Here is a 113,933-nt window from a genome sequence, read left to right on the forward strand (position 1 = left end):
CTCACGTCACTGGAGATCGAGAACCTGATCGCCTATCAGATCGGCGCCTTGCAGGCGATCGCCGCCATGGAAGGCTACAAGGTCACCCATGTGAAGGCCCATGGCGCGATCTCCAACGTTGCCTGCGAGGACGACATGACCGCCCGCGCCATCGCCGCCGGCATCAAGGCGGTCGATCGCAATCTCACTTTTGTGGTACTGGCGAATTCCAAGCTCGTCACCGCAGGTGAAGCCGCCGGATTGCCGCTGGCGCATGAAGTCTTCGCCGACCGCGCCTATGAGGACAACGGCAATCTCGTCTCTCGCAAGAAGCCCGGTGCGGTGCTGCATGATCCCGTCATGGTCGCCGATCGCGTGGTAAAGATGGCGCAGACCGGCGAAGTCATCTCGATCACTGGTAAGGTGATCAAGATGAAGATGGACACAGTGTGCATTCACGGCGACACGCCGGGAGCTGTGGAGCTCGGCCGCCATGTGCGCGATGGATTGAAAAAGGCGGGAATCGATGTGGCGCCGTTCAAGACGGCACTCTAAGCCCAATCGTCATTGCGGTTCGCCCGCGCAAGGTGCGCGGCCGCCCCGGAATGACGAGGTTGGACTACCTGTCGTTCAGCATCCCCTCATGCGGCAGCCCCTCGATCGGGCATTCCTCGACGCCCACCGTCGTGCGCGTGATCGCTTCGACATTCTCCCGCGCCTTGTCAGGATTGTTCACCCACGTCGAATAGAAATCAAACGGACACGCCGCGACGCCCTTGTTGCTCTCGCCGGAATTGATCGTGCCGGTATAGCCGCGATGCAGCAGCTTGAAGAGATGGTTCTCCGACTGCCCGGTCTTCCGTGCATCGCGGATCAGCGACTTCGACAGCGCCGCATATTGAATGCCGTAATCTTCCTCGCCGCATTCGCCGAGCGTGCGGCCATCGAAACCAATGATCGCCGAATGGCCGAAATACGAATAGACGCCGTCGAAGCCTGACGCGTTGGCAACGGCCACATAGGTGTTGTTGGCCCAGGCCATTGCCTTGGCCATCAGCACCTGCTGGTCCTTGGCGGGATACATGTAGCCCTGGCAGCGCACGATCAGTTCGGCGCCCTTCATGGCGCAGTCGCGCCAGATCTCAGGATAGTTGCCGTCATCGCAGATGATCAGCGAGACCTTCAGCCCTTTGGGTCCTTCGGAGACATAAGTGCAGTTGCCGGGATACCAGCCCTCGATCGGCACCCATGGCATGATCTTGCGATATTTCTGAACGATTTCGCCCTTGTCGTTCATCAGGATCAGCGTGTTGTAAGGTGCCTTGTGCGGATGCTGCTCGTGCCGCTCGCCGGTCAGCGAGAACACGCCCCAGACTTTGGCCTTGCGGCAGGCCTCCGCGAAAATTTCGGTTTCCTCGCCTGGTACGATCGAGGCGGTCTCGTACATTTCCTTGGAGTCGTACATGATGCCCTGGGTGGAATATTCAGGGAAGATCACCAGATCCATGCCGGGCAGACCGATCTTCATGCCGACGATCATGTCGGCGATCTTCTGCGCATTGGCCAGCACCTCGGCTTTCGTGTGAAGCCGCGGCATCTTGTAATTCACGACCGCGACGCCGACCGCGTCCTTGCTGGATGAAATATCACCGTGATGCATGATGCAGGACCTCCGTTTGGCGGTGATCCTGTGCTGTGTGCCGGAGACCGGCCATACGTGGATTTACGGATAGCCACATATGAAAACGCAAATGCCCGGCACATCTAGCGAAGCTCGCTTCGCGCTGGCCGGGCATCACACAACTTACAGAGCAGTGATCGGAAAGGTCTACAATCCCGCGCCCTTCCCGATCGCATCGTTGAACGACCGGTCCACCAGCACATTGGCGTCGAGCTTCTGCTTGATCAGACCGCTGCGCAGATAGAGATCGATGGTCTTCTGCTCGTCGGCGACGACGCCGTCATCGACCGGCGCGATCCTGACCTTGGCCCGGTTTAGCCAGTTCAGCGGCACCGACGGGGCCACGTTCATCAGCTTACCCCAGGTCTGCGCGTAGGCGTCCGCGTTCTTCAGCGCCCAGGCGCGGGCTGCGGCGAGGCGGCGGAGATAGTCCTCGAGTTCGGCATGCTTGTCGCGGATCGCATTCGGCGTCGCCACCACAAAGCTCAGCCCCGATGTCAGGCCCTCGGCATTCAGCAGGACGCGCGACTGGAACAGCACCTCTTCCTGGCTCACATAAGGCTCCCAAGTCGACCACGCGTCGACTGAGCCGCGGGTATAAGCGACCTTGGCGTCCGACGGAGCGAGGAACACGATCTGCACATCGTTCGCCGTCCAGCCCTTCTGCTCCAGCGCGGCGAGAATGAGCTGATGCCCGATCGAGCCGCGGCCGGTGGCGATTTTCTTGCCTTTGAGATCGTCGAAGCTCTTGATCGTCGAGTCCTTCGGCACCAGCACGGCGAGGCCGTCGCCGGTCTGCCGGATCGCGCCGATTGCCTTGACCGGCACATTGGCCGCCGCGGCAAAGGTGAAGGGCGCATCGCCGACCAACCCGCTATCGAGCGCGCCGGCGCCGAGCGCCTCCAGCAGCGGTGCTGCCGCGGCAAATTCCTTCCACTCGATCTTGTAGGGCACATCCTTGAGCACGCCGGATGCTTCCATCACGGCGCGCGCATTGCCCTTCTGGTCGCCGACGATCAGTGTCGTCTCGGCATGCGCCGAAGATGCGAAGGCTGCGAGGATCAGGCCGGCGGCGAGGACAAGCCGTTTCATGCTGCGACAACTCCTTTGGCGGCGTCACGCGCCGCAATCAGTTCGCGGGTGCGCGGGATCAGTTCGCGGCCGTAATCGATAGCATTGATCAGCGGATCGAAGCCGCGGATCAGGAAGTGACTGACACCAAGATCGTAGTAATCGGCGAACACCTCGGCGACCTGCTCGGGCGTGCCGACCAGCGCCGTCGTGTTGCTGTTGGCGCCAGTGAGCGCTGCCATCTCGGTCCACAGCCGCTTGTCGATGCGGGTGCCCTGCTCGGCCAGCGCCAGCAGACGCTTTGCGCCGGCGGTGGCATGGCCATCGGCCGGCTTGCGATAGCCGGTCTTGTCCTGCAGCGCGGTGGCGCGGGCGAGAATGTCGTCGGCCTTGGCCCAGGCTTTCTCCTCGGTGTCGGCGATGATCGGGCGCACCGACAGGCTGAAACGCGGTGCCGGCCGCCCATGCTTGGCGGCGGCAGCGCGCACACGGCCGGTGACGTCACGCACCTGCGCGTAGGATTCACCCCACAGCGCGAAAGTATCGGCATGCTTGCCCGATACTTCGATGGCCGCGTCCGACGCGCCGCCGACAAAGACGTGGATCGGTGCCGTGGGCTTCACCTGCGAGAAGCCACCTTCGACCTGATAATACTTGCCGGCATAGTCGAATGGTTTCTCGCTCGTCCATTCCTGCTTGATGATATCGAGCCATTCGCTGGTGCGCGCGTAACGCTCGTCTTTGTCGTCGAGCGTATTGCCATCCTGCCGCAGCTCCTTGGCATTGCCGCCGGTGATGACATGCAGCGAGACGCGGCCATGGTGGAAATTCTCGATAGTGGCAAGCTGGCGCGCGATCACCGTCGGTGCGGTGAAGCCCGGACGCTGGGCGATCATCACTTTCAGCTTTTCAGTGACGCCGAGCGCATGCTGGGCGACCTGGAGGCCGTCCGGCGAGGTCGAATGGAAGGCGAGCAGCGCGCGGTCGAAGCCGGCGAGCTCGTGCGCCTTCGCGACGGTTTCGATATAGCTGGGGTCAAGCACCGGGCCGGAGCGCACGCGGGTCTCGGATGCGTCGTTGTTGGTGATGAAGCCGATGAATTCGACGGACATGGTTGTCTCCACTTCCTGCTGCTGTTCAGATGCCGAACGCGATACGGCCGGCGGAAATCCTGGTGCTGTCGTCCTGCGGCGTATGCACGCGGCCACACAGCACGTCGCGGTAATGCCGCTCCAGCGGATTGGCGCGGGTGAGACCATGATTGCTGGTGAGCGACAGCGCGTCCTCGACAGCGGCCACGGCGTTGTTGGTAACCGTGAGTTTGAGGATGTTCGCCTCGACCGGCGTCAGTGCGGCTCCGTCATCGATGTCCCGTGCGAAAGTGTCGAGCAGGCGCGCATTGACCGCGAGCTTCGCCTCGATGCCGCCAACGATCTCCTGCGCCCGCGGCAGTGTCGCCAGCGGCGCGCCGAGGCTCGACGGCGTGCGGGTCTTCAGAAAGTCGATCAGCCAGTCGCGCGCAGCCCGCGCAACGCCATCATAGACGGCACCGACGAGCACCGCCTGGATGGTCGCCTGCGACACATCCGGCGCGCCCCATTCGGCGGGACGACGCACATCCACTTCGTTTTCGAGTGGGATGAGCACGTCCTCGAACACGACGTCATGGCTGCCGCTAGCGCGCAGGCCGAGGTGATCCCAGGTCTCGATAATTGTCGTGCCCGGCAGACCCGACGGCACCAGGAACACACCGACGCGCACGTCCGGCTCGTCGGTCTTTGCCCACACGGTATACCATTTGAGGAGTGGCGCGCCCGTCGAATAGATCTTTCGGCCGGTCATACGCCAGCCTTCCGCGGTGCGTGTCGCTGTCGTCGCCGGCAGACCGCCCCGGGATGGCGATCCCTGATCTGTCTCGACGCGCAACGCGTTGATCAGCGCGAGGCCCTTCACCGCATCGGTCGACACCCGATGCGCCAGATGCTCTGGCCAACGGCCGTTCTTCGCGATCACCAGATGATGGATGTAATGCATGGCCAGCACGAGGCCCGTGGCCGCATCGGCCTTGCCGACGATTCCCACCACGCGCGCGGCCTCACTGACGCCGGCGCCCGCTCCACCCAGCGCCTTCGGCACCGGCAATGCCAGCAGACCCGCGTCAGACAATTCCTGAAAATTTTCTACCGGGAAGCTGGCCGCACGATCGTGCAGCTGTGCGCGCTCGGCAAAGCCCGGTGCAAGCAAATTGACCCGATCGATAATGCTGGGAACCGCGTCCATATTGTACTGCTTTCGGCTTCTCTGACCCTAGAGAATGCCGTTCGGCAGGCGTTACAAGCGGTACCCGGAAATAACGACAGCGGGCCTGATGGCTGTCAGGCCCGCAGGCGAAAATTCTCTCCGGCGAGCACAGGCGAGAATTTTATTCGCGCACTTTTGAAGCCCGATTCAGGAATCTGCCGCAACGCCGCGGCTGCCGGCGATATGGCTCGTGAGCTTCTGTGTGACCTCGCGTCGCAACGCGTTGAATTCAGGCGATGCCACGTCACGCGGACGCGGCAGATCAACCTCGATCTCGCAATCGATCCGGCCCGGTCCCGCCGACATCACGACGACGCGATCCGCCAGCATCACGGCTTCCTCGACCGAATGCGTCACGAAGATCACCGTAAGGCCGGTGGTGCGCCAGATCTCGACGAGTTCCTCCTGCAGCTTGCTGCGCGTCAGCGCATCGAGCGCGCCGAACGGCTCATCCATCAGCAGCACGTCGGTGTCATTGCTCAGCACCCGCGCAATGGCGACGCGCTGCTTCATGCCGCCGGAAAGCTGGTGCGGATAGCGATCGGCAAAGGCCGTCAGCCCGACCATGGCCATGAACTTGTCGGTGAGTTCGTTCACGACTTTGGTCGCGAGACGACGATGCTTCGGCCCGAAGCCGATATTGTCGCGCACCGTCAGCCATGGAAACAACGCGTAATCCTGAAACACCATGCCGCGATCCGGGCCCGGCTTGTCGACCGGAAAGCCGTACATGGTGACCGAGCCCTCAGTCGCTTTCTCGAAACCGGCAACGATGCGCAGCAAGGTGGACTTGCCGCAGCCCGACGCTCCGAGCAGACATACGAACTCGCCCTTGCGGATGGTGAGGTTGACGCCGCGCAATGCTTCGACCGGGCCGTTGGAAGCCTGGTAGAATTTCTGCACGCCGCTCACTTCGAGGATGTCAGGCGCAATTGTGGGCGGTCGATCAAGCATGATGCTGCGGGCTCCAGCGAAGGAAGTAGTTGCTGAGCATCAGCAGGATACGATCCGACACGAAGCCGGTGATGCCGATGATGATCATGCCGGTGATCACGAGATCGGTGCGCGACAGTGTGCGGCCATCCATGATGACGGCGCCGAGGCCTTCGGGCACGCCGGTCATCTCGCCGACCACGATCAGGATCCAAGCGAAGCCAGCGCCGAGACGAAGCCCGTTGAAGATGCTTGGCAGTGCCGCGGGCAGCACGACCGAGCGGAACTGCTGCGCGCCGCTGCAGCCAAGCATCTCGGCAGCCTCGAACAGCCTGATATCGACCGATCGTACTCCGAACACCGTATTGAGCAGGATCGGGAAGAACGCGCCGAGGAACACCAGGAAGATCGCCGCGCGCGGGCCAAGGCCGAAGAAGATCATCGATAGCGGCAGCCATGCCGTCACCGGGATCGGTCGCAGCAGCGACAACGTCGGATCGAGCAGCTTGCGTAGCAACGGCATACGCCCGATCATCAGCCCGAGCGGAATGCCGATCGCCGCCGCACAGAGAAAGCCGCCATAGACACGCTGCACGCTCTTCCAGAAATGGATCGGCAGGCTGGCGCTGTAGGCGTCGTCATAGATGCCGCCGAAAGCGAAATCCCACATCATCACGGCGACGCCATAGGGCGACGGCACCAGTCGCGTGCCGGTCCAGCGCACCATCACGTGCCAAACCACCATCAGGCAGACCGGCACAATCAGCGCGAGCGCGACCGTGCGCGCCCGCTGCACGCCCTGCCCGCGCTTCCCGGCCGCAGGCACCGGTGGAGTCTCCGCTGTCGGCGCAAGCTGCACCCTGTTGGACGTATCATCCATCGTGCTTTGCAGGCTCACGACGCGCTCACGTGGCCGCCAGCGCCTTCACGAAGCTGGCGTCGATGAAGGTCTTGTAGTCCGGCAACTGCCGGATCTGCTTCTTGGACAGCATCTGGCCGCCGTAATATTCCGCCTGCTTCATGAACTGGTCGTCGATGTTCCAGGTCAGCTCCACATTGGGCGCGGCCTTCTCGATCGACGGCTTCTGCTGGCCGAGCTTCTGCATGGCGATGGCGATGAAGGCTTCGCGGTCCTTCATAGCGTATTCGCTGGCCAGGCGGTGGGTCTTGAGCAGTGCCTTGATCAGTTCTGGATCTTTCTCGATCAGTTCGCGGCGCGTGGCCAGCACCATGTTCAGCGAACCGGTTGGGGTCGTATAGGGATATTCGACGATCTGACCTACGCCATTGGCGAGGCTGATGCCCGGGCCGGGCTCGGCGCCCACATAGGCGTCGATGTCGCCGCGGGCGAGCGCCGGCGCCATGTCGCTGAACGACAACCTGACAGCCTCGACATCCTTCACCGTCATGCCTTCGGCCGCGAGGCGATCGAGGATCACGACTTCCTGCGTCGAGCCCGGCAGGATCGCAACCTTCTTGCCCTTCAGGTCCTTGATGGTGTTGATCCCTGAATCCTTCTTGGCGACGACGGCCATGCCGCGATTGCAGGCAGATGCGATGACCACGATCGGCTCGCCATTGGCGCCGCCAAGCGTCGCCGCAGCAAAACCGAAGATGCCGAAATCGACCGTACCCGTCACGACGGCATTCTTGCCATCCGTCGGGGTCTCGAACGGGATCACCTCGAACTTGACGCCATCCGGCGCGAATTTCTCGTAGAAATACGGAGTAACGCCGTGAATGAGCTTCAGCGTTCCGATCTTGACCACCCGGTCAGCGGCGAACGCCTTGATGCTGGTCGTGGACAGCGCCGCGGCAATGGCCGTCAGGCGGATGAAATCGCGTCGGTTGGTGCTGTACATGTCATTACCCTTGGGCTGAACCGTGTGTCAGCCCAAAAGGTATGCAATATCCGTGCCTCGTATACAGCTATCGGTGGAGCGTGCCCTGGCCCGCAATGGATCATATTTGGGAGGATCTCACCACGTCGCATCCAGCCCAAGCAGCCCCAGGATCTGTCGCCGCAACTCGGCCAGGTGCGGATCGCCGCGATGGCGCGGATATGGCCGGTCAACGGCGATGTCCGCCGTCACCCGTGCAGGCCGATCGCTGAACACAATGACGCGGTTGGCGAGAAACAGCGCCTCCTCCACATCGTGAGTCACCAGTAGCGCCGTGAAGCCGTTACGTTGCCACAGCGAAACCAGTTCGGCCTGCATCGTGATGCGTGTCAGCGAATCGAGTTTGCCGAGCGGCTCGTCGAGCACGAGGATGCGCGGATCGTTCACCAGCGCGCGCGCCAGTGCCACGCGCTGCGCCATGCCGCCCGAGAGCTGATGCGGATAGGCCTTCTTGAATGCGCCGAGGCCGACGAGATCAATCGCGGCATCGACACGGTGACGCTGCGTCTTGAGAACGCCCTGCGCCTCCAGCCCGAGCGCGACATTGTCCCAGACTGTTCGCCACGGAAACAGTGTCGGGTCCTGAAACACAACGACGCGGGACGGACACGGCCCGATGATGGCGACGCCATCCTCGTTCAGCGTGCCGGCGCGCGGTGGCTCCAGACCGGCGACGAGGCGCAGCAGCGTGGACTTGCCGCAGCCGGAGGGCCCGAGCAGCGCAACGAACTCGCCGGGCGCGACGGATATACTGACATCGTCGAGCACAGGCAACACGCTGCCATCGATATCGAAGGCGTGGCTGACACCTTTGACCTCCAGCGACGCGCCGGTCGCCGCTGGCTTGAATGCTGTCGCGAGCGCTACCATTTGACGACGCCCTTCTGCCAGACCAGCAACCGGTCTCGCACCTTGAACAGCAGCGTGATCGCGCCGGAGCAGAGCAACGACATCACGATCAACGCGGCATACATGTTGTTGTAGGACGCCCAGCCCTGCGCCCATTGCAGATAGAAGCCAAGCCCGGCTTTGACGCCGATCATCTCGGCCACGACCAGCACCGCGAAAGACGCGCCAAGCCCCATGAACAAGCCGACGAACACATGCGGCAATGCTGCGGGGATTGCGACCTTGGTCACCAGAAACGACGGCTTGGCGCCGAGCGTTCGTGCAACGTCGTAATAGGCGGTGCTGACGCTGGCTACGCCCGACCAGGTCAGCACCGTCACCGGAAAGCCGGTGGCCAGTGCGATCAGGAACGTGCTGGCGCTCCAGGCTGACGGGAACGTAAAGAACGCAATAGGCAGCCAGGCCGTCGCCGGCAACGGCCCGATGAACCGCAGGATCGGATGCACCCAGTAGCCCGCGAGCCGCGACCAGCCGATGGAAACGCCGGTGAGGAAGCCTACGGCCGCGCCGATGAAGTATCCGCCGAGCTGCAGCTTCACCGAGGCGAAGGCACTGTCCAGCAGCTTCGGCAGGTCGTCGGTATAGACCTCGACGATCGACTGCGGCGGTGGGAAGAACGGCAACGGCAGCCAGCCGAATTTCGCCGTTGCAAGCTCCCACAGCGTCAGGAACGCTCCCAAGGCAAACAGCCAGGGCGCGCGTCGCTGCACGCCATCGCCGAACTTGCCGAGCGCTGCCTGCGCTGTGGTTGCAATCGCGATGCCGCCAGCAATCGCGAATGCCGTATAGGCTACTGCTTCGGTGCGTGGCCAATCGCCGATATCCGGCCATCGCAGGCATGACAGGCCGAAGGCCAGCCAGGCGAGCCCCGCCCCGATCCCCGTAATGCTGAAACGAAGCTTGTTGACGACTTGAAGTCCGCCATCGCCGGCAATGAGCGCGGTCTCGCGGTCAGCGCCAAGCGATGCGATCTCAGACGCGGAATACGTCGGCATAGATGCGCTCCGCGAATTTGGTGGTGTCAGTCGACGGCTTGAACACCGAGACCGTCTTGAGATCGTCGGCGTAGGATTTCAGCTCGCGCTTCAGCGCATCGCCCACGGGGTGATGATGATGGGTGTGATACTTCACCATGCCCAGCAGATCCTCGATGGTCGCATTCTTGGGCGCATAGGGCTGGAACGACTTTGCAGCCTTCTCCGGATTTTGCGATGCGAACATCGCAGCATCGAGCAGCGCCTGCGTAAGGCCGCGCGCGACCAGCGGATCGTCACGCAGCAGGCTGCCGCGCACGCCGACGATGCAGCAGCTGATATCCTTGTAGGGGCCATCGAGATTGGAACCGACCTCCTTCAACTCGCCATCCTTGAGCCAGAGATAGGCCAGCGGATCGGATGCCAGTCCGATCTGTGCTTCACCCTTTTCCACGGCGAGCCGCACGAGGTTGCCAGGATATTGCCGCCACTCGACGTCCTTGTCCGGATTGAGTCCGGCCTTGGCGAGCTGGATCGAGAAGAAGTTCTTGTCGGGGCCGGCCATATCGCCGACGGCGATGGTCTTGCCCTTGAAATCCGCAACGCTCTTCACCTCCGATTTCGCCGGCGCCAGCGCGCGCAGGCAGCCGCCATGGGTGCCGGCGACGATCTTGACGTCGAAGCCCTGCTCCAGCGGCTTCAGCCAGCGCAGCGCCATCCCCAGGCCCGCATCGGATTTTCCTGTGGCAATGGCTTCGAGAAGCTGGTCCGTCGAGCCGCTGTAATTGACCAGTTCGACGTCAAGGTTCTGCTTCTGGAAGAAGCCATGATCGATGGCAACCGGCAGCGGCGCAAGGCAGACCGCGCCGGCATTCCAGGAGAGCTTCAATTTGCGCGGTGCACCGGTGAGCGCAGGCGCCTCCGATGCGGTCCTGCAGATCGGAAATTCGGAAAAATCGATGGGTGACACCTGCCGGAACGGAAACGCCTGCGCGCCCCATACGCCGAGTGGTGCGGCCAATGCGGCTGCAGCGCCGCCGCGCAGCAGCGACCGGCGATCCATCAGCGGCTCGCGGTTGTGATCATCGTTCGACATCTGGTCTCCTTGCGATCGGCACAGCGCTGCCCGTGGCCGCAACGCATGGTGCTGCGGCTCGCGCTGATGCGATGGTCAATGTGTTGAGTGGAAGCTCAGCCGTGAGAGTCCGACGACTCCCGCCCCTGTGATTTCGATGGTACGAGGATGCGCAGCGCGGCGGCTTCGGTCAATAAAATGGAATTTTGAATGTCGCGCAGGATGGAGAGATTATCTCCAATGCAATCGGCTCTGAGAGAGGAAGGGATTTAGCGGCGCACAACTATTCTACGCATTCGCATTTCAGCAGCACTGTCATTTCTGGGCGCCGTCGTCCGCCTGCGCCGGACGACATGGAGGCGTTATCCCCCCTCGCCTCAATATACGTCGAGCTGAAACCGTCCCTTTTTCTTCAGCTCGCTGACGAACATCACCGCTTCATCAGTCGAACGCGCACCGTGCTGGGCGGCGATGTCGACCAGCGCCCGCTCCACATCCTTGGCCATGCGCTTGGCATCGCCGCAGACATAGACATGGGCGCCTTCGGCGAGCCAGGTCCAGACGTCGCGGCCGACCTCGCGCATGCGATCCTGCACGTAGAACTTCTCACCGGCATCGCGCGACCACGCCAGCGACAGGCGCGTGAGGAAGCCTTCGGTTTTCATGCCATTGAGTTCGTCGGCATAGAAGAAATCCGAGGCGCTGCGCTGATGGCCGAAGAACAGCCAGTTCTTGCCCGGCGCCTTGGTGGCCTTGCGGTCGTGCAGGAACGCCCTGAACGGCGCAATGCCGGTGCCCGGCCCCACCATGATGATCGGCGTCTCCGGATTTTCCGGCAGCGCAAAACCATGGGCCTTCTGGACATAGACCTTGAGCTTGTCGCCGGGCTGGATGCGATCGGCGAGGAAACTCGAGGCTAGACCGTGGCGCTTGCGCTTGCCTACCATGTAACGAACGATATCGACGGTGAGAGATAGTTTGCCGGGCGTCGCATTGTGCGATGACGAGATTGAGTAGAGCCGCGGCTGCAGTGGCTCCAGCGCTTCGATGAAAGCTTCCGGATGCGGACGCACGCGGGAGAATTTCTGCAGTGCCGCCATCACGTCGAGCGTCGCGGCATCGCCATCGGGGTCCTCGCCCTGCGCCAGCGCGCGCGCCTTGGCGCGCTGGGTCCCGCCGGTGAGATAGGACATCAGCTCGAACAGCGAGTCCGGTGCCGGGGCCAGCGAGACGTCGTATTGCAGCACCTCGCGCAGCGTCTTGCCGCGCACTTCCGTCGTATGCGACGCGCCGAGCAGCGCGATGATCTGGTCGACGTGACCGAGATCGTTCGACGCAAAGATGCCGAAACTGTCGCCGACGACGTAATCGAGACCACAGCCCGACAGATCGAAATCGATATGCCAGGTCTCTTTCTCGGAGCCTTTGCCATTGAGCAGGCGGCGGCCGAGAAACACGGCGGGTGCTGGATTGTCGCGCGAGCGGCCGAGCGTCGACGGATCGGGCGCAGCAACTTCGACCGGCTCCGCAGCAGCAGTCGTCGCTGCCGCGGGCGCGGCACCTGCCGGCGCCTTGTCGAGCTCTTCATAGAGCGACTTCAGCATCCGCGCGGTTTCCTTGCCGCCGGGTACGCACAGGTTCAGCCGCGCTTCGGCCTTGGAGGCAATCGCGTCGGAATAGTCGTTGCAGTTATAGCCGCACTGGCCGCAGTCCTGCTGCGCCATCGCCGCCATCATCTTGCGACGCACCGGCTTGCCCTCGGCGAGCTTCATGCGATCGGCGATCGGCATGGTCTGGTCGTGCCACGGCGCGCCGTCGTCCTCCTCCATGATCGCGGCGCCCTGCTCTGCAGAGAGCGGCGTCGCCGGTGCATCGGACAGCAGGCCGGCGAAGAAGCCGTTGAGCCAGGAGCGTTGCGCTTCCGAGAACGGCGCAGACGCAGGAATGATCTCGAGTTTGGGTGGCGGCGTCATCTGGTTCATGCGGACATCTGTTCATCAGCAAGCTTACGCAACGAAGCCGCGTCGTGACGGCGCGAGAATGTGAGGAAGGTCTCGTCCGGCGAAACGCGGTGGGCGAGATAGGCTTTCAGCAGACGCTCGACGACGACAGGCGCGTCCTCGGACTTCACGTTCTGATAGACCTCCTGCCCGACATCGGCCTGCGGGCCGAAACCGCCGCCGGTGAAGATATGGAAGCCGTCCACGGTGTCGTCGCTATCGTCGAGCGCCACGCGTGCGCCGATCATACCGATGTCGCTGATGTAATGCTGCGCGCAGGAATGATGGCAGCCGGTCAGATGGATGTTGATCGGCGTATCGACCTCGACGCGCGTATCACACCATTCGGCGATATTCGTTGCCGTGCGTTTGGTATCCGCATTGCCGAACTTGCAGCCGGCGCGGCCGGTGCAGGCGATCAGGCCGGCGCGGATCTCGGTGGTCTTGATGGCAAGACCGAGCGCTTCGATGGCCGCAGTCGCCAGCGTGACATTCGCGTCTTTCACGCCGGGGATGAGCAGGTTCTGCCACACCGTGAGGCGGATATCGCCGTCGCCCAGATCGGCCGCAATCTTCGAAAGCCCCCGCATCTGATCGGTCGTCACCTTGCCCAGCGGCAACACGACGCCGATCCAGTTCAACCCGTCCTGCTTCTGCTTGTGCACGCCGATATGCGCCGTGCGGTCGAATTCCGGCCGCGGCATCAGCGCGTCTGCAGAAATGCGCGTGAATGGCTGGCCGAGCTTGTCCTCGACCAGGGTCAGGAACTTCTCCATACCCATGCCGTCGATCACGTATTTCAGCCGCGCCTTAAGCCGGTTGGTGCGGTCGCCAAGATCGATGAAGACGCGCACGATGGCGTCGGACACCTTCGTGGAATCTTCCGGCTTCACGACGATGCCGGTATCGGTGGCGAAATCCTTGTGGCCGGTGATGCCGCCGATGCCGAGCTTGAACCAGACACCGGGCGCGACGCCGAAGCCATCCTTCACTTCGACTGCCTGGAAGGCGATGTCGTTCGTGTCCTCCAGCACGGCGATCTTGCCAGCGCCGTCGAACGCGACATTGAATTTGCGCGGCAGGCCGGTAAGCGAGCGGTCATTGAGGATGTGATAGTGCCACTCGCGCGCATAGGGCCGCGTGTCGAGGATTTCCTGCGGGTCGATGCCGGCGGTCGGCGTGCCCGTGACGTTGCGGATGTTGTCGGCCCCGGAGCCGCGTGAGCACAGACCGAGATCCTGGATACCCTCGATCAGCTTCACGGCATTTTTCGGCGGAATCTCGCGCACCTGCAGATTGGCCCGCGTGGTCACATGCGAGAACGGACCGCAGAGCTCGTCACTGAGATCGGCAAGACCCGCAAGCTGCCAGTGCTTCATGATGCCGTTCGGGATCCGAAGCCGGCACATATAGGAGTCCTGCGTTGGACCGACATAGAAGATGCCGTAATAGCGCCAGCGGAAATTGTCGGCCGGCGATGGCCGCGCGTCGATCGCGGCCTGATCGCGCAGCCGCGGATACGCGTCGAACGGATGTTCCTCGCGCTTCCATTTCTCCTGCTCGACCAGCTTCTTGCCTGACGCGATGATGCGATCCTGCGCCTTGATATGCGGGGCATCCGGTCCGGTCGGCTCCGCATTGGCCTTGGCTGACGCGCCGCCGCCGAGACCCTTGCCGACACGGCTGATCTGCAGCCCGGTCGAAAAGCCTTCGAGGTAGCGCTTCTGTTCGTCAGTAAAGTCGATGGAGAGCGTTTCAATTTTCATGCGGGACGAAGCTCCTGCGGGCCACAGCGTGGCTTCAACGGGGATAAGGATTGCGGACCGCGCAGGCTCAGGTCAGCGCGTTGCGCCGGCTTGAAGTCTGGAAGCGATCCGATCAGCCTCGTTGCTGCGGAAATCCATCTGAACTGGCCGGCGAGCGTCAGCGAACGCCAGTTGACTAGAGACATTCAAGTCTCGTGCCAGACCGTCATTCGGGCAAAAACGTCAAGAAATCAGGGGATTGAGGTCGAGGTCGGGCGGAACCCGCCCGTTCGGTGCCAGCGTTTGTGCACCGCACGCTCAATAATTAGACGGCGGGAACGTCAACAACAGCTACCGTTCCGAGGAGCCCTTGCGACGAAGCAATGCAGCCTTGGCTCGTGGCCGTTCGGATTGGCGCTTCACGAAGAGGAAAGCTGGCGAACCAGCTTTCCTTGACCTCAGAGGTGCAAAAGTGAGCGCGGCCTAAGCCGTTAGACCGCCTCGGACGCCGCCAGATTAGCGGCTCCGTCATCCAGCACTTGCGTCTGCCGCAGCATGTCCTCAATGCCATCTATCGCGCGACCCACATCGACCGTCGACGTGTCGATCCGCAGCTCGACCCTCTCCGGCGCCTGATAGTCGTTGGCGATACCGGTGAAGCCCGGCAGGTCGCCGGCGCGGGCCTTGGCGTAATGCCCCTTGGGATCGCGCTGCTCGCAGATCTCCGCTGGCGTCGCGACATAGATCTCGCGAAATGCAGTATCGACCGCGCTGCGGGCCTCGGCGCGGTCGCCGCGCGAGGGTGAGACAGCTGCCACGATGGCGATATGACCATTGCGGGCGAGATGGCCGGCCATCTCTGCCAGCCGCCGGACATTCTCGCTGCGATCGGCGGCAGAGAAGCCGAGGTCGCGATTGAGTCCGGCGCGCAGCGTGTCGCCGTCAAGCAGGATCGGCGAACCGCCTTTGGCGAACAGACGGTGCTCCAGCGCCCGCGCCAGCGTCGACTTGCCCGATCCCGGCAATCCGGTGAACCACACCACCGCGCCTTGATGGCGGTAGCGCGCCGAACGTTCCTCAGGCCGCAGTGCCGACTGCACCGGCACGATGTCCGACGACACCGCGCGTTGGTCAGCATCGATGGATAGCACGAGACCGCCGCCGGCGATCCGGCCTCCGACCTCGATCACGAGACGTCCGGTGCGCGGATTGTCGACATAGCGATCAGCGGCGACCGGTTGCGACAGCGCGATCTCGATTTCACCGACATGATTGCGGGCGATCTGCTTGGTCTCGACACTGGCCAGCTCGCCGGGATCGATCGCCTTTTCGATCGCGACCACACGGCCGCGCACTTCGCGCACGCCGAGCCGCACCAGGATCGACGATCCCGCTGTCAGCGGCTGGTCGTGCAGCCAGAAGATCCGCGCCCGCAGTCGTCGTGTATCCGATGGCACCGTGCCCACATGCGCGATCACGTCGCCGCGCTCGACGAACAGTTCGCGGTCGAGCGTGATACCGACGGATCGCCCTGCTCCGTGCTCGCCTTCCAGCGGCATCGCCGACCAGCGCTCCACGCTCTTGATCTTCGCTCGCTTGCCGGCGGGCATGATCACCACGTCGTCGCCGACAGCCAGATGACCGGCCTCGATACGCCCAGCCACGATGCGCCGGTCGTCGAACTTGTAGATCGCCTGTACCGGTAGCCGCAGCGGCAATTCATCAAGCGCGAGTGCCGGCTTCAGCGCATCGAGCGCCCCCACGACTGTCGGCCCGCGATACCAGCCGATACGGTCGGTATGGGTGGCCACGCCATCGCCATCCCGCGCCGAAATCGGAATCACCGCGGCGGGCGTGACGCCGAGTTCGATGAGATGCGCCGAAATTTCGTCGCTGATCGCCTGAAAGCGCGCGGCGCTGAAATCGACGCGGTCCATCTTGTTGACGACGACGGCGACCTGCTTCACGCCCAAGAGATGCAGCAGATAGGCATGGCGCCGGGTCTGGTCGCGAACGCCTTCCAGCGCATCGACAATCAGCACGGCACCATCGGCCTGCGATGCGCCGGTGATCATGTTGCGCAGAAACTCGGCGTGGCCAGGCGCGTCGATCAGAATGACGTCGCGCAATTTGGTGCGGAAGCGAATCTGCGTGGTATCGATGGTGATACCCTGGTCACGCTCGGTCTGCAGCGCATCGAGTAGGAACGACCATTCGAACGGCATGCCGCGTCGCGCGCTCACCGCTTTCAGCATCTCCAGCTTGCCATCCGGCAAGCCGCCGGTCTCGTGCAGCAGGCGGCCGACCAGAGTCGACTTGCCATGATCCACATGGCCGACGATGACGATGCGCAGTTGCGGGCGCGTGGTGCCGTTGGGCATTCCGAGCGAGGTCGGATTGACGGGTTTGGTCATGGCATCACCTCTACAGATAGCCGGCGACGCGCAGTCGCTCGAAGGCGTCTTCGGTCTCATGATCGAGTGCGCGGCCGGCACGCTCGGGAATCGTGGTGCCGTCGAGCTCGACGAGAATTTCGGCAATCGTGCTGGCGGTCGATGCGACGGGATTGGTGATGTCGGCATCACCGAGCGAGCGATAGCGCTTGCCGTCTTTGGCCAGATACAACGGGATGATCGGGATGTTTTCGCGCGCCGTGTAGGCCCAGATGTCGGCTTCGGTCCAATGCAGGATCGGATGAATGCGCAGATGCGCACCAGGCGGCGGCGAGGCGTTGAACTGGTCCCAGAATTCCGGTGGCTGGTCGCGCACGTCCCATCCGCCCTCGACGCCGCGCGGCGAGAACACGCGCTCCTTGGCACGGGTCGCCTCTTCGTCCCGCCGAATGCCGGCGATCAATCCGTCGAAGCCGTGCTTCGCCAACGCAAGTTTGAGACCTTCGGTCTTGCGCGCTGCGGAGCGCGCCGCCGGCGGCAGTGTCGGATCGACACTATCGATCGACGGGCAATATTCGACGGTGAGGTCGAGTCCCCACTCCTTCGAATAGTGATCGCGGAATGCGTACATCTCCGGAAACTTCTTGCCGGTATCGACATGCAGCGCGGGGAACGGCACGTGGCCGAAGAACGCCTTGCGCGCCAGCCAGATCATCACATTGGAATCCTTGCCGAGCGACCACAGCAGGGCCAGCTTCTTCAGCCGTGCGAAGCCCTCGCGCAGGATATAGATGCTCTGTGCTTCCAGTTGATCGAGGTGGTCCATCGATACCACGTCCGATCGGACGCGTTCGGGATTGGTCGAAGTCATATGCCTTCTCCGAAGTCTTCCGACTTAAGGCCTCAAAACCGCCGTGAGATTCGCCGTTGCTCACGAAGCGGATACGCTCGGAGAAAGTGCATCTCTGGAACTCGATTTATGGGGTCAAAAAATCTACGCTGCGCTTCTCAAATAGAAAGAATATTTTTCTATTAAGTGGCGACAAACAACTGATATATAGAATTCTATTCCAGTCAAGCTGGATATTGCTGAGGAGTTCGTGATGTTGTCGCCGGGAGCCGTCGCAAGTGCCGTCCAATACGATCACGCGCTGCAATCCGCCTCGCCCGCCGAGGTGATTGCCGCGGCACTTGACGTCGTGGGCCGCGATGGACTCGCGCTGGTCTCGTCGTTTGGTACGGAGTCCGCGGCGTTGCTGAAGGTCATGGCCGATGTCGATCCCGCCATCCCCGTGCTGTTTCTCGACACCGGCTGGTTGTTCGAAGAGACGCTCGCCTATCGCGACCAACTGATCCTGACGCTGGGCCTGCGCGACGTGCGAACGATCCGCCCCGCAGCGGATGCGCTTGCCGCTCACGACAGCGATGGGGACCTGTGGTCGTCCGATCCCGACACCTGCTGCCGGATCAGGAAGGTTGAATCGCTCGCACAGGCACTGGCGCCGTTCAGCGCATGGATCAACGGCCGCAAGCGATTTCAGGGCGCGTCGCGCGCGGCCATTCCTGTCGTTGAAACCGATGACGGCAAGCTGAAATTCAATCCATTCGCCAATGTCACCCCGGACGAGATAGGGCTGATCTACGCATCGGCGAAGCTGCCGCCGCATCCGCTCATAGCCTCAGGATTTGCGTCGGTCGGCTGCATGCCCTGCACGACCCGCACGGCGCCCGGCGAAGACCCCCGCGCCGGCCGCTGGCGTGGCCGCGCCAAAACGGAATGCGGCATCCACAAATCGGCGAACTGACGCCGCCGCTACGACTTCACATGCGCGATTTCGAACGCAGCGAGATGGGCAGCGATGTTGCCGGGATCGAAGGCCGGTCCGGCAAATGCGCCAACAGCGTCGGGCACATCAGTCGGAGCGCTGCCGGTGATACCGAGCGCGGCATCGTAGAGATCGGGGCGGAACACACCCTGTGCGATCTTCAGCGCCTCCGGGCTGATCGCGGCCTGTCCCCAGCGCACCATCTGGGCATAGAGCCAGGCGGCCTGAACGGGATCGGGACGCCCGGCTCCTTCGCGGCCGACCAGCAGATAGCGCCCGCTCTCGCGCATGGTGCCATCGGGCGAAATCTTCAGCCGGCCATCCAGCGTCCGCAACAGGACCTCTGGCGAGACGCCGATATATTGGGGCTTGGCGAGAATCGCAGCAATCTCGTTGCGGTTTTCCGGGGCCTCGATGAAGGCAGCGGCGCTCACATGCGCCCGCGTGAGAGCCGCTACGGTGTCCGGGTTCTTCTCCGCCCAGCTCTGCCTCATCGCCAGCACCTTCTCGGCAGCGCGCAGCAGGATGTCGGAGACGAAATGCAGGATATGACCGACGCCGAGATCGACCGCGACCGAATTCCAGGGCGCGCCGACACAGAACGCATCGACGTGACCGTTGGCGAGGCTGTCGACCATGTAAGGCGGCGGCAGCACCACGAGACGGACGTCCTCGTCAGGATCGACGCCGCCGGCCGCCATCCAGAAACGGAGCTGGTAATTATGCGTCGAGAACGGAAACGTCATGCCGAAGGTCAAGGGATCAGCGCCGGCACGGGCACGCGCGACAACCACACGGCGCAGCGCCTGCGCGGTGGCCATCGGATCGGTCGGATCACCGTCGAGTTCCGACATCAGCGCCGCATGTAGCGCCGGTGAGACGGTGATGGCATTGCCGTTGATGCCGAGATTGAACGACGCCACGATCGGCACTTTCACGTGCCCGAGCCCGAGGCTGGACGCGATGGCAACGGGCGCCAGCAGATGCGCCGCTTCGAACAGGCCGATATTCAGCTTGTCGCGGACATTCGACCACGACACTTCCCGGACCAGCTCGACGTTCAGCCCCTCGGCCTTCGTGAACCCCTTGTCGACCGCGACAATCAGGGCGGCGGCGTCGGCCAGCGGAATGAAGCCGATGCGAAGCGGGTGGTCGATCATTTCAGCAACTCCGCTGCGGTGATGATCGACTGGGCGATCTCACCGATTTTCTTCTTTTCACGCATCGCCGTGGATCGCAGCAATACGTAAGCCTCTTCTTCATTGAGGCCCTTGAGCTTCATCACGATGCCCTTGGCACGGTCGATGATCTTGCGCTCCTCCAGCGCCGACTTGGTGCGCTCGAGCTCGTCCTGCAGTTTGGAGAAGGCATTGAAACGGGAGATGCAGAGATCGAGGATCGGCTTGATCCGCTCCTTCTTCAGCCCGTCCACGATGTAAGAGGATACCCCCGCCTCGACCGAAGCCCGCGCCGACTCGGCGTCGCTCTGGTCGACGAACATGGCGACCGGCCGACGCACCGCGCGGGACACCTGGAACATTTGTTCCAGCACGTCGCGGCTGGGGTTTTCGAGATCGATGACGATAACGTCCGGATCCAGCGCATAAATCCGGGCCAGCAGGTTATGCATCTCCCGGATATGCTGGACGTCCACATAGCCAGCCTCCCGCAGCCCTTCCTCAAGGATCGCGGCCCGGATCGGGCTTTCGTCGACAATGACAATTTTGGGCGACTGGTCGGCAGGCATCGGACACTCACATGGATGCAGCATACCCATAGCACGCCCGCGCACGGCTTAAAGCCTTGTAATTATGGGCAAATGGGACTACCTGCTGCCTCTCAATCAGGCAGATCGAACATGCAACAGGCCGCCGCGCCGAAAATCTCCTTTGTGTCACTGGGATGCCCGAAGGCCCTGGTGGATTCCGAGCGCATCATTACGCGCCTGCGGGCCGAAGGTTACGAACTCGCCCGCAAGCACGACGGCGCCGACATCGTCATCGTCAACACCTGCGGCTTCCTCGACAGCGCCAAGGCGGAGTCGCTGGGCGCCATCGGCGAAGCCATGGCGCAGAACGGCAAGGTCATTGTCACCGGCTGCATGGGCGCCGAGCCCGAGCAGATCGAGGCCGCCTATCCCAACCTGCTGTCGATCACCGGCCCGCAGCAATATGAGAGCGTGCTCGACGCCGTGCATCGCGCGCTGCCGCCGGTGCACAATCCGCATATCGATCTCGTGCCGCCGCAGGGCATCAAGCTGACGCCGCGGCACTACGCCTATCTGAAAATTTCGGAAGGCTGCAATAACCGCTGCACCTTCTGCATCATCCCGAAGCTGCGCGGCGATCTCGTCTCACGCCCGGCCAACGAGGTGCTGTTAGAGGCTGAGAAGCTGGTGAAGGCCGGCGTCAAGGAGTTGCTGGTCGTGTCGCAGGACACCTCGGCCTACGGCGTCGATATCAAATACGCCACCAGCCCGTGGAAGGATCGCGAGGTCCGCGCCAAGTTCTATGATCTCGCCAAGGAGCTCGGCGAACTCGGCGCCTGGGTGCGGCTGCAATATGTTTACCCGTATCCGCATGTCGACGAGGTCATCGGGTTGATGAATGCCGGCAGCAATGTGCTGCCCTATCTCGACATCCCGTTCCAGCATGCGGCCCCGGAAGTGTTGAAGGCGATGAAGCGCCCGGCCGCTCAGGACAAGACGCTCGCCCGCATCAAGAAGTGGCGCGAGATGTGCCCGGATCTCACACTCCGCTCGACCTTCATCGTCGGCTTCCCCGGCGAGACCGAAAGCGATTTTCAGTATCTGCTCGACTGGCTGGAAGAAGCGCAGATCGACCGCGTTGGCGCGTTCAAATACGAGTCCGTGGCGGGTGCGACCTCCAACGCCATCGCCAATGCGGTGCCGGAAGAGATCAAACAGCAGCGCTGGAATGCATTGATGGAGCGTCAGCAGAAAATCTCGGCACGCCGCTTGAAGCGCAAGGTCGGCACACGCCAGCAGATCATCATCGACGAAGTCGGCCCGACCGTGTCGAAGGGCCGCTCGAAGGCGGATGCGCCTGACATCGACGGATCGGTCTATATCACCGCACGCCGGCCGCTGAAGGTCGGCGAGATCGTCACGGCGAAAATCGAACGCGCGGATGCGTATGATCTGCACGGGACGGTGGCGGGGTTCTGAGAGACGCGCCGGCGGAAGTAGTTTCCCTCCCCCAAGCGTAGCGCAGTGGGGAGGGTCGACCGAGCGAAGCGGAGGTCGGGGTGGGGTGTCTCCGCGAGAATACGAAGCCTGTGGCGCCACCCCACCCGTCTCGAACGCTGCGCGTTCGATCCACCCTCCCCACGGCGCGTGGCTACGCCACGCTTGGGGGAGGGAAAAACAACCTCACACCTTCAAAATAACCGCGCCTGTGGTCTTGCGTGCTTCCAGATCGATATGCGCCTTGGCCGCATCCTTCAGCGCATAAGCGTGATTGATCGGCACATGCAGCTTGCCATCGATCACAGCCGAGAACAGCGTGTCGGCGCCTTCCAGCAGTTCCGATCGCTTGGCGACATAGTCGTTCAGCTTGGGACGCGTCGCGAACAGCGAGCCGTGATTGTTGAGTTCGGCGATCGCGAATGGCGGCACAGGGCCAGAGGCGTTGCCGAACGACACCCACATGCCGCGCGGCTTCAGGCATGACAGCGAGCCTGGATAGGTGGTCTTGCCCACACCGTCATAGACCACGTCGCAGAGTTCGTTACGGCTGATCTGCTTCACGCGATCGACGAAGTTCTCTTCGTTGTAATAGATGACGTGATCGCAGCCATTGGCCAGCGCCAACTCGCCCTTCTCTTTCGAGCCGACGGTCCCGATCACATGCGCACCCATGGCCTTGGCCCACTGGCAGGCGAGCAGACCGATGCCGCCCGCTGCAGCATGGATCAACACGCGGTGATGCGGCTCGACCTTGAAAGTCTTGTGCAGCAGATACCAGACCGTGAGACCCTTCAGCATCAGCACGGCGCCCTGCTCGTGGGTGATGCGATCCGGCAGTTTCACCAGCCGATCAGCGGCAAACACGCGCTCGGTGGCATAGCTGCCGAGGGCCGAATAATAAGCGACGCGATCGCCCGGATGGAATCCGGTGACGCCTGGCCCGACTTCAACCACTTCGCCCGAGGCCTCATTGCCGGCAATGAACGGCAGCTGCGGCGCCTTGTAGAGGCCGCTGCGGAAGTACGTATCGATAAAATTGACACCAATGGCATGCTGGCGGATGCGCACCTCGCCCGCAGCCGGTGCCGGGACCTGCACGTCTTCATAAGTGAGGACTTCGGGTCCACCGATCTCGTGGACGCGGACGGCTTTGGTCATCGTTCAATCTCCCTGAATGACTTTGGTCTCAAGCGATAACCAACACCCGCGTGATGTCAACCTGTGCCCGGCTGTGCCCGCTTTCGGCGGTTGCGCTTCGCCAGCACGTTGAACAGCTCGACCGCCGCCGAGAACAATATGGCGAAATAGATGTAACCGCGCGGAATATGGAATTTGAATCCATCCGCCATCAGCGAAACGCCGATCAGCACCAGGAAGGCTAGCGCCAGCATCTTGGTGGTCGGATATTGCGCCACGAAGCGCGCCACTGGCCCGGACGATACATACATCACCGCACAGGCGATGATGACGGCGGCCACCATGATCTCGATGTCCTGCGCCATGCCAATCGCAGTGATGATGGAGTCGAGCGAGAAAACGAGATCAACGACGATAACCTGCAGGATCACCCAGGCAAAGGCGTTCGGCGCCGGCTTCTCAGCGTCATGCCCTTCGCGCGCCTCGACCTCGGCGTGAATCTCATGTGTCGCCTTGGCAATCAGGAACAGACCGCCTCCGATCAGGATCAGATCGCGCCAGGAGAATGCGAGGCTTCTCACCGTGATGACAGGTTCGGTCAGACCGATCAGCCAGACGAGAACGCTCAGCAGGATGATGCGGAACACCAGCGCCAGCGCGAGACCGATCTGGCGTGCGCGGGTTGCCTGCGGCTCCGGCAGCCGCGACACCAGCACCGACAGGAAAATCACATTGTCGATACCAAGTACGATTTCGAGCGCGGTCAGCGTCAAGAGCGCGGCCCAGGCTTCGGGGCTGGAAAACAGTTCGATCATGATTTGGAGGGCCTCATGAGGCGGATGACGGCGTCACCGCAGACAATGTAAAAAGCGATCGCGCAGAGCGCGACCGTAATAGGCAAAGCAACAGCGAAGTTCTGTATCAGCGTGATGACGGCCAGCACAGCCCAGATCGCCATCAGTGACAGGTTCAACCGGCGCAGACGCGTCACGCGAACGGGATGCAGCACATGCACCGGCACAAAGGTCAGGACGATCAGCGCCAGCATCGCAAGGCTCGCGATGACGGGTGATGGTTGCAGCAAGAACAGATAGAACGCCGCCCCGTTCCACAGCGCCGGAAAACCGCGAAAGTGGTTGTCGTCGGTCTTCATGCGTTTGTCGGCAAAATATAGTGCGCTGGTGACGACGATACCGGCACCGAGCAGCACCGCCGTCCACGGCACCAACAGACCGGAGGCCGCGATCGCATAGGCTGGCACGAACACGTAAGTGAGGAAGTCGACCACGAAATCGAGCGCGTCGCCGGACCAATCCGGCAGCACGCGGCCGACGTCGAAGTGTCGGGCGATCGGGCCATCAAGCCCATCGATGATCAGCGCCAAACCGAGCCAGCCGAACATCGCAGCCCATTCGCCGCGCACGGCGCTCATCATGGCAATGAGTGCCACGCCGGCACCGAGCGCCGTAAAGATGTGAACCGAGAACGCCGCCGCGCGCGCGGATCGTGACGACGATGGGAGTTGGTCCGGACTCGAAGCGGTCATATGCCGGGAATTGCTAGCAGGAATCGGCCCGATTTGCACAGGCGCCGATGCGGCCTTCGGCCACCCGGCACTGCGGGAACGATTCCGCGGCGCCTAACGGCTTGAAAATACCGGGCCAAAGGCCGATGGTCCGACCATGACCGAGACCTCTGCTTCCACCTCCACCTATGATGTCGCCGTTGTCGGCGGCGGTCCTGCCGGCCTTGCTGCGGCCCTCGCGCTGGCCGAGACCGGCGCCCGCACCGCCCTCATCGCCCGCCGCGTCCCCTACGGCGACAACCGCACCACCGCGCTGCTTGGCGGCTCCGTCGCATTTCTGGAAAGCCTTGATGTCTGGCGCCGCTGCGCCGACAAGGCGGCCGCGCTGACGACCATGCGGCTGGTGGATGACACCAACCGGCTGATCCGCGCGCCCGAAGTCAAATTCGTCTGCAGCGAGATCGGCCTCGAGACCTTCGGCTACAATATCGAGAACCGCGAATTGATGATCGCGCTCGAAGCGCGCGCCGCGGAATTGACCAATCTCATTCGCATCGATGACGAGGCCGATACGGTCACGCCGGACGAGATGCAGGTTCAGGTCCGCACCCGGCAAGGCCAGGTCTTGGTGGCGCGGCTGATCGTCGGCGCCGATGGCCGCCAGTCCCTGTGCCGCGAGGCCGCGGGCATTTCAGTCAAGCGACGCGCGCTTGAGCAGACCGCGCTGACCTTCAACATCGCGCATAGCCGGCCGCACAAGAACATGTCGACGGAGTTTCACACCCCCGCCGGTCCCTGCGTGTTCGTGCCCCTGCCCGGCAATCGCTCCAGCGTCGTCTGGGTCAACAAGCCCCGGGATGCCGAGCGCCTGATGGCATTGAGCGATGAAGCATTGTCGGTCGCCGCCGAGAAACAATCGCATTCGATCCTCGGCCGGGTTCAGGTCGAACCCGGCAGGCATGTGTTTCCATTGGCCATTGAGCAGCCAAGCCAACTGGCGAAGAACCGCATCGTGCTGGTCGGCGAAGCCGCCCATGTGGTGCCGCCGATCGGTGCACAGGGTCTCAATCTCGGCCTACGCGACGCCGGCGATATCGCTGACGTCGTTCGCGATGCCGGCATGAATGGCGCGGATATCGGCGCAGCGCCGGTGCTGGCGCGTTTCGAGAAGACCCGCCGCAGCGACATCTCCTCGCGAACCTTCGCCATCGACATGGCTAACCGTTCGCTGCTCAGCGATCTCCTCCCGATGCAAGTGATCCGCGCGGCCGGCATGCATGCGATGGGATCGATCGGCCCGTTGCGCCGTCTGGCGATGCGCGAGGGCCTGTCGCCATCGTGGCGCAAGAGCGCTTCCTAGAGATCTCACGCGTCCTAAGGGAACGCGATCTGGCCGCTCTTCAGGAAATACATCACCGAGGTCAGCGTCAGCACCGACACGAAAGTGCCGAGCAGCACGGCGACCGATGCAGGCTCGATCCAGCTATCGTATTGCCGCGCGATCACGAACACATTCAGCGCCGGCGGCAATGACGCGAGCAGCACGGCCGTCGCGGCCCATACCGGCGGGAACGGCCCGAGCAACAGCATCAAGCCGAACACGATTAGCGGATGAATGAGCAGCTTGATGAAGATCAGGCCAGGCACCTCCCACGGCACGCGCCCCAACGGCCGCAAGGCAACCGTCACACCCAGCGCGAACAGCGCAACGGGCGCGGCAGAATTCTGCAGGAACAGCAGCATGCCGTCGACCGCGACCGGCATCTGGATGTGAAACGCTGCGACGAAAGCGCCGAGATAGGCTGCCACGATCAGCGGATGCAGCACGATATGCTTGATGACGATGCCGATGGTCGGGAGCAGCGGCCGCTTGTCACCCGAGGTCAGCGCCATCATCAGCGGTGCGATCGAGAACAGGAAGATGCTGTCGAAACAGAACACCAGCGCGGTCGGTACCGCCGCTTTCGGCCCAAGCACCGCCAGCGCCAGTCCCGGACCCATATAGCCGATATTGCCATAACCGCCGGCGAGTCCCGCCATCCCGGCCTCGCGCATGGTCAGCCGGCCGAGGAATTTACCGGTGCCGACCGACAGAAAGAACGCCGTCGCGGTCGCCAGCGTGGTGCCGATCACGAAGGGCAGATTGTTGAGTTCCTCGAACGGCGTCTTCGCCATGATCCGAAAGAACAGCGCCGGCAGCGACACATAGAGGAGGAAGAAATTCATCCAGGCGAGGCCGGATTCCGGCAGGTTCTTCACCTTGCCGCAGGCGAAGCCGATAAAGATCAGCCCGAAATACGGCAGTGCAAGATTGAGGACGTCCATCATGTCGTGCGTGTTTTTCTTGGTTCTTGGCCCGGTGGGCGGAATAGCGGGGAGCGGCTTCCGGCTGTCTTAATTCCGTCGTTTGCCTCTAGCATCGGCCACAATCCTGGTCTATTCGACCAGAATGATTAAAGCGCGGACAGCCAAATTCCAGATTGGACAGATCGTCCGCCACCGGATCTTTTCGTTCCGGGGGGTGGTGTTCGACATCGATCCGGAATTCAACAACACCGAAGAATGGTGGCTGTCGATCCCCGAAGACGTCCGTCCGAGCAAGGACCAGCCATTTTACCATCTGCTGGCCGAGAATTCTGAGTCGGAATACGTCGCTTATGTCTCCGAGCAGAACCTGCTGCCGGATGAATCCGGCGAGCCTATCCGGCACTCCCAGGTCGCCGAGATATTCATCAAAGATAAGTCCGGTAGCTACCGGCCACGCAATCCGTCGCTGAACTGACGCCGAAGGCGTCATCCCGGGGCGCGCTCTTCGCGCGAACCCGGGATCTCCGCATGTTCATCGTTCCCAACGTCATCACTTCGGGATTCCGGGTTCACGTCCGGCAAGAGCCGGCCGCGCCCTCAGGCACACCAATTGGTGTGCCGGGGAATGACGAGTGTGAACTAGCAACAAAAAAGGCGCTCATTTCTGAGCGCCTTTTCGTTTGTCTGTTGAACCAGCTTACTTCGCGGCCGGATTGGCCGGGGCCGCCGGTGCTGCACCAGCTGCCGGCTGCTGGGCTTCGAGCTTGGCGCGGGCTTCCGCAGCGCGCTTCTGCAGCTCTTCCTGCAGCTTCTTCTGGGTTTCTTCGAACACCTTCGGATCGGTCGGCGGGCCGTCATAGGCCTTGGCGAATTCGGCCAGCGGCAGCGGCAGCGTCAGCGGTGCACCGTTGGAGTTGATCGCCTGCACGATCAGGTTCTGGCCCTTCTTCAGATTGGCCAGGAGCTCCGGGGTGACTTCGTAATCGGACATACAGCCGTTAGCGAAGCAGATCACATAGGGGCTCTGCGCCGGGGCATTGCTGTCCACGATCACGCGGGTGCCGTGCACGAGCTGCATGCCGAGCGGCAGCGTTACGCGCAGGATCTTCTTCGGTTCGCCTTCCGGCTCGATAATGACGGCGGCGATGACGGGCTGGCCCGACTCGATGCGACCATCCTTGCCAGTGAAGCAGACCTGCTTGGCATTGGCGTCCTGACCCTTGAGGCAGAACTTGGTCCACGGCGCATAAATCAGCTGAACCTGCTGATCGGCCGGTGGCGCGCCTGCGGCCGGCGCCTGGGCGGCGGGAGCGGCCGGGGCAGCCTTCGGTGCAGCTTTCGGCGCAGCCTTGGGCGCAGGCGCAGCAGCCTTCGGCGCCGCGGCAGGCGGTGCACCAGGCGCTGGAGCCTGCGCATACGCAACCGGAGCGATCATCGTGGCGGTCAAGGCCGTCGCCGCCAGAAGCGCGAAGCCCCGCCCGCGCGGCAGAACCGACGCAGCCAAGAGACGGAAATTCATTTCGGAAAACCCTTTCTGAACGGAGGCGCTCATATCCCGGAGGCGGCGCTGACAGTCACCCGTTGGCGGGTGTCTCGGTGCCAATTACGGCCGTTACGTGACAGGCCGCGACGTCCTCGTCAATTGTCCGCTTTCAATACAGCGGCCGACGAAAAGATCAATGGCGCCAGCCCTATTTGATCCATGGCACAGGTTCGGGGCGGGCAGCCATGGTAAAGTTCCTCTGTGAACAGTTCCGAATCAAATCGCACACATGCATGGGGTCTTTCGGCCCTGTCCAAACTGATCGCGACGCTGGCCTGCTGGACGACTCTGGCCGGCCCGGTGGCGGATTCCGCACAGGCCGATCCCAGCTACGCGATCGCCATGCACGGCGCCCCTGCCCTGCCCCCCGATTTCAGGCAGATGCCCTATGCCAATCCCGACGCGCCGAAAGGCGGCCGCATGGTCCAGGGCGTGCTCGGCACCTTCGACAGCCTCAATCCCTTCATCGTCCGGGGCATCGCGGTGCCGCAGATCCGCGGCTATGTCATCGAAAGCCTGATGACCCGCGGTCAGGACGAGGCCTTCACGCTCTATGGCCTGCTTGCCGAGAGCGTCGAGACCGATGACGCGAGAAGCTTCGTCACTTTCCGGATCAATCCCCAGGCCAAATTCTCCGACGGCAAGCCCGTTCTGGCTGCAGACGTGCTGTTCTCCTGGCAGTTGCTGCGCGACAAGGGCCGGCCCAATCACCGGCAGTATTATTCGAAAGTAGTCAGGGCCGAGGCGCTGGACGAGCGCACGGTGCGCTTCGACTTCGGCGGCCAGGCGGATCGCGAATTGCCGCTGATCCTGGGTCTGATGCCGGTGCTGCCGAAACACGCCGTCAATCCCGACACGTTCGAGGAAACCTCGATGGCGCCGCCGCTGGGCTCCGGGCCCTATACGGTGACGGCCGTGAAACCCGGCGCGGCGGTGACCCTGACCCGCAATCCCGCCTATTGGGGCCGCGATCTGCCAATCAATCGCGGGCTGTGGAATTTCGACGAGATCCGCCTCGACTACTATCGCGAGGCCAACACCCATTTCGAAGCATTCAAGCGCGGCCTCTATGACTTCCGCGTCGAGAACGAGCCGCTGCGCTGGCACGACGGCTACACATTCCCCGCCGCCACGTCCGGCGAAGTGATCCGCGACAGCATCAAGACCGGCCTGCCGAAGCCGTCGGAATTTCTGGTGTTCAACACGCGGCGACCGATGTTCGCAGATATTCGCGTGCGACAGGCGCTGACGCTGCTGTTCGATTTCGAATGGATCAACCGCACCTATTTCTTCGGCCTCTATGCCCGCTCGGCCGGCTTCTTCGCGGGCTCGGATCTCTCCGCCTATATGCGCGCCGCGGATCATCGCGAACGGACGCTGCTGCAGCCCTACGCCTCAAATATGGCCGCCAACATTCTCGATGGCAGCTACCGCCTGCCGGTCAGCGACGGCTCCGGCCGTGACCGCCCCGCGCTGCGCACTGCACTGGCGTTGCTGAAGGATGCCGGCTACGTGCTCGATAACAACGTGCTGCGGCGGCAGTCGGACAAAACGCCCCTCGCCTTCGAGATCCTCGTCACCACCCGCGATCAGGAACGCATCGCGCTGGCCTATGCGCGCGATCTCAAGCGCGCCGGTATCATTGCCAATATCCGCTCCATCGATGCCGTGCAGTTCGACCAGCGCCGCATCAATTTCGAATTCGACATGATCCAGAACCGCTGGGACCAGTCGCTGTCGCCGGGCAACGAGCAGTCGTTCTACTGGGGCACGGAAGCCGCCGACAATCCCGGCACCCGCAACTATATGGGCGCGAAAAATCCGGCCGTCGACGCCATGATCTCCGCCATGCTGGAGGCTCGCGACCACGGTCCCTTCGTCGATGCCGTCCGCGCCATGGACCGTGCGCTGATCGCAGGTTTCTACGCTATCCCGCTTTACTATGTCGGCGAGCAATGGATTGCGCGATGGAATCGGATAGAACGACCTTCGACCATCGCACTCTCAGGCTATTTGCCGGAGACTTGGTGGGCCAGAACGCTGCCAGCTTCGCCGCCGAACCGGAAGTGACACCGTGACCTCACCCACGCCGAATGCCTCGCCCACCCTCGACGGTTTGTTTCGCCGCATTCTCAGCCGGCAGCCGCAGGCGCTGGCGCTGGTCGATCCCGCCGACAAGATGCGTGTCACGGCGACGGAACCGCAGCGGCTGACCTTTGAGGATACCGACCGCGCGATCTCGGCGCTGACGGCGCATTTCATGGAGGCGGGCCTTCCCGCCAATTCGGTCATCGCCGTCCAGCTGCCGAACACCGTGGAATTCGTACTGACCGTGCTGGCTGCGCATCGCGCCGGCCTCGTCGTCGCGCTGCTGCCGCAGCTCTGGCGCCAGGCCGATCTGACCATGGCACTGAATCGTTGCAGTGCGCGTGCGCTGGTGACATCGAGCAAGATTGACGGCGTCAGCCATGCCGATCTCATCATGAACGCTGCGGCTGAAGCCTTCTCGATCCGCTATGTCGGCGGTTTCGGCAGCGATTTGCCGGAAGGCATGACCTCGCTCGATGCCGTGCTGTCCAGCGAGTTCGTGGAGCCCACGCCCGTGGCGCAGGACGCCCGCCGCGCGGCCATGGTCTCCTTCGATGTCACCTCCGACGGCTTCCGCACCGTACCGCGCACGCATCTCAACCTGATCTCCGGTGGCCTTGCTGTCTTCCTGGAAAGCGGCATGCCGCAGGGCGCGACGATCATGTCGGCGATGGTGCCGTCCTCTTTCGCCAGCGTCGCCTCGTCACTGGTGACCTGGCTGCTCTCCGGCGGCGTGCTGACCCTGCATCATCCGTTCGACAATGCAGTGCTGGAGCGTAGCATCGCCGCCAATGCCTGCGACGTGCTGGTCGCGCCGGCGCCGCTGGCGCAGCGTCTCGCCGACGGCGGATTGCTGGATCGTTCGCCCGTGCTGCGTTACGTGCTCGGCCTCTGGCGGGCGCCTGAACAGGTCGCCGCCTCGCCGGCATGGCCCGGCTCGCAGGCCTCGTTCACCGACGTCTATCTGTTCGGCGAAGCCGGCCTGTTCGGCGCCATCCGCGGCGACGACGGCTTGCCCGTCGCCATCATGCCCGGCCCGCACGGCGCACCGCGCGCCCAGCAAGGCTCCTCCATTGCCGGCGATATCATGCTGACGCCCAGGGGCACGCTGGGCCTGCGCGGACCCATGGTGCCGGTGCTGGCCTATACGGCCCAGGCCGACGCCAGCAACGCGCTGATCCCCGCCAAGCCACTCGATTATGTCGATACCGGCTATATGGCCCGGCTCGACCGTGTGACGGGCGCGATCAACATCACCGCGCCGCCCTCGGGCATCATGGCCGTCGGCGGCTATCGCTTCCTGGCGCAGGACCTCAATGAATGGGCCAAGCGGCTCGGCGAGAACGCCATGCTGACGGCGCTCCCCGATCGTCTCAGCGGCTATCGGCTCGCCGGCCGCGCCAGCAATAACGGCCGCGCCCGCGACGCCCTCACAGAACTCGGCCTCAATCCGCTGATGGTCGAAGCCTTCCGCGACCGTGCCGCAGCCGACTGAGAGAGCAAAGGCGATCCTGAAAATGCAACGGATCTCATTGACTCTGCATTAAGGACGTCGGGCTAGCCTGCCGCGATCAGTTTCGCGTAGAGGTTCAGCTCAAGCATGTCCGACCAGGCCACGATCGTCGCCGTCTCCAACCAGCAGCCGGCCGCGTTTGCGACAGCCCTGGCGGAGAGCAACATCTTCCCGGTGGTCGATGCGACATGGGCCGAAGCGCTGGATGCGGTGGCGCGGGTACAGCCGGCAGCCGTGATCGTGTCGGCTTCCGCTGACGACATGCCGACCTTCCAGGCGCTGGCAAAGCGGCTTGGCGCCAAGCAGCCTTACGTTCCGCTGATCGCGATCGATCCTGCCACGGAGTTGCCCGGCCATGCGATCCCGCTCACGCAGACCGACGGTAATTTCGATCGACTCAGCGCGCGGCTGCGCAACGCGCTGCGTGTGCGCACGCTGCATGCCACGGTCATGCGACGCCTCACCGCCGAAAACCTGCATCGCATGTCCCCGCAGTTGGACCCGCTGGACGATGCAACGGTGATGCTGATCGGCCGCGGCGGTGGTTACGCCGCGCTGTCGGTTGCACTCGGCGAACGCGTCGGCGTGGTCGGCGCGCTTAGCATCGAAGCCGCAGCCAAACATCTCAATGCGCGCGACCTCGACGGCATCGTCATCGGCGAAGGCTTCAGCACGCGCGTCGTTGATGCGTTTCTCACTGTCCTCACCGAGGATGCACGCTTCCGCAATCTGCCCGTTGTCGTCACCGTGCCCGGCCTGACGCCAAGCTACGATCTCGCCAATCTCGAAATGATCGTCGGAGACGCCGACACCGTCGCAGCCACGGCGCTGCCGCTGCTGCGCCAGCACGCCTTCGAAGCACGTCTCGGCCGTACCTTGAAGTCGATCGAATCCGACGGGCTGCTCGATCCCGCGACCGGCCTGCTGACGACGGCAGCCTTCGAACGCGACATCGCGACCGCGGTCTATCACACGCAAACCCGCGGCGGCGGATTGTCGATGGCCCGGTTCTCATTCGACAACATCCCGCTGCGCGCACAGCGCGACGCTGCGCGGATCATCAGCCGGCTGATGCGACGAATGGACTTCGGCACGCTGCAGAACGACGGCTCCATCGTGGTCGCCTTCGCCGAAACCGACCAACGCAACGCCCATATGATCGCCAGGCGACTCTCTAGCGTGATGAAGCACACCATGCATGGCCCCAAGCGTGATGCGCGCAATGATCCCCACGTCACCGTCATCACGATGGAGCCAACGGATACCGCGAAGTCGCTGCTGGCACGCCTGCATGGCGCGGACGCGCAGCGCGCAGCGTCATAAGTTCCAAAAATAAAATCAGGAACGAAGTATCTATCGTCGCATTGTAGGTGCATCTGCAATGGAGACAACGATAATGAAAAAGCTTGCACTGATCACCGCTTCCCTCGCCCTTCTCGCCACGCCGGTTCTCGCGCAGTCGACAGTCACAACGGGCGCTGCACCCGCCGAGGCAAAGTTCTCAACCGTTTCCAAGGAGGAAATGTTCTCGTCCAAGCTCAAGGGCCTGAACATTACCAACCAGAAGGATGAGACGATCGGCGAGATCAGCGATCTCGCAATCAAGAACAATCAGGTCGACGCCCTAATCCTGTCGGTTGGTGGCTTCCTGGGCATGGGCGAACACTATGTCGCCGTCTCGCCGGCTTCGGTGAAGGTGAGCCTGAACAAGGACAATAAGTGGGTGGCGTCGATGAACACCACCAAGGAAGCGCTGAAGGCCGCTCCGGAATTCAAGTATCCGAAGTAAGCGTCGCGCAGTTCAACAAACGGCCGTCGGCAGCAATGCCGGCGGCCGTTTGCGTTAAGCCGCCTTCTTGCTCTCCGCGAGCCCCGCCAGCGCGCGCAGGATCTCCGTGGCGCCTTCGAGACGTTCTTCCGGTGTTCCCCAATCCTGCAGGAACACGACCTTCATGTCCGGGCGCACCTTGGCGGCCTGGCCATACTGCTTGATGAAGAATACCAGTCTGTCCGGCTGTGCGAACGAGTTGTCGCGGAACGAGATGACAACGCCCTTCGGACCGGCATCGACCTTCTCGACATTGGCGCGGCGGCAATAGGCCTTGATGGCCGCAATCTTGAACAGATAGCGCACCTCGTCCGGCAGCACGCCGAAACGGTCGCGCAGTTCGGCGGCGAAGGCAGCGATCTCGTCGTCGGTTTCGAGATCGGCCAGCCGGCGATATAGCGATAGCCGCACCGAGAGATCGGCGACGAAATCGTCGGGGATCATCACCGGCATGCCGAGCGTGATCGTCGGCGACCACCTGTCGGCGACCGGCTCGGAGATGCCCGACTTGAGCGCCAGGATCGCCTCTTCCAGCATCGACTGATAGAGCTCGAAGCCGACTTCCTTAATGTGGCCGGACTGTTCCTCGCCGAGCAGATTGCCGGCGCCGCGAATGTCGAGATCGTGCGAGGCAAGCTGGAACCCTGCGCCGAGGTTCTCCAGCGACTGCAGCACTTTCAGCCGGCGTTCCGCCTGACCGGTGATCTTGTGTGTCGACGGCAGTGTGAACAGCGCATAGGCGCGCAGCTTGGAGCGGCCGACGCGACCACGCAGCTGATAGAGCTGCGCGAGGCCAAACATATCGGCGCGGTGGATGATCAGCGTGTTGGCGTTCGGAATGTCGAGGCCCGACTCCACGATCGTGGTCGACAGCAGGATATCGTATTTGCCGTCATAGAATGCCGACATGATGTCCTCGATGATGGTCGGTGCCATCTGGCCATGGGCCACGGCAACCTTCATCTCAGGCACATGCTTGTCCAAAAAGCTTTTCACCTCAGCAAGATCGTCGATCCGCGGCACCACGTAGAAAGCCTGGCCGCCGCGATAACGCTCGCGCAACAGCGCCTCGCGGATCATCAGGGGATCATGCGGCGCCACGAATGTGCGCACGGCGAGACGATCGACCGGCGCGGAGGCGATGATCGAAAGATCACGTACGCCAGTGAGCGCCAGCTGCAGCGTACGCGGAATCGGCGTCGCCGACAGCGTCAGTACGTGCACGTTGGCGCGCAACTGCTTCAGGCGCTCCTTGTGGGTCACGCCGAAGTGCTGTTCTTCGTCGACCACGACGAGACCGAGATCCTTGAACTTGATCGCCTTGCTGAGCAGCGCATGGGTGCCGACGACGATATCGACGGAGCCGTCCGCGAGGCCCTTCTTGGTGGCGGTCAGTTCCTTCGGCGTCACCAGCCGCGAGGCCTGCGCGACATTCACCGGAAAGCCCTTGAAGCGCTCGGTGAAGTTCTTGGCATGCTGACGCGCCAGCAGCGTGGTCGGCACCACGATGGCGACCTGCTTGCCTTCCATGGCCACAGCGAAGGTGGCGCGCATGGCCACTTCCGTCTTGCCGAAGCCGACATCGCCGCAGATCAGGCGATCCATCGGCTTGCCATGTTCGAGATCGTGCAGCGCGGCGTTGATCGCGGTCTGCTGGTCCTCGGTTTCCTCATAGGGAAAGCGCGCGCAGAATTCGTCATATTGCTCGCGCGGAACGACGATCCGCTCGCTCTCGCGCAGATGCCGCTCGGCAGCAATCTTGATGAGTTCGCCGGCAATTTCCTGGATGCGGTTCTTGAGCTTGGCCTTGCGCGCCTGCCAGCCCGAACCGCCGAGCTTGTCGAGTTCGACATTGGTCGCGTCGGAGCCGTAGCGCGACAGAAGTTCGATATTCTCGACCGGCAGGAACAGCTTGGTCTCGTTGGCGTAGCGCAGTTCAAGACAGTCATGCGGTGCGCCGCCGACCTGCAACGTCTGCAGCCCGACGAAACGGCCGATGCCGTGTTCGACATGGACGACGATGTCGCCGGCCGCAAGGCTCGTCACTTCCGAGATGAAGTTGTCGAGCTTGCGGCTCGCCTTGCGCGGCCGCACCAGGCGGTCGCCGAGGATATCCTGTTCGCTGATGACGGCGATCTGGTCGGTCTCGAACCCGGATTCCATACCGACCACGGCCAGCATGGTTTCGTTGCGCGGCGTCGCCTGCACCACGCGCCAGGAATTCACCATCTGCTGGTTCAGCAGCTTGTGATCTTTCAGCATGCTGGCCATGCGGTCGCGCGAGCCTTCGCTCCACAGCGCGACGACGACCTTCTTGCGCTCTGCTTGCAGCGCCTGGATATGCGCGACAACACGCTCGAACACGTTCACATTGGCGTCGGCGCGTTCCGGCGCGAAGTTGCGGCCCTGCCGCGCGCCGGCGTCGACCGCACCTGCCGTGCCCTCCGGCAGCGCGAAGGGCGACAGCCGCGCCAGCGCGATGTCGTCCAGCCGCTTGTGCCATTCGCTGTCGCTCAGATAGAGCCGCTCCGGCGGCAGCGGCTTGTAGATCGCGCCGCCGCCGGGAATGCCCATGGCTTCGCGGCGGGCTTCGTAATAGTCGCCGATCTGCTTGAAGCGTTCGGTCGCGGCATCCTCGCTTTGCGGCTCGATGGCGACCGGCGTGCCCGGCAGATAGTCGAGCAGCGTCTCCATCCGGTCCTGGAACAGCGGCAGCCAGTGTTCCATGCCGGGATGACGACGACCTTCGCTGACAGCTTCATAGAGCTGGTCGTCGCGCTCAGGGGCGCCGAACTGCGCGACATAGCCCATGCGGAAGCGACGGATGGTTTCGGTGATGAGCTGGAATTCAGACACCGGCACCAGATCCAGCGCGCGCATATCCATCAGCGTGCGTTGCGTCTCGGCATCGAAGACCCGGATCGATTCCAGACTGTCGCCGAAGAAGTCGAACCGCACGGGCTGGTCGAGGCCCGCCGGAAACAGATCGAGGATGCCCCCGCGCACGGCATATTCGCCGGGCTCGCGCACTGTGCCGGAGCGGGTGTAGCCGTTGTGTTCGAGCCAGGCGACGATGGAGTCCATCGGCACCACATGGCCGGGCGCGACCGACAGCGCCTGCGCCGCGACGATCTCGCGGGCCGGCACGCGCTGCACGACGGCATTGACCGTGGTCAGCACGATCATCGGCTTGTCGCTGCCGGTGAGGCGCGACAGTCGCGCCAGCGTGGTCATGCGATGCGCGAGAATACCGCCATGAGGCGAGACGCGGTCGTAAGGCTGGCAATCCCAGGCCGGGAATTGCAGCACCGGCAGATCCGGCGCGAAGAATTCCAGCGCGCGCGCGAGCTGCTGCATCCGCGGCCCGTCACGGCAGATCACGGTGAGGCTCACCGCCGGCGGCTTCGGCTTGGCCGCAACCGCGCGCGCCAGATCGGCGACGATCAGGCCTTCGGCGCCCTCGGAGACATTGGCAAAGGTCAGCGCACGGCCGGGCGCAAGCTGTGCGGCCGGCGAGGCAACGGGGGATTTCATAGAGGCTTGTCCAGATTCCGGAACAGCTTGATGCGCTCGAACAGCGGCGTGCGGTACTGCTCGTCCAATTGGGTATCACCGACGAAGGCCGGATAAAGCTCGGGGTCTTCGAGACCAACCAGATCTTCGAGCTGCTTGAGTTCGAGGTCCGCCAGAATGCCGATCTCGGCATCCGCGAAGCGGCCCAGAATGAGATCCATCTCGCGCGTGCCGCGGTGCCAGCAACGGAACAGCAGCCGCTTGCGGCGGTCATCCAGGCCATTGCTCGATCGTGTCGTTCCCGTCATCTGTCCATCCCGCCCAAAGCCCGCAAACGCCAAAAGCCCGGACGTGCCGGGCAGGCTCATATAGCCCCCGCTTCCGCCCCTGTCAGCACCTCTTAACGCATTGCTTTCGCCTTGAAATGCATCCAACTCTCGCAAATACCGTAGCTCTCTCGCCGTGCTGGCCACCTGAGTCGTCCTGATGCGCCCTGAAGTGCTCAATCCCCTGTTCGTCCCGGTCACCAGCATGTCCGGCATCGGGCCGAAGCAGGACAAGCTGCTGCGCTTCCTGCTGGACCGCGCCGAGACGCCGCGCATCGTCGATTTGCTGCTGCATCTGCCGGTCAGCGTGATCGACCGCCGCGACAGGCCGAAGATCAACGAGGCCGAGATCGGCGCCATGGTGACCCTCGAAGTCATCGTCGATCGCCATCGCGAGCCACCGCCCGGCCGCTCCCGCGCGCCGCATCTGGTCTATGCCCACGACGACACCGGCACGGTGATCCTGACCTATTTCCGGACATATCCCGGCCAGATCGAAAAGCTGCTGCCGGTCGGCGAGAAGCGTTACGTCTCGGGTACCACGCAGCTGTTCGACGGCATGCTGCAGATCACCCATCCGGACCGCGTGGTCGACGAGGAAGGCTTCGCCAAACTCACGGGCATCGACGCGGTCTATCCGCTGACCCAGGGCCTCGCGATCACCTCGCTGCGCAAGGCCATCGCGCAGGCGCTGACCAAGCTGCCGGCGCTGCCGGAATGGATCAGCCCGGAAGTGATCCGGCGCTGCAAGTTCCCCTCGCTGGCGGAGGCCCTGCAGCGCGTCCATGTGCCGGTCGAGATCACCGACGTTTTGCCGGAAGGACCGTTCTGGTCGCGCCTCGCTTTCGACGAACTGCTCGCGGGGCAACTCGCGCTGGCACTGGTGCGTGCGCAACTGCGCCGTCCCGCCGGCGATCGCAATGCCGGTGATGGCCACATCCGCCACAAGATCATCGACGCCCTGCCCTATGCGCTGACGCAATCGCAGCAACAGGCGACCGCAGCCATTGCCGATGATCTCACCAAGCCACTGCGCATGCTGCGGCTGCTGCAAGGCGATGTCGGCTCGGGCAAGACCGTCGTGGCACTGCTGGCCGCCGCAGCCGTTGCGGAAGTCGGCAAGCAAACAGCCCTGATGGCACCGACCGAAATTCTCGCACGCCAGCACATCAAGACCATCACGCCGCTGGCCGAGCGCGCGGGCCTGCGCGTCGCCATCCTCACCGGCCGCGAGAAAGGCCGGGAGCGCAAGGATATCCTCGCGCGGCTCGCCGCCGGCGAGATCGACTTCATCGTCGGCACCCATGCACTGATCCAGGACGACGTCGGGTTCAAGGCACTCGCGCTGGCCGTTGTCGACGAACAGCATCGCTTCGGCGTCCGCGAACGTCTCACGCTGACCAACAAGGGCAGCGCAGTCGACGTGCTGGTGCTGTCGGCAACGCCGATCCCGCGCACGCTGGTGCTGACTTACTTTGGCGACATGGACATCTCGGAGCTGCGCGAAAAACCCGCGGGGCGCCAGCCGATCGAGACCCGCACCATGTCGGCGAGCCGGCTGCAGGAAGTCATCGACGGCATCGGCCGCGCCGTGGACAACGGCAAGCTGATCTACTGGATCGTGCCGCTGGTGGAAGAGTCCGAAATGGACGGCCCGAAACTCACCAATGCGGAAGAGCGCTTTGAGAGCCTGCAGCAGCGGTTCGGCGACAAGGTTGGAATCGTACATGGCCGGATGAAAGGCGCCGAAAAGGATGCGGCGATGGCGCGCTTCGCTGCCGGCGAGACGCAGATCCTGGTCGCCACGACGGTTGTCGAAGTCGGCGTCGACGTACCCGCCGCCACCATCATGGTGATCGAGAATGCCGAGCGTTTCGGCCTGGCGCAGCTGCACCAGCTCCGCGGCCGCATCGGGCGCGGCTCGGAGGCGTCGACCTGCCTCCTGCTCTATCGCGAACCGCTTGGCGAGATCGCCACCAAGCGCCTCAAGGTCATCAAAGACTCCACCGACGGATTCCGGATCGCCGAGGAAGACCTCAAGCTGCGCGGCGAAGGCGACGTGCTCGGTACACGTCAGAGCGGCATGCCCGGCTTCCGCATCGCGCGCTCCGAGGTTCATGCGCAGCTCATCACGCAAGCCCGCGATGAGGCGCTGCGAATTTTGCAGGACAATCCGAAACTCACAGGCGAGCGCGGCGAGGCGTTGCGGTGCCTGCTGTATCTCTACGAGCGCGATGAAGCGATCCCGCTGATCGGTGCGGGATAGTCGAGTGCCCTCGCGTCATTCCGGGGCCTTTGTTCTTGCTCGTCATTCCCCGGCAAACCAATTGGTTTGCCGGAGGACGTGCGTCGCCGGCGAAGCCGGCAGAGCGCGAACCACAGCCACTCCACTTGGAGTGGCTGTGAATCCCGATCCAACCTCGTCATTCCGGGTCGCACGAAAGCGGCGAAGCCGCTGGAGTGTGAACCCGGAATCCCGGTGTGTTTGGCACTGACTGGAGACTCCCATGCTGAGATTCCGGGTTCGCGTCCGGCAAGGGCCGGTCGCGCCCCGGAATGACAGTTCTGGGCGGCATAGCCGTGGCTAAACATTTTTTCCTATTTCCTGTTGACAGCACCTCCGTCAGGTTTATATTCCCCCTCGTCCTGCCCCACCGAGAGGGGCGATCGCGATCGTCACGTTCGCGGGGCAGGATGCGGTGGACGCCGGAGATGCGGCGTTACGCGGTTTGGGGGTGACGTCTGTCTTCGGGCAGGACGGATCTGCGCCAGCACTGCCACTGGCAAGGAGACGACCGACCTTGAGATGGAAAGACTCTCTGGACAGTGTGACGGACGACCAAGTCAAAACGCGTTCGGCTTACTCGCTTGAGGCACCCTGTCCCATTCGCCTTGGGACTGTAATTTTGGTGATCGGATCGTTCGCCATGGCGAAGCGCAAGCAACCGAAAAAACACCGCAGGCGGAACGTCGGGCACTTGCTCGGCGCGTCCGAAAGTCCTGATGCATTCTAAATTGCGGAAGACCGCATTCGCATCAGGCCCAAGGGTGCAACGGGCACCCGGCGTTCCGCACGCCCTCTCGCAGGGGGCGGGAATGCAACAGACGACGGCGCCCCCGCGCCGCAAACAATGGGGGCGATGACGCATGTCTGAAGAGCAGTGGCTGTTTGACAGTTGAAGCTGACGAAGCCGTAGGCTGGGTAGAGCGCAGGCGCTCACCCCATCCACAAAGCCGTGGCGCCTCAATCCACCTTCGCAGGCTGTCTCGCTGGCGGCGCATTCGCGACGCCCGCTGCCGTTGCCATCTGTGCCAATGCCGCGATCTTCTTCTGCGGATCGGAGCCCGGCTGAACGACGCCGGCCGACATGATCAGCGTCGCAGCATCTTCAGCCGACATGTCGATATCGATGATCTTGCTCTTCGGCACATAGAAGAAGAAGCCCGTGGTCGGGTTCGGCGCGCAAGGCAGGAACACCGAGATATGCTCCTCCTGTCCCGGCAGGCTATTGGCAACCTCGATGCTCGGCGGCTGCGAGATCAGCACAATCGACCACATGCCCGGCGACGGAAACTCGACGAGGCCCACCTTGCGGAAGCTCGATCCCGACCCCGAAAACAGAGTCTCGAACACCTGCTTCAAGCCGCGATAGATCGCGCGCACCACCGGCATGCGGCCGAGCAGCCTCTCGCCAAGGTCGACCAGCGAACGGCCGATCAGGTTGGCGGTCAGGAAACCCAGCAGCGTCAGCGCCACGAAGGCGACGATCAGGCCGGAGCCCGGAATGCCATAAGGCAGATATTGTTCGGGCCGATAAGCCTCTGGCACCAACGGCCGCACGATCGCATCGACCCAGGTGACGAACCACCAGGTCAGGTAAAAGGTAATCGCGACCGGACCGGCGACGATCAGACCGGTGAGGAAATAGTTGCGGATCCGGGCCATGAAGCCGCGCGGCGCCTCGGGTGGCGGATCGCCAGCGGGCGGGGTCAACGGCAAATCGGGGCGTTCCATCAGCGTTTCAAATCCATCTGGCGCGGCGCGCGAAACCGCGCCGTCAGTCCTTATGGGTATCCTAGCAGGATTTCGCCAGTGCGGGGGAAGCCACTTGTGCGGCGCCAGGCGGCCAAACCGGCCGCCTGCGACAATCTTGCCGCTTGCCGGCCTATTCTACCGTGACCGACTTCGCCAGATTGCGCGGCTGGTCGACGTCAGTGCCCATTACAACGGCCGTGTGGTAGGCGAGCAATTGTACCGGTACCGCATAGACCAGCGGCGTGAATGCTGCGTCCATGTCCGGCATCACGATGGTCACCATGGAGTCCACGGTGGCCTCCTCCGCGCCCTTGGCGTCGGTCATCAGAATGATGTTGCCACCGCGCGCCGCGACTTCCTGCATGTTCGACACAGTCTTGTCGAACACCCGGTCATAGGGCGCGATCACGACGACCGGCATGGTCTCGTCGATCAGCGCAATCGGACCATGCTTGAGTTCGCCGGCCGCATAGCCCTCGGCGTGGATGTAGGAGATTTCCTTCAGCTTCAGCGCGCCCTCCAGCGCCAGCGGATAGCTGGTGCCGCGGCCGAGATAGAGCACGTCCTTCGACTTGGCGATGTCGCGCGCCAGCTTCTCGATCGCAGCTTCATGCGTCAGCGCGTCGGTCATCAGGCGGGGGACCTTGACGAGACCGTGTACCAGCTTCGCCTCGTCGGCATCGGACAGCTCGCCACGAGCCTTGCCGGCTGCGATCGCAAGCGTCGCCAGCGCCATCAACTGGCAGGTGAAAGCCTTGGTCGAGGCGACGCCGATTTCCGGACCGGCCAAGGTCGGCATCACGGTCTCGCTCTCGCGGGCGATGGTCGAGGTCGTGACGTTGACGACAGCGAGCGTGTGCATGCCCTGCTCTTTGGCGTAACGCAGCGCTGCCAGCGTATCGGCCGTCTCGCCGGACTGCGAGATGAAAATCGCGAGATCGCCCTTGCGCACCGGAGCCTCGCGATAGCGGAATTCCGAAGCCACATCGACTTCGACCGGCACGCGCGCAAAGCGCTCGAACCAGTATTTAGCGATGAAGCCCGCGTAGCTCGCAGTGCCGCAGGCGGTGATCGAAATGCGCTGGATGTCCTTGAAGTCGAACGGCAGCGTCATCGGCAGCGCAACGCGCTCGTTCGCCAGATCGACATAACGCGCCAGCGTGTGACCGACGACTTCGGGTTGCTCGTGAATTTCCTTGGCCATGAAGTGGCGATAATTGGCCTTGTCGACCATGAAGGCCGACGCGCCGGATTTCAGCACGTCGCGCTTCACGACCTTGCCGGATTCATCGTGGATCTCGCAGCCCTTGCGGGTCAGCACCACCCAGTCACCGTCTTCGAGATAGCTGATGTCATCGGTGAACGGCGCCAGCGCAATCGCGTCGGAGCCGAGATACATCTCGCCGTCGCCATAGCCGACCGCGAGCGGCGAGCCCTTGCGGGCGCCAATCATCAGGTTGTCGTGATCCTTGAACACGAAGGCCAGTGCGAACGCGCCCTTCAGACGCGGCAGCGCCTGCTTCACGGCATCGACCGGCGATGCGCCCTTCTGCAGATAGAAACTGACGAGGTGCGCGACGACTTCGGTGTCGGTCTCGCTGGCGAATTTGGCGCCGCCCTTTTCGAGCTCGAGGCGCAATTCGCGGAAATTCTCGATGATGCCGTTATGCACGACGGCGACGCCTTCGGCGGCGTGCGGATGCGCGTTGGCTTCGGTGGGCTTGCCATGCGTCGCCCAGCGCGTGTGACCGATGCCGATATGACCTGCCAGCGGCGACTTGCCGAGCTTGGCTTCGAGATTCTTGAGCTTGCCTTCGGCGCGGCGGCGATCGATATGCGCGCCTTCCAGCGTGGCAACGCCGGCGGAATCGTAGCCGCGATATTCGAGGCGCTTCAGCGAGTCCACGATCTGGTCAGCAACCGGACCGCGTCCCAAAATTCCGACGATGCCGCACATGCGGTGAATCTCTCCAAGTGGTATCAAATTGCCCAGAAATACTGGAACTCTCTTAGCGAGAAGAGCAAATTGACTGTTACTCAATAATTATTGCCGATTGAGACAAGTTACCGCGGCTACGCAGCCATTTTGCGCGACGCGTTTAACAAACCATCAACGTGTTTGCGGAAGCATCTACGCCTGACCGGAGTAGACGTCCATGTGGGAGGAGCGAGACCCCAGAGCCCCCCGATCGATCGCCGGATCACGGCTGCGACATGTCGAGATGTCGCAGAGCAAACTGGCGCATTGGCCGCCGCCGCAGCGTGATATTGCGGTGAAACCGCATGTCGCCGAGCCCCATACGCCGCAGGAAGAAATTGTCGCCAAGCGCCCGATCCGCCGCGGCTGGCACCTGAAGACCCCGGTGACCTGACGTCATCGCGAACACCGCGCGCTCACTTCGGCTTCTTGTTCGCCGCGTTCTTGTCGCGAAAACGATTGCCCCAGCCTTCCTTCATCGACACTTCGTTGCGCTCTACCGCAAGCGCATCGTCCGGCACATCGCGGGTAATCACTGAGCCCGAACCGATGTAAGCGCCGGCCCCGATCTTCACCGGTGCGACCAGCGACGAATTCGAACCGACAAAGGCGCCAGCACCGATGACTGTCTTGTGCTTGTTGAAGCCATCGTAATTGCAGGTGATCGTGCCCGCGCCGATATTGGCGCCGGCACCGATATGCGTGTCGCCGACATAGGTCAGGTGGTTGACCTTCACGCCCGCTTCCAGAATGGCCGCCTTGGCTTCAACGAAGTTGCCGATGCGCGCGCCCTCGCCGACCGACGTTCCCGGCCGGATGCGTGCGTAAGGACCGATCGAGGTCTTCTTGCCGATGGCAGCCTGCACGATATGCGAGAAGGCGTGAATGACGGCGCCATCAGCGATACTGACGCCGGGTCCGATCACCACATACTGCTCGATGGTGACGTCGTTGCCGAACGTCGTATCGGCCGCAAGATGCACGGTCTCCGGCGCGACGATGGTCACGCCCGCATCAAGCGCAGCCTTGCGCAGCCGCGCCTGCATGATCGCTTCGGCTTCCGCGAGCTGCGCCTTGGTGTTGATGCCGCGGACTTCATCCTCACTGGTCTCGATCACACTCGCTCGCAAGCCCATGCTGCGCACGATCTCGACCGCATCGGTGAGATAGTATTCGCCCTTGCTGTTGGACGTGCCGATCTGCTCGATGATGGTGAGCGCCGTCTTGCCGGCGAATGCCATCACGCCGGCATTGCAGAGATCTACCTTGCGTTCGGCCGGTGTGGCATCCGCGTGTTCACGGATCGCGACCAGCTGATCGCCTTCGACCAGAAGCCGGCCATAGCCGGTCGGATCGGCCGCGCGAAAGCCGAGCACGGTCAGTGCAGCACCAGCCTTCAGCGGCGCACGCAAACGCTCGAACGTCTCGGCCGAAATCAGCGGCGTGTCGCCGAAGGCGATCAGCAGATCGTCCGCGCCTTTGGCAATGGCGTCCTTTGCCGCCAGCACGGCATGGGCGGTGCCGAGACGCTCGTGCTGAACGAATGTTGCGACATCGGGCCGCACACGCCTTGCTTCATCCGCCACGTCCTGACGATCGGGACCGACAACGACGGCCAGCGCAGAGCCTGCGCCATGAGGCGCCGCCGCGAGCACATGGCCCAGCAGCGACTGGCTGGCGACCTGATGCAGCACTTTCGGCGTCGAGGACCGCATCCGCGTTCCCTCGCCGGCCGCGAGCACGATGGTGAGGCTGGTTCTGCCCGTCATCCGAATCCCCGTTGTGGCGGCGCTCATGCGCCGCGGCCGTCATAAAGCGTTTTAGCAAAATGTGGAAACCCGGTTTAGCGCGCCGTATGGGCCGACAACCTCGGGTTCCCTGCCGGTTTCCTGATAATGTTGAACTGTGATTCGCAGGGGCGATGGGGCGACGCAGACGTCGAATGGCGGATAAGCACGACAAGTGGGCCGATACGCTCTCAGCCGAGCATAGCGGCTGGCTGACCGGATTTCTGGCTGAGGAAGACAAGATCGACCGCCGCATGATGTGGCGGCTGGGTTCCTGGGGCGTTGCCGCCGTGGGCGCGGTGGTGGTTGCCATTCTGGCCAGCCAGTCGCAGGTCCAGTTGCGCCGCGATCAGGTCGCCACCTCCGAGACCTTTGCGCGGCAGGCCCAGCAGATCCAGCTCGTCGCCAAGGAGACCCAGGTCGAGGCCCGCCGCCTGACGCTGGCCATCGAAACGCTCAACAGCGACCGCGACCGGCTCTACGCGCGCGTCACCTCGGTCGAACAGGGGCTGGATTCAGTCACCGGATCAATCAAGCGCCAGATTACTCCAACCCCGACAGCCGCCACAACGACGCCAGCACCAGCGCCGCAGGCACCTGCCATTGCATCCGTCGTTGCCCCGCCTGCAGCCGCCGAGCCAAAGCCGGCGGCAGAGCTTCCGAGCATTCCGTCGACGCCGGTCATCGGTCCCGTGGCCGCCATCACGCCGCCTGCTGAAACGACACCCGCCAAACCGGCGCAAACAGCGGTTTCCAACAGCCCGCCGGCCTCGCCCCCGCTCATTACTTGGAAATCGATGACGGCGCCGCCCGATGCCGCGGCCGCCAAATTGAGCGAACCGGCGCCTGCCGTTCAACCTCCTCAAGCGGCCCCAGAGATCACTGCATCCGTTCAACCTGCTACTGTGACTGAGTCAGCACCTGCAGCTATCGAGGCCGTGGCGACGCCGGTCGCCCGCACGGAGTTCGGCGTCGATATCGGCGGCGCCAATTCTGTGGATGGCCTGCGCGCGATCTGGCGCGGCATGTCCAAGTCTCGCGCGCTGAACGGACTGCGCCCGATCATGATGGTGAAGGAACGCCCGACCGGACTCGGCATGCAACTCCGTCTTGTCGCCGGCCCGCTCACCGACGCGGCTGCGGCCGCGAAGATCTGCGCCGCCCTGACCGAGAGCAGCCGGCCCTGCGAGACGTCGATCTTTGATGGTCAGCGCCTTGCCGTGAAGGCCGAGACGGCGCCCGCGGAAGCTGCGCCCGCTCCAGCCAGGTCGTCGCCACGCAGACGCGCTGCGCCCAAGCCACAGGAACGCACCGAACAAGCGCCGCCGCCCAAGCCCGCTGAAGAAGTTGCACCGCCGAAGCCGCAATCGTCGCTGACCTCGTTCCTGGGTCTGCGTTAAGGACCAAAATATCAGATTTTCAATCTCTTGGCGCGCGCGGCTAAAGTGTTATCTAGGTCCGATCTCTCACCGCGACCGCATGCCGGGTTGTTCCGCGCCGCGTTTTGAACCATGGTTTCCGCATGAAAAAAGATCCGTTCAAGCTCACCGCCCGTCAGGTGCAATGGCTTCTCATCGTCGGCTTCCTGTCCGTCGGCTACGCCATCTATCTGCGCTATCTCGCGATCGAATTGTCGACGACGGCGCTCGCCTGCGACGCCGGCCTGCAGAGCACCCTGTGCAAGAGCCGGCTGGTGATGACCTATCTGTTCAAGAATTCGGTGTTCGGCATCGCCGCGATCGTCATTGCGGTGCTGAATCTGATGCGGCCATCGATCGTGCTGATCACTGTCGCACTGATCGCAGCCGGTTTCGGGATCGTGCTCTACAATGTAGCCCTATCGGGCATCGCGATCGGCCTGCTTATTCTGGGCTTTGCGCGGCCCGCGCCCGCCACAGCGTGATGCCGAACAGCAGATAGATCGCGCAGGTCCACAGCGACTGCCAGTTATCCGGCCCTTCGTTGAAGCCGATATACACGGCCGACAGCACGAGCACTCCGGCAAACACCGATTCAGCGATCGGCCGTACGCCTTCCTGCGGACGATTGACGGCCATCAGTCCCGCAAACGGCACGACCGCCATGGTCAGCGCCGCGAACGGAAAGTCGCGGTAACGCGGATCGAACACAAAACCGAGCGCGGTCTCGGCGCCGATCAGCGCCGCCACAGCCAGGGTCAGCCCGAGCAGGACGGTCGACCACGAACGGGCCAGGAACCGGCTCGGCCCGACGAGTTCGAGGAAGGTTGGTAGCGAGCGACCGGACATCGTCGCATAGGCGCACAGCAGCGGCGACGCGACACCGGCAGCCATTAGCGCACTCCACTGGATCCATCGGCCGACGCCATAGCTTTCATAGATCAGCTTGTCTGCGGCAACGCCCAGCAGGACGCCGGCCACCGTGGCCGATACGGCAACGGTCAGCCAGGCCGACAGACGCGGCGACCATGGCCGTCGACGGAGCGTCAACATGCCCGTCACGAAAACCAGGAAGCTCAGGCCCATGCCGAGCCCCATCTGCAGCTTCCACGACGGATAATTGGTAATCGGAACGCCCGGTGGATACTTCAATTCGCGCGGCTCATCGTAGATCAGGCCCCAATAGCCGCCGACCGTACCTTCAAGGTCGCGCTTCCACGGCTGGTCATAGGCTTCGATCAGATTGACACGGAATCCCTCGCGCTTGGCCAGATCGAGGATTTCGGACACGACCCGTGCCTGGTTGGTACGCGACGGCAACGCGCCGTCGCGCATCCGCCCGGCGCTCGGCCAACCTGTTTCGCCGATCAGGATTTCCTTGGATGGAAACGCCACGGCGACACGCTTGCGGATCGAATCCACATGGGCGGCTGCGCTCTTTGCGCGAATCGGGAAGTCCTCCCAATAGGGCAGGATGTGGATCGTGACGAAATCGACCGCGTCATAGATCTCGCGATTCTTCAGCCAGAACTCCCAGACATCGGCATAGGTCACCGGGATCTTGCCTACCTGCGCCTTTACCGAGCGGATATTGCCGACGAGATCGGCAGCCGTCATCTCGCCACGCAACAGTACCTCGTTGCCCACGACCACGCTGCTGATCACATTCGGAAAGCGTTTGGTGAGGTCCACGACGCCGGCGATCTGCGCCAGATTCTTGAGCCGGTTGCTCCCGAGCCAGACGCCCTGAATGACCTTCAGTCCGACCTTGCCGGCCAGTTCCGGCACCTGGTCGAGACCGTTGTCGATCGAGTAGGTCCGCACGCATTTGGTGATCTGCGCCAGCTGCGCCATGTCCTGGGCAATCTGGCTCGCCGGAATGATGGCGGTCGAGTTCAGCGGCGTTTGCTCGCCGCGGAACGGCGCATAGGAGACGCATTCCAGTTTGGCGGCAGGATCGATCGGCGCGCGCACCAGCGTGACCGGCGTGGCGAGCCACCACCAAACCGCTGCGATCGTACCAAGGGAAAGGATGAGAAGCGCCAGCGGCGTGCGGGTGGAAATTGGTTCCGTCCTCCAAAGTCGTCCGTCGATTAGCCGGTCATCACCAATCTGCCAAGTGCATCATGCCGGCAATCACGGACTTGTCGGCCCGACCCGCCACGAAAATCAGACAAACTTCCGGCGTTGCTGGACAAAATCAAAAATGTCCGTCATGGGATTCAGCCGTGGTCGCCGCCGTATTGGGGGCCCATTTGAACGGCATCTGGCGAGGGCGTCAGAACTGCCTGGCAGCCAACTTATCGGGGACTTTATGCGTCGACTGGTGTTCGGGTTCCAATCTGCGGTTCTGCGTTGTCTCGCCGTTCCAGGCCTTGCTCTGCTGCTGGGTGTTGGCTGCGCGTTGGCCCAGAGCGGCCCGGTTCGCGCGCAGGATCAGAAGCCTGCGGCAAATGCGCCCGTGACACCTGCCGACGTTGCCCGCGAAAGCCAGAAGAAGTCCGACGAATTCGTCGAGGCGACCCAGGCGATCAATGGTCCTGCCGGCAATCCCGAATGCGTCTGGCTTGGCCGCCGCGTTGTGGTGCTGATGTGGCGCGACGATCTCGACACCGCGTTCCGTCACCTCGATCTCTACGACCGATTCGGCTGTCCCGGCGGTCATGTGCAGGCGACGTTCCGCTGTCTGGTCAAATTCGGACCGCTGATTGATCCGAAAATTGCGGACAGCCTGAACAGCCGCGTCCACGGCTGCTGGATCAATCCAAATGCGCAGCCGCAGCCTGCCGCGCTGAGCCAACCCGCTGCACCTGCCGGTGGCGGCGCAGCAGCGCCGGCGGCAGCTCCGCAGCCGGACGCCAAACCGCCTGCTGAAGCGCCGAAGTAATGTGGCGGGCACCGTTCAGACAGCATTCAGCTGGCGGCGCCTAATCGTGTCTGAATAAGCTGCCGCCCTCAAAAGGCCACGGCAGCGTATGAGTTGTTAATTCGTGTGGCGGATATAGTCTCCGTTACCGTTGTACTGGTCGGACCTCGGGGACGGGTCCGCTTCCCCGGCCACGCTCGCCCCGTTATGGTTCAGTTGCGATGCGCGCTGTCGTCGCCGTTTTATTGTTCGTGACCGCCGTTCATGCCGCCCTGTGGGGCGTATTGCGCGAGAAGCAGGAAGCTCCCGATTTCAAGGGCATGATTCCCAGCCTCTCCTATGCGCCGTTCGAGGGCACGGCACATCCCGACGTGGACAACATCCCGACCGTCGAGAAGATTCGCGCCGACCTCAAAAAGCTGTCGACCATCACCCGTGCCATCCGTCTGTATTCGTCGACAGGCGGTGTGGAAATGGTGCCCGCCATCGCCAACGAGTTCGGCCTCAAGGTCACCGTCGGCGCCTGGATCGACAAGAACGCGGATCGCAACGAGCGTGAAATTGCCTCCGCCGTTGAGCTGGCGAAGAAGAACCCGAATGTCATCGGCATCGTCGTCGGCAACGAAACGCTGTATCGCGACGAACTCAAACTCGAGGACCTCGTCGAATATATCCGCCGGGTAAAACGCCAGGTGACCGTTCCCGTCACGACTGGTGAAATCTGGAACATCTGGCGCGACAATCCGCAGCTCGCCTCGTCGGTGGACTTCATCGCCGCACACATCCTGCCCTATTGGGAAAACTTCACCGACACCCAGGCGGTCGACCAGGCTGTCCACCTTTACGGCGTATTGCGCGAGACCTTTCCCGGCAAGCGCATCGTGATCGCTGAATTCGGCTGGCCAAGCGAAGGCTATAATCTGCGCAACGCCATACCCGGCCCGTTCAGGCAGGCCGTGGTGCTCCGCAACTTCGTGACCCGCGCTGAAGCGATCGGCATGGACTACAACATCGTCGAAGCCATCGATCAGCCATGGAAGTTTTTCGAGGGCGGCGTCGGTCCCTATTGGGGCGTTCTCAACGCGTCGCGGGAACCGAAATTCCCCTGGACCGGCCCGATCGTGAATCCGGACCATTGGAAGAACGCCAGCATCGCACTTCTGGTTGGCATTCTGCTGTCGCTGCCGATCCTGCAGATCGTTGGCGCGACGGCGCTGCAGGCACTGGTGCTCTCGGCCGCGGCCAATGCCGTTGGCGCCTGGGCGGCAACCATCTTCGCCTATCAGCAGACCCACTATTTCGTCTGGGGATCGGCCTTCGCCCTCTCACTCGGCTGCATCCTGCTGATCCCGCTGCTCCTGATCGCATTGGCGCGCATCGAGGAGATTGCGGCCATTGCCTTCGGCCGGAAGCCATTGCGGCTGCTGACAGCCGAACGCAGCGAAAAGCTGCGTGCCGCTGCAGACGCCGAGCAGAAATACCCGAAGGTGTCGATCCACATCCCGGCCTATCGCGAACAGCCGGACATGCTGAAGCTGACGTTGGACGCAGTCGCCCGGCTCGACTATCCGAATTTCGAATGCGTTGTCATCATCAACAACACGCCTGATCCGGCTTACTGGCAGCCGATCCAGGATCATTGCCGCATGCTCGGCGAACGCTTCATCTTCATCAATGCGGAGAAGGTCGAGGGCTTCAAGGCCGGCGCTCTGCGCATCGCCATGGATCGCACCGCAGCGGATGCCGAGGTGATCGGCATCATCGACGCCGACTATGTGGTGGAACCGAACTGGCTGAAGGATCTCGTGCCGGCTTTCAACGATCCGCGCGTCGGCCTCGTGCAGGCGCCGCAGGACCACCGCGACGGCGACCGTTCACTGATGCACTACATCATGAACGGCGAATATGCGGGGTTCTTCGATATCGGCATGGTCCAGCGCAACGAGGCCAATGCGATCATCGTCCATGGCACCATGTGCCTGATCCGTCGTTCCGCGATGGACATGGCGGGCGGCTGGGCCGGCGACACCATCTGCGAGGACTCGGATCTCGGCCTCGCCATCATGCAGCATGGCTGGCTGACGCATTACACCAAGGAGCGTTACGGCTACGGCGTGCTGCCGGACACCTATGAGGCGTTCAAGAAACAGCGTCATCGCTGGGCCTATGGCGGCTTCCAGATCATCAAGAAGCACTGGCGCCGCTTCATGCCGGGCGCGAGCCGCATGACCCAGGACCAGAAGCGCGAATTTGGCATGGGCTGGCTGAACTGGCTCGGCGCCGAAAGCCTCGGCGTCGTGGTGGCGATCCTCAACATCATCTGGGTGCCGATCATCGCCTTTGCCGATATCGCTATCCCCGACAAGATCCTGACGCTGCCTATCATCGCGTCATTCGTGATCTCGCTGGCGCACTTCATTGTCCTGTACCGGCTGCGCGTGAAGATTGGCCTGTGGCAGATGCTGGGCGCGATGATCGCCGCCATGTCGGTGCAGTGGACGGTGTCGCGCGCCGTCGCCGATGGCCTGATCAAGGATCACCTGCCCTTCACCGTGACGTCCAAGGGCGGCAAGTCGACCATGTCGATCGAATTCCAAGCCTTCTGGGAAGCCGTGATTGGTGTGCTTCTGCTGATCAGCTGCGGCGTGCTGGTGTTCTCCAACAACTCCAAGCAGGTCACCGAGATCTACATCTTCGCCGGCGTGCTGGTGCTGCAGAGCCTGCCGTTCCTGTCGGCGGTGATGATTGCCATCCTGGAGAATTCACGCGCCAACGACTTCCAGTGGTGGCGCAACACGACGGTACGCACGGCCGAGCTGATCGGCCTTCGCCCGGTGGCGATTCCGCCGATCGACGTGTCCCGCCCCGAGGCCCAACGCGAAGCGAGCTGAACCGCGCCAGTGCTGCGCGGTTCATGTCCATAACATCGGACCCTGCCCTTGACCCCGGCGGACCCGCCTTTTACACAGCCGGTCACGTGATACGCTGCATTGCGGGCGCCATCGCGGCCGTGGCTGACCGGCCTCACCGCGCCCCGCAAGGCTCGGTTTCCTCCGTTCAGCTTCGTCAATACGGCACTTTAGGGCGGGTAGCTCAGTGGTAGAGCATTCGACTTTTAATCGACTGGTCGAGGGTTCGATCCCCTCCCCGCCCACCATAACCGCGATGAGCCACGCCGGAACTTCCGGTTTTCACACCATCCTCAGCCTCTGAACACCGGACAATCGAACATGCGGATTACCCTCGTCGGCTCCAAACACTTCGGCGTCACGACCCTTGATATGCTGAAGACCCACAACGTCGAGATCGCGTCCGTGGTGGTTGCAGATGCTGAGGACCGGCTCGCCGCAGCCGCCAAGGCTGCAGGCATTCCGGTGACAGTCCAGGCCAATCCGAAGCTCGTCGTAGCCTCCGAGATCGCCGAGGGCACCGAGCTGATCATCACGGCGCACAGCCACGCCCGCATCGGCAAGGATGCGCTCGCCGCAGCCAGCCTTGGCGGCATTGGCTACCATCCGTCACTGTTGCCCCGTCACCGTGGCATCGCTGCCGTGGAATGGACCATCAAGGAAGGCGACCCGATCGCCGGCGGCACCATCTATCACCTTGCCGATGTCATGGACGGTGGCGCCATCGCCGCGCAGGAATGGTGCTTCGTGAAGAAAGGCGAAACCGCTCGCGAGCTTTGGGAGCGCGCGTTGGCGCCGCTGGGCCTCAAGCTGCTCGGCGAGGTCGTGGACTTCGCGACTGTCCACAAGCGTTTGCCCGCAACCTATCAGGACGAGCAATTCGCGACCAATGCGCCAAAACTGGCCTAGAAGCCTCCAAAACTGGTTAAAAAGGCCCCGGAACCCGCCCGAATCAACCAAATCTGTCGATAAAGGGAACCAACTTGCCCGTCGCGGCTTGCTTCCCATGAGTTGTTTTGGGCCTATGCGGCAACGCAGCAAATTTTGGACACATTACCCCCCAATAAGGTGGCCATCACAACATCGAGGATTTGATTCAATGCGTTTTGACCGCATCCGTTCCGCCTTGTCCGTTTCGCTGATTGCCAGCGCAGCGTTGGTTTCGGCAGCTCCAGCTTTCGCAGCTGCTGACAATGCCTATGACGGGCTCTGGAATGTGACCATCGTTACCAAGACCGGCAGCTGCGAGCCGACGGCTCGCTATCCGTTGACCGTCACTGAAGGCCGCATCACTGCGCCCGGCGCCGACGTCAATGGCAAGGTTGGCCGCGAAGGCACCGTACGCGTGTCGATCGGACCTGCTTTCGCCAACGGCCAGCTGTCCGGCAACACCGGATCGGGCAAGTGGAACGGCGCCTCGGGCGGCGTCCCCTGCAGCGGTCGGTGGGAAGCTTCGCGTCAGTAATCCCCAACCAGGAATGCCCCCATGAAGCCTACCTCGATCTCTCCGCGTTCGCTTGTTCGGACCGCGGTGCTCTGTGCGGTGCTCGGTCTGACGTCCGCGTCGGCATATGCCCAGTCAGCGCCGTTCGCCGGTATGGCCGGTGTGTGGTCGGGCAACGGGACGATCTCACTCGAGGACGGCTCCAAGGAGCGCATTCGCTGCAAGGCGACCTATGCCGTGAGCGGCGACGGTGCGGGGCTCAACCAGTCCCTGCTCTGCGCCAGCGACAGCTACAAGTTCGAGCTGAAGAGTGATGTGAAGGCCAGAGGCGGCGAGCTGTCTGGCAGCTGGGCTGAGACGACCCGCGGCGTGACAGGGTCGCTTGAGGGTCGGGCAACCGCCGGCAAGTTCAATGTTGACGTTTCCTCGCCAGCCTTCAACGCGAAGCTGATCCTGACGACGACCGGCAACAAGCAGCAGGTCTCCATCACCTCCGAAGGCCAGTTCAAGGGCGCCAGCATTTCGCTCAGCCGCAGCTGATCGTTCCGCACGTTTGGAATTCGAACCCCGGTTGTTTCAAACAGCCGGGGTTTTGTTTTGCCTCTATGCCCTCTGCCAAAGAGCGCCCGGGACCATCCGCCGCAACGCAGCCCCACCGGATTCGTCCGTTGCAAAGCCCGGCGATGTCGCCGATAGAGCCTGTCCGTAAGGCTGACACCGCTGCGTGAATCATCGCAGCGCAAGAAACTGGTTCTCAGGGATTATGGATCGCCCCCCGTCGAAGGCCCGCGCCGCGCTGTGGATGTCCGGCTGGCTGCTTCTGATGCTGTTCGTCGCCATCGGCGGTCGCGAGACGTTGCGCGAACTGAATGTCTTTCAGGTGATGGAGATCCGATCGGTCTTCGGCTTCGTCATGCTGTTGCCGATCCTGTATTTCAACGGCGGCTTCCGCGCCATGCGGACCACACGGCCGCTGGCGCATGTATCGCGCAACCTCGTGCATTACGGCTCGCAGCTTGGCTGGTTCTACGCACTTACGCTCATTCCCCTGAGCCAGCTCGTCTCCATCGAGTTCACCATGCCGATCTGGATCGCGATCATGGCGGCATTCTTTCTCGGCGAGCGCATGACGCTCTGGAAGATCGTCGCCATCGTACTCGGCCTGATCGGCGTGATCGTCATCGTTCGCCCGACCACGGGCGTCGTCAATCCCGGCCAGCTGATCGCGCTGGCTGCCGCATTCGGCTTCGGCATCTCTATCACATTGATCAAGTCACTGACGCGCACGGACAGCGCGCTGAAGATCATCTTCTGGATGATCGTGGTGCAGTCGGTGGCCGGCGTCTTCCCCGCGCTCTATGCCTGGCAGTGGCCATCGGCCTATGTCTGGGGCTGGCTTGTCGTAGTCGCCTTCTGCGGCACCTTCTCGCACTTCTGCATGGCGCGCGCGATGCTCTACGCCGATGCGACGGTGGTCGTGCCGATGGACTTCCTGCGCGTACCACTCAGTGCCACCATCGGATGGTTACTATATTCTGAACGGCTCGACATGTTCACGCTGCTCGGTGCAGCTCTCATTCTGGCCGGCAACACGCTGAACCTGCTCAGCACCGATCGACCGCCTATCCGTGCGACCGCCTGACGCATCGGGTTCCATTTTTCGATTTTATTCTCCGAGTGCGTGTCTCGACATTTTGGCGCACGCCCGCAATTGGTACTTTTCCCAATGTGTCTAGGGTCGAATGACCGGATTCGTGGGGAGATCGTATCGTGCGCCACTTCGCTCTTGCTTTGTCTGCGCTGTCCATCCTGTTCAGCGCGGATGCAGCGCTCGCCGACAAGCGCGTCGCTTTCGTCGTTGGCAATGGCAGCTACAAGAATGTCGATCCGTTGCCGAACCCGCCGATCGACGCGAAGGCGATGGCGAGCGCGCTGCGCAATGTCGGCTTCGACGTCATCGAAGGATCGAACCTGACGCGCGACGGCATGACCGAAAAGCTGCTCGACTTCGGCCGCAAGGCGCAGGGCGCCGATGTCGCGGTGTTCTTCTATGCCGGCCACGGTATCTCGGTGAATAACATCAACTACCTTTTGCCGATCGATGCCAATCTGAAGTCGGAGATGGACGTCAAGCTCGGTGCCGCCATCAATGTCGAGACCACGCTCGACCAGACCATGGGCGACGCCAAGGTGAAGCTGGTGTTCCTCGATGCCTGCCGCGACAATCCGTTTGCCGCCAAGATCCGCTCCAGCGGATCTGCCACGCGCAGCGTCGCGGTGTCGTCCGGCCTTGCCGAGATGAAGTCCGGCGAAGGCACGCTGATCGCATTCGCCACCAGCCCCGGCCAGACAGCGCTGGACGGCAAGAGCGGCGGCAACAGCCCGTTTACCCGCGCACTGTTGAACAACATCACCACGCCCGGTGCCGAGATCCAGCAGGCGATGACGAAAGTGCGCGCGCAGGTGCAGGACGAAACCAACAAAGGCCAGCTGCCCTGGGGCCACACCAATCTGATCGGCGCAGTCTATCTCAATCCGGACGTTCAGGCGCAGGTCGCCGTCGCCGCGGCCAGCCCCACTGCCGCCATGCCCGCGGCGGCCACCGCCGGTTCCGATGTCGAGCTTGAGTTCTGGCGCTCGATCAAGGACTCTAACCGGCCGGAGGAACTGAACGCCTACATTTCCATGTATCCGAACGGCCAGTTCAAGCCCCTCGCCCTCGCCCGTATCGCCGCACTGCAGGAAGCCGCGACGGCGCCGCGTACCGCTGCGCCGGGCGTGGACAAGGCCGTGTTTACCGAGGAAGCCAACCAGCTCACCGAGGACAAGATCGGCCTCGACAAGCTGAAGCGCCGCGACGTGCAACGCCGTCTCAACGGCCTTGGCTTCGACACCCAGGCGACCGGCAGCTTCGATGCCGGGACCCGTGGCGTGATCACGCGGTGGCAGGCGGCACGCGGTTACCCGACGTCGGGCTATCTCAACAAGGTGCAGCATGCCGCACTGCTCACCGAGGTCGTCGCGCTGAAGGAGGAACCGGCACCCGCAGCGAAGCCGGTGCGCCGCCAGGTGCAACAGCAGACCTATGAGGAAGCCCCCGTGGTCCGGCGCCAGGCTGCGCCCGCGCCCGCCCCGGCCATCGATCCTGCCGGTCCCGGCCGCTTCATCGGCGGCGTCGTTGGCGGCTTCCTTAACCGCTAGGCCCGCGATCTAGAGCGGCAGCCTACTTGCCGGCTGCCTTGCGCAGCGCATCATTCATACGGTCCTGCCAGCCCGGCCCGTCCTGCTGGAAATATTCCAGCACGTCCTGATCGATCCGCAGCGACACCAGTTCGCGCGCGCCGGGAATGGCTGCCTTGGCGACCGGTGCCTCGACCGGTTTGGTGGTCGTCTTCTTGAACGCCGCCTCCGCCTCGGTGCGGGCATCCTGGAGAGTGCGCGGGCGTCGCGGGGGCTGTGCCATCTGGGTCAGATTCCTTCAAACGTTGCCGACGAGAGATAGCGCCCGCTGAGCGGCTGCACAATCGCTTCCACCGTGCCTCCGAAGATGCGTCCGCACCAAGGGCGCGATGTGGCAGCTACTCGCCTCTGCTGCACGACCGGCAGTGTCAGCAAATTTTACAAATGTCATTCATCGTAACAGGCGCATTCTTCGTGACGCACGCGGCATCGCACAAAGGTGAACGCGCTGCGACAAACATGCTGTGAAGTAAAAAACTTCAAAGCAACGCATTTGTGTTGCGACACGGTCAAACAAATCGGATTAGGATCGTGTCATGTCCGATGAGACGACGAAGGAGGTCACGATGTCAGCATCAGCTGAAGTCCGTACGACCAAAACGTCCCATCCCGCGCCGCGTGGCAGCGATCTTCCGACCTGCCCGGTTTGTGCGGACTCGATGATTGCTGCCGAAGCGTCGGCCTTTCTCACCGATGACGTCGTCAGCTATCTCTGGACCTGCGATACATGCGGCTATGGCTTTGTGACCAAGCATGCATTTCGCCGGACGGTCTGCAACTAGCGCTGTTCGCGCGGACCGGCGTGAGCTGATCTTGGATTGCTCAGCGATCCGAGGAAGACGTCGATTGCGACTATCGCCTTCTCCGCGCCTCTGCTTGCCCGTCGAGGGCTGCTTTCCACGCGAATGGGACAACCAATACGCCCCGTAAGGCGAACGCTGCCAGCATCGCGCATGCGTCATTGACGCTCCAAACAAAAGCAGCCGCTCGCACCGAGGCTCGACATATCCGTCTCGACCGACGTCCGCGTCGGCGCAGCATTGGCGCGCGTCAAGGTCAGCGATCTGCGCAAACGATTTATGCCGCCGCTGTTAAACTGCGCGGGTCAGATCTCTCGTTCGCTGAAAGGCCTTCGCTGAGGTGTAGCAAGCTTCAAGCAGCGCTCGAGCTTTGGAGATTTTGCAGCGTCGTAGAGACTATTTCTTCTCGCCCGCCGGAACTGAAAGAATGTCTCCGAAGCAAATCCAGCGATCCCCCTCGAATCGCGTCAGCTGCTCCGACCAGACCCGTCGCTTCGATATTGCAACGACGCGCAACCATCGCATCTCTTAAGAGCCAGAAACTAGCGATCCTGGTCACGCGTGCACCAGGCAATGGCCACGCCGCAGTCACACCTTCGCCATTTCTGATGTTCCCAAGCCGTGCTAACCAGCTGTCGGGTCTACAGCGGAGAAGCCGTCTCTCGGGTCGAGGGGATACCCGCACTGGAGTCGGTCATGACCGGTCAAATTCCCTTCTTCGTGCCCAAGCGCACGATCACCGCTAGTGAGGTCGCAGGCATCGCGGGCTTACTTTTTGTTACAAAAGATTTCCTCATTTCGGCTGGGGCAGCGCTAGAGACAGCGCGCCGCGGCGAGCTGAGCTATATGGACAATCACAAGTATCTTGAGGCCTTGAGGCAGACGAATGCGGGCGCTTGTCTCGTCTCCCCGCGCTTCAGCGCGTCCGTTCCAAAGGAGACCTATTCTTTTGTGACACCTCAGCCGTATTTGATTTACTCGAGAATCCTCGCGTTGCTCTATCCAGGGGCGGCTATCCCGGGGTCACTTTTCGAGACTGTCGGCATTTCTCCAAACGCCACGATTCATGCTTCAGCCATCATCGATTGCGGGGTTACCATCGATCCCGGCGCAGTGATCGGTCCTCGCGCCAAGATCGGTGAACGCACTTATATCGGGTCAAACGTCGTGATCGGTCCAGACGTAACCATCGGGAGCCATAGCTCGGTCGGCGCCGGCGCTATCATTGCGCACGCAACTGTCGGCAATCACGTCATTGTCCATCCAGGCGTATCGATCGGGCAGGACGGCTTCGGATTCGTGCCTGACAAAGGCGGACATATAAAAATTCTCCAGGTCGGAGGCGTCATTATTGAGGACTGCGTCGAAATAGGCGCAAACACGACCATCGATCGCGGGTCGACCCGTAACACGTTTATCGGCGAAGGGACGAAGCTCGATAACCTCGTACAGGTCGCCCACAACGTGACGATTGGCAGACACTGCCTCATCGCCGCGCAAGTCGGAATTGCCGGGTCCGCAACTCTCGGGAGTTTTGTTGCAATAGGCGGCCAGACTGGAATTGCTCCTCATCTGACGATCGGCGACGGCGCACAGATAGCCGGTGCCAGCGGCGTCACGCGCGACGTGCCCGCAGGAGAGCGGTGGGCAGGATTCCCAGCCCGCCCCAGCCGCAGGTTTTTCCGGCAATACAAGGCTATGGAAATGCTTGCGGCCGGTTACCGCGAGACAAACGATCGATGAACCTGACAGGTTGATGGACAGGTTAGTGTTTTCTCCACGCGCGACGAGCGGTTACCGCGGCGGAATATCGCCACGTGCCCAGCACTCACGCGTATGCGCCCGAAACTCTTCGAACGTTCCGGCCTCGATGGCTGCGCGGATACCCTGCATCAGGCTCTGGTAATAGGCGATGTTGATTTCCGACAGCAGCATCGCGCCCAGCGTTTCGCCGGAGCGCACGAGGTGATGCAGATAGGCGCGCGAATAGTCTCGCGCGGCCGGCCAGGTGCTCTCTTCGTCCAGCGGCCGCGGATCGTCCTGATGCCGCGCATTGCGCATATTGATCTGGCCATAGCGTGTGAAGGCCATGCCGTGGCGGCCGTTACGCGTCGGCATCACGCAGTCGAACATGTCGACGCCGCGCGCTACCGCTTCCAGCATATCATCCGGCGTGCCCACGCCCATCAGATAGCGCGGCCGGTCCGACGGCAGGATCGGGATCACTTCCTCAATCATCGCCAGCATCACCGCCTGCGGCTCGCCCACCGCGAGGCCGCCGATCGCATAGCCATGAAAACCGATGTCGATGAGCCCGCGCGCACTGGCGCGGCGCAGTTCCGGCACGTCGCCGCCCTGCGCAATGCCGAACAGCATGTAGCCGTCGGGCGCCGTCTCGAAGGCGCGCTTGCAGCGCTCGGCCCAGCGCAGCGACAGCTGCATAGCGCGGTCGATATCGGCGCGTTCCGCCGGCAGCCGCACGCATTCATCGAGCTGCATCGCGATGTCGGAATTCAGCAGCCGCTGGATCTCGATGGCGCGCTCCGGCGTCAGTTCGAACTTGGCGCCGTCGATATGCGAGCGGAACGTGACGCCCTGCTCGGTCACCTTGCGCAACTGCGCCAGCGACATCACCTGGAAGCCGCCGGAATCGGTCAGCATCGGGCCGTTCCAGGTCGTGAATTTCTGTAACCCGCCGAACGACGCGACGCGTGCCGCGCCGGGACGCAACATCAGGTGGTAGGTATTGCCCAGCACGATATCGGCGCCGGCATCGCGCACGTCGCGCCAGTGCAGGCTCTTCATTGCGCCAAGGGTGCCGACCGGCATGAAAGCCGGTGTACGGACCACACCGTGCGGCGTCGTCAGTTGGCCCCTGCGTGCCGTGCCGTCAGTGCGCAGCAGTTCGAAATGATTGGCGACGGTCATTGATTGCTTGTGTCCCGAAACAGCAGACTGGCGTCGCCGTATGAATAGAAACGATAGCCGGTCGCGATGGCATGGGCATAGGCCTGCTTCATCGTATCCATGCCGGCAAAGGCAGAGACCAGCATGAACAGCGTCGAACGCGGCAGGTGGAAATTCGTGAGCATGATATCGACGGCGCGGAAGCGATAGCCGGGCGTGATGAAGATCGCAGTCTCGTCGGCGAACGGATGAATAACGCCGTCCTCGGACGTCGCGCTTTCCAGCAGGCGCATCGAGGTCGTGCCGACGGCAACGACGCGTCCGCCGGCCGCATGCGCTGTGTTCAACGCATCCGCCGTTGCGCGCGAGATCGTACCCCATTCGGAATGCATCTTGTGTTCGGCGGTGTCGTCGACCTTCACCGGCAGGAACGTCCCGGCCCCGACATGCAGCGTGATGCGATGCAGGCCGACGCCACGCGCCTTCAAGGCAGCTTCCAGCGCCGGCGTGAAGTGCAATCCCGCAGTAGGTGCTGCAACAGCCCCGTCATTGGCGGCGAACATGGTTTGATAGTCGGCGGTGTCGCGCTCGTCCGGCGCGCGCTTTCCGGCGATGTAAGGCGGCAGCGGCGGCGCGCCGAGTTCGGCAATCGCCTGATCCAGCGCCGGCCCATGAAACGAGAAGGAGAAGATGATCTCGCCGGCTTCGCCCTTGTGCTCGACCAAAGCGTCGAGATGTCCGAGCAGGCAAACGCGGCCTTCATTACCGAAGCGAACCGTATCGCCTTCGGCCAACTTCTTCGCAGGTCGCACCAGCGCCTGCCAGCGCGAACCATCGAGCCGCTTGATCAGCGTCGCATCGATCTTCGGTTCAGTCTCGCGGCCGATGCGGCGGCCGCTGAGCTGCGCCGAGATAACCCTGGTATCGTTGACTACGAGCTGATCGCCGGGCTTCAGCCAGGTCGGCAGATCCGAGACGACATGATCCTGCACGCCGATACCCGGCTGAACCACAAGCAGCCGCGCAGCATCGCGCGGGCTGGCGGGCCGCAACGCGATGTTCTCGGCAGGAAGCTCGAAATCGAAAATGTCGGTACGCATGGCCCTAAATGGCATTGCCGGGCATCGCCCGGCAACCCATCCCATTCGTCAGATGATCCGGGCCGAAGCCCGGCATGCGCCTGTATCAGGCGGCCGCGTCAGCGGCCATGGTGGCCTTGACGATCTTGTCGGGGTTCTGCACCGGCTCGCCGCGCTTGATCTTGTCGACGTTTTCCATGCCTTCGGTGACCTTGCCCCAGACGGTGTACTGCTTGTTGAGGAAGGACGCGTCGTCGAAGCAGATGAAGAACTGGCTGTCGCCAGAATCGGGGCTGGCCGCACGGGCCATCGACAGCGTGCCGCGCACATGCGGCTCGTTATTGAATTCGGCCTTCAGCTTCTTGCCCGAACCGCCGGTGCCGGTGCCCTGCGGGCAGCCGGTCTGCGCCATGAAGCCATCGATGACGCGGTGGAAGACGATACCGTCGTAGAAGCCTTCGCGCACGAGCTCCTTGATACGGGCGACATGGCCCGGTGCCAGATCCGGGCGCATCTCGATGGTGACGGGACCCTGGGTGGTTTCAAGGATCAAAGTATTCTCGGTAACAGCCATGCTCGTCTCTCTACTGGTTTGGGTTTGTTTCGGCGGTCGTCAAACCGCACTCGGAAGGGGCGTCCAGCGACCGCGTCGCCCAGGCCCCCGGTAAATGGCATCGGCGTGCAATGTTGCAATGTCTCCATCACAGCCGTTCGGTAGGCAACGCTGTCGGCCTCAGAGGCATCCGGCGTCTCGAAGGTAATTCGCGGCCTTCCGAGAAGTTCACCGGATCGTTTGAAGCTGAACAGCACCGTGATCTCCATGCCCGGATGACCGCGCGGCAATGCCGGCGGTTGCCAGCACGCTTTCAGCCTTCCGAACATGCCCTCCAGCGTGCTCACGGCGTCAGACTGCGCCGATGCCGGATGCGTCTGAAGGACACCAGACAGCAATGATGCCGCGAGCAGAGCAATCACCCTGCATCGCGGCATCATGATGCTCACTTGATGTCGGAAGCGACCTGAACCTTGACCATCTTGTCAGGGTCAGTCACGGCACCGCTGGCCGAGCCGGGAGGCGCCTTCTTGAGCTTGTCCACCACGTCCATGCCGGCGACGACATCGCCAACCACGGTATACTTGCCGTTCAGGGACGAGCCTTCAGCGAACATGATGAAGAACTGCGAATTGGCCGAATCCGGATCGCCGGCACGTGCCATGCCGACCACGCCGCGCTTGTACGGCACCTGCGAGAATTCGGCCTTCAGGTTCGGATACTTCGATCCACCGGTGCCGTTGAAGTTCTTGCCGTCGCCGGTTTGTGCCATGAAGCCGTCCATCACGCGGTGGAACGGTACGTTGTTGTAGTAACCTTCGCGGGCGAGCAGCTTGATGCGCTCGGCGTGCTGCGGAGCGATATCGGTGCGCAGCTTGATGATGATCCGGCCCTTGGTCGTGTCGATCACGATGGAATTGGCCTTGTCGAGGCCGGCCGGAAGCGGCGCAGTGGCCGGAGCTTGTGCCTGCACGACAGCGGGAACCGCGAAGATCAGCGCGGCAGCAAGTGCGACTATACGGATCATGGAAACTCCGGATCAGAGAAGGCCGGTCAGCCGGCGTTTGATTAAGCGGCGAATTTGGACTTGAGGCTCTTGGCAACCGCGTCCGGGACGAAAGCCGAAACGTCGCCGCCCATGGCGGCGATTTGCCGGACCAGTGTGGCGGTGATCGGGCGGACGCTGACCGAGGCCGGAAGAAATACCGTCTGCACATCCGGCGCCATGGTCTCGTTCATGCCGACGATCTGCATCTCGTAATCCAGATCGGTGCCGTCGCGCAGCCCGCGGATCATGATGGTCGCACCGATCTGTTGCGCCAGTGTGGTGGTGAGATTGTCATAGGTCGTGCAGTCGAATTCGCAGCCGGCGGCTGAGGCCAGCGGTCCGAACACCTGCTTCACCATCTCCAGCCGCTCGTCTGTCGAGAACAGCGGCTTCTTGCCAGGGTGGACGCCGATCGCGACCACGAGCTTGTCGCACAGGCCAACGGCATGGCGGACCACATCGAGATGGCCATTGGTGACGGGATCGAATGAACCGGGATAAAGCGCGATACGAGGCATTCCCCCTCCTACCCCGCCCCCGTTCGAGCCGCAAGCCGACTTGGTTCCGCCCGCCGGGGCCGAATGGCAGGTGATTATTTTTGCCCCGGACTCGAACCGGGAGGCCGGTCAGTGCGTCTACTGGGTACGCAGGGACGATACTGAAAACACTGGGTTTTCCAGCCTCATGTGTCGTCACACGCGTTCGGATGAAACATAAACCGGGCCGGATGAAACCACTTTGCCCGGACACGACAACTTCCTGAAACCGGGTCTGATTAATCAGGCAAGCACAGGAAGCGACAAACAAACCGGGCCAAAACGGCCTGAATGACAGGGGACCGTCATGATCAAGACTCTCTCAGCAGTTGCCGTCGCAGCTTTCATCGCAGCCGCCCTCACCGTTCTGCCGGGCTTCGCCCCGAAGGTCGAGGCGTCGGTGCCGGTGGCCCTCGCCAAGGCCGACCGCCTGGACATCCACACGGTAGGTCGCAACTGCTCCGAGCAGGCCTGGCCGAACTTCGAGGCCTCCTGCCTGCGTAACGCAGCCAGCAAGACGATCACTGTCCGCGAAGTCCGCCTCGTGACCACCGAGCGTCGCTAAGCGGCAAAGGATACCGCGCCCCGGCCAGGGCCGGGGGTGTACTGATACTTAATCCGGGTAATCGAACTACACTCCCCCGCCGCGGCGCGATGCATAGTTCAGTGAAATTCTCGCGACAGCTACTTCAACTAATTTCATAGCAATTCGCGACGCAACGTCGCAGACTGACGGTCAAGCGCGATCGTGAAAGCGCGAGTCCCGTGAGGGCTGCCAGTGACCGCCATCCCAGCCGCATCGCCAGGCCACTCTGGCGGACTTCCTCTCACGGCAACGATCGGCGCGCTCGGCGTCGTCTATGGCGATATCGGCACCAGCCCCCTTTATGCACTCAAGGAAGCCGTGAAGGCAGCGGCCCATGGCGGGCCTCTCACGCCCGAAGCAACGCTCGGCGTGGTATCGCTGATCCTCTGGGCGTTGATCCTCATTATCTCCCTGAAATACGCGCTTCTGATTCTGCGCGCCGACAATCGCGGCGAAGGCGGCATCGTCGCGCTGCTGGCACTGCTGCACGCGCGCAACGCAGAGCCGGGTACATGGCGCATACATTTGCTGGTCGTCGGTCTCGTCGGCGCCGCCCTGCTCTATGGTGACGGCGCCATTACGCCGGCGATCTCGGTCCTGTCGGCCATTGAAGGCCTGAAGGTCGATGCACCGTCACTGGCGCCGTTGGTGGTCCCGCTCACCGTCATCATTCTGATCGGACTGTTCCTGATGCAGAGCAAGGGCACCGGTTTCATCGGCGGCATCTTCGGGCCGGTGATGCTGGGCTGGTTTGCCGTGCTCGCGCTGCTCGGCATCCATGGCATCGTGCAATCGCCCGGCGTGCTCGCTGCCGTCAGCCCGCTTTATGCCTTCGAATTCCTGATCCATCAGGACTTCCACATCAGCTTTGCCATTCTCGGCGCGGCCTTCCTTGCCGTGACAGGCGGTGAAGCGATGTATGCCGATATGGGTCATTTCGGACGGATGCCGATCCGGCTCGCCTGGTTTGCCATCGCGCTGCCGGCGCTGGTGCTGAACTATTTCGGCCAGGCGGGACTGCTGATCGCCGACCCCACCGCCGTCGATAACCCGTTCTATCAACTGGCGCCGGACTGGCTGCACTACCCGCTGGTGGCCTTTGCCACTGTCGCGACGGTGATCGCCTCGCAAGCTATCATCTCCGGTGTGTTCTCGCTGACGCAGCAATCGATCCAGCTCGGCTTCCTGCCGCGGATGCAGATCCGGCACACGACCAGCCACGCGATGGGCCAGATCTATGTGCCGCTGGTGAACTGGCTGCTGGCAGCGGCGACGCTGGCCGCCGTGCTCAGCTTCGGCACATCGGACGCCCTGGCAGGCGCCTATGGCATTGCCGTATCGCTGCTGATGGCGATCACTACTTTGCTCGCCGCGCTGGTCGCGCTGCAATGGGGCTATCCGCCGCTTCTCGTCGTGACGGTGAACGGCTTCTTCTTCATCATCGATTGCATCTTCTTCGCCGCCAATTCCACGAAGCTGTTCGAGGGCGGCTGGTTTCCGCTGCTGTTGGCCGGCGCAGTCGCGTTCCTGATGTTGACCTGGCGTAGCGGTGTCAAACTGGTTGAAAACGCCCGGGCCAAATTGCGTCAACCCGAAGAGGACCTGATCGAGACGGCCGTCAGTCGCTGCCATGCGCGTCTCAACGGCACCGCTGTGTTCCTGGCATCCATGCCGAACGGTGTACCGCTGGCACTGACGCAATTCGTCAAGCACAACCACGTTCTGCATCAGCGCGTCATTCTGGTGACCGTGCTGATCGCCGAAGTGCCACGCATCCCGGATGCCGATCGCGCCGAGATCATCGAAGTGATCGAAGGGATCACGCGGGTCATCCTGCATTACGGCTTCATGCAGTATCCAACGATTTCGGACGGGCTCGGTCTGGCTTCAGAACAGGGCAAGCTGCCTGGCATCGACCTCGCCGACATCACCTATTACATCGGCCGGGAGACCATCATTCCCAGCGACAAGGTCGCCGGCATGGCGGTGTGGCGCGAAACCGTATTCGCGTTCCTGCAGCGTAACGCCGAACGCTCCGCAGCGTTCTTCGGCGTGCCGACCAAACAGGTCGTCGAGTTTGGCACCGAAATCGAGATTTAACCCCCGCGCGAGGTGATGGGTTCTCGCTTCGCTCACCCCCTCCCGCACATCACGTACATAAAAGAAAAACCCGCGGTATGAACCGCGGGTTTTTCTCAACGTGTCACAGCCGCTGCGGAGAGCCTTAGCCCTCCGCCTCCGGAGCTGCTGCACCAGCCTCGGGCTCATCGCCCTCGCCGGCTTCGCCGATATGCTCCACCGAGACCACATGCTCATCGTCAGCCGTGTTGAACACGATGACGCCCTGGGTCGAGCGGCCGGCGATGCGGATGCCTTCCACCGGACAACGGATGAGCTGTCCCTTGTCGGTGACCAGCATGATCTGGTCGCTGTCTTCGACCGGGAACGAGGCGATCAGCTTGCCATTGCGGCCATTGACCGACATCGCAACGATACCCTTGCCGCCGCGGCCAGTGGTTCGGTACTCGAACGATGAAGTCCGCTTGCCATAGCCGTTCTCGCTGATGGTCAGCACGAACTGCTCGGATGCAGACATCTCGACATAGCGCTGCTCGCCAAGCTCGATGGCGCCGGTCGCCTCTTCGGTCTCCGCGGAAGCCGCAGCTTCGTCCGCCACATCAGCCCGCTCCTCGGCACCGCCGCGGCGCACCGCGTTGGCCCGGCGCAGATAGGCCGCGCGCTCGTCGGAATTGGCCTCGAGGTGGCGCAGGATCGTCAGCGAGATCAGTTTGTCGCCGTCCGCCAGCGAGATGCCGCGTACGCCCATGGAGCTGCGGCCCTGGAACACACGCACATCGGTCACCGGGAAACGGATGCACTGGCCGCCAGCAGCGGTCAGCAGCACGTCGTCATGTTCGGTCGCGATCTGCACGTCGACGATGGCTTCGCCCTCGTCGAGCTTCATCGCGATGATGCCCGAGCGGCGGACATCGACGAAGTCCGACAGCTTGTTGCGGCGAACATTGCCGCCGGTGGTCGCGAACATCACGTCCAGGGTTTCCCACGTCGCCTCGTCTTCAGGCAGCGGCATGATCGTGGTAATACGCTCGCCCTGCTCCAGCGGCAGGATGTTGATCATCGCTTTGCCTCGGCCGTTTGGCGGCGCGATCGGCAGACGCCAGACCTTTTCTTTGTAGACCTGACCGCGCGACGAGAAGAACAGCACCGGCGTATGGGTCGAGGCCACGAACAGGCGCGAGACGAAATCCTCGTCGCGCGTTGCCATGCCCGAACGACCCTTGCCGCCGCGGCGCTGGGCACGATAGGTCGAAAGCGGCACGCGCTTGACGTAACCATGATGCGACACCGTCACCACCATGTCTTCGCGCTGGATCAGGTCTTCGTCTTCGACCTCGCCTTCCTGTTCCATGATGACGGTCTTGCGCGGCGTCGCGAATTCCGACTTTACCGCACCAAGCTCATCCTTGATGATGGTTTGCACGCGCGCGCGCGAACGCAGGATTTCCAGATAATCGGCAATCTCGATGGCGAGCTTGTCGAGTTCGTCGGAAATTTCCTCGCGACCCAGAGCCGTCAGGCGTGCAAGGCGCAGATCGAGAATGGCCTTGGCCTGTTCGAACGACAGGCGTGCCGTGCCGTCCTCTTCAAGACGATGGCGCGGATCGTCGATCAACGTGATCATCGCCGCGACGTCCTGTGCCGGCCAGCGGCGCTCCATCAAGATATCACGTGCCGTCGTCGGATCCGGCGAGGTGCGGATCACACGGATGATCTCGTCGATATTCGCCACCGCAATGGCGAGACCGACAAGGATATGCGCGCGGTCGCGGGCCTTGTTGAGCAGGAATTTGGTACGGCGCGTGACGACCTGTTCGCGGAATGCGACGAAGATCGTCAGCAGATCCTTCAGGTTCATCAGCAACGGCCGACCGGCATCCAGCGCAACCATGTTGGCGCCGAAATTGGTCTGCAGCGGCGTATACTTGTAGAGCTGGTTCAGCACGATCTCGGGCACGACATCGCGCTTCAATTCGACGACGACGCGATAGCCGTCACGATCGGATTCATCTCTGAGATCGGAGATGCCTTCGATCTTCTTGTCGCGCACCAGCTCGGCGATACGCTCGACCATGGTGGCCTTGTTCACCTGGTACGGGATTTCCGAGACGATGATCGCTTCGCGATCCTTGCGCGTCGGCTCGATGGCGACCTTGCCGCGCATCACGATGGAACCGCGGCCGGTGTGATAGGCCGAACGAATGCCGGCACGACCGAGGATGATGCCGCCGGTCGGGAAATCCGGACCCGGGATGATCTTGTTCAGATCGTCGATGGACAGCGAGGGATCGTCGATCAGCGCCACACAAGCATCGATGACTTCGCCGAGATTGTGCGGCGGGATATTGGTCGCCATGCCGACGGCGATACCGCCGCCGCCATTGACCAGGAGGTTCGGGAACTTCGCCGGCAGAACCTTCGGCTCACGTTCGGAACTGTCGTAGTTGTCCTGATAGTCGACCGTGTCCTTGTCGATATCGTCGAGCAGCCCCTGCGCGATCTTGGTCAGGCGCGATTCCGTGTATCGCATCGCGGCGGCCTGATCGCCGTCCACCGAGCCGAAATTGCCCTGACCGTCGATCAGCGGCACGCGCATCGAGAAGTCCTGCGCCATGCGAACCATGGCGTCATAGACCGACTGATCGCCATGCGGATGATACTTACCGATGACGTCGCCGACGGTTCGCGCGGACTTGCGATAGGGCTTGTTCCATTCGAAGCCGTTCTCATACATCGCGTAGAGAATGCGCCGATGCACCGGCTTCAAGCCGTCGCGCGCATCAGGCAACGCACGCGCCACGATCACGCTCATGGCGTAATCGAGATACGAACGCTTCATCTCGTCGAGGATGGATACGGGACGAACATCCGAGGGGGCCGGTGGCTCCCCAGGCTTCTGGTCTTCTTTATCGGACAAGGATGATTTCCGGTCAGGTTTTGCTGGGAATCATATAGCGCATCGCGCGCCTTCAAGCCACCCCATCAGCAACGCGCGAAGCCCTATTTTCTTGCTGATTTTTCAAATGCTTACGGGAGCTGAACAGGGCTTGTGAAGTGGCCTCGAATAAGCCAGCCCCAAGCAGCCGAATCTTGCGAAAATCATGCGGCCGTCTTGCGGCAATCTAGCGACCGAACACCACGGTGTGCATGACCCGGCCGGGCACGAGGGTGAACACGCCGGCGATCACCAGGGCGCCGGCGAAGATCGAAATCATGGTGATGGCATGCGCCCTGACGCGGTGCCGGCGCGCGGCGATCACTGCGACAACCAGCATTACCGGCGCCAGGATCGACAGCAGGTGGATCGGACTCCAGTCTCGCCACAGCCGGTAGCTATGGCCATGGATCCCAAACGAACTGATCGCAACGGTGGCGAGCAGGATCACCCAGATCCAGCCGAGCGTCCTGTGTGGCAGCGTGCCCTTGGGCGCGATCAATTGAACGACACCGAGCACGAATGCGACCATGGCCGCAAAAGCATGCAGCGGGATTGGAGCGGCGGCATCAAGCAGCGGCTGAAGCGACATGGTGGCCCTCGTGTTCAGGAGGCAGCATCAGCTCACCATCGCAGAAATCTTTCCATTGTAAAGATCATATTGCCGCCACGTTGCCACAGCTAACCGCACCCTCAAAAAGCAAAACGCGCTGCAAGCAATCAGCTCACAGCGCGCGATGCAGAAGTTCAGGACGTCCTGACAGCAGATCAGAAGGATTATATGTGGTTATGGACGTGATGCGTGAGGCGGTCGAGGAGCGCGCCGGTGACCGAGGCTGGATTCCGGGATATCTCCAGGTCGCGCCTGGCGGACGGCTGCACCTTGTTTCGTGCGCGCCTCACGGGCTGATCGTGGCTGAATGGTTGGTTTCGGACGCAAGGCTCTCCGAGACAGGGGACCGCGCTAGTCGAGGCGACCCAAAGTATCCATGCCTCGCTCCGGGCGGACCGGGGCTCGACCACGCAATGATTCAAATCGTGAGCGAGCGTCAGATGCTGCCACCAGGCCCTCGTGCGAAATGTTGAGATCCATCAAGTTCATAGTTGCCAGCTAATCCAGTGGTTTGGCTTTTATCGCCTTGGTCACCCAGGGCGGTCTCATTGATATGCTCTCCCAGGACTCGCGTGATGACCTTATCGAAATTGAGGGGGTCGGCACCGTTGACTTGTATCAAGGACCATCCGTCCCGGCGCAAGCACTCGCCGATCTCCCTTGAGATATTGGCCTGCTTCAAGCCCCTGTCCACGCCGAGTTCGAACAGGAGGACTTCGATGAGCGGCTGGTGCGCATGCCGATCCGTAAGACGGCGGCGCAACGTTTCCTGCGGCGCATCGAGCTGGACAAGCAGGTCCGGTCGCGGCAGGAACGCTAGGCAGTCACGAACCACGTCAATGCTTGGAGTTCGCGCCAGCAAAACCAGCGCACACAATGCCTGGATCAGGCCTTCTTCAAAAATGAAGTAACCTTCCGATTCCTGCGCTTTACGCCAAGATTCGCACAGTAGAGCGATGTCGACCTTCATGCGCCATGACCATGTGCGGCTTCGTAGCGGGATTGATGCTAGAAGCCGCGCCGCGACACCGTCCTTCGGCAGGGTCGATAGCAAGACAGGACCGGAGGTGGCAATCTTTCTGCCAATACGCCCAATGCCATGGCGCGTCTCCGGGCCGTCATCCTGGGCCGACGCATATTCAATCAGGCGATAACCGTTCACTGTCTTCAGGTTGATGCCTTCTTGCGCCAGCCCCCGGCAGAGGCCGCGAAGAAGTGTGGTCTTGCCTGCACCAGGCGGCCCAAATAACTCGATGATCATGGTGGAATGCCCAGCGCCTCGGAACAAGCTGTCATTTACCTGCAGGTCAGAGCTTAGCCGGATTACAAACCACACCAACGTTCATTTGAATGACTGTTCGGATCCGCGGACCCCTCCGAACGGCCAGGCCTCGTTGGCCTTCCCGAGCGATCATCGCTCCGTTCCGGCATCGTGCGAATGCATGAAGACGTCGTCCCGACATCGAGGTTAGCGTCGGCGGACTCGAGGGACATATCCTTATGCTCAACGGAGACACGTTCAGCTATCGCGCGAGCCACCAGTCGGTTGATGTCGTTGCCGACTACGTCAGCACCTTCGAGGTGGGCCATTGCGCGGCATTGTGGCGGGACGTCGAACAGCCCTTGCTCGAAAGCATTCTGCGCCGGCTCGGAGGGCCACAGCGAACAAGCCTCGACTTCGCCTGCGGAACCGGACGCATTGCGAAGGTCGCCGCTCGGTTGTTCGGCTCGGTTGTCGGGGTCGATGTGTCAGAAGCGATGCTTTCGGCAGCTTCGGTGCCAGACAACGTGACGCTGCTATGCGTCGACGTCACCAAGGTTCCTCTCGAACAGACATTTGACGTTGCCACCGCATTTCGGTTCTTCTTGAATGCAGAAGACACGCTTAGGCGCGACGCATTGCGGGCGATCTATCGGCATCTTCGCAACGACGGCGTATTGGTGTGCAATATCCAGCTCAATGCAACGTCACCCATCGGGTCGTTCAGTCGTGTCCTGAACTGGGCATATCCGAGCAGACCTCGAAACACCCTGACTTTGTATCAATTTTCAAGCCTGCTGTCGGATGAGGGATTTGAGGTCGTGGAGAGCACGTATTACGGCTATCTCCCGCGACCGGGCCGGTTGTTTCCACATCTCTGCGAGGCGCTGATCGAGCCATTCGAAAAGGCGTGCCGGAGGCTCAAGGTGCCGGGATTATTGGCGGAGAGTTTTATTGTCGCGGCGCGAAAGCGGGAACGCCTGTTTCCTCAGGTGCAGGACCCTCGGCGAATCGTGCAGGCACCAACAACCTCTTGAGGTTCGGGAGCATGATCATCGAATTCTTTGGCCCGGCAGCCGCAGGAAAGACCACCTTCGCCCACGCGCTGTGCAAGCGGCTCAACGAGCGCGGCCATCATGCGAATGTTGTGCTCAGCTATTCGGAGCCACCACCTCTCGCGTCACCGACGCCTCATGCCCTCCCACGGCAGGTGAGCGTGCAAGACGAAGCGAGTTCACGAGATCGACGGTTTCCTCCTGCGTCAGTAGATCGCCGGTCTCCAGCCGCTCGATCAGGCTGACCCCGCGCAATGCGGCCCACTCTTCGGTCGCCGCGATCGAGCGAAGCACCTTCAACATCGTGTTGATCGATCCGGCTTTGCTCCTGAGGAATATGGCGCTGTAGCGAGTAGCCCAAGTGTCCGGCAGCCCGCTCTCCCTGTACGCCGCCCTCCATTACAACGGGCTTTACGCGAAATCGGCTGGCAATGCGTTGATTTATCAAACGAAAGCCCCCCTTGTTTACACAAGCGGGCCCCACAGAATCTGATTCGAGTCTCGTCGGCAATCCGGAAGCTGAAAAACACTAAGTCATTGAAGAAGCGACGAAAGCGTTTTTTAGTTTACACACAGCTCCAACCAACAGTCAGAACGGGATGTCGTCATCCATGTCGCTGCCGCGGCCACCACCGCCACCTGCCGGTGCGGCCACGCGGCGCTGCGGCGGAGCGCTCGACTGGCCGCCGCCGAAGCTGTCGCCCATGTCATCGCCGCCGTAACCGCCGCCACCACCCGCGCCGCCGCCCTTGCCGTCGAGCATGGTCAGTGTCGAATTGAAGCCCTGCAGCACGATCTCGGTGGAGTATTTCTCGACACCCTGCGGATCGGTCCATTTGCGGGTCTGCAGCGCGCCTTCGATATAAACCTTGGCGCCCTTCTTCAGATACTGCTCGGCGACCTTGGCGAGACCTTCGCTGAAGATCACGACACGATGCCACTCGGTCTTTTCCTTGCGCTCGCCGGTGCCCTTGTCGCGCCAGGTATCCGAGGTCGCGACGGTCAGGTTGACGACCGGATTGCCGTTCTGCATCCGGCGGACTTCTGGGTCCTTGCCGAGATTGCCGACCAAAATCACCTTGTTGACGCTACCCGCCATGCCACTCTCCTACGCTCGAACCTGAATTTGCTGATTGGGCGCCGGCGCAGGCCCTGGCCCGCGCGCAAACGCCGCTGATGATGGGACCCTATACGGTCCGCGCTCCCGCGCAGGCCCCGCGACCGGGTTATCCACGATCTCTTATATGATCGTCCTCCCATATAGCATGTTCCATTTTTGTTCTCAAGGACACCCCTTGGCGAATTGTTGGGCGACAACGAAGTACCGAGTCGTCGCTGTCGCGTCTGAGTCGAGCAATAGTGGAACCCGAAGGGAACCGCGCCCCGCAAAAATTCATATACCTTTCATTAACTTAGAAACGGCCAAACATCGAAGACGAGTGTGCTATTTGGGTGACGGACTTTTTGGCAGACTTGCGTATATTTCGATCACTGAATTGCATTTGGCGCTTGCGCCGGGACACGAGGCTTCGCCGACGCGAAGCAATTTTGGGGAGAATTCACATGAAGAAGTTTCTGTTGGGCACCGTTGCCCTGATCGCTCTGGGCGCTTCGGTTCCGGCAATGGCCGCTGACCTGGCCGCTCGTCCCTACACTAAGGCTCCGGCCTACGTTCCCGCCCCGATCTACAACTGGACCGGCTTCTACATCGGCGGTCACGTCGGCGGCGCGTTCAACGGTTCAAACGGCTTCGGCGGCACCACGGACAATTCGGATGGCCGTTTCCTCGGCGGTGTGCAGATCGGCTATGACTATCAGTTCGCTCCGAACTGGGTGTTCGGCATCGAAGGTCAGTACAGCTGGGTTGGTTCGAACAACACCAACGTCGCTTTCCTCACCACGCCAGGCGTCACCTACAACCTGAACCAGAAGGGCCTCGCCTCGGTTACCGGTCGCATCGGTTACACTTGGGGTCCGGCACTGCTCTACGTGAAGGGCGGCTACGCCTACTCCGACTTCAACGAATCGCTGGTCCTGACCGGCGTCGGCACTCCGGTTGCCTTCGCAGCTGGCACCAAGCATGACGGTTACACCGTCGGCGCCGGCCTCGAATACCTGTTCACCCAGAACTGGTCGGGCAAGGTCGAATATCAGTATTACGACTTCGGCAAGACCACCTTCGCTGCTCCGTCGCCGGCTGGCATCATCGGCCTGTCGTCCCGCAACGACGAGCACACCGTCAAGGCTGGCCTGAACTACCGCTTCAACTGGGGTGGCCCGGTTGTCGCGAAGTACTGAGCTTCGCGCCTGATTTCAGGCTCGTGACTACGGAAAGGCCGGCGGAAACGCCGGCCTTTTCGTTTGGCTGGAAGCCCGGCTTCGGAGAGATAAGAGCTCGCCCATTGCCTGCGGTCGAATACTACCCACGACTGTAACGCGTAAATTTTCACGCAACCATTACGTTTGTTTTTCTCCGTTGCAAGGAAGGCACAGCCTGATCGCCTGAATCGCGCTAGAGTTGAAGCACTCACAAGGGGAGCCATGCCATGAAGAAAATTCTGCTCGCATCCGCCGCCCTCGCTGTTCTCGGCTCGGCGACGTCCGCTTCTGCGGCCGATCTCGCAGCACGGCCGTACACCAAGGCGCCTCCGATGATCGCCGCCGTCTATGACTGGACCGGCTTCTATATCGGCGGCAACGGCGGTTGGGGAACGAGCCGCAAATGCTGGGACACGACCCAGGTTCTCGGTGTCGCGCTGGCCTTCAGCGAGGGATGCCATGACGCAAGCGGCGGCACGGCAGGCGGCCAGATCGGCTATCGCTGGCAGAGCGCTGCGTGGGTGTTCGGCCTGGAAGCACAAGGCAACTGGGCAGACTTCAAGGGCTCGAACGTCAGCCAGCTCGCACTCGGTACTACCGGCAACCGGTCCAAGATCGAAGCCTTCGGTCTGTTCACCGGCCAGATCGGTTACGCCTGGAACAACACCCTTCTTTACGTGAAGGGCGGCGCCGCCGTGACCAGCGACAAGTATCGAGGCTACACCGTGCCCGGCAATGTCGTGTTCGACAACGCCAGCGAAACCCGCTGGGGCGGTACGGTCGGCGTTGGCCTGGAATATGGCTTCACGCCGAACTGGTCCTTCGCGGTCGAATACGACCATCTGTTCATGCAGACCAGCAGCAACAGCTTCACCGCTGTGACGCTTCCTGTGACCTCACGCATCGATCGCATCAGCCAGGACGTCGACGTGGTCACCGCACGCATCAACTACAAGTGGGGCGGTCCCGTTATCGCGAAGTACTGAGGCTTGTTGACCCTCTCTGTCGACTCCAGAACAACTCAGCCCGGCCTCGTGCCGGGCTTTTTGTTGTTCGGCACAGACATATGGCGATACCGACAAGGCTGGTCCCGCGCCGCCGGCCATTGTTGTTTGCGGACCAATCCGCAACTCCTTCGCCAAGAAACCGTTGAAGGCTGGTGCGGAGCACTGGAAATCCGTTCTCGTTCTTCCTATGTTCCGATGACAATCAATCGGCGTTGATCCCGGCCCGGCCGGCGGTGCGCGCCCGGATGTGCGCGCACCGCGCGCTGGGGAATTGCCTGTTATGGACGAGATCATCAAGGCCAAGCGGCAGCAGGCCGCCGCGAACATGCGCAGCATCACCATCCGCGGCGCCCGCGAGCACAATCTCAAGAATGTCGACCTGACGATCCCGCGCGACAAGCTGGTGGTGTTCACCGGCCTGTCCGGCTCCGGCAAGTCATCGCTTGCCTTCGATACGATCTATGCCGAAGGCCAGCGCCGCTACGTGGAGTCGCTGTCAGCTTACGCACGGCAATTCCTCGAGATGATGCAGAAGCCGGACGTCGACCAGATCGACGGGTTGTCGCCGGCCATCTCCATCGAGCAGAAGACCACCTCGAAGAATCCGCGTTCGACCGTCGGCACCGTCACCGAGATCTACGATTACATGCGCCTGCTGTGGGCGCGCGTCGGCATTCCCTATTCGCCGGCGACGGGTCTTCCGATCGAGAGCCAGACCGTCTCGATGATGGTCGACCGCGTGCTGGCGCTGCCGGAAGGCACGCGGCTCTATCTGCTGGCGCCGGTGGTGCGCGGCCGCAAAGGTGAGTACCGCAAGGAGCTGGGCGAATATCTCAAGAAGGGCTTTCAGCGCGTCAAGATCGACGGCACCTTCCATGAACTCGCCGAAGCGCCCGTACTCGACAAGAAGTTTCCACATGACATTGACGTCGTCGTCGATCGCATCGTTGTCAGGCCCGATATCGGCCAGCGCCTCGCGGAAAGTTTCGAGACCGCGCTGAAGCTCGCCGAAGGCCTCGCGGTCATCGAATACGCCGATGCGCCTGCCGCTCCCGCGGAAGAGGCCAGCACGAAGAAATCCGACAAGAAGGTCGCGAAGATTCACGACAAGACGGGTGCGGAACGCATCCTGTTTTCCGAGAAGTTCGCCTGCCCGGTCTCCGGTTTCACCATTCCGGAAATCGAGCCCAGACTCTTTTCGTTCAACAACCCTTATGGTGCCTGTCCGAAATGCGGCGGCCTCGGCGTCGAGCAGACCATCGATGCCGATCTCGTCATTCCAGACAAGGAGCTGACGCTGCGCAAGGGCGCCATCGCGCCCTGGGCGAAATCGTCGTCGCCTTATTACGTGCAGACGCTGACGGCACTCGGCAAGTTCTACAAATTCACGCTCGACACCAAGTGGAAGGACCTGCCGAAGAAGACGCAGAACGCCATCCTGCACGGCTCCGGCGATGACGAGATCAAGTTCTCCTATGAAGACGGCGTTCGCTCCTATGACACCAAGAAGCCGTTCGAGGGCGTCGTCACCAATATCGACCGCCGCTTCCGCGAAACCGAAAGCGAATGGGCGCGCGAGGAGCTCGGCAAGTACTTCTCCGACGTGCCATGCGATGCCTGCGAGGGTTATCGCCTGAAGCCCGAAGCGCTGTCGGTCAAGATCGGCGGCAAGCATATCGGCAACATCTCCGAAATGTCGGTGCGCAAGGCCGGCGACTGGTTCGAGACCGTGCCAGAGCTGCTGAACAAGCAGCAGAACGAGATCGCCGTTCGCATCCTCAAGGAGATCCGCGACCGCCTCTCTTTCTTGCTCGATGTCGGCTTGAACTATCTCACCCTCGCCCGTTCGTCCGGTACGCTGTCCGGTGGCGAGAGCCAGCGCATCCGCCTGGCGTCGCAGATCGGCTCGGGTCTGACCGGCGTGCTGTATGTGCTCGACGAGCCCTCCATCGGCCTGCATCAACGCGACAATGCGCGTCTGCTGGATACGTTGCGGCGACTGCGCGACCTCGGCAATACCGTGATCGTGGTCGAACATGACGAGGACGCAGTGATTGCGGCCGACTATGTGGTCGATGTCGGCCCCGGCGCCGGCACTCACGGAGGCAATATCGTCGCCCAGGGCACGCCCCAGGAGGTGATGGCCAATCCGAAATCTCTGACCGGGAAATACCTCACGGGCGAGATGTCGGTGCCGGTGCGGGAGCGTCGTCCGCCGAACCATCGCCGCACCATCAAGGTCATCAATGCGCGCGGCAACAATCTGAAGAACGTCTCGGCGGAAGTGCCGCTGGGCCTGTTCACCGCCATCACCGGCGTCTCCGGCGGCGGCAAGTCGACGCTGCTGATCGACACGCTCTACAAGGCCATCGCGCGCAAACTCAACGGCGCCAGCGAAGGCGCCGCGCCGCATGATCGCATCGAGGGCCTGGAGCATATCGACAAGATCATCGACATCGACCAGTCGCCGATCGGCCGCACCCCGCGCTCCAATCCCGCGACCTATACCGGCGCCTTCACGCCGATCCGCGAATGGTTCGCCGGCCTGCCGGAATCCAAGGCGCGCGGCTACGAACCCGGCCGGTTCTCGTTCAACGTCAAGGGCGGCCGCTGCGAGGCCTGCCAGGGCGACGGCGTCATCAAGATCGAGATGCACTTCCTGCCCGACGTCTATGTCACCTGCGACACCTGCAAAGGAAAACGCTACAATCGCGAAACACTCGAAGTCCTGTTCAAGGGCAAGTCCATCGCCGACGTGCTCGACATGACCGTGGAAGAAGCCGCCGACTTCTTCAAGGCGGTGCCGCGCGTGCGCGAGACCTTCAAGACGCTGCATCGCGTTGGACTGGATTACATCCATGTCGGCCAGCAGGCGACGACGCTATCCGGCGGCGAAGCGCAGCGCGTGAAGCTCGCCAAGGAGCTGAGCAAGCGCGCGACCGGTCGCACGCTTTACATCTTGGACGAGCCGACGACGGGCCTGCACTTCCACGACGTCGCAAAACTGCTCGAAGTGCTGCATGAGCTGGTCGAACAGGGCAACACGGTGGTGGTGATCGAGCACAATCTCGAAGTCATCAAGACCGCCGACTGGGTCATCGACCTCGGCCCCGAAGGCGGCGACGGCGGCGGCGAAATCGTCGCCTGGGGTCCGCCGGAAGATATCGTCAAGGCACCGCGCAGCTATACGGGCAAATTCCTGAAGCCGGTGCTGGAAAAGGCGGGTAAGCCGAAGAAGCGGAAGCAGGCGAGCGAAGCGGCGGAGTGACCGCCCTCCATTTGCAATGCGTACGTGCTCTCACTCCTTAACTCGATTGAGTGTTTGAATTTTTCGCGATTGCCTTGATCACCACCTGAGCAATACCGTCATGGAAACCTTTAGCCAAAAGAAACTTGAGCGAGACTCGCTCACCAGCAATCGATATGAGCATGAGCAAAACTAAAAATGGTTCAGTAACAGCCCATGATTTTGAGCCGCTAGAGCGGTTTAATTTCCACACTCGATCAAGATAACTCTTATCAGCTTTTTCCAAGGCGTTTTTCAACTCACCCAGGTTACCTATACCAGCAAGCATTGCTGTGTCGTAAATCTCGGGCATGTATCCATCTTCTTCGAGTTCGTCAGCCTTGATCTCGAATCCGACCCGCTCCGCGACATTCACAAACTCTCGCGCCCCCTTCCATGTTGCTAAGAATTCAGCAAGGGAAGCAGCTGTAATTGGTACTGTATCGTCACCTCTTTCAACATCGCGTCGAGCTTGCAGACGAAGCAACTCGCGCTCATTTCTAAGCCCGACGAACTCCTCGTCAGCAAGTTCAAAAAGTCCTGCAATGCGATGCAGTCGACGCTGAAGTTTCGAGGGTATCGATGCTTCCTGCTTATATTGCAACGCATGCGATACTGCCGACCAAGCGTGTTGAATAACCGTGCGAATTTGGATTTCCGCGACCATTTCTGCATACGGCTTCCACTCGGTCAGCCCGTTCCTGGTGCCTCCGATTGAAACAATATAGTGCGCAGACAGATACCCGAACCTATCTATTTCGAGCAATTGAGGCTGCCTTGAGAGATTTTCTTCCGCTATCCGAAACTCTGCTTTGATCGCTTCGGCTACATGAGCTACGTCATCCTGATAGTACACAATCACACGACAGCCACATAAATCTGTAATCTCTTTGAGAGGCTGACTGTATGATTTGCCCGGCCGCGAAATCTTTTCTTGGAAGGACTGCACATCTTTCGCTCTTGCTTCAATTACTTGGTATTTGATATTTTTGGATTCAAGGATGTCGTGCAGCAACATCTTGAGCTTGAGCGCATACCCTTCGTAGACAGGTCGCGCCGACTGATATTTCTCGACAACTGCGTCCATGTCAGACAACATTTTGTACCCTCAAGATTTCCTGAACGCATACAAGAAAAAGATCTATCAAGCCGAATGGATTCGCGGACAATATTTAAAGCATTCGAATGAGCGTTGACGTGCGGAATTTATCAGCGATGCTATGTCCTATCGGTCGCAATGCACGTGCGAGCGAACTAATGACTCTCACCTCAGCCCCGTCCCGTGGCACCGCTGGCATTTCACCACCTTCTCGCCCTTCTTCAGCAGACCCTTGCCTTCGCAATTCTTGCACTTCTGCTTCTTCTTGGTGTTGGGGCCTTTCTGGTTCGGTCTATCGTCTGCCATGAGGCCTCCTGCGGGTGATATGAAACGGTAATGACGGACTTAGCACGCTTGCGTGCGCTCGTGCATCGTTTCGCCGCGCGGATGTGGGTTGAAAACCGGGTCTGATGGGATCATCCTTCAGACGGGTCGCATATCGGCCACGACTCAGACGAGAACCAGCCCTTGACCGACATTGCCAAACACCCAGCCAGGACCCCGGCCACCTCCCCGCCCGCCAGCCATGCCTTATAAGCTCGCCATCTTCGATATGGACGGCACGCTGTCCGACAGCTTTTCGTGGTTCCTCAGCGTCATCAATTCCGTCGCCGACAAGCACAAGTTTCAGCGTGTCGAACGCGACCGCATCGATGAGCTGCGGAGCGTCGGTGCCGGCGAACTGATCAGGCTGCTCGGTGTCGCCAAATGGCGGATCCCGCTGATCGCGCGCGACATGCGCAAGCGCAAGGCGCAGCAGATCGATCGCATCAATCTGTTTCCCGGCGTCGATCGCATGTTCTGTGAATTGAAGGCGCGCGGCATAACGATCGCCATCGTCAGTTCGGATAGCGAGGATAACGTCCGTGCCGTGCTCGGCGATCTCGACCAGCACGTCGCCTATTTCGCCTGTGGCGCCGGCCTGTTCGGCAAGACGGCGAAATTCCAGCGTATCCTTGAGCTCACCGGCATCTCTGTCGATGACACGATCAGCATCGGCGACGAGATCCGCGATATCGACGCTGCGCGCGAGGCCGGAATCGATTTTGGCGCGGTGACGTGGGGCTATACCAGCGGGGCGGCCCTGGAAGCGCGCACGCCGAATTATGTGTTTTCCCGGATCGACGAAGTGATCGCGGCACTGGCTGTGCCAAGACGCTAACGGCCGGCGACAGACAAACGAGACCCGCCGGCCTCATGACAAGACCGGCGGGCCTGATCGCCTGTTGTCACTGCCCGTGCCGGGCCATTTCCCCATCACTCAAATCCCAGTCCTGCCACAACTGTAGTGCTGCCAGCAGCACCACGAGACCGCCGAGGCAGGTGTGGATGAATCTGAGCATGCCGTCGCCGGAATAACCAAGGAAAAGTGGCGAGACGATCAGCCACAGACCAAGAATGATCGCGGCCACCTCCTCCCAGCGTTGCAGCGCGACATACTCAAGCTGCGCAAGGCCAAATACCAGGACGCCGACCGCCACCGTGTTAATGATTATGGCGCTGGGGGTCCCCCCGGCATATTGATGACCGTTCTGCGTAGGAAACCAGGGCGACAGCGCAATCAGGACGCCAAGCGCCATGCCAAACCAGTCTTCCCACGTGCGATGCGTACCGAGAAACCGAGAGTCTGACATCGTGACCTCCTCCAAAAGAGGCATACGTCAGCGGCCGTTGGCATGACACTCCAACTGTCAAACGACCGATCCGGCCGCTTCGGGGCGTATGTCTACAATTGACGTAGGAACCCGCTTTGCCTTTGCAAGGCCACGCCAAAGCCATTTTTCATGGCGCGCGGATCGACAGAAAGCCCCACGCGGCGACACGGATTTCCCCGGTCAAATGAAGCATGCGGCGGCTGCATTGCACCCGTTTAGAGATGACTGCTACCTTCTCCCGGACACCTGTGAATGGAATGAGAATGAGCAACGCGGTTTATAACAATACTTCGCTTCACCGTTTCGAACTCGCGGTCGACGGCCATATCGCTTTCACCGAATATACCCGGACGTCCGATACCATCACCTTCGTCCACACTGTCGTGCCGCCGGAATTGGGCGGCAGAGGTATCGGCTCACAGCTTGCCCGCAGTGCGCTCGATGCCGTCCGTGCACAGGGATTGAAGGTCGTGGCGCAGTGCCCCTTCATCGCCGCATATATCGCGAAACATGCGGACTATCAGGATTTGCTGAAAGACGCGGCATGACCGGCGTTCGCGACAACAAGGCGCTCAATCGCTTCGAGCTGGATGTCGGCGAATCCATCGCCTTTGCGAATTATCGCCGGGCCGGCGATCGCGTGATCATCACGCACACCGAAACGCCGCCTGCCCTGCGTGGCCGCGGCATCGCCTCGGAACTGGTGAAGGGCGCGCTGGCGTTGATCCGTGCGGATGGGCTGAAGGTTGTCGCAGGTTGTTCTTTCGTGGTGGATTATCTGCGCCAGCATCCGGACTATGCGGATCTGGTGAATTAGGCGGTTATTCCGTCACGTTCATTCCGGGGCGCACGAAGGCGGCGCAGCCGGCAGAGCGCGAACCTCAGCCGTTCGCTTGGAGTGGCGGGGAAGCCAGCCCCACTCTCGTCATTCCGGGGCGCACGAAGCGGCGCAGCCGCGTAGTGCGAACCCGGAATCTCGAAGTGTTCAGCGCAAAACATGTTGGGATTCCGGGTTCACGTGCGCGAAGGGCGCGCCCGCGCCCCGGAATGACGAGTGTGGGGCGGCAAGACAGCGCCCATACATTTTTTCCTATCCGCCGTTGACATCATCCCCATCAGGTTTATATTCCCCTTTGTCCTGCCCCACCGAGAGGGGCGATCGCGATCGTCACGTTCGCGGGGTGGGATGCGGTGGACGCCGGAGATGCGGCGTTACGCGGTTTGGGGGTGACGTCTGTCTTCGGGCAGGACGGATCTGCGCCAGCACTGCCACTGGCAAGGAGACGGCTAGCCTTGGGATGGAAAGACCCCTGGACAGTGTGACGGACGACCAAAGTCAAAACGCGTTCGGCCTATTCGCTTGAGGCTCCCTTCCCATCGCCTTGGGACTTTAATTCGGTGATCGGATCGTTCGCTGAGGCAAAGTGCAAGCAAGTCGAAAAAACACCGCAGGCGGAACGCTGGGCACTTGCCTGACGCTTCCGAAAGTTCTGATGCACTCACAATTGCGGAAGACCGCATTCGCATCAGGCCCAAGGGTGCAACGGGCACCCGGCGTTCCGCACGCCCTCTTTCAGGAGGGTGGGAATGCGAAACACGACGGCGCCCCCGCGCCGCAAACAACAGGGGCGATGACGCATGTCTGAAGAGCAGTGGCTGTTTGACATTCACATCGGACGACAGCGCCTGCGCGGAAACAATCGCTCTCAAACGATCTTGATCGACATGTCTGGCAAGCCCTGCAGCTTGCACAGCAGTACGTCGCCCTTGACGACCGGGCCGACATTTTCCGGCGTGCCGGAATAGATGATGTCGCCGGCCTTCAGCTCGAAGGCGTCCGAGAGTTTCGATATCTGCTCGGCGACGCTCCAGATCATCTTGTCGAGATCGGAGGTCTGTTTCACGGTGCCATTCACCGCGAGCGAGATCGGCCCCTTGGTCATGTGCCCGGTCTTGGCGACCGGATGGATCGGGCCGATGACTGCAGCGCGGTCAAAACTCTTGCCGATCTCCCATGGCTTCTTCTCGTCGCCCATGGCGCGCTGCAGGTCGCGGCGCGTCATGTCGAGCCCGACAGCATAGCCATAGACATGGTCGAGCGCTTTATCGACGGGGATATTGGTGCCGCCGGATTTCAGCGCGGCGACGAGTTCGACTTCGTAATGATAGTTCTTGGTCAGTGACGGATACGGGTGATCGGCGACCTCGCCGATCTTGACGTTCTGGATCGCGTCGGTCGGCTTCTGGAAGAAGAACGGCGGCTCGCGCGTCGGGTCCGATCCCATCTCGCGGGAATGCGCTGCGTAGTTGCGGCCGATGCAATAGATGCGGCGCACCGGAAACACGTCGGTCTCGCCGACGATGGGAATCGTCACCGTCGCGACCGAGAATATGCCCTTGGGACCGGCCTGCGCCTGCACAGCCTCGCCCGCCAATGCGCTGCCAGCCAGGGCAACGGCACCGGTGGTCAGAATCGTTCTGCGGTTGATGGGGTCCATGGTGTTTCTCCTCGTATGTTTTGTCTTGTTTTTTGGTCTTGTATTTATGTGTGCTGGTATACCACAGCAAAAAGGCCCGCGCGAGCGCGGGCCTTCAACTCCGTCCCAAACGGGAAGTTTAGTGCTTGATGTCGGCCGGCAGCTTGCCGCCATTGGCAGCGAGCTTGGTCATCATCTGCTTGTGCAGCCAGATGTTCATGCTGGCGGAATCGCTGGTGTCGCCGGTGTAACCGAGCTCTTTGGCGAGATCCTTGCGAGCCGACAGGCTGGAGTCGATGTCGAGCGCCTTCATCAGATCGACAATCGAGGTCTTCCATTCCAGCTTCTCGCCTTTGGCTGCCACGGCCTTGTCGAGGATCGCAGCAACGTCAACACTGTCCATCGGCGCGGCGCCTGAGGGAGCCGAACCGCCGGCGGCCGGCGCGGCATCAGGGGATGCTGCACTGGCGCTGGTGCCGAAAATCGCGCCCATGATCTTTCCGAAAATGCTCATATGTCGCTCCCAATAGCTTTCGTGACAGATTGAAGAATTCGTGCCGTGTTTGGTTCCGGCAGCACCAGCCGGTTCGTACTTGTATCCGCCCACCACTCGCTTGCCAATGCGACGCGATAGACTTCGGGAAGAGTCGCTCCAAACCAATTGATCAAGCCAGTTGCCAACGCCATCGACAGACCGTTTGACGTCGGTAGCAAGGTCCGACTGAATTGAGGCGAAAGCCCGGCCGCTGCATTGCAGCGCTGTGAATGTCGGACGACATTTTCGCCGAAGCGCCCCGCTCGGCCACGCCACATGGCATCTCTATCGCAATGTCGGGGAGCGCAATCCGAACCCGCCGATGCTGCCGCCAGGCAACAGGATCAAGCGGCCGGCTGCGGATTTCCGATCGCGCTGTTTCAATGGCGCGACGACAAGCAACGCAGGGACAGTTATCAGATCTTTTCCAAGCCGCCGGCCTCTCGCAGAATTGCGCGAGAAGCCGTCATGCTGTTCTGATATCACTACGCAAGCCTTGTTTTGGCCGCGGTTCACCGGAAGGCTCATCGCGCACTATCGTTCGCGACATCATTTCATGACCGTAATGAGAGCCTTGAGACCATGCGCCCCCTGCTTCGCACATTCCTGCTCGGTACATTTCTGATCTCGCCGCTAGCGCCGGCCCTTGCTGCGCCCTCCTGCGGCACAGGCAGTTTCGATGGCTGGCTCGCCGCCTTCAAGACAGAAGCCGTCGGCAAGGGCATTTCGCAGAAGACCGTCGATGCAGCACTGACCGGCGTCACCCTCGACAACAGCGTGCTGTCGCGTGACCGCGGCCAGCAGGTCTTCAAGCAAAGCTTCGAGGAATTTTCCGGGCGCATGGTGCCGCCAAGGCTGCGTCGCGGCAGCGACATGCTGAAGCGTTATGGCTCGGTGCTCGGACGCATCGAACAGCAATATGGCGTGCCCGGTTCGGTACTGGTGGCGATCTGGGGATTGGAGACCGACTATGGCGTGAACGTCGGTAAATTCCCGACCATCCGCGCCATCGCGTCGCTCGCCTATGATTGCCGACGCGCCGAGATGTTTCGCGGTGAATTGCTCGATGCCCTGCGCATTGTCGACCGCGGCGACCTCGCGCCTGCCGAGATGCATGGCGCCTGGGCCGGCGAAATCGGCCAGACGCAATTCATGCCATCGTCCTACCTGAAATTCGCTGTCGACTTCGACGGCAATGGCCATCGCGACCTGCTGCGCAGCGCGCCTGACGTGCTGGCGTCAACGGCAAACTATCTCGCCAGCTATGGCTGGAAGCGCGATCAGGATTTTGCGCCTGGCACTGCGAACTTCGCAGTCATTCAGCAGTGGAACAAGAGCGAGGTCTATTCGAAGACCATCGCCTATTTTGCCGGTCAGCTCGCCAAAGAACCATAGGCTCGCATGGGGTGATAGAAGGGCCGTCCGCTCCTCAGCAAGCGGCCCCTCCCGTGATCTTACTTCATCATGCCGACATGCATGGCCTTGGTCAGATGGACCGCACACACGCGCATCTTGTTGTCGAGCAACGCGGTCTGCGCATCCGTCATTTCCTTGAACGCAACCCACTTCGCATCGCCGTCCGGCATCGCTTCAACGGCGGTTTCGGTTTTCAGCAGGTTGCTGCCGCTGCAGCCTTCCATACGTGCAGCCGAAGCCGGCACCGTAGCGAACACGACAGCAGCCATGGCGGCCGCTCCCAGTAATCTTGTGATCATCTTGTTTGTCCTTCGCAACAGAACCGACGCCATTGCCGGATTCTGTAGAAGGAATTGATACGTCCACCCGCTATTCAGGAAATATCAGCCGCGGTGAATTGAATGTGAGCCGGTTGTGATCGCCACCAAGAACACTCAGCTTTTTGGCGCTTCAGAAATCGAGAGCAACAAACTTACACAAATGTAATTCGCGCGAGTTTAGTGACGCCGCGCCATCGGCCTTTTGATGTGCCTCCGGAGGCCAACAGCAACGGCGTTTCGGCGGGACCTCGAGTTGCATATGTATTTTCCTTCACGCATGCAGTTTAGAGAAAAGTCGCCTCGCAAGCCTCACGTAAGGATGATCTATAGTTCATTCCTAATACTCACATGCGAATCGCGCATAGCAGAGCCAGACAGGAACTTACGAGGAACCGCCGAGGAGGCTGCCGGAATGCGGCCAGAAAGGTCTTATCGGAGCGGTTTCGCTTCCAGCATCCATTTGAGCCCTGGAACATCTCCAAACGCATGATTTAACTGACTAATTAATGCCTGAAACCATCACTGAAGGTGCCCGAATACGCACCCTGCCTGTAAAATCACCGCTCACCGCCAAGAGGTTAATCATTCCTTGCGCGAGCTATGCGATGACCGAGTAGCTGCATCGCAACATCTCCACTGCTGCAGTGCGATATCGTCATCTATATTCACTTCAACAGCGAGGCACCTCACAAGAGATGAATCGTCTGCCGAAGGAGAAACCAAATGCTGCTTTCATTCATCCGCATGATCCAGGCGTTCCGTGACTATCAGCGCAACGTTGCCGAACTCTCCCAGCTCAGCGATCGCGAACTTTCCGACATCGGTCTCGACCGTTCGGACATTCCGCGTGTTGCTTCTGGCGCCTATAACGGTTGATCCGTCAGGACGTTCTATCTGTCTTGCCTGACGTTTCACGGATTGCGCCCGCCTCGGGCGGGCGCAATCGTGGTTCCCTGAAGACACCATCTTCAGAGCCACACGCGTTCAAACCAAAGCGTCTTCAAAGCTTTGGCTAACCGACCGAATTTCCGCGAAGCGAATTCCACTTCGCGCCAAAACGCGCTACATGCGGGGCCATGACAACAGCCCCAAACTCAGACGACTGCGTCCATGTGATCGGCGCGGGCCTCGCCGGCTCGGAAGCCGCCTGGCAAGTCGCCAATGCCGGCATTCCCGTGATCTTGCACGAGATGCGGCCGCACCAGATGACCGACGCCCATCGCACCGATGGCCTCGCCGAACTGGTCTGCTCCAATTCCTTCCGTTCTGACGATGCGCTCAACAACGCTGTCGGCCTGCTGCACGCCGAGATGCGCAAGCTGAGTTCGCTGATCATGCGCTGCGCCGATGCCAACCAGGTGCCCGCCGGTGGCGCACTGGCCGTCGACCGCGACGGCTTCTCCGATGCCGTGACCAAGGCGCTGAACGACCACCCGCTCATCACCATCGACCGCGCCGAAGTCGCCGGGCTGCCGCCTGCCGACTGGCGCAATGTCATCGTTGCGACGGGTCCATTGACCTCCGCGGCGCTCGCGGACGGCATCCGTGGGCTAACCGACGAGAACGCGCTGGCCTTCTTCGATGCCATCGCACCGATCGTGCATAAAGATTCGATCGACATGGAGATCGCCTGGTTCCAGTCGCGCTACGACAAGGTCGGGCCCGGCGGCACCGGCGCCGATTACATCAACTGCCCGATGACCCATGAGCAGTATGACGCCTTCATCGATGCGCTGCTGGCTGGCGAAAAGACCGACTTCAAGGAGTGGGAAACCAGCACGCCCTATTTCGACGGCTGTCTGCCCATCGAAGTGATGGCCGAGCGCGGTCGCGAAACGCTGCGTCACGGCCCGATGAAGCCTGTCGGACTGACCAATCCGCGCGATCCCCTCGTGAAGCCCTATGCCATCGTGCAGCTGCGTCAGGACAACAAGCTCGGCACGCTCTACAACATCGTCGGTTTCCAGACGAAGCTGAAATACGGCCCGCAGCAGCAGGCATTGCGGATGATCCCCGGCCTACGGAATGCTGAATTCGCACGGCTCGGCGGCCTGCATCGCAACACATTCCTGAATTCACCGAAGCTGCTCGACGAACAGCTCCGCCTGAAGGCGCAGCCACGCCTGCGCTTTGCAGGCCAGATGACCGGCTGCGAAGGCTATGTGGAGTCCGCCAGCGTCGGCCTGATCGCCGGCCTCTATGCGGCGGCCGATGCCAAGCGCCAGTCGCTGGCGTCCCCGCCCGTGACGACGGCGCTGGGCTCGTTGCTCGGCCATATCACCGGTGGCCATATCGAAACCGTCGACGCAGGCCCGCGCTCGTTCCAGCCGATGAACATCAATTTCGGCCTGTTCCCGCCGCTGGCTCAGGCGCCGACCAAGAAGCCCGACGGCTCGCGGCTGCGCGGCAATGAGAAGACCGTTGCCAAGAAGCAGGCGATGAGCGTGCGGGCGCTGGCCGACATGGATGACTGGATTGCCGCCAGCCTGCCCGTTGCGGCTGCGGCATGACGCCGGCACTTTGAATTTCAGGATTGCTCGATGAGTTTGCCGCCACAGGACGCCGCTGCGCTGTCCAAGACCTGGACCGAAGGCGTGTTGCTGAAACGCGACGTGTTCTCGACCGTCGAGCGCGGCCGCTATCGCACGTCATCGGGCGAAGTCGATGCGGTGCTGCGCCGGCTCGACCAGGTGCCGTGGTGGTCATATCTGCTGGCGCTGCATCTGTTCACGCGGGAACGTCGCGCACTGACGCTGGCGCGTGATCTGCGCGTCGGGCCTGAATTGCTCTGGGCCGGCGACCGCGCGCTGGTGCGTGGCTTCATCGACGGTGTCGCACTGCATCTCGCCAAGCCGCATCACGATGCGCGCTATTTCAAATCCGCCAAGCTGGCGCTGCGCAAGCTGCATCGCATGGGCGTGTGCCACAACGATCTCGCCAAGGAGCAGAACTGGCTGCGCGGCAGCGATGGCCTAGCCTACGTCACCGACTTCCAGCTCGCGGTCTGTTTCAAGTCCCGCAGCCAGCTATTTCGCATCGCCGCCTATGAAGATCTGCGTCACCTCCTGAAGCATAAGCGGACTTACGCGCCGGAGCTGCTGACGCCGAAGGAAAAGGCGATCCTGGCGAAGAAGTCGCTGCCAGCACGGATCTGGCTGATGACCGGCAAGAAGGTCTATCGCGCTATCACCCGCGGCATCTTCAACTTCACCGACCGCGAGGGTGGCGGCAAGCGTCTGGTCAACGACGCGCCCCCTCTGCTCGAGATCATCAAGCAGAACCCGGCGGTGCGCGACGCGTCGATCGTCGCATTTGCCGACCGGCGCACTGGCGTCGGGCTCTATGCTTTCGTGGAGGCTGATGACGTCGCGCTGGAAACGAAGCTGCAGGATGAATTGGCTGCCGCTAAGGCTGCGAAGCCGCCTGAGCATCTGCAGGTCGTCACAGCCCTGCCCCGCGACGCCTCAGGCCGCATTCGCACCGAGGTGCTGCAGCTCGTCGCGATGAACCAGGTCGATCTGCTGGAGCCATTGATGACCAGCGACGCCGACCGTGCGTTCCTGAAGGGTATTCTGGAGTCGCGAAAGAACCTGCGCGACCGTTTCAACTTCGAGACGACAGACCAGAAGCTGACGTCACATTGATCGCGACGCGCGCCAGAGCGTCCACAGGGTCCGCAGCCGCGATCTGACATGGAGCTCAAACGGATCGTGATCCGCTCGGGCCATTTGCGCCAGATCGTGCTTCACCAGCGCCATGGGCAGGAACGCCGTACGCGCAGCCGGCAACACATCGGCGCGCATTCCCTGCGCTGTCGCGAGCTGCTCTTGCGCGCCTGATATCAGCCGATCCAGCGTTGCGCGGATGCCCGACGTCATCTTGCCGGCAAACATCTGATCGGCGCTGCTGCCGTTCTGCAGCAGCATGTCCTGCGGAATGAACAATTGCCGCCGCATCGTGTCATAGGGCAGACGCGCCACGATCCGCGCGACGCCTTGGGCCAGCCCGGCATGCTCGGCGACATGAGCGCTGGCCTCCGAGCCATCACCGAGGATCTTTGCCGATGAGAACAACAGTGTCCCGAGCGTATCGCGAAAGTGGCTTTCGAGCAGCGCGAGATCCGGCATTGGGTCGTTGTAGAGATCGAAGATGTGCACATCGATCAGCTTGGACAGCCTGTCGACGGGAAGATCATGTGCGCGGATCGCCAGCAGCAATTCGGCGGCAACGGGATTCTGTTCGACGTCGCCATGACCGACGCCGGCCAGCATGTCGGTCCACCATTGCAGCCGGATCTCGCCGGGCAACGGTTGTTTCACGAGCTCGCGGACGCGGGTAATTTCCGTATTGAACGCATAGAGCGCCAGCAGCGAACGGCGCTTGTCGGCAGGCACGAACAAGGTCGCGGCATAGCGGTCAAAGTCGTGGCTGCGCACTAACTCCGCGCAGAAAGCCGCGGAGCTCTGATCAGCACCACTCATGGCACCGCGATCAACGCAGCGGCAACGCGGCGGCGCTCGCCCATCATGACGTTATAGGTGCGGATCGCAGGACCGGTCTGCATCGCATCGATCACTACATGCAGATTGCGCAAGGCATTGCGCAGGTCGTTCGGCACGATCCAGACGTCATTGCCGGTGCCGATGATCAGCGTGTCGATGCCTGCCGCGCCTTCGAACACGCGCCGCAGCGAATGGCGGTCGATGTCACTGGCCTTGGTGACCGACCACGCCCAGACCGCGTCGGGCAGGCACAGCAGCGAGCCCTGATGCGACATGGTGTCGAAGTGGAAGCCACCCTTGCCGTAGGCTTCGATGGCGGCCGAGCGCGGAAGGTGCGGCGCTTCGGGATCGACCGGCATCTCAGGGCTTCGACTTCGCCGCTGGCTTGTCGGCGTCTTCGCGGTGTTCGCCGACGCCGAGATAGATCAGCAGCGGCGCCGCGATGAAGATCGAGGTGTAGGTGCCGACCAGCACGACGCCGAAGATCATGACCGCCGTGAACGAATGGATCGCCTGGCCGCCGAACAGATACAGCGCCAACAGAGCCAACGTCACAGTGACGTGGGTGATGATCGAGCGCGACAGCGTCGAATTGATCGACTCGTTCAGCAGTTCCGGCATCGGCATTTTCTTGTAGCGACGCAGGATTTCGCGGATACGATCGTAGATGACGACCGTGTCGTTCAGCGAATAGCCGAGAATCGTCAACAGCGCCGCGATACTGGTGAGATCGAAATCCACCTGCGTGATCGACATGAAGCCGATGGTCAGCACGATATCATGGACGTTGGCGATCATGGCGCCGAGCGCGAACTGCCATTCGAAGCGGAACCAGAGATAGATCAGGATGCCGATGATGGCGACGATCAGGCCGAGCATGCCGTAAGCCAGCAGCTCACCGGAGACGCGCGGGCCTACCACCTCGACGCGGCGATATTCGACGCTGTCACCGAGGGCTGCGCGCACCTTCTGCACCGCCGCCTGCTGAGCAGGATCGCCGCCCGGCTGCTCAGCCAAGCGGATCAACACCTCGGAGGGACCGCCGAATTGCTGAAGCTGCACGTCACCGAGCTGCAGTCCGGCAAGGGTGGTACGCATCGCGCTGATATCCGCAGTGCCGGACTTCGCGCGAACTTCCAGCAAGGTACCACCCTTGAAGTCGATGCCGAAATTCAGCCCGTGCGTGAAGAACAGCGTGATCGCAAGGATCGACAGCAATGCCGAGATCGGAAACGAGATGCGGCGGAAGCGCGTGAAGTCGAACTTCGTATCGTCGGGAACGATGCGGAGCGAAGGCAACAGGTCGAAGATCGCCACGATCGACAGAATGACGATCAGTGCGCCCAAACCGGCCAGAACCATTTGTGTCGTTGTCAAAGTCTGCTCCGTAAACTCAGATCGGCACGCTGGTCGGCCGCTTCCACCTGACCCAGCCGGCGACAATCAGGCGGGTCACGGTGAAGGCTGTGAAAACCGTCGTGACAATGCCGATGCCGAAGGTCACGGCGAAGCCGCGGACCGGTCCGGTGCCGATGTAAAACAGCACCGCCGCGGCGATGAATGTCGTGATGTTGGAATCCAGAATGGTGGCCAGCGCGCGCTTGAAGCCGGCGTCGATCGCCGAGATCGCGGTCCGTCCGGCGCGCAGTTCTTCACGAATGCGCTCATAGATCAGCACGTTGGAGTCCACGGCGATACCAACCGTCAGCACGATGCCGGCGATGCCCGGCAGCGTCAGCGTGGCGTTGAGCAGCGACAGGATGCCGAAGATCATCAGCACGTTGATCGCCACCGCGATGTTGGCGAACAGGCCGAACAGGCGGTAGGTCAGCAGCATGAAGACGATGACCAGGATCGAGCCGACATAGGCGGCGAGTTCACCTTTCGCGATCGAGTCCTGGCCGAGGCCCGGACCGACGGTGCGCTCTTCGATAATCGAGAGCGGCGCAGGCAGTGCGCCGGCGCGCAGCAGGATCGCCAGATCATTAGCGCCCTGCACCGTGAAGCTGCCGGAAATCTGGCCGGAGCCGCCTGTGATCGGCTCACGAATGACCGGGGCCGATACCACTTCGTTATCGAGCACGATGGCGAAGGGCAGATTGACGTTCTTCACCGTGGCATCGGCAAACTTGCGGGAGCCAGATGTGTTGAAGCGGAAGGAGACGATCGGCTCGTTGGTGCGCTGGTCGAAGCCCGGCTGCGCGTCGGTCAGGTCAGCGCCGGAGACCAGCACTTCCTTCTTCACGAGATAAGGCGTCTTCGGCGACTGCGAGCTCATCAGGAGTTCGGAGTCGGGCGGCACCCTGCCCTGCGCCTGCTCGGCCGGGATCGAGGTGTCGACCATGCGGAAATCGAGCTTCGCGGTCTTGCCCAGCAGTTCCTTAAGGCGGGTCGGATCCTGCAGGCCAGGCACCTGCACCAGGATGCGATCGAGACCCTGACGCTGGATCAGCGGTTCGACCGTGCCGAGTTCGTTGACGCGGCGCTCGACGATCTGGATCGACTGTTCGACCGACTGCCGGATCCGATCATTGATCGCAGCCTGCGGCACCGAGAGACGGATCAGGCCGTTGCCGGCGTCGGAGACTTCGAGGCTGCGCTGGCCGCTTTGCCCCATCAGGCCGCCCAGCGGCTGCGACAGTTCACGCAGCTTGCTGAGCGCGGTCTGATACTCGGTATCCTTGGTGATGCGAACTTCGACATTGTCGCCACGAACACCAAGACCGGTATAGACGATCTTGGCATCACGCAGCGTGCGGCGGACGTCGTCGCGCACCTGATCGAGCTTGTCCTTCTTGACCGAGTTGGCGTCGACTTCGAGCAGGATGTGCGAACCACCCTGCAAATCGAGACCCAGCACCAGATGGCGCTGCGCCCATTTTGGCCAGGTTTTCACGGTGGCTTCGGGGAAGAAGTTCGGAACCGCGCACAGGCAGACCACGAGCGCCGTCAGAATGACCGCCAGCGCCTTCCACCGCGTGAAATACAACATCGAGATGATCCGTCAGATTCTTGAAATGGCGACGCGCAAACGCATCAGCTCGCGGCCGCGTCGTCCTTGGCATCAGCCTTGTCCGCCTTCTCCTTGGCGGGCTCACCCTTGGTGCGCACGCCCGAGATCATCGTGCGGAGCTGGCGCACGCGAACGCCTTCGGCGAGTTCGAACTCAACCTGCTCGTCATCGACCACCTTGGTGACCTTGCCGACCAGACCGCCCGAGGTGACGATGGTGTCGCCGCGGCGGATGTTCTTCACCATCTCGGCGTGGTCCTTCACCTTCTTCTGCTGCGGACGCAGGATCAGGAAATACATGATCACGAAGATCAGCGCGAAAGGCAGCAGCGACATCAGCATGCTGTTGGTGTCGCCGCCGGCTGCAGCCTGGGCAAACGCAGGGGTAATGAACATCGGGAAGTCCTCGTGAACGCTGGGGAATAACCGGCGACGCGTCGGCGTTCGGCCGGTTGGGCAAATTCGCGCGGACTATAGCGGCCGGCGTCCCAATTGCAACGGCGGTAAACCCTCTGATTTGTCTGCGATTTGTACCGCTTGCGGATGCGTTCCGGCCTCGATATGGGTGCGGCCTGAGGAAAGTCAAAAATGTCAAAAAAGCCCAATAAAACAAGCCGCCGCCCTGTCAAAAAGGCCGCTGTGACCCGCGCGGTCAAGCCCGCGGCAAAACGTCCGCGACCAGCCGCCGCTCCCCCCATGGAGGAGCGGATTGCGCTCGCCCTTGAGGCCATTGCCGCGGGCATGGCCGCCGCAGCGCCGAAGCGCTCCAATGCCGATTCTCTGGCCAGCGCCGAGGCCTTCATATGGCATCCCGACGGCCGCCTGGCTCCCGTGCCGAAGGTCTCGAGGGTCGATATCGGCTTGCTGCAGGGCATCAATCAGCAGGTCGACACCCTGATCGAGAATACCCGGCGTTTCGCCAACGGCCTGCCGGCCAATAACGCGCTGCTCTGGGGCGCGCGGGGCATGGGCAAGTCGTCGCTGGTCAAGGCGGCGCATGCCTCGGTCAATGCCAGCAAATCCGTTGCCGGCCGCTTGAAGCTGGTCGAGATCCATCGCGAGGACATCGAGAGCCTGCCGGCGTTGATGGAGCAGATCCGCGCCTCGGATTTCTATTTCATCGTGTTCTGCGACGATCTCTCTTTCGACGGCAATGACGCGTCCTACAAGTCGCTCAAGGCTGTGCTCGAAGGCGGCATCGAAGGCCGGCCGGATAACGTCATTCTCTATGCAACGTCGAACCGCCGCCATCTGCTGGCGCGCGAGATGATCGAGAACGAGCGCTCGACCGCGATCAATCCCGGCGAAGCCGTCGAGGAGAAAGTGTCGCTGTCGGATCGTTTCGGCCTGTGGCTCGGCTTCCACAAGTGCAGCCAGGACGAATATCTCGACATGGTGCGCGGCTATTGCAGCCATTACGGCATCAAGACCGACGCTGCCGGGCTGGAGCGCGACGCACTGGAATGGTCTACCACCCGCGGCTCGCGTTCGGGTCGCGTCGCCTGGCAGTTTGTGCAGGAGCTCGCCGGCCGTCTCGGCGTGAAGCTGGCGACGAAGTAACCGGCAGTTAAGTGACCGGCGAATGCCGCCCCGTCATGACGACGGGGCGGCATTCGACTTGCTCTAGGCGAGGTTTCGCAACTCGCGCGCCGCCGCGACCATATTCACGAGCGCAGGCCGCACCTCCTCCCATTTCCGGGTCTTCAGTCCGCAATCGGGATTGATCCAGAGCTGGGAGTCCGCCAGCTGCTGCCGGGCCAGCTTGAGCAGATCGACCATGTCGCGCGTTTCAGGCACCCGCGGCGAGTGGATGTCGTAAACGCCTGGGCCGATCTCGTTCGGATATTTGTAGGTCCGGAACGCATCAAGCAACTCCATCTTCGAACGTGACGTTTCGATGGAGATCACATCGGCGTCCATGGCACCGATCGCATCGATGATGTCGTTGAACTCCGAGTAGCACATATGCGTATGGATCTGCGTGTCATCCCGCACGCCTGACGAGCAGATGCGGAAGCTCTCCACGGCCCAATCGAGATAGGACTTCCATTCCGATTTGCGCAGCGGAAGCCCTTCGCGTAGTGCCGCTTCGTCGATCTGGATCATGCCGGCTCCAGCTTTTTCGAGATCGGCCACCTCATCGCGTATCGCGAGCGCGATCTGGTGACAGGCGACTTCGCGGGGAATGTCGTCACGCACGAATGACCAGTTCAGGATCGTGACAGGTCCCGTCAGCATTGCCTTCATCGGCCGCTCGGTCAGCGACTGCGAATATTGCCACCATTCGACGGTCATGGGATGCGGTCGGGACACGTCTCCGAACAGCACGGGAGGCCGCACGTAGCGGGAGCCATAGGACTGCACCCAGCCGTGTTTGGTGAAGGCGAAGCCGGAGAGCTGCTCGCCGAAATACTGCACCATGTCGTTGCGCTCGAACTCGCCATGCACCAGCACGTCGAGACCGATATTCTCCTGCCAGCGAACAGCCCTCGCCGTCTGGTTCTGCAGGAACGTCTTGTAGGCGGCATCGCTGAGCGTGCCCCTGACATTAGCCCCGCGCGCGTTTCTCACTTCCGGGGTCTGCGGAAACGAGCCGATGGTTGTTGTCGGGAATGCCGGTAGCTTGAAGCGTTGATGCTGTTCACCCGTCCGTGAGGCAAAGTCACTGCCGCGCCGACGCATGGTCACATCAACCGAGGCGACGCGCTTCGCGACCGCTAGGTCGTGGATTTTCGACGATGCCAGTCGCGCGGCCGCCGCGGCATCCGAGGCCGCGAGCGTTGCGGCAACATCAGCGCGACTGCCAGCCAGTGCTGCTCCAAGTGCGGCCAGCTCTTCCATCTTCTGGATCGAAAAGGCCAGCCAGCTTTTGACGTCCGGATCGAGATCAGTCTCAAGGCCCAGATCGATCGGCACATGCAATAGCGAACAGGATGGCGCGAGCTCAACGCGATGCCGCCCCAGCAGATCGACCATGGGCTCCAGCCCATCGAGCAGGCTGGACAGATCGGACCGCCAGATATTGCGGCCGTCGATCACGCCGAGTGAGAGGATCAGGTCCTTTCGTGCCTTCGCAGCGACTTCGTCAAACTGCTCCGATCCACGGACCAGATCGAGATGAAGCCCGGCGACGGGAAGCGATAGGGCCAGATCGAGGTTATCGCCAAGTTCGCCAAAGTAAGTGTTCAGCATGATCCTGAGCTGCGGGACCGCTTCGGCAAAAGCCGCATAAGTCCGCTGCAGCGCCTGCTGGGCCGACGTGTCGAGATCGAGCACCAGACATGGCTCATCCAGTTGCACCCATTCGGCGCCTCTGTCGGCCAATTCTCCGAGCACTTCGACGTAAACAGGTAGCAATCGATCGAGTAGCGTCACCGGATCGAATGACGCATCTGCACTCTTGGCAAGCTTCAGATAGGTCACAGGCCCGACCAGCACAGGCCGCGTCTGATAGCCCAGCGATCTCGCTTCCTCATATTCTTTGATTGGCTTGCGCGACGCGAGACAGAAGGTTTGATCTGGCGTCAGTTCCGGCACCATGAAGTGGTAGTTGGTATCAAACCACTTGGTCATCTCCTGCGCTGGCACACCGTGGGACGCATCATGCGTGTGAGAGCCATGCTTACAGGCCTCGTCATGCGCGGCGCCTTGTGATCCGCGCGCTATGGCAAAGTAGGTGGCGAAGGAAACATCCCCGCCGGTCCAGCCATAGACTTTGGGAATGGCGCCGACCATGACGCTGGTATCGAGCACTTGATCGTAGAAAGAGAAGTCGTTCGACGGCATGACCGTGACCCCGAGCGACTTCTGGCGCGCCCAGTTGGCGGCACGCAGCCCGACGCCGACATCGATCAGCGCATTCTCGTCGATTGCACCGGACCAATAACTTTCCAGCGCCATCTTGAGCTCACGCCGCGGACCGATCCGTGGCGTGCCCAATGTAGCAACAGGGAGTGAGGTAGTTGATTTTGAAGAGGTAGACTTTGACACAGTAGACATGGCTTAACCCCAATGATTGGGGGCAAAAGGCCAAAGTGACACGTCTGGATTCCACGACGGCAGTCGCGGAATCGCAACCGCACCACCGGGACACCCCGCCCGAGGACGTTTATGTTGTCGAGGCAGGTCTCCTGGCTCGCGGGTCAATGCTGCTGTCCGGCCTTCCCAAAACCTTTGCGGGCCTCAGTGACTTTAATGGACAGCGGCTCACCGCTTACAGTTGCGGGGGCAGCTCCGGCCTTGGCTTAACGCCTCACCGGCTTCCCTCTTAGCTTCGGGCAAACCTTCCCGAAGAACCACGACAGGTTCACATATGGGCAACATCGCGCGGCAGTCAACAGAGCTCGCGCGAGCTAACTCTGCCCACACGCAGCGGCGCGTTGAAGATTCCGGAGCTGGCGTGGGCCGCAGCCCCGAGGTCAAACGCATCAAGCCCGGCACGAGGCCGGGCTTGTGTGAATGCAAACTACACTTCGTGGATTGCGTTTACGCGCCGTTGAGGAACTGCAGCGGATCGACCGGCGACGATCCCTTGCGGATTTCGAAGTGAAGCTGCGGCGACGTGACTTCGCCGGACTGGCCGGACTTGCCGATCACCTGACCGCGCTTGATGGTCTCACCACGCTTCACCATCAGCTCACTCGCATGGGCATATGCGGTGACGTAGCCGTTGGAGTGACGAACGAGAACCAGATTGCCGTAACCCTTCAGCTCGTTGCCGGAATAGGCAACGACGCCATCTTCGGCAGCCTTGATCGGCGTGCCTTCCGGCACGGCGACGTTGATGCCGTCATTGGACTTGCCATTGGTCTTAGCGCCGTAGCCTGTGACCACGCGGCCGCGCACCGGCCAACGGAACGTCGGCAAAGCGCCGGTTGCGTCAGCGGCTTTAGTCGGCGATTCCGGCGTGGTTTCTTCAGGCGTCGTCGTTGCACTTGCGAGACGGGCCTTCTGTGCGGGTTCGGCAGAAGCAACACGGGCCACGGCAGCGGACGTGACCGCGCCAGCCGGAGCAGCCGTCACGGCTGCGACGGGCGCAGCGAGCGGCGCGGCTGCAGGAGCTGCAGAAGCCGTAGTACGTGCGCCGGGCACGTTGATTTTGCTACCAAGCTTCAGCTGGGCGTTCGGCGCCAAACCATTGGCGCGCGCGAGTTCGGCGACCGGCACGTTGTTCCGGCGCGAGATGCTCATCAGCGTATCGCCGCGATTGACGAAATGCGTGGTCGATGCGCCGGCGGCAGGTTTGCTCGGAGCAGCGGCAACGGCCGGAGTTGCGGCGGCGCCCTGGCGCGGAATGATCAGCGACTGGCCGGGCGACAACGCGCGCGGCCCCTTGTAGCCATTGGCCTGCAGGATCGCGGCCGACGAGACATTGTAGCGCTTCGCCAGACCATCGAGCGTATCGCTGGTGCCGACGATGATCGAGGTGCCGCCATCACGGGCAAGCCCGTTGGTCGCTGCAACCGAGCGCGGCGCCGTGGAGCCGGTGGTTTCGATCGGCGCACGTGCGGGCGGCGGCGTATACATACCGTTACCGCCCCCGCTAACGGGAGCAGCCGACGCAACCGGACGAGCTGCCGGATAGGATTGCGGCGCCGAGATCGGCGGCGGCAAAGCCTGGGATTGATACTGCGGCTGCGGATTATAGGCCGGGCGCTGATACTGCGGCAGTTCCTGGCGCTCGACCGGCGCGCGTGGTGCCCGCTGCGGCACCGAGCCGGTGGTTTCGCCTTGCCAGCCAAAGCCACGGGACTGCCCCGAGTCAAAACTTGGATTCTGAGACAGACGCGTCTGCATGTCGGCGCTGCAGCCCGCAAAACCGATAGACATCAGCGCCAGCACCGCGACCTGCGGAGCGCGACGCGAGTAAAGCAACTCGACAACGCTGGACATTGGTTACTCACTCATACGCAACAAACAACTGAATTGAGTAAACACCGTCTCCGTTACCAAGCCTTTAACCTTGCGACCAACACGTGACAGTCGTTCACGAACTTTTTTTCAGAGCTCGCGCGCGATGCCCGGAAGTGCTGGCACAAAACGCACGTCCACAAGCTCCTTTCGCTCCAATCCATCCCCGGTTTTGCGGATCCGGACCAGGGTCTGGACGCCATTATGAGGACCAACCGGCGCAACCAGAATGCCGTCCTCCTCAAGCCGGTCGGTCAACGCCACGGGCACCTCCTCCACGGCGGCGGTCACGATGATCCGGTCGAACGATCCCAGATTGGCAGCCGGATTGAGGCCATCGCCGAGCATGACCTCGATATTGTGGAGGCCGAGTGCCTCCAACCGGGTCCGGGCGGCATCGGCCAGCGTACGATAACGCTCGATGCTGAGCACGTCGCGGACGAGCTTTGACAGGATCGCGGCCTGGTAGCCCGATCCCGTGCCGACCTCGAGCACACGGTGACCAGCATTCAATTGCAGCTGTTCGGTCATATAGGCCACCACGAAGGGCTGGCTGATGGTCTGACCGCAGGCAATGGCCAAGGCCGTATCCCGCCAGGCATGGGCACGATCGTTCGGCTCGACGAAGCGATCGCGCGGAACATCCTCCATTGCGCGCAGCACCAGCCGATCGCTGATCCCACGGCGCCGCAGACCAAGCTGAAACATCATCTGTTCAGGCGGCTGTCCGACGGTAATCATGGAAAGGCCTCACGCAGCACAGGTTAGAAACACTCTCGATCTAGCAAAGATAGATTGATGTATTCTGCGATCGGAACCGGGATAGCCCCACGACAACTTTTATTGTTCCGCGCGCGGAACCGACAGCATAGCAGCCTGTTATGGGCGGGGCGCTGACATCCAGGTCTTGCTCTATCCGGGACCGAATACGCGACATGCGTCTTTGGGTCACGAAAATGGCAATGCGTCGAGATTGCGTTCAACCCGGGAATTTGCGATTTTGTTCAGAGGATTGGGGCAAGGAAACCGGCCATGACTGCAACGAACCCGCCGGGCGGCTCCGTCTTCCTGGTCGAAGACGAGGTCATGATACGCATGATGGTCGCCGATATGCTTGAGGAACTCGGCTACAGCGTGGCCGCCGAAGCCGGTGACATCAACGAAGCGATCAAGCTGGCTGGTACTGCCAAATTCGACATTGCGATCCTCGACGTCAACGTCAATGGCAAGGTGATTTCGCCGGTCGCCGAAGTGATCGCATCGCGCAACCGCCCGTTCATCTTCGCGACTGGTTATGGCGCGCAAGGCCTGCCGGAAGAATTTCGTGACCGCCCGACGCTGCAGAAGCCCTTCCAGATGGAAACGCTGGCACAGGTGCTGTCCACGACGCTCAAGGGCGTTGCGGTTTAGGCGAGCCCACTCGCCTACCTCGAAATCTCAGCCAAGCGCCTTGGTCAACGCTTCGGAGAACACATCGTCCGTGCGATCGAGACGCAGCGGCGTGACCGAGACATAGCGCGCAGCAAGCGCTGCGAGATCGGTACCCTCCAGCGGGGCTTCCGCGGCGACGATGCGCTCGAAACCGATCCAGAAATACGGATTGTTGCGGCCATCCCGCCGCTCATCGACGCGCAGAAAGCCCTGATTGCGCTTGCCCTGCCGGGTGACGACGACACCTTTCACCTCGTCGGCCGCGCAGGCCGGGAAGTTGACGTTGATGACGGTGTTCTTCGGCACGCTCGCCTTGATGACCTTACGCAGCACGTCAGGTCCGAATTTCAGCGCGGTCTCCCATTGCGGATTGTGACGCGTTTCCATCGAGAATTCCTGGCTCAACGCCACCGACGGAATGCCGAGAATGGTGCCCTCGAGCGCACCGGCGATGGTACCGGAATAGACCACGTCCTCGGCGACGTTGCGGCCCTTGTTGACGCCGGACAATACGAGATCTGGCTGCTTGTCTTTCAGGATATGACGCGCCCCCATGATGACGCAGTCGGTCGGCGTGCCGCGCACGGCATAATGCCGCGGGCCGACTTCGCGCAGCCGCAACGGATCGTTCAGCGACAATGAATGCGACACACCTGACTGATCGAGTTCGGGCGCCACCACCCAGACGTCATCGGACAATTCCTTGGCGATCTGCTCGATGATCTTCAGGCCGGGGGCGTGAATGCCGTCGTCATTGGTGCAGAGAATGCGCATTCGTGAGGTGCCTTTCGATCGGGAGGGCCGCTGGCCAGCACCGGTTTTTGCCAGCATGTACCGGCTTTTGCCACCCCCATTTTGGGCGCTGCTTGTGCGCAGCGCGGCGGCCAAAATGGTGATTTTTCCCGCAGGCCGGAACATTTCGGCGTCGCCGCGATTTCTTATTTAGGTAGGTGAGTGCCAGTTGCGTCTGAAGCATGCGCGCTCGACCCGGATGGCCTTGGTCGCAGCGCCCCACAGGGCGACGGAGATGGCAAGACAGCTCGAACGGGTGTTGATCATCGGATTGCCGGCGATCGCGGTTGTCGCCCTGACGGGGTGGCTGCTGCTTCCCAGATTGGCCGAGACCAAGCCCGATCTCACTCTCAATACGGCGGTAGTGGCAACAATGCCCGACGAACTGACCGAGGAGGACTCTGCCAAACCCACTCCTTCACAACTCGTCGGCGTCCCGGACGCCGCGGAGCTCAACCGTCTCAGTCTCTCCCGCCAGTCGTTTCGCCGCGGCGGCCTCGGTTCCAAGGCTCTCATGACCTTCACCGTTCGCAACGCCAATGACTATCCGGTCAAGGACCTCGAAATCGCTTGCGCCTTCCGCAGCCGCGACGGACGCTACGTGACGGAGCGTCGCCGCGTCATCGCGGAGACCGTCAGCACGAAAAGCCGCAAGGCGTTTCCGATGACGCATATGGGCTTTGTCAACATAAAAGCCGAGAAAGCCAAATGCGCGCTGGTGACCGCCAGCCGCGCCTGAGCGGCTGGCACGCGACGACGCCTAGCCGGCCTGAACGACTTTCAGCCCGCCCATATAAGGCTGCAGCACATCCGGCACGGCTATCGAGCCGTCTTCCTGCTGATAGTTTTCCATCACGGCGATCAGCGCGCGACCGACGGCTGTGCCCGAGCCGTTCAGCGTGTGCACGAAGCGCGGTTTGCCGTCCGGCCCGCGCGAGCGGGCGTCCATACGGCGCGCCTGAAAATCGCCGCAGACCGAGCAGGATGAAATCTCGCGGTAAGCACCGCCGTCGCCCTGGCCCGGCATCCAGACCTCGATGTCGTAGGTCTTCTGCGCGGCAAAGCCCATATCGCCGGTGCACAGCGTCATGACGCGGTAATGGAGGCCAAGCCGGCGCAGCACTTCCTCGGCGCAGGACAGCATGCGCTCATGCTCGTTCTTGCTTTCCTCAGGCGTGGTGATCGAGACCAGTTCGACCTTGGTGAACTGGTGCTGGCGGATCATGCCACGCGTATCGCGACCGGCAGCGCCAGCCTCGGCGCGGAAGCACGGCGTCAGCGCCGTCATGCGTAGCGGCAGCTCCCGTTCGTCGAGAATGGATTCACGGACGAGGTTCGTCAGCGGGACTTCGGCGGTGGGGATGAGCCAGAGGTTTCCTCCAACATCCACCGCATCAGTCGACGCTCCCTGCCCCTTGAAAAACTGTACTGCACTTCGAATGATCGGCTTCGTATAGACGGCAAATTGATCGTCATCGAATTTGGGCAGTTGAGCCGTGCCGAACATAGCATCGTCTCGTACGAGCAGCGGCGGATTCACTTCTGTATAGCCGTGCTCTTCGGTGTGGAGATCGAGCATGAACTGGCCGATAGCACGCTCTAACCGAGCGAGCCCCTTCTTCAGCACTACGAAGCGGGCACCCGACAATTTCGCGGCGGCCTCGAAATCCATGAAGCCCATGGCCTCGCCAAGATCGTAATGCGGCTTCGGCGCGAAGGCGTAGTTGCGCTTGGCGCCGAAGTGATGCCGTTCGACATTGCCGTGCTCATCGACGCCTTCGGGCACCTCGTCGAGCGGCAGGTTAGGAACCCCTACCAGAATGCTCTGCAATTTTGCCTCAAGCTCTCTCGGTGTCTTCTCCAACTCAGGAATAATCTGCTTGAGCTGGGTTACCTCGATCATCAAGTCCTCAGCGTGAGCATCGTCTTTTCTCTTTTTTGCTTCGCCAATTTCCTTCGAAGCCGCGTTTCGACGAGCCAATGCCTTTTCGAGGTGGCCAATCGCCACACGGCGTTTCTCATCGATCGCCAGCAGCGATGCCGACAGCGGCGACAGTCCCCGCCGCTTCAGCGCAGCGTCGAAAACTTCGGGATTGTCGCGGATCGATTTGATATCATGCATGGGAAGGTCCTGGCGCTGGAATGTTGACCTACACCACAGATGGTGGAGCCCAACGCGCCCTGACTACCCCGAAACCCGCTGATTTGGAACATCAAATGGGCTGGCATAGGCTCTTTGAAGACGTGCCTACTCCGCCGGCGTCACGTCCGTGCCGGTCCCCGCCGCAGCCTTGGCCGCAGCCGCCTTAGCGGCATTCTTCTCGACCATGCTGACCGCGATGATCGAACCTTCGTAGAGGATCAGCAGTGGGATCGCGAGGGAGGCCTGGCTGATCACATCGGGCGGCGTCAGCACGGCCGCGATAACGAAAGCGATGACGATGAAGTAGCGGCGCTTTTCGCGCAGCTGCTTCGACGTGAGGATGCCGATGCGGCCAAGCAGTGTCAGGATGACGGGGAGCTGGAAGGCGATGCCGAACGCGAAGATCAGCGACATCATCAGTGACAGATATTCGCCGACCTTGGGCAACAGCGCGATCTGCGCGGTATCGGAGCTTCCGGTCTGCTGCATGCCCAGCGAAAACCGGATCAGCATCGGCAGCACCAGGAAATAGACCAGCAGCGAGCCCAGCGCGAAGAAGAACGGCGTCGCGATCAGATATGGCAGGAACGCGCCCTTCTCGTGCTTGTAGAGGCCAGGCGCCACGAACATGTAGATCTGCGCGGCAATCACCGGAAACGAGATGAAGCCGGCGCCGAACATCGCGAGCTTGAGCTGGGTCAGGAAGTATTCCAGCAGCGCCGTGTAGATGAATTTCGAATTTTCGGGGCCGGCGACCCAGACGAACGGCCAGACCAGCACGTTGTAGATTTGCTTGGCGAAGAAGAAGCAGAAGATGAAGGCCACGGCGAAAGCCAGCAGCGCCTTGATCAGCCGCGACCGCAGCTCGATCAGGTGATCCATCAAGGGAGCCTTGGAGGCTTCGATATCTTCGGCACTCATGACGCTTTGGCGTCCTTCAGAACGTCGGGACTGGCCGCGTCGGGGGCTGCCGCGCCATCATTGGCGGCAGCGTGGGTTTCGACCGGCGACGGCTGCACTTCCCGGGTAATGGCCAGTGGCTCGTTTACCGCCGCAGTTTCCTGCGCATGCGTTTCGGCTTCAACGAAGGTCTCGGGTGTTGGCGGCTCGGGCGTGGTGGGCACGGCCGGAGGCGTATCGAGATTGTCGGCCTTGTCGATGGCCATGGCGTCGCTGACGTCCTTGGTTAGCGAAGTCATGATGTTGTTGGTGGTGAAGCCGGATGCGGCGTCCTTGACGTCGTCGAAAGCCTTCTTGACGTCGGCCATTTCGGCTTCGCGCATCGCCTCGTTGAATTGGCCCTGGAATTCCGAGGCCATCTTGCGGGCCTTGCCCATCCACTGCCCGACCATGCGCAGCACGCCGGGCAGTTCTTTCGGGCCGATGGCAATCAGCGCGACGACCGCGATGACGACCAGTTCACTCCACCCGATATCGAACATGAAAAAATCCGCTCACGCGGGGCTGGACAAGCCCGCGTCTCCTTCAATGGCCGCCACGATCCCTCAGGACAATCCCTTCGGAACCTCAGACAACCTTGCTGCCGACGTCCGTACGGTTGGCGGTCGGCGCCGGCGGGGTCTGGTCGATGGTGCGGACCGGTTCGGTCGGCTTGTCTGCCGGCTTGTCGTCGTCCGCCATGCCCTTCTTGAAGGCCTTGATGCCCTGCGCAACGTCGCCCATCAGGTCGGAAATCTTGCCGCGCCCGAACAACAGCAGGACCACTCCGATCACGACGATCCAGTGCCAAATGCTGAGTGAACCCATCCTGCTAACCCTCCAAACACGCGGCCGGTCGCCCGACCTTATCTGACCGGAACGTAGGCTGCGGGGGTGTCAAAAACAAGGACTTAACCCTCGTGGAATCGCGGATGCCGCGGCGCAATGCCGCGAGCGTTAATGCCACGATCAGCCCTTGTGGTCGTCGTCCCGGTCGGTTGTGTCCGGCTTCGCGTCATCCGGCTCATCTTCGTCGTCCTCGTCGAAGTCGTCATCTTCCGCGTCGTCGGAATCGTCTTCATCGTCGTCGAGTTCGGCCGTTTCGGGCTCAGCGGTCTCGTCTTCACCCGCCTCGTCCTCTGCGACCTCGGCCGCTTCGGTCTCGGCTCGCTCAGACTCGACCACGTCGAGATCGCCGGCTTCGAGTTCCGCGACCTTGGCCACGTCGCCCTCAGGCTCCACGACATCAGCCGCCTCAATGAATTCAGCCACCCCGGCAAATTCAGCCTTGGCCTCGGCAAATACCTGGGCCTCACCAGCGAATCCGACGGTGCCGGTTTCCGGCTCCTTGATCTGCAGTTCCGGAAATTCCGGATCGGGCGCCGACAGTGCCAGTTCCAGTTCGCCGCCCTCCAAGGGATCCTCGTCCTCGCGGAGCGTCGGATCGTCGGACGGATTGGGAACGCTGAAGCCGGACGGCAAACGCGAATCCAGGAGGCCAGTGCCCTTGAGTTCCTCAAGACCCGGCAGATCGCCGAGTGCCTCGAGGCTGAACTGCGACAGGAAGCTCTCGGTGGTACCGAAGGTCAGCGGCCGGCCCGGAGTCTTGCGACGGCCGCGCGGCTTGATCCAGCCGGTTTCGAGCAGCACGTCAAGCGTGCCCTTAGAGGTGATGACGCCGCGAATGTCTTCGATTTCGGCGCGGGTCACCGGCTGGTGATAGGCAACGATGGCGAGCACTTCGATGGCCGCACGCGACAGCTTGCGGGTTTCGGTGGTCTCGCGGGTCATCAGCCAGGATAGGTCACCGGCGGTGCGGAACGTCCACTTGTTGGCAACGCGGACCAGATTGACGCCACGCATGGCATAGTCGGCCTGCAACTGGGCCAGTGCCGCCTTGATATCGACGCCGTCCGGCATGCGCTTGGCCAGCGCGGACTGGTCGAGCGGCTCGGTGGACGCGAACAGCAGCGCTTCGAGCAGGCGCAATTCTTCGGGGCGCGCCTCCGACTGGACCTCGGTCTGTCCCTCGGACTGCACGATCTGATCCTCGACATCGTCGATGCGTTTCTCGGCGAGGCTTGCCATGTCTGGATCTCCTTCTTCCACTTACTCGGCCGGAACTTCCGGCTCCACCTGCACAGGCTGGGCGATGTGCTTGCGGAAATACAAAGGCGCGAATGCTTCTTTCTGGCTGAGGTCGAGCGTGCCCTCACGGACCAGTTCAAGCGCAGCTGCAAAACTCGAGGCCATCACCGTCGCGCGCTGCGCGGGGTCGGCGACATAGGCCAGCAGATATTCGTCGAGACGGCTCCAGTCCTCGGCCATGCCGACGAGCCGTTCCAGCGAGGCGCGCGCTTCGCTCAGCGACCAGACGGTGCGCTTGGCGAGATGGACGCGCGTCAGAACGCGAGCCTGGCGCTGGGTCGCATAGGCCGACAGCAGATCGTAAAGCGTCGCCGTGAAACGCGGATGCTTCACCTCGGCGATCGACTCGGGAACGCCGCGCGGAAAGATGTCGCGGTTGAGCTGCGGCCGGGTCATCAGCCTGTTCGAGGCTTCGCGGATGGCTTCGAGGCGGCGCAGCCGGTTGGCCAGCGCGGTCGCCATATCCTCGGCGCTCGGGCCTTCGCCCGGCACGGTCGTATCCGGCAGCAACAGGCGCGACTTCAGGAACGCCAGCCACGCCGCCATCACCAGATAGTCGGCGGCGAGTTCCAGACGGATTTTCCGGGCCGCTTCGATGAACAGCAGGTACTGGTCAGCTAGCGCCAGAATCGAGATCTTGTGCAGGTCGACCTTCTGCTGACGTGCGAGCGCGAGCAGCAGGTCGAGCGGGCCTTCGTAACCTTCGACGTCGACGACCAGCGCCGGCTCGTCATCGGGAATGACCTCGGCCGGCAGTCCGGTTTCAAACGACAAAATCTCAGCGCTCATGCACTTGCTCCTGCTCGAGCGATCAAGGCGTCCAGCTCCACGCGGCCGGCGGCGCGGTTGAACGGCTGCGGCTGACGACGGGCGGCGACCGCCGCTTTGGCGCGCTCGAGCGCCTTCCCGGTCAGAACCGGGGTCTCGCTCGCGACGTCGCGCATCTCGTCCAGCTTGCCGTTGCAATGCAGGACCATGTCGCATCCGGCGCTGACGATCGCGCGCGTGCGTTCCGCGATCGATCCCGCCAGAGCATTCATGGACACGTCGTCACTCATCAACAAACCCTGGAACCCGATACTGCCGCGAATCACCTGCTCGATGATTGTCGCAGAAGTCGTGGCCGGTTGGGTGGCGTCCAGAGCGCTAAACACAACATGTGCAGTCATCGCCATCGGCAGATCCGCCAGCGGACGAAATGCTTCGAAGTCAGAGGCTTCGAGCTCACTCTTCGAGTTATCTACGACCGGCAATTTGAAATGGGTGTCGGCCGTAGCCCGACCATGGCCGGGAATGTGTTTGAGGACCGGTAAAATGCCACCCTGCGACAGACCTTCAGTCACGGCGCGGGCAATGATCGCGACCTTGCCGGGCTCGGTGCCGTAAGCGCGATTGCCGATCACGGCATCAGCGCCCTCCACGGGGACGTCTGCCAGCGGCAGGCAATCAACAGTGACGCCGAGGTCCACGAGGTCGCTCGCAATGAGCCGTGAGCTGAGCCAGGCCGCCCTGAGGCCCGCTTCTGGTTCGACGTCGTAGAGAGCACTGAACACGGCGCCAGGCGGATAGACTGGCCAATGCGGCGGCCCCAGGCGCTGCACACGGCCGCCTTCCTGATCGATCAGGACAGGCGCATCGAGATCACCTGTCGCGCCGCGCAATTCCTCCACAAGCCGAGCGACTTGGGCCGGATTATCAATATTACGCTTGAAGAGAATGAAGCCCCACGGCCGTTCCGCGCGCAAAAATGCACGCTCTTCAGCGGTCAGCTCCAGCCCAGATACACCGGTGATAAATGCGCGTGTGCTCATGGGGCCGATTAGCCCCCATCAACGCCCAGGGTCAAGGAAACGGCCGTTAATTCCTTTGGACGACGCACTGTCCGCCGGCAGATTTCAGGTTCCCACAGACCTGCGAGGCTTCGTCCTGCGAGCCGAACGGTCCGACCATGGCCCTATAATAGGTGCCCTTGTCGCCAAGGTCAGCCTTCTTGATCAGCGGAGCCCGCGATCCCAGGACCGAGGGGAACTTGGTCTGCAGGGCACGGAACGACGCCTGCGCATCGCCCTCCGATCGCTGGGACGATACCTGGACCACATAGCCGCCACCGGAGGCGACCGGGGCCGCTTGCTGGGTCGGATTGGTCGAGGCCATACGCGAGGGCGCAGGAGGAGCGGCAGCAGCCGGAGGTGCGGCCTGCGGCGACAGTGACATCGGGGCATTGACCGATGCATTGGCGTTGGCGTTGGTCGCGCGCGGTGCCGCAGCGGGCGCGGCTCCAGGAACCGCTGCCGGAGCCGCGATGCGGGCTGGCGCCTGACGCGCGGCGGGCGTGGCTCCGGCGTCGGACTGGTCACCCTTGACGGCGAAAGTACGGATCTTCCGGGGCTCGTCGCCGCCCTGCACAGCGCCATTGCCCACCATCGGCTTGTTGGATGGCGACACGCTGGCGGTGGATGGCGGGTTGGCGTTCTGGTTCAGTGGCGGGAACACCACGCGCGGACCAGCCTTGGTGGCGTCCTGCACGTTGACGGGCTGCTCTTCGCGCGAGACCAGCCGCTCGGGGGCTGCGCCGCCGAGACGATCCTGGATCGGCTTGCCGTCGGCCGCGGCTGTTGCCGACGGTGGGACGATCTTGTTCGGACCCGGCTCGGCCTTGATCACCGGCGGCTCGCCAGTGCGCGCCGATCCCATAAATGTACGATAGGCGAAGGCAGCACCGGTACCCACTACAGCCAGCGCCAGCACGATGGCGACAGTCGCCATGCCACCGCGGCGCTTCGGCGCCTCTTCCTGCTCGGCATAGCCGTCCGGATAAGCGTAGGGATCGTCCTGATACTGATCGTCGTGCGGATGCTGGGCCTGCGCGCCATCGGCGTGGCCATACAGCGCATCGTCGTAACGATTGGAATCATGCGGCGCGTGAGCCTGGTCGTACTGGCCCTGATAATCCTGCACTTGATGATCCGCATGCGCCACAAATGCCGGCGCCTGATGATAATCGGCCTCCGGCTCCAGGTGCTGCGGCTCCTGATGTTGGGCGCCGTAGCGGTGCACGGGGTGAAGATTCTCGAATTCCTGCTGCTGCGGCTCCTGCGCCGTGGCGCGCTGCATCCACGGCGGTCGGCCGGGCTGAACAGGTTCTGGCTCGTAGTCCGGCTCGTCCTGATAGGTAGGCTCAGCCTGCCGCGGCGCGGGCGCCAAGCGACTGTTATTCGCGAATGGATCGGTCTGACCGATCAGCCGCGCCAACTCCGCGAGTGGATCGCCCTCGCCCTTCGTGCGCGATAGAGCGTCGCGGCCGTAGTCGTCATCCGCAGGGAAAGGTCGGTTCTGGTATCGATTAGCCATTGTGATGTCGCATCCCCTTCGGGAAAGCCGCCAACCCGCTTTTCAAACGAAACAGCTGCTATCAAGAACCACCCACAGATCCCCATGTGAGCGGCCGTCCCCCGTCTACCGCATCTCGTCCGGTGCGGTGACGCCGAGAACGGCGAGGCCCGAAGCCAGGACTGAGACGACGCTCTGGACAAGTGCCAATCGCGCTTTGGTAAGTTCTGCATCATTAGTGATAATGAAGCGTAAATGAGGCATATCACGCCCCCGCGTCCAGAGCGCATGGAATTCGCTGGCCAGATCATACAGATAGAAGGCGATCCGGTGCGGCTCGTGCGCTGTCGCCGCGGATTCAATCATTCGTGGGTACAATGCTAGCTGCCGCATCAGGCTCAGCTCGACGGCGTCGTCGAGCCGCTCCATCACGGCGTCTTTCAGGTAGGCAACCCGCTCCTGGTTTTCCAGAGGCAGACCGGCCATCTCCGGCATTTGTTCGCGCGCATTACGGAAGATCGAATGGCCACGGGCATGCCCGTACTGGACATAGAAAACCGGATTGTCCTTTGACTGCTCGATCACCTTGGCGAGGTCAAAATCCAGCACCGCGTCGTTCTTGCGGAACAGCATCATGAAACGCACGGCGTCGGAGCCGACCTCATCGACCACTTCGCGCAGGGTAACGAAATCGCCGGAGCGCTTCGACATCTTCACCGGCTCGCCGTTGCGCAGCAGCTTCACAAGCTGCACGATTTTGACGTCGAGCTCGGCCTTCCCTGCTGTCACCGCCTTGATCGCCGCCTGCACGCGCTTGATGTAGCCGCCGTGATCGGCGCCCCAGACGTCGACCATGTTGAGGAAGCCGCGGTCGAACTTGGTCTTGTGATAGGCGATATCGGACGCAAAATACGTGTAGCCGCCATCCGACTTCAGCAGCGGGCGGTCGACATCGTCGCCATAGGCGGTGGCGCGGAACAGAGTCTGCTCGCGGTCTTCGTAATCGTCGATCGGCTTGCCCTTCGGCGGCGGCAACCGGCCCTCATAGACGTCGCCCTTGGCGCGCAGGAAATCGATGGTCGCGCCAACCATGTCGGTGGTGCCTGCGATCAGCGAGCGCTCGGAGAAGAACACTTCGTGGGAGATGTTCAGCGCGGCGAGATCGCCCTTGATCATCTCCATCATCATGGAAATGGCCTTGGCGCGCGTGATCGGCAGCCACTTGTCCTCGGGCATCTGGTTCAGCGCAGCGCCGTACTCAGCCGCGAGCACCTGCCCCACCGGCACCAGATAGTCGCCAGGATACAGGCCTTCTGGAATGTCGCCGATGGCTTCGCCGAGCGCCTCGCGGTAGCGCAAATGCGCTGAGCGCGCGAGCACGTCGACCTGCGCGCCGGCATCGTTGATATAGTATTCGCGGGTGACGTCATAACCGGCGCAATCGAGCAGGCTCGCCAGCGCATCGCCGAACACGGCGCCGCGGCAATGGCCAACATGCATCGGTCCCGTCGGATTGGCCGACACGTATTCGACATTGACCTTCTCGCCGGCGCCGACCGCGCTCCGGCCATACGAGGCACCGTCGCGCAACACCGCGCGTAGCGCATCGGCCCAGGCGGACGACTTCAGCGTGAGATTGATGAAGCCGGGTCCTGCGACATCCACCGACGTCACCAGATTGTCTTCGCGCAGCTTCGCAGCAATAGCGTCAGCCAGATCGCGCGGCTTCGCCTTAGCTTCCTTGGCCAGCACCATCGCGGCGTTGCTCGCCATGTCGCCATGGGACACATCCTTGGTCGGCTCCACGACAACGCGCGACAGATCAATGCCGGCGGGCAGCACGCCTTCACTGACAAGGGCGTTGCAGATCGCATGAACGCGCGCGAGCATGTTGGCGAACAGATGCGGGGTCGGAACAGTCGAGGCCATGGCGATACGGGAACCAGATTGCGCCGGAGGATTCCGGCAGGATTGCATCAGGATGGAATAGCGGTTTCGGAGGCGTTCCGCCAATTCTTTGGCGGCCGATCCGCCAAATGGGCAAAGATCGAAATCTGCAGCCCCGAAAGGCACTTAGAGGCTTTCGCCTAACGCAGTTCGGGGGTCGAGTCAAAGAGCCGGATATGTTCGGTGATGGCAAAACGATCGGTCATCCCGGCAATGAAATTGCCGATGCGGCGCGCCTGCTCGCCCTCCGATTCCGGCACAGCGCCTTCAGGGGGCAGCCATTCCGCCGGAAGATCCTCGGGCGCGCGCTGATAGCGTGCGAACAGGTCAGTAACTAGACATTCGGCCTCGACCATCACCCGCATGACACGCTCATGGCGATACATGTGCTGCCAGAGGAAGGCCTTGATCCCAGCCTCGGCTTCCGCCGCATCGGCCCGAAACGCAACAAGCTTCCGGCCGCAGCGGCGAATGTCCTCCGCGGATTTCGGCAACAACGCGCCTAGTCGTTGTTCCGTCTCACCGACCACCGCACCGATCAGATAGGAAATCAGCTCGCGCACCAGTTCGGCGCCGCGCCGGCTCTCATCGAGACCGGGGTAGCGCGTGTCGATCTCGGCGATCATGCCTTGCGTGAGCGGCATCGCTTTCAGGCCATCGACGGTGAACAACCCTGCGCGCAGTCCGTCATCGATGTCATGCGCGTTGTAAGCAATATCATCGGCAATCGCCGCGACCTGTGCTTCCAGCGACGCGAAG

At 62.0% G+C, this 113,933-nt stretch carries 102 protein-coding genes, 1 tRNA gene and 1 riboswitch (2 of these 104 running past the window's edge); of the genes, 39 read left to right on the forward strand and 64 right to left on the reverse strand.

Features of this window, described 5'->3' with window-relative positions; all coding sequences use genetic code 11:
- Nucleotides 1–534 carry the 3' portion of a LamB/YcsF family protein gene (locus AB8A33_RS13270; RefSeq protein ID WP_439093201.1) on the forward strand. 237 nt of this gene lie to the left of the window's left edge, so only the last 534 of its 771 coding nucleotides appear in the window; its start codon lies off the left edge, out of view; the stop codon is at nt 532–534.
- 64 nt (nt 535–598) lie between these two features.
- On the opposite strand, the gene AB8A33_RS13275 is transcribed toward AB8A33_RS13270, so the two are convergent.
- From AB8A33_RS13275 to cysD, 14 genes are all read right to left on the reverse strand, one after another.
- Complete coding sequence (locus AB8A33_RS13275) at nt 599–1,639, reverse strand: aliphatic amidase (protein ID WP_439093202.1); 1,041 nt, start codon at nt 1,637–1,639, stop codon at nt 599–601.
- 168 nt (nt 1,640–1,807) lie between these two features.
- Nucleotides 1,808–2,752, reverse strand: coding sequence for an ABC transporter substrate-binding protein (locus AB8A33_RS13280; protein ID WP_439093203.1), 945 nt, complete (start codon nt 2,750–2,752; stop codon nt 1,808–1,810).
- Nucleotides 2,749–3,843, reverse strand: coding sequence for an LLM class flavin-dependent oxidoreductase (locus tag AB8A33_RS13285; RefSeq protein ID WP_439093204.1), 1,095 nt, complete (start codon nt 3,841–3,843; stop codon nt 2,749–2,751). The genes AB8A33_RS13280 and AB8A33_RS13285 overlap by 4 nt, the downstream gene beginning before the upstream one ends.
- Before the next feature lie 25 nt (nt 3,844–3,868).
- On the reverse strand, nt 3,869–5,011 hold the full coding sequence (locus tag AB8A33_RS13290; protein WP_439093205.1) for an acyl-CoA dehydrogenase family protein: 1,143 nt from the start codon (nt 5,009–5,011) through the stop codon (nt 3,869–3,871).
- Between the two features lie 168 nt (nt 5,012–5,179).
- Nucleotides 5,180–5,986 (reverse strand): ABC transporter ATP-binding protein, encoded by an 807-nt coding sequence (locus AB8A33_RS13295; protein WP_439093206.1) that lies wholly within the window; start codon nt 5,984–5,986, stop codon nt 5,180–5,182.
- Complete coding sequence (locus AB8A33_RS13300) at nt 5,979–6,845, reverse strand: ABC transporter permease (RefSeq protein WP_439093207.1); 867 nt, start codon at nt 6,843–6,845, stop codon at nt 5,979–5,981. Before AB8A33_RS13300 ends, AB8A33_RS13295 begins: the two co-directional genes overlap by 8 nt.
- A 25-nt stretch (nt 6,846–6,870) precedes the next feature.
- Nucleotides 6,871–7,827, reverse strand: coding sequence for an ABC transporter substrate-binding protein (locus AB8A33_RS13305; protein ID WP_439093208.1), 957 nt, complete (start codon nt 7,825–7,827; stop codon nt 6,871–6,873).
- Nucleotides 7,828–7,944: 117 nt separating this feature from the next.
- Nucleotides 7,945–8,736, reverse strand: a complete 792-nt coding sequence (locus AB8A33_RS13310) for an ABC transporter ATP-binding protein (RefSeq protein ID WP_439093209.1) — start codon at nt 8,734–8,736, stop codon at nt 7,945–7,947.
- Nucleotides 8,730–9,770 carry an ABC transporter permease gene (locus AB8A33_RS13315; RefSeq protein WP_439093210.1) on the reverse strand — a complete coding sequence of 347 codons (1,041 nt, stop codon included), beginning with the start codon at nt 9,768–9,770 and terminating at the stop codon, nt 8,730–8,732. The genes AB8A33_RS13310 and AB8A33_RS13315 overlap by 7 nt, the downstream gene beginning before the upstream one ends.
- The gene (locus tag AB8A33_RS13320; RefSeq protein WP_439093211.1) at nt 9,748–10,845 is read right to left on the reverse strand and encodes an ABC transporter substrate-binding protein; all 1,098 of its coding nucleotides are present in this window, start codon (nt 10,843–10,845) and stop codon (nt 9,748–9,750) included. The genes AB8A33_RS13315 and AB8A33_RS13320 overlap by 23 nt, the downstream gene beginning before the upstream one ends.
- A gap of 356 nt (nt 10,846–11,201) precedes the next feature.
- Complete coding sequence (locus tag AB8A33_RS13325) at nt 11,202–12,806, reverse strand: sulfite reductase subunit alpha (RefSeq protein ID WP_439093212.1); 1,605 nt, start codon at nt 12,804–12,806, stop codon at nt 11,202–11,204.
- Entirely contained in the window at nt 12,803–14,590 is a 1,788-nt protein-coding gene (locus AB8A33_RS13330; protein WP_439093213.1) for a NirA family protein, read from the reverse strand. Before AB8A33_RS13330 ends, AB8A33_RS13325 begins: the two co-directional genes overlap by 4 nt.
- A gap of 470 nt (nt 14,591–15,060) precedes the next feature.
- A complete protein-coding gene (gene cysC, locus AB8A33_RS13335; protein ID WP_439093214.1) occupies nt 15,061–16,983 on the reverse strand; it encodes an adenylyl-sulfate kinase in 1,923 nt (640 codons plus the stop codon).
- 10 nt (nt 16,984–16,993) lie between these two features.
- Nucleotides 16,994–17,833 (reverse strand): sulfate adenylyltransferase subunit CysD, encoded by an 840-nt coding sequence (gene cysD, locus AB8A33_RS13340; protein WP_439093215.1) that lies wholly within the window; start codon nt 17,831–17,833, stop codon nt 16,994–16,996.
- Between the two features lie 232 nt (nt 17,834–18,065).
- Between cysD and AB8A33_RS13345 the strand changes: the two genes are divergently transcribed.
- Nucleotides 18,066–18,767, forward strand: coding sequence for a phosphoadenylyl-sulfate reductase (locus tag AB8A33_RS13345; protein WP_439093216.1), 702 nt, complete (start codon nt 18,066–18,068; stop codon nt 18,765–18,767).
- 8 nt (nt 18,768–18,775) lie between these two features.
- Here AB8A33_RS13345 and AB8A33_RS13350 read toward each other — a convergent pair whose 3' ends face one another.
- Together AB8A33_RS13350 and AB8A33_RS13355 are read right to left on the reverse strand one after the other, a co-directional pair.
- Nucleotides 18,776–19,948: a CmpA/NrtA family ABC transporter substrate-binding protein gene (locus AB8A33_RS13350; RefSeq protein ID WP_439093217.1), complete on the reverse strand. Its 1,173-nt coding sequence runs from the start codon at nt 19,946–19,948 to the stop codon at nt 18,776–18,778.
- Nucleotides 19,945–20,535 (reverse strand): ANTAR domain-containing response regulator, encoded by a 591-nt coding sequence (locus tag AB8A33_RS13355; RefSeq protein WP_089264382.1) that lies wholly within the window; start codon nt 20,533–20,535, stop codon nt 19,945–19,947. Before AB8A33_RS13355 ends, AB8A33_RS13350 begins: the two co-directional genes overlap by 4 nt.
- Nucleotides 20,536–20,646: 111 nt before the next feature.
- On the opposite strand from AB8A33_RS13355, the gene rimO reads away from it, so the two are divergent.
- Nucleotides 20,647–21,975, forward strand: coding sequence for a 30S ribosomal protein S12 methylthiotransferase RimO (gene rimO / locus AB8A33_RS13360; RefSeq protein WP_439093218.1), 1,329 nt, complete (start codon nt 20,647–20,649; stop codon nt 21,973–21,975).
- Nucleotides 21,976–22,179: 204 nt separating this feature from the next.
- Here the strand turns inward: rimO and AB8A33_RS13365 are convergent, their stop codons facing one another.
- From AB8A33_RS13365 to pcsA, 3 genes are read right to left on the reverse strand one after another with little or no spacing between them, the layout of a single operon-like run.
- Complete coding sequence (locus AB8A33_RS13365) at nt 22,180–23,154, reverse strand: quinone oxidoreductase family protein (protein WP_439093219.1); 975 nt, start codon at nt 23,152–23,154, stop codon at nt 22,180–22,182.
- Nucleotides 23,155–23,210: 56 nt separating this feature from the next.
- The gene (locus AB8A33_RS13370) at nt 23,211–23,948 is read right to left on the reverse strand and encodes a TerC family protein (protein ID WP_439093220.1); all 738 of its coding nucleotides are present in this window, start codon (nt 23,946–23,948) and stop codon (nt 23,211–23,213) included.
- Nucleotides 23,945–24,679, reverse strand: coding sequence for a phosphatidylcholine synthase (gene pcsA / locus AB8A33_RS13375; RefSeq protein WP_068731666.1), 735 nt, complete (start codon nt 24,677–24,679; stop codon nt 23,945–23,947). Before pcsA ends, AB8A33_RS13370 begins: the two co-directional genes overlap by 4 nt.
- Nucleotides 24,680–24,815: 136 nt before the next feature.
- On the opposite strand from pcsA, the gene AB8A33_RS13380 reads away from it, so the two are divergent.
- Nucleotides 24,816–26,018 carry a UbiH/UbiF family hydroxylase gene (locus AB8A33_RS13380; protein WP_439093221.1) on the forward strand — a complete coding sequence of 401 codons (1,203 nt, stop codon included), beginning with the start codon at nt 24,816–24,818 and terminating at the stop codon, nt 26,016–26,018.
- Nucleotides 26,019–26,032: 14 nt separating this feature from the next.
- Here the strand turns inward: AB8A33_RS13380 and AB8A33_RS13385 are convergent, their stop codons facing one another.
- Nucleotides 26,033–26,986, reverse strand: coding sequence for an AEC family transporter (locus AB8A33_RS13385; RefSeq protein WP_439093222.1), 954 nt, complete (start codon nt 26,984–26,986; stop codon nt 26,033–26,035).
- 121 nt (nt 26,987–27,107) lie between these two features.
- On the opposite strand from AB8A33_RS13385, the gene hspQ reads away from it, so the two are divergent.
- Nucleotides 27,108–27,440 carry a heat shock protein HspQ gene (gene hspQ, locus AB8A33_RS13390; RefSeq protein ID WP_092142755.1) on the forward strand — a complete coding sequence of 111 codons (333 nt, stop codon included), beginning with the start codon at nt 27,108–27,110 and terminating at the stop codon, nt 27,438–27,440.
- A 222-nt stretch (nt 27,441–27,662) separates the two neighbouring features.
- On the opposite strand, the gene AB8A33_RS13395 is transcribed toward hspQ, so the two are convergent.
- A complete protein-coding gene (locus tag AB8A33_RS13395; protein ID WP_439093223.1) occupies nt 27,663–28,484 on the reverse strand; it encodes an invasion associated locus B family protein in 822 nt (273 codons plus the stop codon).
- 366 nt (nt 28,485–28,850) lie between these two features.
- On the opposite strand from AB8A33_RS13395, the gene AB8A33_RS13400 reads away from it, so the two are divergent.
- The 4 genes from AB8A33_RS13400 to AB8A33_RS13415 all read left to right on the forward strand — a co-directional run bounded on the left by AB8A33_RS13400 (nt 28,851) and on the right by AB8A33_RS13415 (nt 33,898).
- Nucleotides 28,851–30,578, forward strand: coding sequence for an extracellular solute-binding protein (locus AB8A33_RS13400; protein ID WP_439095930.1), 1,728 nt, complete (start codon nt 28,851–28,853; stop codon nt 30,576–30,578).
- A gap of 4 nt (nt 30,579–30,582) precedes the next feature.
- The gene (locus AB8A33_RS13405) at nt 30,583–32,091 is read left to right on the forward strand and encodes an AMP-binding protein (protein WP_439093224.1); all 1,509 of its coding nucleotides are present in this window, start codon (nt 30,583–30,585) and stop codon (nt 32,089–32,091) included.
- A gap of 105 nt (nt 32,092–32,196) precedes the next feature.
- Nucleotides 32,197–33,432, forward strand: a complete 1,236-nt coding sequence (locus AB8A33_RS13410) for a GGDEF domain-containing protein (protein WP_439093225.1) — start codon at nt 32,197–32,199, stop codon at nt 33,430–33,432.
- Between the two features lie 73 nt (nt 33,433–33,505).
- A complete protein-coding gene (locus AB8A33_RS13415; protein WP_093758623.1) occupies nt 33,506–33,898 on the forward strand; it encodes a PRC-barrel domain-containing protein in 393 nt (130 codons plus the stop codon).
- Nucleotides 33,899–33,952: 54 nt separating this feature from the next.
- Here the strand turns inward: AB8A33_RS13415 and mfd are convergent, their stop codons facing one another.
- Both mfd and AB8A33_RS13425 read right to left on the reverse strand, forming a co-directional pair.
- On the reverse strand, nt 33,953–37,471 hold the full coding sequence (mfd, locus tag AB8A33_RS13420) for a transcription-repair coupling factor (protein ID WP_439093226.1): 3,519 nt from the start codon (nt 37,469–37,471) through the stop codon (nt 33,953–33,955).
- Nucleotides 37,468–37,758, reverse strand: coding sequence for a succinate dehydrogenase assembly factor 2 (locus AB8A33_RS13425; RefSeq protein ID WP_068731648.1), 291 nt, complete (start codon nt 37,756–37,758; stop codon nt 37,468–37,470). The genes mfd and AB8A33_RS13425 overlap by 4 nt, the downstream gene beginning before the upstream one ends.
- A gap of 178 nt (nt 37,759–37,936) precedes the next feature.
- Here AB8A33_RS13425 and recG point away from each other — a divergent pair, with 178 nt between their 5' ends.
- Nucleotides 37,937–40,042: an ATP-dependent DNA helicase RecG gene (recG, locus tag AB8A33_RS13430; RefSeq protein ID WP_439093227.1), complete on the forward strand. Its 2,106-nt coding sequence runs from the start codon at nt 37,937–37,939 to the stop codon at nt 40,040–40,042.
- A gap of 978 nt (nt 40,043–41,020) precedes the next feature.
- Here recG and AB8A33_RS13435 read toward each other — a convergent pair.
- Together AB8A33_RS13435 and glmS are read right to left on the reverse strand one after the other, a co-directional pair.
- Nucleotides 41,021–41,794: a DUF502 domain-containing protein gene (locus tag AB8A33_RS13435; protein ID WP_439095931.1), complete on the reverse strand. Its 774-nt coding sequence runs from the start codon at nt 41,792–41,794 to the stop codon at nt 41,021–41,023.
- A 148-nt stretch (nt 41,795–41,942) separates the two neighbouring features.
- Nucleotides 41,943–43,769, reverse strand: coding sequence for a glutamine--fructose-6-phosphate transaminase (isomerizing) (gene glmS / locus AB8A33_RS13440; RefSeq protein WP_439093228.1), 1,827 nt, complete (start codon nt 43,767–43,769; stop codon nt 41,943–41,945).
- A 265-nt stretch (nt 43,770–44,034) separates the two neighbouring features.
- On the opposite strand from glmS, the gene AB8A33_RS13445 reads away from it, so the two are divergent.
- Nucleotides 44,035–44,184 carry a hypothetical protein gene (locus tag AB8A33_RS13445; RefSeq protein ID WP_158550328.1) on the forward strand — a complete coding sequence of 50 codons (150 nt, stop codon included), beginning with the start codon at nt 44,035–44,037 and terminating at the stop codon, nt 44,182–44,184.
- Nucleotides 44,185–44,206: 22 nt separating this feature from the next.
- Here AB8A33_RS13445 and glmU read toward each other — a convergent pair whose 3' ends face one another.
- Nucleotides 44,207–45,559 carry a bifunctional UDP-N-acetylglucosamine diphosphorylase/glucosamine-1-phosphate N-acetyltransferase GlmU gene (glmU, locus tag AB8A33_RS13450; protein WP_439093229.1) on the reverse strand — a complete coding sequence of 451 codons (1,353 nt, stop codon included), beginning with the start codon at nt 45,557–45,559 and terminating at the stop codon, nt 44,207–44,209.
- Nucleotides 45,560–45,732: 173 nt separating this feature from the next.
- Here glmU and AB8A33_RS13455 point away from each other — a divergent pair, with 173 nt between their 5' ends.
- The gene (locus AB8A33_RS13455) at nt 45,733–46,977 is read left to right on the forward strand and encodes a hypothetical protein (RefSeq protein WP_439093230.1); all 1,245 of its coding nucleotides are present in this window, start codon (nt 45,733–45,735) and stop codon (nt 46,975–46,977) included.
- A 122-nt stretch (nt 46,978–47,099) separates the two neighbouring features.
- Entirely contained in the window at nt 47,100–47,480 is a 381-nt protein-coding gene (locus AB8A33_RS13460; protein WP_439093231.1) for a hypothetical protein, read from the forward strand.
- On the opposite strand, the gene AB8A33_RS13465 is transcribed toward AB8A33_RS13460, so the two are convergent.
- Nucleotides 47,440–49,107, reverse strand: coding sequence for a beta-(1-6) glucans synthase (locus tag AB8A33_RS13465; RefSeq protein ID WP_439095932.1), 1,668 nt, complete (start codon nt 49,105–49,107; stop codon nt 47,440–47,442). The genes AB8A33_RS13460 and AB8A33_RS13465 overlap by 41 nt on opposite strands.
- 202 nt (nt 49,108–49,309) lie before the next feature.
- On the opposite strand from AB8A33_RS13465, the gene AB8A33_RS13470 reads away from it, so the two are divergent.
- From AB8A33_RS13470 to AB8A33_RS13505, 8 genes are all read left to right on the forward strand, one after another.
- Nucleotides 49,310–49,882, forward strand: a complete 573-nt coding sequence (locus AB8A33_RS13470; RefSeq protein ID WP_120289845.1) for a beta-1-3, beta-1-6-glucan biosynthesis protein — start codon at nt 49,310–49,312, stop codon at nt 49,880–49,882.
- Between the two features lie 200 nt (nt 49,883–50,082).
- Nucleotides 50,083–52,752, forward strand: coding sequence for a glycosyltransferase (locus AB8A33_RS13475; protein WP_439093232.1), 2,670 nt, complete (start codon nt 50,083–50,085; stop codon nt 52,750–52,752).
- Between the two features lie 191 nt (nt 52,753–52,943).
- A tRNA-Lys gene (locus AB8A33_RS13480) sits at nt 52,944–53,018 on the forward strand.
- Between the two features lie 73 nt (nt 53,019–53,091).
- Nucleotides 53,092–53,679: a formyltransferase family protein gene (locus AB8A33_RS13485; RefSeq protein ID WP_089264406.1), complete on the forward strand. Its 588-nt coding sequence runs from the start codon at nt 53,092–53,094 to the stop codon at nt 53,677–53,679.
- A gap of 190 nt (nt 53,680–53,869) precedes the next feature.
- Complete coding sequence (locus AB8A33_RS13490; RefSeq protein WP_439093233.1) at nt 53,870–54,235, forward strand: hypothetical protein; 366 nt, start codon at nt 53,870–53,872, stop codon at nt 54,233–54,235.
- Nucleotides 54,236–54,256: 21 nt separating this feature from the next.
- Nucleotides 54,257–54,754: a hypothetical protein gene (locus AB8A33_RS13495; protein ID WP_439093234.1), complete on the forward strand. Its 498-nt coding sequence runs from the start codon at nt 54,257–54,259 to the stop codon at nt 54,752–54,754.
- A 223-nt stretch (nt 54,755–54,977) separates the two neighbouring features.
- On the forward strand, nt 54,978–55,856 hold the full coding sequence (locus AB8A33_RS13500) for a DMT family transporter (RefSeq protein WP_439093235.1): 879 nt from the start codon (nt 54,978–54,980) through the stop codon (nt 55,854–55,856).
- Between the two features lie 128 nt (nt 55,857–55,984).
- On the forward strand, nt 55,985–57,415 hold the full coding sequence (locus AB8A33_RS13505; protein ID WP_439093236.1) for a caspase family protein: 1,431 nt from the start codon (nt 55,985–55,987) through the stop codon (nt 57,413–57,415).
- Between the two features lie 22 nt (nt 57,416–57,437).
- On the opposite strand, the gene AB8A33_RS13510 is transcribed toward AB8A33_RS13505, so the two are convergent.
- A complete protein-coding gene (locus AB8A33_RS13510) occupies nt 57,438–57,677 on the reverse strand; it encodes a BrnA antitoxin family protein (protein ID WP_439093237.1) in 240 nt (79 codons plus the stop codon).
- 343 nt (nt 57,678–58,020) lie between these two features.
- Here AB8A33_RS13510 and AB8A33_RS13515 point away from each other — a divergent pair, with 343 nt between their 5' ends.
- Together AB8A33_RS13515 and lpxD are read left to right on the forward strand one after the other, a co-directional pair.
- Nucleotides 58,021–58,236, forward strand: coding sequence for a hypothetical protein (locus AB8A33_RS13515; RefSeq protein ID WP_068730943.1), 216 nt, complete (start codon nt 58,021–58,023; stop codon nt 58,234–58,236).
- 714 nt (nt 58,237–58,950) lie between these two features.
- Nucleotides 58,951–59,997 carry a UDP-3-O-(3-hydroxymyristoyl)glucosamine N-acyltransferase gene (lpxD, locus tag AB8A33_RS13520; protein ID WP_439093238.1) on the forward strand — a complete coding sequence of 349 codons (1,047 nt, stop codon included), beginning with the start codon at nt 58,951–58,953 and terminating at the stop codon, nt 59,995–59,997.
- A 51-nt stretch (nt 59,998–60,048) separates the two neighbouring features.
- Here lpxD and tgt read toward each other — a convergent pair whose 3' ends face one another.
- The 6 genes from tgt to coaD all read right to left on the reverse strand — a co-directional run bounded on the left by tgt (nt 60,049) and on the right by coaD (nt 64,359).
- A complete protein-coding gene (gene tgt / locus AB8A33_RS13525) occupies nt 60,049–61,182 on the reverse strand; it encodes a tRNA guanosine(34) transglycosylase Tgt (protein WP_439093239.1) in 1,134 nt (377 codons plus the stop codon).
- Nucleotides 61,179–62,261, reverse strand: a complete 1,083-nt coding sequence (gene queA, locus AB8A33_RS13530; protein WP_439093240.1) for a tRNA preQ1(34) S-adenosylmethionine ribosyltransferase-isomerase QueA — start codon at nt 62,259–62,261, stop codon at nt 61,179–61,181. The genes tgt and queA overlap by 4 nt, the downstream gene beginning before the upstream one ends.
- 85 nt (nt 62,262–62,346) lie before the next feature.
- The gene (locus AB8A33_RS13535; RefSeq protein ID WP_116663619.1) at nt 62,347–62,814 is read right to left on the reverse strand and encodes a peptidylprolyl isomerase; all 468 of its coding nucleotides are present in this window, start codon (nt 62,812–62,814) and stop codon (nt 62,347–62,349) included.
- Nucleotides 62,790–63,233 carry a hypothetical protein gene (locus tag AB8A33_RS13540; RefSeq protein ID WP_439095933.1) on the reverse strand — a complete coding sequence of 148 codons (444 nt, stop codon included), beginning with the start codon at nt 63,231–63,233 and terminating at the stop codon, nt 62,790–62,792. Before AB8A33_RS13540 ends, AB8A33_RS13535 begins: the two co-directional genes overlap by 25 nt.
- A 5-nt stretch (nt 63,234–63,238) precedes the next feature.
- Nucleotides 63,239–63,820, reverse strand: coding sequence for a peptidylprolyl isomerase (locus tag AB8A33_RS13545; protein WP_439093241.1), 582 nt, complete (start codon nt 63,818–63,820; stop codon nt 63,239–63,241).
- Between the two features lie 41 nt (nt 63,821–63,861).
- A complete protein-coding gene (coaD, locus tag AB8A33_RS13550) occupies nt 63,862–64,359 on the reverse strand; it encodes a pantetheine-phosphate adenylyltransferase (protein WP_089264449.1) in 498 nt (165 codons plus the stop codon).
- 325 nt (nt 64,360–64,684) lie between these two features.
- Between coaD and AB8A33_RS13555 the strand changes: the two genes are divergently transcribed.
- Both AB8A33_RS13555 and AB8A33_RS13560 read left to right on the forward strand, forming a co-directional pair.
- Nucleotides 64,685–64,942 carry a hypothetical protein gene (locus AB8A33_RS13555; protein WP_089264450.1) on the forward strand — a complete coding sequence of 86 codons (258 nt, stop codon included), beginning with the start codon at nt 64,685–64,687 and terminating at the stop codon, nt 64,940–64,942.
- Nucleotides 64,943–65,155: 213 nt separating this feature from the next.
- Nucleotides 65,156–67,063 carry a potassium transporter Kup gene (locus AB8A33_RS13560; protein ID WP_439093242.1) on the forward strand — a complete coding sequence of 636 codons (1,908 nt, stop codon included), beginning with the start codon at nt 65,156–65,158 and terminating at the stop codon, nt 67,061–67,063.
- A gap of 124 nt (nt 67,064–67,187) precedes the next feature.
- Here AB8A33_RS13560 and gyrA read toward each other — a convergent pair whose 3' ends face one another.
- The 3 genes from gyrA to AB8A33_RS13575 form a co-directional block, all read right to left on the reverse strand.
- Nucleotides 67,188–69,959 (reverse strand): DNA gyrase subunit A, encoded by a 2,772-nt coding sequence (gene gyrA, locus AB8A33_RS13565; protein WP_439093243.1) that lies wholly within the window; start codon nt 69,957–69,959, stop codon nt 67,188–67,190.
- Between the two features lie 205 nt (nt 69,960–70,164).
- Nucleotides 70,165–70,569 carry a DUF2306 domain-containing protein gene (locus AB8A33_RS13570; protein ID WP_439093244.1) on the reverse strand — a complete coding sequence of 135 codons (405 nt, stop codon included), beginning with the start codon at nt 70,567–70,569 and terminating at the stop codon, nt 70,165–70,167.
- A gap of 457 nt (nt 70,570–71,026) precedes the next feature.
- Nucleotides 71,027–71,851 (reverse strand): AAA family ATPase, encoded by an 825-nt coding sequence (locus tag AB8A33_RS13575; protein WP_439063817.1) that lies wholly within the window; start codon nt 71,849–71,851, stop codon nt 71,027–71,029.
- A 239-nt stretch (nt 71,852–72,090) separates the two neighbouring features.
- Between AB8A33_RS13575 and AB8A33_RS13580 the strand changes: the two genes are divergently transcribed.
- Nucleotides 72,091–72,888, forward strand: coding sequence for a class I SAM-dependent methyltransferase (locus AB8A33_RS13580; RefSeq protein ID WP_315841945.1), 798 nt, complete (start codon nt 72,091–72,093; stop codon nt 72,886–72,888).
- A gap of 114 nt (nt 72,889–73,002) precedes the next feature.
- On the opposite strand, the gene AB8A33_RS13585 is transcribed toward AB8A33_RS13580, so the two are convergent.
- Entirely contained in the window at nt 73,003–73,209 is a 207-nt protein-coding gene (locus AB8A33_RS13585) for a hypothetical protein (RefSeq protein ID WP_439093245.1), read from the reverse strand.
- 286 nt (nt 73,210–73,495) lie between these two features.
- Nucleotides 73,496–74,005: a single-stranded DNA-binding protein gene (locus AB8A33_RS13590; protein WP_092142634.1), complete on the reverse strand. Its 510-nt coding sequence runs from the start codon at nt 74,003–74,005 to the stop codon at nt 73,496–73,498.
- A 464-nt stretch (nt 74,006–74,469) separates the two neighbouring features.
- Here AB8A33_RS13590 and AB8A33_RS13595 point away from each other — a divergent pair, with 464 nt between their 5' ends.
- The 3 genes from AB8A33_RS13595 (at nt 74,470) to uvrA (ending at nt 79,500) form a co-directional block, all read left to right on the forward strand.
- Nucleotides 74,470–75,204, forward strand: coding sequence for an outer membrane protein (locus AB8A33_RS13595; RefSeq protein WP_439093246.1), 735 nt, complete (start codon nt 74,470–74,472; stop codon nt 75,202–75,204).
- A gap of 248 nt (nt 75,205–75,452) precedes the next feature.
- A complete protein-coding gene (locus AB8A33_RS13600; protein ID WP_439093247.1) occupies nt 75,453–76,211 on the forward strand; it encodes an outer membrane protein in 759 nt (252 codons plus the stop codon).
- A gap of 301 nt (nt 76,212–76,512) precedes the next feature.
- Nucleotides 76,513–79,500: an excinuclease ABC subunit UvrA gene (gene uvrA, locus AB8A33_RS13605; RefSeq protein ID WP_439093248.1), complete on the forward strand. Its 2,988-nt coding sequence runs from the start codon at nt 76,513–76,515 to the stop codon at nt 79,498–79,500.
- A gap of 37 nt (nt 79,501–79,537) precedes the next feature.
- Here uvrA and AB8A33_RS13610 read toward each other — a convergent pair whose 3' ends face one another.
- Nucleotides 79,538–80,605 (reverse strand): GTP pyrophosphokinase, encoded by a 1,068-nt coding sequence (locus AB8A33_RS13610; protein ID WP_439093249.1) that lies wholly within the window; start codon nt 80,603–80,605, stop codon nt 79,538–79,540.
- A 177-nt stretch (nt 80,606–80,782) separates the two neighbouring features.
- The gene (locus AB8A33_RS13615; protein ID WP_165826921.1) at nt 80,783–80,923 is read right to left on the reverse strand and encodes a hypothetical protein; all 141 of its coding nucleotides are present in this window, start codon (nt 80,921–80,923) and stop codon (nt 80,783–80,785) included.
- A 220-nt stretch (nt 80,924–81,143) separates the two neighbouring features.
- Between AB8A33_RS13615 and AB8A33_RS13620 the strand changes: the two genes are divergently transcribed.
- Nucleotides 81,144–81,779 carry an HAD-IA family hydrolase gene (locus AB8A33_RS13620; protein ID WP_439085338.1) on the forward strand — a complete coding sequence of 212 codons (636 nt, stop codon included), beginning with the start codon at nt 81,144–81,146 and terminating at the stop codon, nt 81,777–81,779.
- 67 nt (nt 81,780–81,846) lie between these two features.
- Here AB8A33_RS13620 and AB8A33_RS13625 read toward each other — a convergent pair whose 3' ends face one another.
- On the reverse strand, nt 81,847–82,251 hold the full coding sequence (locus tag AB8A33_RS13625; RefSeq protein WP_439093250.1) for an SPW repeat domain-containing protein: 405 nt from the start codon (nt 82,249–82,251) through the stop codon (nt 81,847–81,849).
- 284 nt (nt 82,252–82,535) lie between these two features.
- Between AB8A33_RS13625 and AB8A33_RS13630 the strand changes: the two genes are divergently transcribed.
- On the forward strand, nt 82,536–82,820 hold the full coding sequence (locus AB8A33_RS13630) for a GNAT family N-acetyltransferase (RefSeq protein WP_439093251.1): 285 nt from the start codon (nt 82,536–82,538) through the stop codon (nt 82,818–82,820).
- The gene (locus AB8A33_RS13635) at nt 82,817–83,089 is read left to right on the forward strand and encodes a GNAT family N-acetyltransferase (protein WP_439085341.1); all 273 of its coding nucleotides are present in this window, start codon (nt 82,817–82,819) and stop codon (nt 83,087–83,089) included. The genes AB8A33_RS13630 and AB8A33_RS13635 overlap by 4 nt, the downstream gene beginning before the upstream one ends.
- A gap of 889 nt (nt 83,090–83,978) precedes the next feature.
- Here AB8A33_RS13635 and AB8A33_RS13640 read toward each other — a convergent pair.
- The gene (locus AB8A33_RS13640; protein WP_439093252.1) at nt 83,979–84,770 is read right to left on the reverse strand and encodes a fumarylacetoacetate hydrolase family protein; all 792 of its coding nucleotides are present in this window, start codon (nt 84,768–84,770) and stop codon (nt 83,979–83,981) included.
- Nucleotides 84,771–84,888: 118 nt separating this feature from the next.
- Nucleotides 84,889–85,263, reverse strand: coding sequence for a DUF3597 domain-containing protein (locus tag AB8A33_RS13645; protein WP_439093253.1), 375 nt, complete (start codon nt 85,261–85,263; stop codon nt 84,889–84,891).
- A gap of 603 nt (nt 85,264–85,866) precedes the next feature.
- Here AB8A33_RS13645 and AB8A33_RS13650 point away from each other — a divergent pair.
- Nucleotides 85,867–86,679 carry a lytic murein transglycosylase gene (locus AB8A33_RS13650; RefSeq protein WP_439093254.1) on the forward strand — a complete coding sequence of 271 codons (813 nt, stop codon included), beginning with the start codon at nt 85,867–85,869 and terminating at the stop codon, nt 86,677–86,679.
- A gap of 59 nt (nt 86,680–86,738) precedes the next feature.
- Here the strand turns inward: AB8A33_RS13650 and AB8A33_RS13655 are convergent, their stop codons facing one another.
- Entirely contained in the window at nt 86,739–86,999 is a 261-nt protein-coding gene (locus AB8A33_RS13655; RefSeq protein WP_439093255.1) for a hypothetical protein, read from the reverse strand.
- A 744-nt stretch (nt 87,000–87,743) separates the two neighbouring features.
- Here AB8A33_RS13655 and AB8A33_RS13660 point away from each other — a divergent pair.
- The 3 genes from AB8A33_RS13660 to AB8A33_RS13670 all read left to right on the forward strand — a co-directional run bounded on the left by AB8A33_RS13660 (nt 87,744) and on the right by AB8A33_RS13670 (nt 90,664).
- Nucleotides 87,744–87,896 (forward strand): DUF1127 domain-containing protein, encoded by a 153-nt coding sequence (locus tag AB8A33_RS13660; protein ID WP_081421766.1) that lies wholly within the window; start codon nt 87,744–87,746, stop codon nt 87,894–87,896.
- A 200-nt stretch (nt 87,897–88,096) separates the two neighbouring features.
- The gene (gene trmFO / locus AB8A33_RS13665; RefSeq protein WP_439093256.1) at nt 88,097–89,530 is read left to right on the forward strand and encodes a methylenetetrahydrofolate--tRNA-(uracil(54)-C(5))-methyltransferase (FADH(2)-oxidizing) TrmFO; all 1,434 of its coding nucleotides are present in this window, start codon (nt 88,097–88,099) and stop codon (nt 89,528–89,530) included.
- 30 nt (nt 89,531–89,560) lie between these two features.
- On the forward strand, nt 89,561–90,664 hold the full coding sequence (locus AB8A33_RS13670) for a serine/threonine protein kinase (protein WP_439093257.1): 1,104 nt from the start codon (nt 89,561–89,563) through the stop codon (nt 90,662–90,664).
- Here the strand turns inward: AB8A33_RS13670 and AB8A33_RS13675 are convergent.
- Genes AB8A33_RS13675 through yajC form a run of 5 tightly spaced genes read right to left on the reverse strand, consistent with a single transcriptional unit; the run spans nt 90,656 to nt 94,930 of the window.
- Entirely contained in the window at nt 90,656–91,501 is an 846-nt protein-coding gene (locus tag AB8A33_RS13675) for a phytoene/squalene synthase family protein (RefSeq protein ID WP_439093258.1), read from the reverse strand. The genes AB8A33_RS13670 and AB8A33_RS13675 overlap by 9 nt on opposite strands.
- Nucleotides 91,498–91,881, reverse strand: a complete 384-nt coding sequence (locus tag AB8A33_RS13680) for an Mth938-like domain-containing protein (protein WP_068730785.1) — start codon at nt 91,879–91,881, stop codon at nt 91,498–91,500. The genes AB8A33_RS13675 and AB8A33_RS13680 overlap by 4 nt, the downstream gene beginning before the upstream one ends.
- Nucleotide 91,882: 1 nt before the next feature.
- A complete protein-coding gene (gene secF / locus AB8A33_RS13685; RefSeq protein WP_439095934.1) occupies nt 91,883–92,884 on the reverse strand; it encodes a protein translocase subunit SecF in 1,002 nt (333 codons plus the stop codon).
- 31 nt (nt 92,885–92,915) lie between these two features.
- Complete coding sequence (secD, locus tag AB8A33_RS13690) at nt 92,916–94,514, reverse strand: protein translocase subunit SecD (protein WP_439093259.1); 1,599 nt, start codon at nt 94,512–94,514, stop codon at nt 92,916–92,918.
- Between the two features lie 44 nt (nt 94,515–94,558).
- Nucleotides 94,559–94,930, reverse strand: a complete 372-nt coding sequence (yajC, locus tag AB8A33_RS13695; RefSeq protein WP_093758697.1) for a preprotein translocase subunit YajC — start codon at nt 94,928–94,930, stop codon at nt 94,559–94,561.
- Nucleotides 94,931–95,122: 192 nt separating this feature from the next.
- On the opposite strand from yajC, the gene AB8A33_RS13700 reads away from it, so the two are divergent.
- A complete protein-coding gene (locus AB8A33_RS13700; protein WP_439093260.1) occupies nt 95,123–96,094 on the forward strand; it encodes an ATP-binding protein in 972 nt (323 codons plus the stop codon).
- A 63-nt stretch (nt 96,095–96,157) separates the two neighbouring features.
- Here the strand turns inward: AB8A33_RS13700 and metE are convergent, their stop codons facing one another.
- The 3 genes from metE to AB8A33_RS13715 all read right to left on the reverse strand — a co-directional run bounded on the left by metE (nt 96,158) and on the right by AB8A33_RS13715 (nt 101,185).
- Nucleotides 96,158–98,533 (reverse strand): 5-methyltetrahydropteroyltriglutamate--homocysteine S-methyltransferase, encoded by a 2,376-nt coding sequence (metE, locus tag AB8A33_RS13705; protein WP_439093261.1) that lies wholly within the window; start codon nt 98,531–98,533, stop codon nt 96,158–96,160.
- Nucleotides 98,534–98,637: 104 nt separating this feature from the next.
- Nucleotides 98,638–98,849: riboswitch (cobalamin riboswitch) on the reverse strand.
- 170 nt (nt 98,850–99,019) lie between these two features.
- Nucleotides 99,020–100,426, reverse strand: coding sequence for a peptidoglycan DD-metalloendopeptidase family protein (locus AB8A33_RS13710; protein WP_439093262.1), 1,407 nt, complete (start codon nt 100,424–100,426; stop codon nt 99,020–99,022).
- 108 nt (nt 100,427–100,534) lie between these two features.
- On the reverse strand, nt 100,535–101,185 hold the full coding sequence (locus AB8A33_RS13715; protein ID WP_439093263.1) for a protein-L-isoaspartate(D-aspartate) O-methyltransferase: 651 nt from the start codon (nt 101,183–101,185) through the stop codon (nt 100,535–100,537).
- A gap of 291 nt (nt 101,186–101,476) precedes the next feature.
- Here AB8A33_RS13715 and AB8A33_RS13720 point away from each other — a divergent pair, with 291 nt between their 5' ends.
- The gene (locus AB8A33_RS13720) at nt 101,477–101,854 is read left to right on the forward strand and encodes a response regulator (RefSeq protein ID WP_089264477.1); all 378 of its coding nucleotides are present in this window, start codon (nt 101,477–101,479) and stop codon (nt 101,852–101,854) included.
- Between the two features lie 27 nt (nt 101,855–101,881).
- On the opposite strand, the gene surE is transcribed toward AB8A33_RS13720, so the two are convergent.
- Nucleotides 101,882–102,649 carry a 5'/3'-nucleotidase SurE gene (gene surE / locus AB8A33_RS13725; protein ID WP_089264478.1) on the reverse strand — a complete coding sequence of 256 codons (768 nt, stop codon included), beginning with the start codon at nt 102,647–102,649 and terminating at the stop codon, nt 101,882–101,884.
- A gap of 253 nt (nt 102,650–102,902) precedes the next feature.
- Between surE and AB8A33_RS13730 the strand changes: the two genes are divergently transcribed.
- Complete coding sequence (locus tag AB8A33_RS13730) at nt 102,903–103,406, forward strand: hypothetical protein (protein WP_439093264.1); 504 nt, start codon at nt 102,903–102,905, stop codon at nt 103,404–103,406.
- Nucleotides 103,407–103,427: 21 nt separating this feature from the next.
- On the opposite strand, the gene serS is transcribed toward AB8A33_RS13730, so the two are convergent.
- From serS to AB8A33_RS13780, 10 genes are all read right to left on the reverse strand, one after another.
- Entirely contained in the window at nt 103,428–104,789 is a 1,362-nt protein-coding gene (gene serS, locus AB8A33_RS13735) for a serine--tRNA ligase (protein WP_439093265.1), read from the reverse strand.
- Nucleotides 104,790–104,915: 126 nt separating this feature from the next.
- Nucleotides 104,916–105,731 (reverse strand): twin-arginine translocase subunit TatC, encoded by an 816-nt coding sequence (gene tatC, locus AB8A33_RS13740; RefSeq protein WP_089264481.1) that lies wholly within the window; start codon nt 105,729–105,731, stop codon nt 104,916–104,918.
- Nucleotides 105,728–106,252: a Sec-independent protein translocase protein TatB gene (tatB, locus tag AB8A33_RS13745; protein WP_439093266.1), complete on the reverse strand. Its 525-nt coding sequence runs from the start codon at nt 106,250–106,252 to the stop codon at nt 105,728–105,730. Before tatB ends, tatC begins: the two co-directional genes overlap by 4 nt.
- Nucleotides 106,253–106,337: 85 nt before the next feature.
- Entirely contained in the window at nt 106,338–106,577 is a 240-nt protein-coding gene (locus AB8A33_RS13750) for a twin-arginine translocase TatA/TatE family subunit (protein WP_068730798.1), read from the reverse strand.
- 141 nt (nt 106,578–106,718) lie between these two features.
- Nucleotides 106,719–107,837: an SMC-Scp complex subunit ScpB gene (scpB, locus tag AB8A33_RS13755; RefSeq protein WP_439093267.1), complete on the reverse strand. Its 1,119-nt coding sequence runs from the start codon at nt 107,835–107,837 to the stop codon at nt 106,719–106,721.
- Nucleotides 107,838–107,858: 21 nt separating this feature from the next.
- Nucleotides 107,859–108,686, reverse strand: a complete 828-nt coding sequence (locus AB8A33_RS13760; protein WP_439093268.1) for a segregation and condensation protein A — start codon at nt 108,684–108,686, stop codon at nt 107,859–107,861.
- Complete coding sequence (gene nagZ / locus AB8A33_RS13765; RefSeq protein WP_439093269.1) at nt 108,683–109,708, reverse strand: beta-N-acetylhexosaminidase; 1,026 nt, start codon at nt 109,706–109,708, stop codon at nt 108,683–108,685. The genes AB8A33_RS13760 and nagZ overlap by 4 nt, the downstream gene beginning before the upstream one ends.
- A gap of 46 nt (nt 109,709–109,754) precedes the next feature.
- Nucleotides 109,755–111,248, reverse strand: a complete 1,494-nt coding sequence (locus AB8A33_RS13770) for an SPOR domain-containing protein (RefSeq protein ID WP_439093270.1) — start codon at nt 111,246–111,248, stop codon at nt 109,755–109,757.
- 105 nt (nt 111,249–111,353) lie between these two features.
- Nucleotides 111,354–113,156, reverse strand: coding sequence for an arginine--tRNA ligase (argS, locus tag AB8A33_RS13775; protein WP_439093271.1), 1,803 nt, complete (start codon nt 113,154–113,156; stop codon nt 111,354–111,356).
- A gap of 158 nt (nt 113,157–113,314) precedes the next feature.
- A protein-coding gene (locus AB8A33_RS13780) for a deoxyguanosinetriphosphate triphosphohydrolase (protein WP_439093272.1) crosses the window boundary here: on the reverse strand, nt 113,315–113,933 show its 3' portion. It continues 596 nt past the right edge of the window; only the last 619 of its 1,215 coding nucleotides appear in the window; its start codon lies beyond the right edge, outside the window; it ends in the stop codon at nt 113,315–113,317.

It is taken from the genome of Tardiphaga sp. 813_E8_N1_3 (assembly GCF_051811025.1).
Classification (GTDB): domain Bacteria; phylum Pseudomonadota; class Alphaproteobacteria; order Rhizobiales; family Xanthobacteraceae; genus Tardiphaga.

What these genes read in the sequence shown, in the direction of transcription:
- AB8A33_RS13395 (WP_439093223.1), bottom strand. Translation starts at nt 28,484, where the DNA reads ATGAATTTCCGTCTCTTGGCTGCGTCGGTTCTGCCGCGCGGGCGGGGC.
- AB8A33_RS13370 (WP_439093220.1), bottom strand. Translation starts at nt 23,948, where the DNA reads ATGATCGAACTGTTTTCCAGCCCCGAAGCCTGGGCCGCGCTCTTGACG.
- AB8A33_RS13280 (WP_439093203.1), bottom strand. Translation starts at nt 2,752, where the DNA reads ATGAAACGGCTTGTCCTCGCCGCCGGCCTGATCCTCGCAGCCTTCGCA.
- coaD (WP_089264449.1), bottom strand. Translation starts at nt 64,359, where the DNA reads ATGCCTCGTATCGCGCTTTATCCCGGTTCATTCGATCCCGTCACCAAT.
- cysC (WP_439093214.1), bottom strand. Translation starts at nt 16,983, where the DNA reads ATGACCAAACCCGTCAATCCGACCTCGCTCGGAATGCCCAACGGCACC.
- AB8A33_RS13720 (WP_089264477.1), top strand. Translation starts at nt 101,477, where the DNA reads ATGACTGCAACGAACCCGCCGGGCGGCTCCGTCTTCCTGGTCGAAGAC.
- AB8A33_RS13295 (WP_439093206.1), bottom strand. Translation starts at nt 5,986, where the DNA reads ATGCTTGATCGACCGCCCACAATTGCGCCTGACATCCTCGAAGTGAGC.
- queA (WP_439093240.1), bottom strand. Translation starts at nt 62,261, where the DNA reads ATGCGTACCGACATTTTCGATTTCGAGCTTCCTGCCGAGAACATCGCG.
- AB8A33_RS13700 (WP_439093260.1), top strand. Translation starts at nt 95,123, where the DNA reads ATGTCAAAAAAGCCCAATAAAACAAGCCGCCGCCCTGTCAAAAAGGCC.
- rimO (WP_439093218.1), top strand. Translation starts at nt 20,647, where the DNA reads ATGCAACAGGCCGCCGCGCCGAAAATCTCCTTTGTGTCACTGGGATGC.
- AB8A33_RS13730 (WP_439093264.1), top strand. Translation starts at nt 102,903, where the DNA reads ATGGCAAGACAGCTCGAACGGGTGTTGATCATCGGATTGCCGGCGATC.
- AB8A33_RS13445 (WP_158550328.1), top strand. Translation starts at nt 44,035, where the DNA reads ATGTCGCAGAGCAAACTGGCGCATTGGCCGCCGCCGCAGCGTGATATT.
- AB8A33_RS13650 (WP_439093254.1), top strand. Translation starts at nt 85,867, where the DNA reads ATGCGCCCCCTGCTTCGCACATTCCTGCTCGGTACATTTCTGATCTCG.
- AB8A33_RS13460 (WP_439093231.1), top strand. Translation starts at nt 47,100, where the DNA reads ATGAAAAAAGATCCGTTCAAGCTCACCGCCCGTCAGGTGCAATGGCTT.
- cysD (WP_439093215.1), bottom strand. Translation starts at nt 17,833, where the DNA reads ATGACTTCGACCAATCCCGAACGCGTCCGATCGGACGTGGTATCGATG.
- AB8A33_RS13305 (WP_439093208.1), bottom strand. Translation starts at nt 7,827, where the DNA reads ATGTACAGCACCAACCGACGCGATTTCATCCGCCTGACGGCCATTGCC.
- AB8A33_RS13415 (WP_093758623.1), top strand. Translation starts at nt 33,506, where the DNA reads ATGAAAAAGCTTGCACTGATCACCGCTTCCCTCGCCCTTCTCGCCACG.
- AB8A33_RS13545 (WP_439093241.1), bottom strand. Translation starts at nt 63,820, where the DNA reads ATGATCCGTATAGTCGCACTTGCTGCCGCGCTGATCTTCGCGGTTCCC.
- AB8A33_RS13300 (WP_439093207.1), bottom strand. Translation starts at nt 6,845, where the DNA reads ATGGATGATACGTCCAACAGGGTGCAGCTTGCGCCGACAGCGGAGACT.
- pcsA (WP_068731666.1), bottom strand. Translation starts at nt 24,679, where the DNA reads ATGACCGCTTCGAGTCCGGACCAACTCCCATCGTCGTCACGATCCGCG.
- yajC (WP_093758697.1), bottom strand. Translation starts at nt 94,930, where the DNA reads ATGTTCATTACCCCTGCGTTTGCCCAGGCTGCAGCCGGCGGCGACACC.
- AB8A33_RS13680 (WP_068730785.1), bottom strand. Translation starts at nt 91,881, where the DNA reads ATGCCGGTCGATCCCGAAGCGCCGCACCTTCCGCGCTCGGCCGCCATC.
- AB8A33_RS13455 (WP_439093230.1), top strand. Translation starts at nt 45,733, where the DNA reads ATGGCGGATAAGCACGACAAGTGGGCCGATACGCTCTCAGCCGAGCAT.
- tgt (WP_439093239.1), bottom strand. Translation starts at nt 61,182, where the DNA reads ATGACCGTCGCCAATCATTTCGAACTGCTGCGCACTGACGGCACGGCA.
- AB8A33_RS13310 (WP_439093209.1), bottom strand. Translation starts at nt 8,736, where the DNA reads ATGGTAGCGCTCGCGACAGCATTCAAGCCAGCGGCGACCGGCGCGTCG.
- AB8A33_RS13315 (WP_439093210.1), bottom strand. Translation starts at nt 9,770, where the DNA reads ATGCCGACGTATTCCGCGTCTGAGATCGCATCGCTTGGCGCTGACCGC.
- AB8A33_RS13385 (WP_439093222.1), bottom strand. Translation starts at nt 26,986, where the DNA reads ATGATGGACGTCCTCAATCTTGCACTGCCGTATTTCGGGCTGATCTTT.
- AB8A33_RS13365 (WP_439093219.1), bottom strand. Translation starts at nt 23,154, where the DNA reads ATGACCAAAGCCGTCCGCGTCCACGAGATCGGTGGACCCGAAGTCCTC.
- mfd (WP_439093226.1), bottom strand. Translation starts at nt 37,471, where the DNA reads ATGAAATCCCCCGTTGCCTCGCCGGCCGCACAGCTTGCGCCCGGCCGT.
- AB8A33_RS13495 (WP_439093234.1), top strand. Translation starts at nt 54,257, where the DNA reads ATGAAGCCTACCTCGATCTCTCCGCGTTCGCTTGTTCGGACCGCGGTG.
- nagZ (WP_439093269.1), bottom strand. Translation starts at nt 109,708, where the DNA reads ATGAGCACACGCGCATTTATCACCGGTGTATCTGGGCTGGAGCTGACC.
- glmS (WP_439093228.1), bottom strand. Translation starts at nt 43,769, where the DNA reads ATGTGCGGCATCGTCGGAATTTTGGGACGCGGTCCGGTTGCTGACCAG.
- AB8A33_RS13425 (WP_068731648.1), bottom strand. Translation starts at nt 37,758, where the DNA reads ATGACGGGAACGACACGATCGAGCAATGGCCTGGATGACCGCCGCAAG.
- AB8A33_RS13645 (WP_439093253.1), bottom strand. Translation starts at nt 85,263, where the DNA reads ATGAGCATTTTCGGAAAGATCATGGGCGCGATTTTCGGCACCAGCGCC.
- AB8A33_RS13590 (WP_092142634.1), bottom strand. Translation starts at nt 74,005, where the DNA reads ATGGCGGGTAGCGTCAACAAGGTGATTTTGGTCGGCAATCTCGGCAAG.
- AB8A33_RS13600 (WP_439093247.1), top strand. Translation starts at nt 75,453, where the DNA reads ATGAAGAAAATTCTGCTCGCATCCGCCGCCCTCGCTGTTCTCGGCTCG.
- uvrA (WP_439093248.1), top strand. Translation starts at nt 76,513, where the DNA reads ATGGACGAGATCATCAAGGCCAAGCGGCAGCAGGCCGCCGCGAACATG.
- AB8A33_RS13355 (WP_089264382.1), bottom strand. Translation starts at nt 20,535, where the DNA reads ATGCCTGCCGACCAGTCGCCCAAAATTGTCATTGTCGACGAAAGCCCG.
- glmU (WP_439093229.1), bottom strand. Translation starts at nt 45,559, where the DNA reads ATGACGGGCAGAACCAGCCTCACCATCGTGCTCGCGGCCGGCGAGGGA.
- AB8A33_RS13410 (WP_439093225.1), top strand. Translation starts at nt 32,197, where the DNA reads ATGTCCGACCAGGCCACGATCGTCGCCGTCTCCAACCAGCAGCCGGCC.
- scpB (WP_439093267.1), bottom strand. Translation starts at nt 107,837, where the DNA reads ATGGCAAGCCTCGCCGAGAAACGCATCGACGATGTCGAGGATCAGATC.
- AB8A33_RS13625 (WP_439093250.1), bottom strand. Translation starts at nt 82,251, where the DNA reads ATGTCAGACTCTCGGTTTCTCGGTACGCATCGCACGTGGGAAGACTGG.
- AB8A33_RS13540 (WP_439095933.1), bottom strand. Translation starts at nt 63,233, where the DNA reads ATGATGCCGCGATGCAGGGTGATTGCTCTGCTCGCGGCATCATTGCTG.
- tatB (WP_439093266.1), bottom strand. Translation starts at nt 106,252, where the DNA reads ATGTTCGATATCGGGTGGAGTGAACTGGTCGTCATCGCGGTCGTCGCG.
- AB8A33_RS13325 (WP_439093212.1), bottom strand. Translation starts at nt 12,806, where the DNA reads ATGAACCAGATGACGCCGCCACCCAAACTCGAGATCATTCCTGCGTCT.
- AB8A33_RS13575 (WP_439063817.1), bottom strand. Translation starts at nt 71,851, where the DNA reads ATGATCATCGAGTTATTTGGGCCGCCTGGTGCAGGCAAGACCACACTT.
- AB8A33_RS13580 (WP_315841945.1), top strand. Translation starts at nt 72,091, where the DNA reads ATGCTCAACGGAGACACGTTCAGCTATCGCGCGAGCCACCAGTCGGTT.
- hspQ (WP_092142755.1), top strand. Translation starts at nt 27,108, where the DNA reads ATGATTAAAGCGCGGACAGCCAAATTCCAGATTGGACAGATCGTCCGC.
- AB8A33_RS13710 (WP_439093262.1), bottom strand. Translation starts at nt 100,426, where the DNA reads ATGTCCAGCGTTGTCGAGTTGCTTTACTCGCGTCGCGCTCCGCAGGTC.
- AB8A33_RS13750 (WP_068730798.1), bottom strand. Translation starts at nt 106,577, where the DNA reads ATGGGTTCACTCAGCATTTGGCACTGGATCGTCGTGATCGGAGTGGTC.
- AB8A33_RS13610 (WP_439093249.1), bottom strand. Translation starts at nt 80,605, where the DNA reads ATGGACGCAGTTGTCGAGAAATATCAGTCGGCGCGACCTGTCTACGAA.
- recG (WP_439093227.1), top strand. Translation starts at nt 37,937, where the DNA reads ATGCGCCCTGAAGTGCTCAATCCCCTGTTCGTCCCGGTCACCAGCATG.
- tatC (WP_089264481.1), bottom strand. Translation starts at nt 105,731, where the DNA reads ATGAGTGCCGAAGATATCGAAGCCTCCAAGGCTCCCTTGATGGATCAC.
- AB8A33_RS13515 (WP_068730943.1), top strand. Translation starts at nt 58,021, where the DNA reads ATGTCAGCATCAGCTGAAGTCCGTACGACCAAAACGTCCCATCCCGCG.
- AB8A33_RS13595 (WP_439093246.1), top strand. Translation starts at nt 74,470, where the DNA reads ATGAAGAAGTTTCTGTTGGGCACCGTTGCCCTGATCGCTCTGGGCGCT.
- AB8A33_RS13470 (WP_120289845.1), top strand. Translation starts at nt 49,310, where the DNA reads ATGCGTCGACTGGTGTTCGGGTTCCAATCTGCGGTTCTGCGTTGTCTC.
- AB8A33_RS13660 (WP_081421766.1), top strand. Translation starts at nt 87,744, where the DNA reads ATGCTGCTTTCATTCATCCGCATGATCCAGGCGTTCCGTGACTATCAG.
- AB8A33_RS13655 (WP_439093255.1), bottom strand. Translation starts at nt 86,999, where the DNA reads ATGATCACAAGATTACTGGGAGCGGCCGCCATGGCTGCTGTCGTGTTC.
- AB8A33_RS13485 (WP_089264406.1), top strand. Translation starts at nt 53,092, where the DNA reads ATGCGGATTACCCTCGTCGGCTCCAAACACTTCGGCGTCACGACCCTT.
- AB8A33_RS13320 (WP_439093211.1), bottom strand. Translation starts at nt 10,845, where the DNA reads ATGTCGAACGATGATCACAACCGCGAGCCGCTGATGGATCGCCGGTCG.
- AB8A33_RS13275 (WP_439093202.1), bottom strand. Translation starts at nt 1,639, where the DNA reads ATGCATCACGGTGATATTTCATCCAGCAAGGACGCGGTCGGCGTCGCG.
- AB8A33_RS13350 (WP_439093217.1), bottom strand. Translation starts at nt 19,948, where the DNA reads ATGATCGACCACCCGCTTCGCATCGGCTTCATTCCGCTGGCCGACGCC.
- AB8A33_RS13635 (WP_439085341.1), top strand. Translation starts at nt 82,817, where the DNA reads ATGACCGGCGTTCGCGACAACAAGGCGCTCAATCGCTTCGAGCTGGAT.
- AB8A33_RS13640 (WP_439093252.1), bottom strand. Translation starts at nt 84,770, where the DNA reads ATGGACCCCATCAACCGCAGAACGATTCTGACCACCGGTGCCGTTGCC.
- serS (WP_439093265.1), bottom strand. Translation starts at nt 104,789, where the DNA reads ATGCATGATATCAAATCGATCCGCGACAATCCCGAAGTTTTCGACGCT.
- AB8A33_RS13345 (WP_439093216.1), top strand. Translation starts at nt 18,066, where the DNA reads ATGTTGTCGCCGGGAGCCGTCGCAAGTGCCGTCCAATACGATCACGCG.
- AB8A33_RS13770 (WP_439093270.1), bottom strand. Translation starts at nt 111,248, where the DNA reads ATGGCTAATCGATACCAGAACCGACCTTTCCCTGCGGATGACGACTAC.
- secD (WP_439093259.1), bottom strand. Translation starts at nt 94,514, where the DNA reads ATGTTGTATTTCACGCGGTGGAAGGCGCTGGCGGTCATTCTGACGGCG.
- AB8A33_RS13620 (WP_439085338.1), top strand. Translation starts at nt 81,144, where the DNA reads ATGCCTTATAAGCTCGCCATCTTCGATATGGACGGCACGCTGTCCGAC.
- secF (WP_439095934.1), bottom strand. Translation starts at nt 92,884, where the DNA reads ATGGTTCTGGCCGGTTTGGGCGCACTGATCGTCATTCTGTCGATCGTG.
- AB8A33_RS13510 (WP_439093237.1), bottom strand. Translation starts at nt 57,677, where the DNA reads ATGGCACAGCCCCCGCGACGCCCGCGCACTCTCCAGGATGCCCGCACC.
- AB8A33_RS13535 (WP_116663619.1), bottom strand. Translation starts at nt 62,814, where the DNA reads ATGGCTGTTACCGAGAATACTTTGATCCTTGAAACCACCCAGGGTCCC.
- AB8A33_RS13675 (WP_439093258.1), bottom strand. Translation starts at nt 91,501, where the DNA reads ATGAGTGGTGCTGATCAGAGCTCCGCGGCTTTCTGCGCGGAGTTAGTG.
- AB8A33_RS13585 (WP_439093245.1), bottom strand. Translation starts at nt 73,209, where the DNA reads ATGTTGAAGGTGCTTCGCTCGATCGCGGCGACCGAAGAGTGGGCCGCA.
- AB8A33_RS13285 (WP_439093204.1), bottom strand. Translation starts at nt 3,843, where the DNA reads ATGTCCGTCGAATTCATCGGCTTCATCACCAACAACGACGCATCCGAG.
- surE (WP_089264478.1), bottom strand. Translation starts at nt 102,649, where the DNA reads ATGCGCATTCTCTGCACCAATGACGACGGCATTCACGCCCCCGGCCTG.
- AB8A33_RS13475 (WP_439093232.1), top strand. Translation starts at nt 50,083, where the DNA reads ATGCGCGCTGTCGTCGCCGTTTTATTGTTCGTGACCGCCGTTCATGCC.
- trmFO (WP_439093256.1), top strand. Translation starts at nt 88,097, where the DNA reads ATGACAACAGCCCCAAACTCAGACGACTGCGTCCATGTGATCGGCGCG.
- AB8A33_RS13555 (WP_089264450.1), top strand. Translation starts at nt 64,685, where the DNA reads ATGATCAAGACTCTCTCAGCAGTTGCCGTCGCAGCTTTCATCGCAGCC.
- AB8A33_RS13715 (WP_439093263.1), bottom strand. Translation starts at nt 101,185, where the DNA reads ATGATTACCGTCGGACAGCCGCCTGAACAGATGATGTTTCAGCTTGGT.
- AB8A33_RS13290 (WP_439093205.1), bottom strand. Translation starts at nt 5,011, where the DNA reads ATGGACGCGGTTCCCAGCATTATCGATCGGGTCAATTTGCTTGCACCG.
- AB8A33_RS13400 (WP_439095930.1), top strand. Translation starts at nt 28,851, where the DNA reads ATGCACGGCGCCCCTGCCCTGCCCCCCGATTTCAGGCAGATGCCCTAT.
- metE (WP_439093261.1), bottom strand. Translation starts at nt 98,533, where the DNA reads ATGTCTACTGTGTCAAAGTCTACCTCTTCAAAATCAACTACCTCACTC.
- AB8A33_RS13630 (WP_439093251.1), top strand. Translation starts at nt 82,536, where the DNA reads ATGAGCAACGCGGTTTATAACAATACTTCGCTTCACCGTTTCGAACTC.
- AB8A33_RS13380 (WP_439093221.1), top strand. Translation starts at nt 24,816, where the DNA reads ATGACCGAGACCTCTGCTTCCACCTCCACCTATGATGTCGCCGTTGTC.
- AB8A33_RS13760 (WP_439093268.1), bottom strand. Translation starts at nt 108,686, where the DNA reads ATGAGCGCTGAGATTTTGTCGTTTGAAACCGGACTGCCGGCCGAGGTC.
- AB8A33_RS13570 (WP_439093244.1), bottom strand. Translation starts at nt 70,569, where the DNA reads ATGTCGCTTCAGCCGCTGCTTGATGCCGCCGCTCCAATCCCGCTGCAT.
- AB8A33_RS13330 (WP_439093213.1), bottom strand. Translation starts at nt 14,590, where the DNA reads ATGAAAATTGAAACGCTCTCCATCGACTTTACTGACGAACAGAAGCGC.
- lpxD (WP_439093238.1), top strand. Translation starts at nt 58,951, where the DNA reads ATGACCGGTCAAATTCCCTTCTTCGTGCCCAAGCGCACGATCACCGCT.
- AB8A33_RS13500 (WP_439093235.1), top strand. Translation starts at nt 54,978, where the DNA reads ATGGATCGCCCCCCGTCGAAGGCCCGCGCCGCGCTGTGGATGTCCGGC.
- AB8A33_RS13670 (WP_439093257.1), top strand. Translation starts at nt 89,561, where the DNA reads ATGAGTTTGCCGCCACAGGACGCCGCTGCGCTGTCCAAGACCTGGACC.
- AB8A33_RS13490 (WP_439093233.1), top strand. Translation starts at nt 53,870, where the DNA reads ATGCGTTTTGACCGCATCCGTTCCGCCTTGTCCGTTTCGCTGATTGCC.
- AB8A33_RS13615 (WP_165826921.1), bottom strand. Translation starts at nt 80,923, where the DNA reads ATGGCAGACGATAGACCGAACCAGAAAGGCCCCAACACCAAGAAGAAG.
- argS (WP_439093271.1), bottom strand. Translation starts at nt 113,156, where the DNA reads ATGGCCTCGACTGTTCCGACCCCGCATCTGTTCGCCAACATGCTCGCG.